The sequence below is a fragment of the Intestinimonas sp. RTP31139st1_F5_RTP31139_211217 genome, from assembly GCF_040226735.1.
Taxonomy (GTDB): Bacteria; Bacillota; Clostridia; order Oscillospirales; family Oscillospiraceae; genus Intestinimonas; species Intestinimonas butyriciproducens.
The window spans coordinates 9,841-93,384 of record NZ_JBCOAQ010000009.1; the positions used below are offsets into that span (position 1 = coordinate 9,841).

Annotated in this window: 83 protein-coding genes and 1 other RNA gene; 37 read left to right on the forward strand and 47 right to left on the reverse strand. The window is 60.7% G+C overall.

The genetic code is table 11. The annotated features are described in order from the left end of the window. The 3 genes from ABUA09_RS08170 to ABUA09_RS08180 form a co-directional block, all read right to left on the reverse strand. Positions 1 to 708: phage portal protein (locus tag ABUA09_RS08170; RefSeq protein WP_349949280.1), on the reverse strand; the 708-nt coding region annotated here is incomplete at its 3' end. 99 nt (positions 709 to 807) lie between these two features. Continuing rightward, entirely contained in the window at positions 808 to 2,064 is a 1,257-nt protein-coding gene (locus tag ABUA09_RS08175) for a PBSX family phage terminase large subunit (protein ID WP_208319917.1), read from the reverse strand. Beyond that, positions 2,057 to 2,293, reverse strand: coding sequence for a hypothetical protein (locus ABUA09_RS08180; protein WP_195614404.1), 237 nt, complete (start codon positions 2,291 to 2,293; stop codon positions 2,057 to 2,059). The genes ABUA09_RS08175 and ABUA09_RS08180 overlap by 8 nt, the downstream gene beginning before the upstream one ends. Before the next feature lie 266 nt (positions 2,294 to 2,559). On the opposite strand from ABUA09_RS08180, the gene ABUA09_RS08185 reads away from it, so the two are divergent. After that, positions 2,560 to 3,180: a hypothetical protein gene (locus tag ABUA09_RS08185; protein ID WP_033118889.1), complete on the forward strand. Its 621-nt coding sequence runs from the start codon at positions 2,560 to 2,562 to the stop codon at positions 3,178 to 3,180. Positions 3,181 to 3,197: 17 nt separating this feature from the next. Here the strand turns inward: ABUA09_RS08185 and ABUA09_RS08190 are convergent, their stop codons facing one another. After that, positions 3,198 to 4,844 carry a hypothetical protein gene (locus ABUA09_RS08190; protein ID WP_349949281.1) on the reverse strand — a complete coding sequence of 549 codons (1,647 nt, stop codon included), beginning with the start codon at positions 4,842 to 4,844 and terminating at the stop codon, positions 3,198 to 3,200. Between the two features lie 76 nt (positions 4,845 to 4,920). Here ABUA09_RS08190 and ABUA09_RS08195 point away from each other — a divergent pair, with 76 nt between their 5' ends. Both ABUA09_RS08195 and ABUA09_RS08200 read left to right on the forward strand, forming a co-directional pair. Continuing rightward, positions 4,921 to 5,091: a hypothetical protein gene (locus ABUA09_RS08195; protein WP_156113809.1), complete on the forward strand. Its 171-nt coding sequence runs from the start codon at positions 4,921 to 4,923 to the stop codon at positions 5,089 to 5,091. A 189-nt stretch (positions 5,092 to 5,280) separates the two neighbouring features. Beyond that, on the forward strand, positions 5,281 to 5,454 hold the full coding sequence (locus ABUA09_RS08200) for a hypothetical protein (protein WP_158453354.1): 174 nt from the start codon (positions 5,281 to 5,283) through the stop codon (positions 5,452 to 5,454). Positions 5,455 to 5,543: 89 nt separating this feature from the next. Here the strand turns inward: ABUA09_RS08200 and ABUA09_RS08205 are convergent, their stop codons facing one another. The 4 genes from ABUA09_RS08205 to ABUA09_RS08220 all read right to left on the reverse strand — a co-directional run bounded on the left by ABUA09_RS08205 (position 5,544) and on the right by ABUA09_RS08220 (position 6,755). Further along, entirely contained in the window at positions 5,544 to 5,951 is a 408-nt protein-coding gene (locus ABUA09_RS08205) for a hypothetical protein (RefSeq protein WP_033118891.1), read from the reverse strand. Next, positions 5,948 to 6,169 carry a hypothetical protein gene (locus ABUA09_RS08210; protein ID WP_156113810.1) on the reverse strand — a complete coding sequence of 74 codons (222 nt, stop codon included), beginning with the start codon at positions 6,167 to 6,169 and terminating at the stop codon, positions 5,948 to 5,950. The genes ABUA09_RS08205 and ABUA09_RS08210 overlap by 4 nt, the downstream gene beginning before the upstream one ends. A gap of 116 nt (positions 6,170 to 6,285) precedes the next feature. Beyond that, positions 6,286 to 6,573 (reverse strand): DUF6291 domain-containing protein, encoded by a 288-nt coding sequence (locus ABUA09_RS08215; protein WP_052082853.1) that lies wholly within the window; start codon positions 6,571 to 6,573, stop codon positions 6,286 to 6,288. Continuing rightward, a complete protein-coding gene (locus ABUA09_RS08220) occupies positions 6,570 to 6,755 on the reverse strand; it encodes a hypothetical protein (protein ID WP_052082854.1) in 186 nt (61 codons plus the stop codon). The genes ABUA09_RS08215 and ABUA09_RS08220 overlap by 4 nt, the downstream gene beginning before the upstream one ends. Positions 6,756 to 6,984: 229 nt before the next feature. Here ABUA09_RS08220 and ABUA09_RS08225 point away from each other — a divergent pair, with 229 nt between their 5' ends. The 5 genes from ABUA09_RS08225 (at position 6,985) to ssrA (ending at position 9,618) form a co-directional block, all read left to right on the forward strand. Continuing rightward, the gene (locus ABUA09_RS08225; protein WP_033118893.1) at positions 6,985 to 7,440 is read left to right on the forward strand and encodes a helix-turn-helix domain-containing protein; all 456 of its coding nucleotides are present in this window, start codon (positions 6,985 to 6,987) and stop codon (positions 7,438 to 7,440) included. Continuing rightward, entirely contained in the window at positions 7,441 to 7,899 is a 459-nt protein-coding gene (locus ABUA09_RS08230) for an ImmA/IrrE family metallo-endopeptidase (protein WP_052082855.1), read from the forward strand. 106 nt (positions 7,900 to 8,005) lie between these two features. Beyond that, positions 8,006 to 8,470, forward strand: coding sequence for an SsrA-binding protein SmpB (gene smpB / locus ABUA09_RS08235; RefSeq protein WP_033118894.1), 465 nt, complete (start codon positions 8,006 to 8,008; stop codon positions 8,468 to 8,470). Positions 8,471 to 8,549: 79 nt separating this feature from the next. Continuing rightward, complete coding sequence (locus tag ABUA09_RS08240; RefSeq protein ID WP_033118895.1) at positions 8,550 to 9,071, forward strand: peptidylprolyl isomerase; 522 nt, start codon at positions 8,550 to 8,552, stop codon at positions 9,069 to 9,071. 191 nt (positions 9,072 to 9,262) lie between these two features. Further along, positions 9,263 to 9,618, forward strand: a transfer-messenger RNA (tmRNA) gene (ssrA, locus tag ABUA09_RS08245). Positions 9,619 to 9,735: 117 nt separating this feature from the next. Here the strand turns inward: ssrA and ABUA09_RS08250 are convergent. The 3 genes from ABUA09_RS08250 to ABUA09_RS08260 all read right to left on the reverse strand — a co-directional run bounded on the left by ABUA09_RS08250 (position 9,736) and on the right by ABUA09_RS08260 (position 10,977). After that, positions 9,736 to 9,900 carry a hypothetical protein gene (locus ABUA09_RS08250; RefSeq protein WP_349949282.1) on the reverse strand — a complete coding sequence of 55 codons (165 nt, stop codon included), beginning with the start codon at positions 9,898 to 9,900 and terminating at the stop codon, positions 9,736 to 9,738. A gap of 127 nt (positions 9,901 to 10,027) precedes the next feature. Beyond that, positions 10,028 to 10,420: a replication initiator protein A gene (locus tag ABUA09_RS08255; protein WP_349949283.1), complete on the reverse strand. Its 393-nt coding sequence runs from the start codon at positions 10,418 to 10,420 to the stop codon at positions 10,028 to 10,030. Between the two features lie 227 nt (positions 10,421 to 10,647). Then, positions 10,648 to 10,977 (reverse strand): plasmid mobilization protein, encoded by a 330-nt coding sequence (locus tag ABUA09_RS08260; protein WP_349949310.1) that lies wholly within the window; start codon positions 10,975 to 10,977, stop codon positions 10,648 to 10,650. Between the two features lie 290 nt (positions 10,978 to 11,267). On the opposite strand from ABUA09_RS08260, the gene ABUA09_RS08265 reads away from it, so the two are divergent. From ABUA09_RS08265 to ABUA09_RS08300, 8 genes are all read left to right on the forward strand, one after another. Beyond that, on the forward strand, positions 11,268 to 11,861 hold the full coding sequence (locus tag ABUA09_RS08265) for a type IV toxin-antitoxin system AbiEi family antitoxin domain-containing protein (protein ID WP_349949284.1): 594 nt from the start codon (positions 11,268 to 11,270) through the stop codon (positions 11,859 to 11,861). Then, positions 11,858 to 12,682, forward strand: a complete 825-nt coding sequence (locus tag ABUA09_RS08270; protein ID WP_349949285.1) for a nucleotidyl transferase AbiEii/AbiGii toxin family protein — start codon at positions 11,858 to 11,860, stop codon at positions 12,680 to 12,682. The genes ABUA09_RS08265 and ABUA09_RS08270 overlap by 4 nt, the downstream gene beginning before the upstream one ends. Positions 12,683 to 12,882: 200 nt before the next feature. After that, a complete protein-coding gene (locus ABUA09_RS08275; RefSeq protein ID WP_349949286.1) occupies positions 12,883 to 14,007 on the forward strand; it encodes a hypothetical protein in 1,125 nt (374 codons plus the stop codon). 15 nt (positions 14,008 to 14,022) lie between these two features. Next, entirely contained in the window at positions 14,023 to 15,696 is a 1,674-nt protein-coding gene (locus tag ABUA09_RS08280; RefSeq protein ID WP_349949287.1) for an ATP-binding protein, read from the forward strand. Continuing rightward, on the forward strand, positions 15,696 to 17,288 hold the full coding sequence (locus ABUA09_RS08285; RefSeq protein ID WP_349949288.1) for an ATP-binding protein: 1,593 nt from the start codon (positions 15,696 to 15,698) through the stop codon (positions 17,286 to 17,288). Before ABUA09_RS08280 ends, ABUA09_RS08285 begins: the two co-directional genes overlap by 1 nt. A gap of 44 nt (positions 17,289 to 17,332) precedes the next feature. Continuing rightward, the gene (locus ABUA09_RS08290; protein WP_349949289.1) at positions 17,333 to 18,964 is read left to right on the forward strand and encodes a radical SAM protein; all 1,632 of its coding nucleotides are present in this window, start codon (positions 17,333 to 17,335) and stop codon (positions 18,962 to 18,964) included. Positions 18,965 to 19,087: 123 nt separating this feature from the next. Next, entirely contained in the window at positions 19,088 to 19,444 is a 357-nt protein-coding gene (locus ABUA09_RS08295) for a helix-turn-helix domain-containing protein (protein WP_349949290.1), read from the forward strand. A 37-nt stretch (positions 19,445 to 19,481) separates the two neighbouring features. Beyond that, a complete protein-coding gene (locus ABUA09_RS08300) occupies positions 19,482 to 20,987 on the forward strand; it encodes a recombinase family protein (protein ID WP_349949291.1) in 1,506 nt (501 codons plus the stop codon). A gap of 491 nt (positions 20,988 to 21,478) precedes the next feature. Here the strand turns inward: ABUA09_RS08300 and ABUA09_RS08305 are convergent, their stop codons facing one another. From ABUA09_RS08305 to ABUA09_RS08320, 4 genes are all read right to left on the reverse strand, one after another. Continuing rightward, complete coding sequence (locus ABUA09_RS08305; RefSeq protein WP_349949292.1) at positions 21,479 to 22,813, reverse strand: transglutaminase-like domain-containing protein; 1,335 nt, start codon at positions 22,811 to 22,813, stop codon at positions 21,479 to 21,481. Between the two features lie 100 nt (positions 22,814 to 22,913). Next, entirely contained in the window at positions 22,914 to 23,333 is a 420-nt protein-coding gene (locus ABUA09_RS08310; protein ID WP_195614400.1) for an RbsD/FucU domain-containing protein, read from the reverse strand. 2 nt (positions 23,334 to 23,335) lie between these two features. Then, positions 23,336 to 23,947 (reverse strand): KpsF/GutQ family sugar-phosphate isomerase, encoded by a 612-nt coding sequence (locus tag ABUA09_RS08315; protein WP_349949293.1) that lies wholly within the window; start codon positions 23,945 to 23,947, stop codon positions 23,336 to 23,338. A 19-nt stretch (positions 23,948 to 23,966) separates the two neighbouring features. Continuing rightward, entirely contained in the window at positions 23,967 to 24,965 is a 999-nt protein-coding gene (locus tag ABUA09_RS08320) for a ribokinase (protein ID WP_349949294.1), read from the reverse strand. A 241-nt stretch (positions 24,966 to 25,206) separates the two neighbouring features. Here ABUA09_RS08320 and ABUA09_RS08325 point away from each other — a divergent pair, with 241 nt between their 5' ends. Continuing rightward, complete coding sequence (locus tag ABUA09_RS08325) at positions 25,207 to 25,932, forward strand: FadR/GntR family transcriptional regulator (RefSeq protein ID WP_349949295.1); 726 nt, start codon at positions 25,207 to 25,209, stop codon at positions 25,930 to 25,932. Between the two features lie 135 nt (positions 25,933 to 26,067). Here ABUA09_RS08325 and dapA read toward each other — a convergent pair whose 3' ends face one another. From dapA to ABUA09_RS08355, 6 genes are all read right to left on the reverse strand, one after another. Beyond that, positions 26,068 to 26,991: a 4-hydroxy-tetrahydrodipicolinate synthase gene (gene dapA / locus ABUA09_RS08330; protein ID WP_081959958.1), complete on the reverse strand. Its 924-nt coding sequence runs from the start codon at positions 26,989 to 26,991 to the stop codon at positions 26,068 to 26,070. 60 nt (positions 26,992 to 27,051) lie between these two features. Then, on the reverse strand, positions 27,052 to 27,927 hold the full coding sequence (locus ABUA09_RS08335; protein WP_033118825.1) for a dihydrodipicolinate synthase family protein: 876 nt from the start codon (positions 27,925 to 27,927) through the stop codon (positions 27,052 to 27,054). 131 nt (positions 27,928 to 28,058) lie between these two features. Next, positions 28,059 to 29,354, reverse strand: coding sequence for a TRAP transporter large permease (locus ABUA09_RS08340; protein ID WP_195607747.1), 1,296 nt, complete (start codon positions 29,352 to 29,354; stop codon positions 28,059 to 28,061). Beyond that, positions 29,347 to 29,853 carry a TRAP transporter small permease gene (locus ABUA09_RS08345; RefSeq protein ID WP_058116963.1) on the reverse strand — a complete coding sequence of 169 codons (507 nt, stop codon included), beginning with the start codon at positions 29,851 to 29,853 and terminating at the stop codon, positions 29,347 to 29,349. Before ABUA09_RS08345 ends, ABUA09_RS08340 begins: the two co-directional genes overlap by 8 nt. 69 nt (positions 29,854 to 29,922) lie before the next feature. Beyond that, positions 29,923 to 31,137 carry a TRAP transporter substrate-binding protein gene (locus tag ABUA09_RS08350; protein ID WP_349949296.1) on the reverse strand — a complete coding sequence of 405 codons (1,215 nt, stop codon included), beginning with the start codon at positions 31,135 to 31,137 and terminating at the stop codon, positions 29,923 to 29,925. Positions 31,138 to 31,333: 196 nt separating this feature from the next. Continuing rightward, complete coding sequence (locus ABUA09_RS08355; protein WP_058116961.1) at positions 31,334 to 32,152, reverse strand: SDR family NAD(P)-dependent oxidoreductase; 819 nt, start codon at positions 32,150 to 32,152, stop codon at positions 31,334 to 31,336. A gap of 174 nt (positions 32,153 to 32,326) precedes the next feature. Between ABUA09_RS08355 and ABUA09_RS08360 the strand changes: the two genes are divergently transcribed. Then, on the forward strand, positions 32,327 to 33,397 hold the full coding sequence (locus ABUA09_RS08360) for an iron-containing alcohol dehydrogenase (protein WP_075705196.1): 1,071 nt from the start codon (positions 32,327 to 32,329) through the stop codon (positions 33,395 to 33,397). Between the two features lie 61 nt (positions 33,398 to 33,458). Here the strand turns inward: ABUA09_RS08360 and ABUA09_RS08365 are convergent, their stop codons facing one another. Genes ABUA09_RS08365 through ABUA09_RS08385 form a run of 5 tightly spaced genes read right to left on the reverse strand, consistent with a single transcriptional unit; the run spans position 33,459 to position 38,681 of the window. Then, on the reverse strand, positions 33,459 to 34,136 hold the full coding sequence (locus ABUA09_RS08365; protein WP_075705195.1) for a YczE/YyaS/YitT family protein: 678 nt from the start codon (positions 34,134 to 34,136) through the stop codon (positions 33,459 to 33,461). Then, complete coding sequence (locus tag ABUA09_RS08370) at positions 34,133 to 35,278, reverse strand: acyl-CoA dehydrogenase family protein (RefSeq protein ID WP_033118830.1); 1,146 nt, start codon at positions 35,276 to 35,278, stop codon at positions 34,133 to 34,135. Before ABUA09_RS08370 ends, ABUA09_RS08365 begins: the two co-directional genes overlap by 4 nt. A gap of 23 nt (positions 35,279 to 35,301) precedes the next feature. Continuing rightward, positions 35,302 to 36,084, reverse strand: coding sequence for an enoyl-CoA hydratase/isomerase family protein (locus ABUA09_RS08375; RefSeq protein WP_349949297.1), 783 nt, complete (start codon positions 36,082 to 36,084; stop codon positions 35,302 to 35,304). A gap of 24 nt (positions 36,085 to 36,108) precedes the next feature. Next, positions 36,109 to 37,437 carry a GntP family permease gene (locus tag ABUA09_RS08380; protein WP_075705193.1) on the reverse strand — a complete coding sequence of 443 codons (1,329 nt, stop codon included), beginning with the start codon at positions 37,435 to 37,437 and terminating at the stop codon, positions 36,109 to 36,111. Positions 37,438 to 37,496: 59 nt separating this feature from the next. Next, positions 37,497 to 38,681, reverse strand: coding sequence for a CaiB/BaiF CoA transferase family protein (locus ABUA09_RS08385; protein ID WP_349949298.1), 1,185 nt, complete (start codon positions 38,679 to 38,681; stop codon positions 37,497 to 37,499). Between the two features lie 418 nt (positions 38,682 to 39,099). On the opposite strand from ABUA09_RS08385, the gene ABUA09_RS08390 reads away from it, so the two are divergent. Further along, the gene (locus tag ABUA09_RS08390) at positions 39,100 to 40,533 is read left to right on the forward strand and encodes a sigma-54 interaction domain-containing protein (RefSeq protein WP_349949299.1); all 1,434 of its coding nucleotides are present in this window, start codon (positions 39,100 to 39,102) and stop codon (positions 40,531 to 40,533) included. 96 nt (positions 40,534 to 40,629) lie between these two features. Here ABUA09_RS08390 and ABUA09_RS08395 read toward each other — a convergent pair whose 3' ends face one another. The 18 genes from ABUA09_RS08395 to ABUA09_RS08480 form a co-directional block, all read right to left on the reverse strand. Next, positions 40,630 to 41,424, reverse strand: a complete 795-nt coding sequence (locus ABUA09_RS08395) for a triose-phosphate isomerase family protein (protein ID WP_347568498.1) — start codon at positions 41,422 to 41,424, stop codon at positions 40,630 to 40,632. 4 nt (positions 41,425 to 41,428) lie between these two features. Further along, positions 41,429 to 41,884, reverse strand: a complete 456-nt coding sequence (locus ABUA09_RS08400; protein ID WP_033118834.1) for an RpiB/LacA/LacB family sugar-phosphate isomerase — start codon at positions 41,882 to 41,884, stop codon at positions 41,429 to 41,431. 30 nt (positions 41,885 to 41,914) lie between these two features. Beyond that, positions 41,915 to 42,907 carry a dihydroxyacetone kinase subunit DhaK gene (locus tag ABUA09_RS08405; RefSeq protein WP_033118835.1) on the reverse strand — a complete coding sequence of 331 codons (993 nt, stop codon included), beginning with the start codon at positions 42,905 to 42,907 and terminating at the stop codon, positions 41,915 to 41,917. A 10-nt stretch (positions 42,908 to 42,917) separates the two neighbouring features. After that, entirely contained in the window at positions 42,918 to 43,556 is a 639-nt protein-coding gene (dhaL, locus tag ABUA09_RS08410; protein ID WP_279204671.1) for a dihydroxyacetone kinase subunit DhaL, read from the reverse strand. 29 nt (positions 43,557 to 43,585) lie between these two features. Continuing rightward, positions 43,586 to 44,641 (reverse strand): uroporphyrinogen decarboxylase family protein, encoded by a 1,056-nt coding sequence (locus tag ABUA09_RS08415; RefSeq protein WP_033118837.1) that lies wholly within the window; start codon positions 44,639 to 44,641, stop codon positions 43,586 to 43,588. Then, positions 44,638 to 46,386: a sigma 54-interacting transcriptional regulator gene (locus ABUA09_RS08420; protein WP_195973704.1), complete on the reverse strand. Its 1,749-nt coding sequence runs from the start codon at positions 46,384 to 46,386 to the stop codon at positions 44,638 to 44,640. Before ABUA09_RS08420 ends, ABUA09_RS08415 begins: the two co-directional genes overlap by 4 nt. Positions 46,387 to 46,425: 39 nt before the next feature. Then, a complete protein-coding gene (locus ABUA09_RS08425; protein WP_279204668.1) occupies positions 46,426 to 48,192 on the reverse strand; it encodes a M3 family oligoendopeptidase in 1,767 nt (588 codons plus the stop codon). 16 nt (positions 48,193 to 48,208) lie between these two features. Further along, positions 48,209 to 49,513: a M20/M25/M40 family metallo-hydrolase gene (locus ABUA09_RS08430; protein WP_349949300.1), complete on the reverse strand. Its 1,305-nt coding sequence runs from the start codon at positions 49,511 to 49,513 to the stop codon at positions 48,209 to 48,211. Between the two features lie 167 nt (positions 49,514 to 49,680). Continuing rightward, positions 49,681 to 50,895, reverse strand: coding sequence for an L-cysteine desulfidase family protein (locus tag ABUA09_RS08435; RefSeq protein ID WP_083631102.1), 1,215 nt, complete (start codon positions 50,893 to 50,895; stop codon positions 49,681 to 49,683). A 49-nt stretch (positions 50,896 to 50,944) separates the two neighbouring features. Continuing rightward, positions 50,945 to 52,189: a peptidase T gene (pepT, locus tag ABUA09_RS08440; protein WP_195614390.1), complete on the reverse strand. Its 1,245-nt coding sequence runs from the start codon at positions 52,187 to 52,189 to the stop codon at positions 50,945 to 50,947. Between the two features lie 13 nt (positions 52,190 to 52,202). Further along, the gene (locus ABUA09_RS08445) at positions 52,203 to 53,198 is read right to left on the reverse strand and encodes an ABC transporter ATP-binding protein (RefSeq protein ID WP_349949301.1); all 996 of its coding nucleotides are present in this window, start codon (positions 53,196 to 53,198) and stop codon (positions 52,203 to 52,205) included. Beyond that, complete coding sequence (locus ABUA09_RS08450; protein ID WP_033118843.1) at positions 53,191 to 54,201, reverse strand: ABC transporter ATP-binding protein; 1,011 nt, start codon at positions 54,199 to 54,201, stop codon at positions 53,191 to 53,193. The genes ABUA09_RS08445 and ABUA09_RS08450 overlap by 8 nt, the downstream gene beginning before the upstream one ends. A gap of 10 nt (positions 54,202 to 54,211) precedes the next feature. After that, positions 54,212 to 55,117, reverse strand: coding sequence for an ABC transporter permease (locus ABUA09_RS08455; protein WP_279204660.1), 906 nt, complete (start codon positions 55,115 to 55,117; stop codon positions 54,212 to 54,214). Positions 55,118 to 55,122: 5 nt separating this feature from the next. Further along, positions 55,123 to 56,088, reverse strand: coding sequence for an ABC transporter permease (locus ABUA09_RS08460; protein ID WP_075705177.1), 966 nt, complete (start codon positions 56,086 to 56,088; stop codon positions 55,123 to 55,125). A gap of 126 nt (positions 56,089 to 56,214) precedes the next feature. Next, a complete protein-coding gene (locus tag ABUA09_RS08465) occupies positions 56,215 to 57,864 on the reverse strand; it encodes an ABC transporter substrate-binding protein (protein ID WP_279204658.1) in 1,650 nt (549 codons plus the stop codon). Positions 57,865 to 57,921: 57 nt separating this feature from the next. Further along, a complete protein-coding gene (locus ABUA09_RS08470; RefSeq protein ID WP_195607739.1) occupies positions 57,922 to 58,929 on the reverse strand; it encodes an aldo/keto reductase in 1,008 nt (335 codons plus the stop codon). A gap of 11 nt (positions 58,930 to 58,940) precedes the next feature. Then, on the reverse strand, positions 58,941 to 59,318 hold the full coding sequence (locus tag ABUA09_RS08475) for a hypothetical protein (protein ID WP_033118848.1): 378 nt from the start codon (positions 59,316 to 59,318) through the stop codon (positions 58,941 to 58,943). A gap of 87 nt (positions 59,319 to 59,405) precedes the next feature. Next, positions 59,406 to 59,777: a hypothetical protein gene (locus ABUA09_RS08480; protein WP_033118849.1), complete on the reverse strand. Its 372-nt coding sequence runs from the start codon at positions 59,775 to 59,777 to the stop codon at positions 59,406 to 59,408. Between the two features lie 1,071 nt (positions 59,778 to 60,848). Between ABUA09_RS08480 and ABUA09_RS08485 the strand changes: the two genes are divergently transcribed. The 10 genes from ABUA09_RS08485 (at position 60,849) to ABUA09_RS08530 (ending at position 71,690) form a co-directional block, all read left to right on the forward strand. Next, complete coding sequence (locus tag ABUA09_RS08485; RefSeq protein WP_052082845.1) at positions 60,849 to 62,261, forward strand: sigma-54 interaction domain-containing protein; 1,413 nt, start codon at positions 60,849 to 60,851, stop codon at positions 62,259 to 62,261. 350 nt (positions 62,262 to 62,611) lie between these two features. Beyond that, positions 62,612 to 63,718, forward strand: a complete 1,107-nt coding sequence (locus ABUA09_RS08490; protein WP_195607737.1) for a M20/M25/M40 family metallo-hydrolase — start codon at positions 62,612 to 62,614, stop codon at positions 63,716 to 63,718. A 36-nt stretch (positions 63,719 to 63,754) separates the two neighbouring features. Further along, the gene (locus ABUA09_RS08495; RefSeq protein ID WP_033118851.1) at positions 63,755 to 64,459 is read left to right on the forward strand and encodes a DUF5058 family protein; all 705 of its coding nucleotides are present in this window, start codon (positions 63,755 to 63,757) and stop codon (positions 64,457 to 64,459) included. 19 nt (positions 64,460 to 64,478) lie between these two features. Next, positions 64,479 to 65,144: a hypothetical protein gene (locus ABUA09_RS08500; RefSeq protein ID WP_075705173.1), complete on the forward strand. Its 666-nt coding sequence runs from the start codon at positions 64,479 to 64,481 to the stop codon at positions 65,142 to 65,144. A 119-nt stretch (positions 65,145 to 65,263) separates the two neighbouring features. Continuing rightward, complete coding sequence (locus ABUA09_RS08505) at positions 65,264 to 66,454, forward strand: CaiB/BaiF CoA transferase family protein (RefSeq protein WP_349949302.1); 1,191 nt, start codon at positions 65,264 to 65,266, stop codon at positions 66,452 to 66,454. 52 nt (positions 66,455 to 66,506) lie between these two features. After that, complete coding sequence (locus ABUA09_RS08510; protein ID WP_033118854.1) at positions 66,507 to 66,983, forward strand: MaoC family dehydratase; 477 nt, start codon at positions 66,507 to 66,509, stop codon at positions 66,981 to 66,983. 38 nt (positions 66,984 to 67,021) lie between these two features. Beyond that, positions 67,022 to 67,495 carry a MaoC/PaaZ C-terminal domain-containing protein gene (locus tag ABUA09_RS08515; protein WP_195607735.1) on the forward strand — a complete coding sequence of 158 codons (474 nt, stop codon included), beginning with the start codon at positions 67,022 to 67,024 and terminating at the stop codon, positions 67,493 to 67,495. A 44-nt stretch (positions 67,496 to 67,539) separates the two neighbouring features. After that, positions 67,540 to 68,685, forward strand: a complete 1,146-nt coding sequence (locus ABUA09_RS08520; RefSeq protein WP_349949303.1) for an acyl-CoA dehydrogenase family protein — start codon at positions 67,540 to 67,542, stop codon at positions 68,683 to 68,685. A gap of 335 nt (positions 68,686 to 69,020) precedes the next feature. Next, entirely contained in the window at positions 69,021 to 69,623 is a 603-nt protein-coding gene (locus tag ABUA09_RS08525) for a recombinase family protein (protein ID WP_349949304.1), read from the forward strand. A gap of 219 nt (positions 69,624 to 69,842) precedes the next feature. After that, positions 69,843 to 71,690, forward strand: coding sequence for an S-layer homology domain-containing protein (locus ABUA09_RS08530; RefSeq protein ID WP_349949305.1), 1,848 nt, complete (start codon positions 69,843 to 69,845; stop codon positions 71,688 to 71,690). 246 nt (positions 71,691 to 71,936) lie between these two features. Here the strand turns inward: ABUA09_RS08530 and ABUA09_RS08535 are convergent, their stop codons facing one another. Then, positions 71,937 to 72,107, reverse strand: coding sequence for a hypothetical protein (locus tag ABUA09_RS08535; RefSeq protein ID WP_156113824.1), 171 nt, complete (start codon positions 72,105 to 72,107; stop codon positions 71,937 to 71,939). Between the two features lie 206 nt (positions 72,108 to 72,313). Here ABUA09_RS08535 and ABUA09_RS08540 point away from each other — a divergent pair, with 206 nt between their 5' ends. Next, positions 72,314 to 73,384 (forward strand): sensor histidine kinase, encoded by a 1,071-nt coding sequence (locus ABUA09_RS08540; RefSeq protein ID WP_058116955.1) that lies wholly within the window; start codon positions 72,314 to 72,316, stop codon positions 73,382 to 73,384. Beyond that, a complete protein-coding gene (locus ABUA09_RS08545) occupies positions 73,381 to 74,112 on the forward strand; it encodes a response regulator (protein WP_058116954.1) in 732 nt (243 codons plus the stop codon). Before ABUA09_RS08540 ends, ABUA09_RS08545 begins: the two co-directional genes overlap by 4 nt. Positions 74,113 to 74,174: 62 nt before the next feature. On the opposite strand, the gene ABUA09_RS08550 is transcribed toward ABUA09_RS08545, so the two are convergent. Together ABUA09_RS08550 and ABUA09_RS08555 are read right to left on the reverse strand one after the other, a co-directional pair. Continuing rightward, positions 74,175 to 74,837: a YoaK family protein gene (locus ABUA09_RS08550; protein ID WP_052082919.1), complete on the reverse strand. Its 663-nt coding sequence runs from the start codon at positions 74,835 to 74,837 to the stop codon at positions 74,175 to 74,177. Positions 74,838 to 74,901: 64 nt separating this feature from the next. After that, positions 74,902 to 75,903, reverse strand: coding sequence for a helix-turn-helix transcriptional regulator (locus tag ABUA09_RS08555; RefSeq protein ID WP_058116952.1), 1,002 nt, complete (start codon positions 75,901 to 75,903; stop codon positions 74,902 to 74,904). Between the two features lie 349 nt (positions 75,904 to 76,252). Between ABUA09_RS08555 and ABUA09_RS08560 the strand changes: the two genes are divergently transcribed. The 6 genes from ABUA09_RS08560 to ABUA09_RS08585 all read left to right on the forward strand — a co-directional run bounded on the left by ABUA09_RS08560 (position 76,253) and on the right by ABUA09_RS08585 (position 83,495). Next, positions 76,253 to 77,341 (forward strand): dipeptide epimerase, encoded by a 1,089-nt coding sequence (locus ABUA09_RS08560; protein ID WP_195614380.1) that lies wholly within the window; start codon positions 76,253 to 76,255, stop codon positions 77,339 to 77,341. 129 nt (positions 77,342 to 77,470) lie between these two features. Beyond that, positions 77,471 to 79,411, forward strand: coding sequence for a peptide ABC transporter substrate-binding protein (locus ABUA09_RS08565; protein ID WP_349949306.1), 1,941 nt, complete (start codon positions 77,471 to 77,473; stop codon positions 79,409 to 79,411). A 138-nt stretch (positions 79,412 to 79,549) separates the two neighbouring features. Continuing rightward, positions 79,550 to 80,503 (forward strand): ABC transporter permease, encoded by a 954-nt coding sequence (locus ABUA09_RS08570; protein ID WP_075705163.1) that lies wholly within the window; start codon positions 79,550 to 79,552, stop codon positions 80,501 to 80,503. Then, positions 80,503 to 81,504, forward strand: coding sequence for an ABC transporter permease (locus tag ABUA09_RS08575; RefSeq protein ID WP_081960003.1), 1,002 nt, complete (start codon positions 80,503 to 80,505; stop codon positions 81,502 to 81,504). The genes ABUA09_RS08570 and ABUA09_RS08575 overlap by 1 nt, the downstream gene beginning before the upstream one ends. 13 nt (positions 81,505 to 81,517) lie before the next feature. Continuing rightward, entirely contained in the window at positions 81,518 to 82,567 is a 1,050-nt protein-coding gene (locus ABUA09_RS08580; RefSeq protein ID WP_058116948.1) for an ABC transporter ATP-binding protein, read from the forward strand. After that, positions 82,557 to 83,495, forward strand: coding sequence for an ATP-binding cassette domain-containing protein (locus ABUA09_RS08585; RefSeq protein WP_058116947.1), 939 nt, complete (start codon positions 82,557 to 82,559; stop codon positions 83,493 to 83,495). The genes ABUA09_RS08580 and ABUA09_RS08585 overlap by 11 nt, the downstream gene beginning before the upstream one ends. Positions 83,496 to 83,544 lie beyond the last annotated feature (49 nt).

The following is an 83,544-nucleotide window of genomic DNA, read 5'->3' on the forward strand; positions in this document are numbered from 1 at the left end:
GGCGCGCAGCCAGCCCCGGGGGACCCGGCTCCAGTTGGAGCCCCGGCCCCCCAGGGTGAAGTGGGGCTCGGGCTCCCCGTCGGGGCGGAACCGCCCGCTGCCGTCGGCGCAGAGGAACCGCCGCAGGCCGTCCCCGGACCAGTATTCGGCCCGCTCCACCCGCCGGGCCTCCTGCCCGGCGTAGACGGTCTGGGGGTAGACCCGGAGGAAGCCGTCCAGCTCGCTCCGCCCGGCGTCCCGCCACAGGGGGACCACCTCGTGGGCGGGCAGGCGGAGAAACTCCAGCCTCCCCGCCGGGCCGATATAGGGCTGGAGCCAGGCCACCCCCGATTTTACCGCATCCCTCCCCAGGGCCTTCACGGTGTGCCGGAACCCGGCGTCAAAGATCTCCTCCAGGGCCTGTCCATAGGCCCGGTCCTCCGTCTCCACCGCCCAGGGCCGGGACAGGAGGTAGCGGGCCTTCTGGTCCACCAGCTTTTTGTAGATGGGGTGCTCCAGCCGGACGTTGGAGCGCCCCGGCCCGTTGCCGGCCTTGCGCTGCACGTCGGAGCGGTTGCGGTAGTAGGCGTCGGCCTCCAGCAGCTCCCGGTACCGGGGCGAGCTTCGAAAGACCCGGATCTCCTCGCTGACGATCTCATGCAGGCGCATGGGGGCCCGGTCCGGGTCGGCCAGGGCCGCGCTCACCAGCTCGGTCTGTGTGTATGTCATCTTGTGCCGCAGGGCCCTGCTTCCGGGTCCCTGCTCCTCCTCTCTCATCGTCGCGGCTGCCGCCGCTCTGTCGCCCCGGCCGTGGAGCCGGGGCCCGTTTCACTTCAGGATATGCAGCGCCGGGCCCGCCATATCGTCCTCGCAGGCGTAGCGCACAGCATCGATGTGGTGGTTGTCCCGGTCGGGGAATCCGGCCCGGAAGCCGCCGTCCCGGTCCCGCTCCAGCTCGTAGCCGGTGAACTCCCGGGCGCTCTCGGGGCAGCGGGCGGGGTCGATGACGATCTCCTCCAGGTCCTGGAGCCATTGTATTCCGAAGGCCACGGACCCCGCTCCCTTGCGGGCCCCCACGGCCCGCAGGCCGTAGTCCCGCAGCTCGGCGATGCTCTTGGGCTCGGCGGAGTCGCAGACGATGCGCCCCTCCCCGCCCTCCTCCCGGAGGAGGAGGGCGGTCCTGCGGTTGGTGAGCCCCGCCCGGTGGAGCTCCCGGAAGAGGTAGAGCCGCCGCCGGACGGGGTCGTAGTGGCAGACGTTGTAGGCCAGGGGGTCGGCGGCGTAGCCCCAGTCCAGCCCCCGGCGGATGTGGTCGAACCGCCCGATCTCCTCCTCGGAGATGGTCCGCAGCGTCACGTTGGAAAACACCTCGCCGCCGGTGCCCGTCACCTCCCCCAGGTATTCCCGGGCGTAGGCCTGGGGATTGACCAGGCGCAGGTGCTCGGCCTCCAGCAGGAAGGGCTCTCCCAGCCAGGCCCTGGGCACCGTGCGGTAGTCGGTCCGGTGCACCAGGGTCCCGGGGTGCTCCCCCCTCACATACTGGTTGCACCAGTTCCGGGCGCTGCGGGGCGGGTTGAAGGTGTAGAAGAAGGCGAAGTCCTCCCCGCCCCGCATCAGGGACTGGTTGACGGCCCGGACCTTCTCCTCCCCCTCGAACTCGTCGGCCTCCTCGTACCAGGCATACTTGATGTAGCCCCGCTCCGGTCGGATGGACTTGAGCTTCATGGGGTCGTCGGCGCCCCGGAAGAGGATGCGCTGTCCGGTGGGGCGGTAGCACAGGGACAGGGGGGAGAGCCGCGCCTCCCAGAGCCGTCCGGCCCCCAGGGCGTGCACCCCCCACAGGAGCTGGGCGTAGACCGACTCCCGCAGGGTCACGCCGTAGCGCCGCAGGGCCACGGCGTGGCTCATCACGCCCTTTTGGGCGTCCCGCATGAGGCAGAGGGGGATCTCCACCCCCACGAAGGAGGACTTGCCGGAGCCCCGCCCGCCGGGGAGCCAGTAGTGGGTGTGTCCCCCCGCCTTCACATCCCGGTGGACGCAGTGGAAGGCCGGGGCCAGGAGGGAGGAGCATCTGATCTCACACATCGTCCACGATCCTGGCCGGTTCTGCGCGGGCTCCGGTGCCGGCCTCCCCGCTCCACCGGCTCAGCAGCTCCAGCGCCTTGAGCCGCTCGGCCACCGTGGGCTGGCAGGGGACCTCCCGCCCGTCCTTGTCCCGGGCGGGGTAGGACTTCCGTCCCAGGGCGATGTCGGCCAGGGCCTCCAGCGCCGCCTGGGTGTAGCCCTCCGGGCTGCTCCGCTCTTCCGTCTCCAATGACATCCCTCCTTTGCTTCAGCTATGTCATCCTACCACGGTTTTTTGGCCCCCCGGTGGTGGGATGGCCTCCGGCTCTCCCACGAAAGGCGTTTTGCCTTTCGTGGGTCCCCGATTTGCCTTGCGGCTTTGCGGGGGCCCCTTTTGGTGCCGTCTCCGCGCTTCGCACTGTCACGCTGCTCTTGCTGATCCATTACAGTTGTGCTATACTTGCAAGGGATTTGTAAATATTCACAAATCCAAACAATGAATAGGAGGATTTTACAGTGAAAAAGCTCTCTTGCCTGCTGACTCTGTCCCTGTGCCTTACCCTCACCGCCGCCTGCGGCTCTGCCTCTTCCGATCAGCCTGCTCCGACGGGCGATCCCGGCCAGTCTCCCGTTGTTGCGGTCTCTGCTCCTCCTGCCGGCGAGGTGACTCCCTATACCGGCGCCACGTTTGGCCTCTCCCGCTCCGCTATGGCCGAGGCCATGTCCAATACGTTTTCCTCCAGCGATCTTCCCAACGCCTTTGAAAATGATCCGGACATATCTGAACTGCCCGATGCCGAAAACGGGGATTTGGTGGCGTACTCTTACAGCATCTGTCCCGGCGCCAGCTGCATTCTGTATGAGGCCAAGGATTCCGGCGAACTTACACAGGTATTCCTCACTGGAGATTCTTCTCAACTGAGTGAGAGCGATGCCAAAGTGTTCGGCAGCTACCTTGCGGTCGTCACCGGCGGCTTTTCCTCCAGTGAGGAAATAGCGTCGTTGGACGAATCCCTTGATATTGCGAATGCCGCCTTTACCGACGGCACCATGAATTTCTTCAACGGGGAGAGCGCGTCTTTCTCCTATATCGTCACCGGCGGGCTTGCCATGCTCACTGTGCTGCCTCCGCTGTAATGGACGGAAGGTCCCGTTCAGCCCCGCAGCAGGGCCGCCCGGGCCACCTTTTCGGCCAGCTTGGCCGCCAGCCGGTCCAGGTCCGCCTCCTCCCGGACGGTGACCGGTCCCGAGAAGGTCACGTTTACCCCGCCGTCCCGGTCCGCGGACCGTGCCTGGGAGGCCGTCAGCACCCGCTCGCCCTGGTGCAGCAGGGCCGGGAAGTTGTCGTAAGGCACATAGTCCAGGCCGTAGGCATAGCGCCCATGGATGCCGCTGTCCGCCTTCACCTTGTATGCCGATGGGATCGCATTGTTTTCCGGCTCCGATGTTGCCGAGCCGATTCCGGTCCCCCCTTCTTCCGGGGCCAGGCCGTAGTCCACCGGGGAGAAGGCGTTCTCCATCCTGGCCGCCAGGATGCCCTGGCTGAACTCCTCTCCCATCGTGTACCCGGCGTTGTAATACTCCTTTTGCAGCACCGAGTCGTCCCGGATGCCCTGTACCAGCGCCAGGTTGGACTCCTGCATGAGCTGGGCCCCTTCGGAGGCGTTGTACTCGTTGGCGGCGATGATCTGGGCCTCCGCCAGCAGCGCCCCCATCTTTGCCCCGATCTTTCTCTGCATCTCCTCGCTGTCGGTCGCGCCGTACTGCTCCTCCAGCGCCTGGTACTGGGCCTGCAGCTCCTCCAGCCGCTCCCGTTGGGCGCTGTCCTGGTAGCTGCTGATTTTTTCCCCATCTCCCATCACGATGCTCAGAGCATCCCGCTCCAGCCGCTCCTTGTCGTTCTCCAGGGAGGCCTGGAAGGAGCCGATGAGCCCGTAGGCGTCCCCCAGCCCCAGCCCGGTTTCCCCCTCTTCCTTCTGCTTGGTCTGCTCCTCCAGCCACTCCTTCTGCGCCTGGATTCCATCCTTGCGGGTGTCGATAAAGCCCTGACCCATCAGCTTCTCCAGCTCGTTCTGGGCCTCCTCCAGGCCGCGCATGGCCGCCTGGTACTCCTCGTCTCCCGCCGCCGCCAGGGTGGTGCCCCGCTGCAGCATGGCCTGCTGCTCCTGCATCACCCGGTCGTATTGGCTCTTTACATAGTCCTGGAAGGCCTGGTCCTGCTTCTCGAAGGACTCCACGATCCCTTCCGCCACGCCGAACAGGGCGCCCACCACCAGCCCCCCGACCGGGCCGCCCAGAACGCTCCCCAGGCCCCCCATCGCGCCGGCGATGCCGCCCGCCGCTGTGGCCGCGCTGGCCGCGATGCCGCCCCCCGCCGCCGTGGCGTTCAGCAGCCCGAACATCAGCCCGGTCCCCGCGTCCGACACGATGTGGGACGCCATGCTCCCCGCCGTGTCGCCCAACAGGCTGGAGAACCCTGCCTCGGCCGCGGCGCTGGTCGTCCTGCCTATCGTACTCCACATTCCTGATTTGACCAGATTGTCCAGTGCCGCCTTTGATATGCCGCCCGCCAGCCTGGAGGTCCCCGCCTCCCCGCCGTCCTCCGGCTTGGTGAATCGCTTCCCGCTCTCCGCCAGGGTCGAGCCCGCCTCCTCCGCGCCGTGCTCCAGCTTGCCGATGCCCTGGGTGACCTCCGGCAGCGCTTCCTCCAGCGGGGTCAGTTTAATCGTGACCTCCCGTAACCCTTTCACCGTCTCTCGTATCCCCTTGTTCAGTTCTTTGATATGGATGCTCTCCGCCATCTGTGTTTCTCCTTTCCTTGACTGTATCTTTAAATTCTGGTAACATTGTGTTATCCTGCTGGGGAGGTGGACCTTCTTGAGTAACAAGGCATTTTTCTATATCATTGCTACCAATTTATTGCTTATGAGTCTTTTGGCGCTGCTCTGCGGTCTGGCCCTTCCCGAGACCTGGATGATCGTTGCGAGTATTCCGGGCATTCCTTGTAGCATTTGGCTCTTCCGTGTGGCCAAACGCACCAAGAACTGACCGCCTCCCGTTGTTCTCCTTGCAGGGTCAGCTTGAACGTGACCTTCCTCAGCCCTTTTATCGTCTCTCGGACCCCTTGTTCAGTTCCCTCGTGTTGATACCCTCCGCCATCTGTATTGTCTCCTCTCCTTGACCGCGTTTTTAAATTCTGTTATCATTGGATTATCAGGTTGAATGGGAGTGATCTTCTTGATAAGCAACAAGGCTTTTTTTTATTACACAGCTTCTTCCTTGTTATTTATGAGTCTAATAGCGCTGGCCTGTGGTCTGGCCCTTCCCGAGACCTGGATGGTCTTCGGCGCTATCGCGGGCATCATCGGCAGCATCTGGCTCTTCCGCGTCGCCAAACGCACCAAGAACTGACCGCCTCCCATTGTTCTCCCCCATACATTTCCTTTGCCGCCCCTCCCGGGGCGGCCTTTTTGTGCCTGTTCCCAGGCACTCCGCGCTTCTTACTCATCCATCAGGCCGTAATAGCTGGCCACCAGGCGGATAAAATCCCCATGCCAGACCTTGGCGGTGTCCACATGACAGGGGATCTGGAGGGCGGCGCCCTGGAGGTTGTGGGTCTTTTTCCACAGCACCAGCTCGATCACCTTCAGCCGCTCCTGCCCGTTGCGGTAGTGCTCGGTGGTCTCCACCGCCCGGCGCACGGCCTCATACTCCCGCTGGCTGGTGCTGGGCAGCTCCCGGATGGCCAGGCCTTCCACCGCCCGCCCGTCTCCGCCGCCCCGGGGCATCCCGGAGTAGTCCGCCGTCAGCCGCCCCTCCCGCAGCGCGCCGTACCGCCGCCGCAGCTCCGGATAGCGCCGGATCATTCCCTTCACATAGCTCCACCAGTCGTACCTCGGTTTACTCATGTCTCCCGCTCCTCTCTCGCCGGGCAGAGTCCTCTGCCCCGGCACTTCTCCCGCGGCAGGGGGCACCGCTCCAGGCAGTAGTCGATCTTCCACTGGGGCTCGCCGCCCCGCTCCGCCCTGGCCGGTCTCTCCGCTTCCCGCCAGGGCCGCCGCCCCGGCTGGGCGTAGCAGTCCGGGTCCACCGGCCGCACGCCCCGAAATCCCATGGGGTCCCGCACGGTCCCCACCTCCTCTCTCCCGGTTTTCCACCGGGTTTTCCACAAATCCGCCCAAACGGCCTCGCGCCTCCTTTCCTCAGAAAGGAGCAGATACAGAGTCAGAGACAGACGCAGGCTCAGTATCCGCTTTTGCCGCTTTCCCAAGAACCCACTGGGTTTCTGGGCCGTCCGCCCAGCAGGCCGTTCTCCCGGTTCTTCCTCGCCCGGGCCTCGTACTTGACCCGGTTCTCGTCCAGCGCCGTCCGGATGAACCGGAACGCCATCCGCACCGCCGGGTCCTCCGGGGGCTCCTCCCCCCGCTTCTCATAGGCGAAGATGGCCTTGAACAGCGCCCCCGCCTGCGCGTCGGTGAGGAGCTTCACCGGCTCCTCCCAGTCGTGATAGAGCACAAAGCTGTTCTTCACCCGCCTCTGCCCCGCTTCTCCCGCCGGCACTGGCGGCACAGGGCCGCGCCGTCCGCCGTGGGGGCGTAGATCTCGCCCAGGCACCGCCGGCACCAGGCCCAGGGGCGTTGGTCCTGGGGGTCGCTCCAGGGCGGCGGAATCTGGCCCGCCCGTTCAAAAGTCCGTTTTATGGGACCCTTCATCTGGTATCCTCCTCTTGTAGCCGGAAACCCGCTCATCGTTTTGCACAAAATTCAACTTCTCCCTTGATTTTGGTTGAAAACCAGTAACATATGTGGTATGCTGGATGCATTGGTGTCCAGTATTTAACTGTAGTTCTCGTTTTTCAACCTCCTGCCCTCATAATAGTTCATTGTTTTCAACTTGTCTACCCATTTTTATGAATTTTGGGAACTTTGTCGGGGTGCACAAATGGAACGGGGTGATTTTGTGTTTTATGATCGGTTTCTGGAGCTCTGCCGCCGGAAGGGCGTGGTCCCCACCCGGGCCGCCGTGGAGGCCGGGATCAGCAAGTCCCTGGTGTCCAAGTGGAAGGCCAACGAGGCCAAGGAGCCTTCGCCGGAGGTGGTGCGGAAGCTCTCGGAGTATTTCGGCGTCAGCCCCTATGAGGTGCTGGAGGACCTGCCCGCCGGGCGGGGCCGCCCCACCCTGACGGAGCGGGAGCGCCGCGACGTGGCCCGGGAGGTGGAGCGCATCATGGGGGACCTGGAGAACAGCGGGGACCTGATGTTCGACGGGGTGCCCATGTCCCCGGAGGCCAGGGACTCTCTCACCGCGGCCATGAAGCTGGGCCTGGAGGCCGCCCGTCTGAGGAACAAGGAGACCTATACCCCCAAAAAGTACCGCGGGCCCAAAGAGGAGGCTTGAATGGACACGAAGGCACTCGCAAATAGAGTGGCGGCGCAGCATGGCACACGGGACCCCTTCCGCATTGCGGAGGAGCTTGGGTTCATTGTGATCCGCGCCCCGCTGGTGGAGATGCGGGGCCTGCGCCAGTATGTGAAGCGGCGCACCATTGTCTATGTCAATGCCTGCCTGGACGAGCCTCAGCAGCGCCTGGTGTGCGCCCACGAGCTGGGGCACCACTTTCTCCACCGGGGCCTCAACCGCCTGTTTATGGACCGCAACACCTGCATGGTGGCCAACAAATATGAAAACGAGGCCCACCGCTTCGCAGTGGACCTCCTGTATGACGATGCCGACCTGCGGGAGTGCGCCGAGTGGTCGGACGAGCAGGTGGCGCGGTGGATGGGGGTCCCCCTCCCTCTGGCCCGGTACCGCCGGAGCACGGTGCCGCCCCTCCCCGGGGACAAAAACCCCTTTTAAAGCCCGGCGGAATGTGTTATAATCATCTCTGCCGGTCAGGCCGCTGCCGCGGCCCACAGTTTTCCCGGCACGGCATACCGTCACCCTCAGGAAAGGAGGCGCGCCCTTGGACCACGCGGCAGTCAAGCAGATCGCGTCCAACCGCAAGGCCTACCACGACTATTTCGTGGAGGAGCAATATGAGGCCGGCATCGAGCTCTGCGGCACGGAGGTCAAGTCCATCCGCATGGGCAATGTGAACCTGAAGGACTCCTTCTGCATCATCAAGGACGGGCAGATGATGGTCCACGGCCTCCATGTGAGCCCCTATGAGAAGGGGAATATCTTCAACCGGGACCCGGTGCGCCCCCGCCGCCTGCTGATGCACAAGCGGGAGATTCTCCGGCTCTACGCCAAGGTGAAGCAGGACGGCTACGCTCTGGTGCCCCTGTCGGTCTATTTCCGCGGGCCCCACATCAAGCTGTCGGTGGGCCTGTGCAAGGGCAAAAAGCTCTACGACAAGCGCTCTGCCGCCGCCGCCCGGGACGCCAAGCGGGAGATGGACCGCACCCTGAAGGAGCGGCGCCGGTAAGATCCACGTATTCTCACTTGACACGGCATGGGGAGTGTGGTATTCTACGATACTCCCCCAACAGAAAGGAGTGTTTCCCATGGCCCAGAACCCCATTGTGACCATTGAGATGGAAAACGGCGGAAAGATGGTGGCCGAACTCTATCCCGAGGTGGCCCCCAACACCGTCAACAATTTTGTCAGCCTGGTGCAGTCCGGCTTTTATAACGGGCTCATCTTCCACCGGGTGATCCCCGGCTTCATGATTCAGGGCGGCTGTCCGGACGGCACCGGCATGGGCGGCCCCGGCTACTCCATCCGCGGAGAGTTCAGCCACAACGGCTTTTCGAACAGCCTCAAGCATGACCGGGGCGTGCTGTCCATGGCCCGGGCCATGAACCCCAACTCCGCCGGGAGCCAGTTCTTCATCATGGTGGACGAAGCCCCTCACCTGGACGGGGAGTACGCGGCCTTCGGCAAGGTGACCGAGGGCATGGATGTGGCCGACGCCATCGTGAACCAGGCCCGGGACCGCATGGACCGCCCCCGGGCGGAGCAGCGGATCAAGGCCGTCACTGTGGAGACCTTCGGTGTGGACTATCCCGCGCCGGAGAAGGTGTAAGGCGGTCCACGCCGTCAATTTTGGTTTTTCCGCCGCCAGGCGGATGAAGCAGAGCGCAGTTTGCTCCCGTTCCCACGTTACCCCGGCGAAGCCGCATTGCTGGGCTTCGCCGGGAAGAGTCGGAGCAGCGGAGCAGAGTGTATATCCGCCGTTAGGCGGATGAAACGGAGCGCAGCTTGCTCCGACGACATGGGGGCGTACCGGTTTCGACGGGGACGCGGAGGCGGGAATAGCGGGCGAAGGCGCCTGACCTTCTAAAAACGGGCACTCTTTATAAATTAAAGAACAACGATAACTGCGAACTCGTCGCGGCCTAACTAGCCCGCGACCGTTCCAACCGGAAGGCCCACGAGCCGGATTGGGGCGTCATTTGAGTGGGGACCGTGCGTGCGCACAGCTTTGAGCGCACCATGCATCATGAAGCTACCGACCCTCTGAGCGTGACGGCTCGCGCCTGGGGAAGGGAATCTTAAAAAACCGTCTGCGCCCGGAGAAGTTCCCGTTCAAACGTTTTCGGACGGGGGTTCAACTCCCCCCGCCTCCACCAATTGGACATTGGACGAACACCTACTTCTTTAACGGCGGTTTCGCTGTGAAGGTATGGCTCAGATGATGTCGTAAGCAGAAAAAGTCCGCTGAGGTCACACGACCCCAGCGGACTTTTTCACTTTTCTGCGTATTCGGAATATTTCTCAAGCCATTCCTTGTAAAACGCCTGTCCCTCCTCACTTTCGTGGAAACGGCGGATTTCCGGAATGATGTATCGTGCAAAGGCATCCAAAACTTCTTTCGGTATATCCACATCATATTTATTTTTCTTTTTGTCCATATGTGCCTTTCTGCCATCTATGCGCCCCTGGGCTCGCCTGGGAGCCGTTTATCCTTTATCATGGGAAAAGATATACCCCACAGCGTTTGCGTCGCTTGTGGGGCACAAATTATCCGATTTTCGACCTTTATCCTGACGGTAATTCGCCGTCTTCCTTCGGTTGTATCAGCTTTGCATTGGAAGGGTAATTGAGCGTAATCATCGCAGGTTTACCAAGACCTTGCTTTCGACGGCAGATTAATCCACTGGATTCCAACTGTTGAAATATCCGCGTGACGCTTTGCCGGCTGCGGTGCAACTTCTTCTGTGCCTGTTCCACGGTGAAGTAAAGACGTATCGTGCCGTCCTCTTCGGTATAGCCATTAACCTTGGAAATACTGGCTCTGTCCAGCATAAGTGCGTACAACACCTTCGCATCGTTGGTAAGCTCTGCAAAGCAATCCTCCATGAGAAAACGAGGAAAAGGTATGTACGATGCCGATAGGCTCTCTACGGTAAATCTGAAAAACACCTGCTTCATGTGACCTCCTATCCAATCAATCCCATCAGGTGTATTGATTGGATTGATGGATGACTTTATTGAGAGTTAATTTATTTCTTATTGATTAGAGGATGAATTCCATACTCGATGACCGTTCGGAAATCCACGGTCCGGAAATCCGGTTATGGTACGGTCTTGAGCGTCAGGCGATCCACGGTCTGAAAAACCGTCGACGGGAAATCCATACACGGATAATCCCGTTGTGGTCATAATTCCGCCCTTTGCGACTGTTTGAGTAGTTCCCAAATTTCACACTGTTTCGCTTTCAACCCGACAATATCATCCTTATAGAAATGCCCGGTCTGATTGATACGGCGGCAGATCTGATTGATGTTTCCGGCAACGCGGCTGACGGCAGCAGCCAGTTTCTTTTGCTCGGTGCAATCCACTTTGATGATATAGCCGTCGATCGCCATCTTACGAAGATAGGCTCCCATGTTTTTGGTGCCAAGCTGCTCCATCTTTCTCTGGATAAGTTGATGTTCCTGCGCGGTAACACGGAACTCAATGCGGACTGGTCTGGTGCGATTTTTCATCATTCAATTCCCCCTATGTGAGTAATTCTGGAAATAAAAAGCGCCCTCGTTTTTTTCAAACCGAGAGCGCGTGATAACGAAGATGATTCAGTTTTTAGAGAATAGCAAGCACATCCGGTGTCTGTACACCCAGAAATTTTTGTTTGTTGGGAGTATCCCAAGCCCTTTACTCTGTGTTGACTATCGTCATAATTTAATTGCAAATATTTTTCGAATGTTCTTTGAGATGCATTGACTATGATCGTAATTATGAGTATAATATTATTGAGTTATTGCGACGAGGTGTTTGAATGGATTATATTGCTGAACTCACTGCCATTGCCAAGGAGCATGGCGGCATTATTGAAACAAAAATCGCAGCGCAGTATGGCATCTCAAAAGCCATGCTCTACAAGCTGTGCAAAGAAGATAAAATCCATCGCATTGTAAAAGGACAGTATATCCTTCCCGATGATATGGAAGATGAACTCCTGTCAATAAGCAAGCGTTCAACACAGATCATATTCTCTCATGAAACAGCTCTTTTCTTACATGGCATCTCGGACAGAACACCCTTTGAACACACAATCACTGCACCGTCCGGATGCATTCCTTCTGCGGCGATCAAAGCAGAGTGCAAGGTGTACTACATCAAGCCGGAGCTGTTTGATCTCGGCAAGACTGAGCTGAAAACACCTGCCGGTAATCTCGTTCCCTGCTACGATCTGGAACGCACTATTTGTGATGTGATCCGTAGCCGTAATAAGCTCGGGATAGAAACCTTTTTGGCAGCACTGAAACTGTACGCTGCCAATTCCAAGAAGGATTTGAATAAGCTCAATTCTTACGCGAAGAAGATGCGTGTGGCGAACGTCCTGCGGCAGTATTTGGAGGTGCTTCTGTGAGCAAAGCAATGAGTCTAAAAGCGAAGATCCGCAACATTGCCAAGAAGAAAAATATCCCGGCTCAGGTGATCTTGCAGAACTATATGTTTGAGCGGCTGCTTGTCCGTCTTTCTGTGTCGGAGTATAAAGAGAAGTTCGTTCTGAAGGGCGGTATGCTGGTGGCAGCCATCGTTGGTCTGGACAACAGGGCAACGATGGACTTGGATACCACATTGAAAAACCTGCCCCTCACACCGGATGCGATTCGCAGTGCATTGGAGCAGGTTTGTGTCATTCCCTTTGACGATGGCGTGGTATTCGAGATTGGACCCATCACTCCCATCCGGGAGGACGACATTTACGGTGGCTATCGGGTCATGCTGAACGCCAGGTTTGATACGCTGCTGACCCCGATGAGTATTGACGTGTCCACCGGTGATGCCATCACGCCTCACGCGGTGCAGTACAACTTTTCCGAGATTTTTGATGATGAGAAGTCCTACGAGCTGTGGGCATACAACATTGAAACTGTCATGGCAGAGAAGGTGGAACCCATCCTGCGGCGTGGTGTGTTCAATACCCGCCCCAGAGATTTCTACGATGCATACATATTGACCACAACACAGAAATTTGATAAAGCCGTGTTTGCTGAGGCGCTGCGTGCAACGGCCAAGCATCGCGGCACTGCGGAGCAGATCGTAGATGTCCCCGGGATCCTGTATAACATTGAGGAAAGCCCGGAACTCCGTGCCATGTGGGATAAATACCGCAAGCAGTTCGCATACGCGCAGGATATTACCTACGAGCAGATTATGAATGCGGTGAGGGCTTTGGTTGGGTAGTTATTTTCAGCGACCCGGACTCGAAATCGTGGGGCGTATTCCACCTCAGGGGTGCGAATGGGCGCACTACACCCTTGGTTTACAACGCTTCCTGAATCGTCTATTCGACAGACTATGACAAACCAGGACACAATTCAACATGACAACTCCTTTTGATTCTTGGAAAGGCATTCCCGACAATAGCTGCATGGAGTTTTATCATGCCTACACTGAATAAAATATTTGACAAGTGCGGTGTTGCACTTTATCAAAACGAAAGCCTTGATCTTGATCATTATTATCCAGAACCATATCAAGACGAAGGCGATGAAATCAAAGTAATCGGAAAACCGTTTGAAACTGACGAGTCCAAGAAAATCAGGAAATATGATCTCTTTGTTGAAGATCGTAACTTTTCTAATTTTTCGTTCTTTATGGACGGGTCTCGACGAACATATAAGATAGGCGATATTGTAATTGACGGCAAAAAGATTTATCCGGTTGTCGTTGCGCAAATCAGAGCTGGTTGCACGGAAAGAGACAGTCAAAAAAAGCTTCATTCATTCCAGAGTATCCAGCGGAAAAATCTTTTGCTGTTGAGCGATAAAGTCAATACAGTGGACTTTATGGAAATCCAGCAGCGTATCACCCGGACAAAGGTTGCACGAGAAATGGCTCTTGAAGTGGTCAATTACCGCTTTGAACCGGAAAAGCACAATATTCCTGTTAATGCTGCAATCGCAAAGGCTAACACCATGATGCATGATATGGAAATAGGCATTCTTTCAAATATGGTCAAATCTGGTGCGTTAGACACAGACCGCATGCTGGTGGTAGACGGACCACTTCAATTTCTCCGTCAGGATACTGGAAAAAACGAGTTTGCTGACCTGTTCTACAATGTGATCGGTGTTTCCAAGAGTTTCAATCCGATGCTCCCCACATCCAGCAAATCCAAACGCGGAGGAACACAAATTGGTGCAGAGCTCTTAAAACTTGAATATGGAGAACGCACCCCTGTGTTCCTGAAAGAAAATGATCGCGGCCGGAGATTTGGAGTGTGGTATTTAAGAATACGTCCCAAAAACAGAGTATCAAATCCTCTCGAAGGAATCATCAAAATTGAGAAGATGGCATTAGAGGATAATTACGACAGCGGAATTCCAACAGATGTTGTTGATACAATTTCGTTGTCATTGCTCAATGAGTGTTCGCCTACTTGCTATGGACGTGATGAACGGTGGGCAAGTCATCTATACCCGGTGTATCTGACAGAAACGCTTATCAAATCTACCTTTGAAAGTGATTTAGTGTTTATCAATAATTTTAAACGTGATTTTCGGTAATAAGGAGATAGAAAAATGAGTACACGAAAACTGATTGGCAAAGTATCTGCCACAGAAAAGAACCCTTCATCCTGTGATGAGTTCCAATTTTGGCTGTCTGACGATACAATTCTGAGTCCGTTCGACATTGTCCTCGTGCATAACAAAACGGACGATTCAATCACATATGGCGTTGTCCAGGACATTTTCCATATTACAGATGGTGCGGGGCATATCAGCAACTACGTTTCCTCCGATTTCGGCAATGTGGATATTGCCCCCATGACAAGACGTCTGTCTCTTTCCTATGCCAAAGTGTCTGTCATTCATAACACCAAAGAAAACTTCATGCCGGTATTCGAAGGATCCGCTGTATATACGGCGGATGAAGATGATATTCAAGTCGCACTTGGACTTGATAATATTGATGAAAAAACTGCTATTCCCGCAGGTCTTATGAAAGCAGGAAACAATGTCTCTGTTCCGATCAAATACAATGGAGATTTCCTGATCGGTCCGGAGGGAGCGCACATGAACATTTCTGGTATTTCTGGTTTAGCGACAAAGACCAGCTATGTCATGTTCCTCTTGAAAGCAATTCAGCATAAATGTAAGGATGATGTTGCCATCATTGTAATGAATGTCAAGGGTGACGATTTACTTCATGTGCATCAGCCAAATGAGAAGATTACGGAGACGCAACGTCAAGACTGGGATGATCTGGGCATACCGTGTACGCCGTTTGAGAATGTAAAATATCTGTACCCTTATAGACAGCAAAAGGACAAGCTGTATGCAAATACCGCATTGCCTACTGAGGATTTAGCGGAACAATTTGCCACAAATCAAGCGGCAAATTTTGTCTACACATTTGAACATGATATCAATAAAGTAGATATGCTATTTGCCAATGTAGATGATCCCAACTATACAATCGAGTCCATTCTGAACTATATTGATTACGGTCCTGAGTTTAAGGGCGATTTGAGTTGGGCTAATTTTAAAGAAGTTTTGAAAGAGTTTTGTAGCAAAGGAAGCACTAAGAAAGATAACTCCAGCATCTTGATTCAATCATGGCAACGATTCCGCCGTCTCATTAACAATTCCATTAACGATGATATTTTTGTTAATGCAAAGTCAAGCAAGAAAGAACAGCATCAGGTATATCTTTCTGACGAAGTGCTGAACATCAACGGCGGAGAAATGATGGTTGTAGATATTGCGGGACTCACGGAGCAGCTTCAATGTCTTGTTTTTGGGGATATTATTCGGTCTGTCTATTCTTTGAAGCACGGAGACTTTGATCAGGAGGATCGTATCAGCGATAAGCCGGTTCCCAAGAAAATCATTATTTTTGTGGATGAGCTGAATAAATACGCCCCCTCTACTTCCAGCAAAAACTCGCCCCTCCTCGCAAACTTGTTGGATATTACAGAACGGGGACGCTCTGAGGGTGTGATCCTGTTTTCCGCAGAGCAGTTTAGAAGCGCGATTCACGATCGTATCAAAGGAAATTGTGGAACAAATATTTATGGACGTACCAATGCCATTGAGGTATCCCGTCCTGATTACAAATTTGTTCCGTCTGTATATGCCAATATGATGACCCGCTTGAAAAAGGGTGATCTGATTGTGCATCACCCTGTATTTAAGACGCTGTTGAAAATCCAATTCCCGTTTCCGTCCTACAATCAAGGAGGTAGCAAATAATGAGCGAGCCTATTGCCGGAAAATTCCTTCTGGAAATATTGACAAAAGGAATGTATTCCAATCCTATGCACGTTTATCGCGAATACATTCAGAATTCTTCTGACTCTATCGACAGGGCGATAGAGTCGGGCATTTTGCAAGCGACCGAAGCTGAGATACATATTTTCATTGATGATAAGGAACGCAATATTGTTATCAGAGATAATGGTCTTGGAATACCTCTTGATATTGCAAAGACAAAACTAATGAATGTTGGTGCATCTGATAAAGATGGCGTGACAGAACGCGGTTTTCGCGGCATCGGACGATTAGGCGGACTTGCATATGCAGAGAAAGTGCAATTTATCACCTCTGCTGTTGGAGACTCCGCAAAAACCATAATGACTTGTGACTGTGTTCGAATGCAGCAACTGCTTCAAAAATCGAACACTGAAACATCAGACATCATGGAAACCTTCAAAGCGATCAGTACTTTTGAAGAAGAACCAGAAGAAGCTGGAAAACATTATTTTGAAGTACGCCTAATCGGTGTCCCAAGGGAATCTGGTTTATTAGACGAAAATGATGCTATCCGCTATCTTGCAGAAACTGCGCCAATTGATTTTGATAGTCAGCAGTTCGTTCAGGCAAGAAAGATCCGGGAACATTTTATAGAAAAGGGTTTCCCGATCACCTGTTATAAAATCCTTCGCGGCGCACGTAGAAAGCCAATCTATAAACTGTATTCTCGTAGTATGTCAACTGGAAAGCAGGAGCGAACAAAAACAAAGGACTATGTTCGCGATGTTGAGTTTGTTTATCAAGAAGCATTAGATGGTAGTCCACTATACATTGGGTGGATAGCAATTACTGATTTTTCCGGAAGCATTAGCGATGAAGCAGTTCAAGGAATTAGATTCAGAAAAGGGAATATTCTTGTTGGGGATAATTCCACTTTTGCAAAATTCTTTCCGTTGTCTGCATTGGAAGCATCTCGTGCAAATAAGTGTTTTGCCGGTGAGATACATGTGCTCCATAATGATTTAGTCCCGAACTCCCAGAGAGACGACTTTGAGCCAAGCGCAGTCTATAATGAAATGAAAAAAGCACTGTCTGAATGGGCGGGGAGAATAAACAAAAAATATCGTCGCGGAACATCGGAGGCGACTTCTGCGCTTCGCAACCTGACGAAATTGAATGAAGAGCAGAGGGAATTGGAAAAAAAAATCGACTCCGGTGCAATTACCTCCGACGAAAAAAGGGAGCAAATCGCTGAACGCCTCGAAAAAATCGCCCGCACTCGTGAAAAGGATGAAAAAACTGTCCGAAAAGCATTAGAGCGCGGTACATTTGATGATGAGCGTAAGGAAGCGGTGGAAAAAGCCCTTTCTCAGGCGGAAACTGCAACAAAAAAAGTAACTGCATTGAACACGAAAATTGTAAATGCGGGATATGCAACAAAAAATGATTTGCCTTCTTCGTACAGCCGTGATGAACGCAAGTTGTACCAGCGCATTATCTCTGTGATTGACACCTACTTCACGGACGATCCCAAGACAGCCGAGGCATTGCGCGAGAAGATAAAATCGGAGCTGAGCGTGAAGAAAAAATGAGAGTATTATTAGTAGAACCAAAGTATAAAAACAAGTATCCGCCAATGGGTTTGATGAAGATAAGCACTTACCACAAAATACTTGGGGATGAAGTACACTTTGTCAAAGGGACAAATCCGAGCATTGACGCGGAAGTATGGGACAGAATTTATGTAACAACGCTGTTTACCTTTGATTTCGCAATATCTGTCGAAACAATCAATCACTATATGCGCCTTGTTGATGATGTTGATTCGCTGTATGTCGGCGGCATTATGGCATCGCTTATGCCCGATAAGATTATTGAAGCTACCGGCATCGAACGCTCACACATTCTGACAGGGTTGTTTACAGATACTTCCGTTGTAGGTGACCATAATAACATCAATGTAGACCAGCTGCCTCTTGATTACGATATTCTGGAAGAAACCGATTATGAATATCCAGCAGGAGATAACTATTTTGCCTATACGACGCGCGGTTGCCCTAACCATTGTTCCTTCTGCGCAGTCCCGATTTTGGAACCGGATTTCCACGTCACCAACAATATCATTGAACAAATCAATACGATTGATCGAAAGTACGGTCCCAAGCAGCATCTTCTTCTATTGGACAATAATGTGCTGAATACCCCCAATCTTGAAGCGTTAGTTGACGATCTATGCGCCGCAGGATTTGGACGAGGTGCAAAATATGTTGATCCGGGTGCCTACAATGTTGTTATGATGCGGTATCATAATGGAGATCGTGCTGATTTTCTCGACAAAAAGATGATGGCATATTTGGAGAAATTCAAAAAGCGCATTAAATCTGCGGAAATGCTTGATACATTCCTTCAAATTGTTATCGAGGCAGAAGATGCAGAGAACTATGCCGAGTATATGCTTGAGCACGAAGCTGAAATGTCGCCGATTATTGAGAAATATCGCAATAAAACGGCGAAGGCACGTTATTTGGATTTCAACCAAGGTGTTGATGGTAGAAAGATCAATGACGATAACATGACTCAGCTCGCTCGTCTTGCGATCAGGCCACTTCGAATTGCCTTTGATGATATTAAGCTGAAAGACAAATATTGTGCTGCCGTTCGTACCGCTCACAAACACGGGATAAAAGAGATTTCTAACTATATCCTTTTCAATTATAAGGATAAGCCGGAAGATCTCTATGAACGCTTGCGTATCAATATTGAGTTGAACAGAGAGCTTGGTATTCAGATTTTTTCGTTCCCTATGAAGTATTCACCCATTGATCGAACTGACAGAGATTTCATCGGTACGAATTGGACAAAAAAATCCATCCGGGCAATATCCGCTATTCTGCAAGTTACAAAAGGCGTCGTAGCCGCTGGGTCAGACTTCTTTTACAAAGCATTTGGCAGTTCTCTCGACGAATACCTTGAATTGCTGGCGATGCCTCGTGAGTTGATTATGTTCCGATACCATTTTGAAGAGAATGGAACAACTGCACAGTGGCAGAAACTATATAGGGCGCTGAGCGAGGAACAGAAGAAAGAACTTATGATATTTGTTTCTCATACGGTTTCTGAACTGAGAATATTGCCCTGTCCTGAACAATTTAAGAAAATACTCCCGTTTTACCTTATCAAGTATAATGGGAAAACGGAGCAACTCTCAGACGATGCTGTTCAGCTTTCCTTTATGGATGACAGTGATGTTGTAATTGAAGAAGAATAAATGTATCAAAACGGTTGATGATCTATTAACCTCAAAAATTCACACAAAAGTTTCAAAATCCGGGTTGACTATATCCCGGATTTTGATTATACTATTATCAACCCAAAAAGGAGGTTGTTTTCAATGAAACAACTGGGTAACAGACTGCGCACTCTGCGTGAAGGTCTCGGCATCTCCCAAGCGAAGTTTGCCGAGATTATCGGCTCCACGCAGTCAAGTATCAACCGCTACGAGAATGGACAAGCCACTCCCACTGTAGAGCTTTTGCGAAAATATGCGGACTATTTCGATGTGTCGATGGACTACATCTTCGCTCGCTGCGATGAGCCGCAAGGCAAGCTGTATCAAGCAAAGCCTCCGGTGGAAAATAACCCGGAACTCGCAAAGTTTGTGGAGATGTGCTTTGATCCGGAATCGCCCATGCACGACAGATTGAAAGCCACTCTGATTGAAATGGTAACGGGGAAAGCCGATGGCTGACACACGAATCAAAAACCGGAAAGGGGGTTGCGGATAGATGAATGTTGTAATCTACGCGCGTTTCTCAAGTCACAGCCAGACCGAACAATCCATTGAAGGTCAGCTCAAGGTCTGCAACGAATATGCTGCTGCCAATAACTATGTTGTCGTTGGCGAATACATAGACCGCGCACAGAGCGGTACAACAGACAATCGTACCGAATTTCAACGTATGATCGCCGACAGCGACCGCCATACTTTTGAAGGTGTTCTCGTTTATCAGCTCGACCGCTTTGCTCGTAATCGCTATGACAGTGCTATTAACAAGGCAAAACTGAAAAAGAACGGTGTGCGCGTTTTATCTGCAAAAGAAAATATCTCGGACGATGCCTCTGGTATTCTCGTTGAAGGTGTTTTGGAGAGCATGGCGGAGTATTATTCCGTGGAGCTTTCTCAGAAAATCCATCGCGGTATGCAGATCAATGCACAGAAGTGTTTGTCCAACGGCAGCAACCCCGGACTGGGATATAAAGTGGATTCCGAACGGAGGTTTTATGTGGATGAGGACGAAGCGAAGATCGTTCGCGAGATCTTCCATCGCTACGCCTCCGGTGAAACAGTTGCCGATATCATCCGCGACCTGAACAGCCGTAAGATCACAACTTCTCTGGGACGTGAGTTCAACAAAAACAGCTTGCATCGCCTATTGAGAAACAGACGTTACATCGGAATGTATATCTACAAAGGCGAGGAAACACCAGGTGGCATGCCGCAGATCGTCGATGACGGCTTGTTTGAGCGGGTGCAGAATATTCTCGACCGAAACAAAGCTGCTCCTGCCCGTTCCAGAGGTAAGCAGGAATACCTCCTTACCACCAAACTGTTCTGTGGTCATTGCAAAGAAATGATGACAGGTTGCACCGGTACTGGCAAACACGGCAACAAATATCACTACTACATCTGCAACGGAGCTAAGAAAAAAGTCTGTGACAAGAAGACTATCCAAAAGGCTCTGATTGAAGAACGTGTCGTGCAGGCTTGCTCCGAATTGCTTACCGAAGAGAAGGTCAAATATATTGCCGATCAGGTTTATGCCGCTTGCAAAAATGACGGTGATTTACTGTCCGTGAAGAGACTGAAAGCTGCTTTGAAAGAAGCAGATTCTGCCATTGAAAACCTCTGGGTTGCGCTGGAAAAGGGACAGTCGGTCGACATGATTACCGAGCGTATCCACAAGCGAGAGGCAGAAAAAAAGGAACTGGAAAAGCAGCTCGCCATTGAGATCAAAAAACAGAGCGGCATGGAATACTCAGTCATTCTTTCCTTTCTCGATTACCTCCGTATGCTGCCGAATGATAATGAGTACAAGCGCAGAGCATTGGTCAACATTTTCATCAATGCCATCTATCTCTACGACGGATATTTCACGATGATCCTGAACGCGGGCAACCGTCCGCTCAGCATTGAAAATATCCCGCTGGACGATATCGAAAAGACCTTTGAAAACGATGATGTAGGGTGTTCGTCTAACTCGCAGTTGGTTGCGGATGCTCCACCAAAATAAGACCTCTGTAGCCACAACGGTTACAGAGGTCTTTTCTTACTCCTGCAATCGATGCGAGGTTTTTACAGGTGCCATTTTGTATTTTAGATTGACACAAAGCGCAATAAAAAATCACAGAAAATGGACACGTTTTTGCACACAGGATTTCCTCCACCCCCCAAATATGGGTCGACCTTGAGCACATCAAGCGTTCCATGCATGGGGAGACGAATCACCCTATCCGGACGTGGAATGTGAGGACGCTGGTGAGATGCGGAGAATGGAAAAAGGCCCCCGCCACCCAATATGGATGGCGGGGGCCTTTTCATTTCTTACCTAGCTGGTCATAGAGCGCGTTACCCTGTGGACCGATGAGCGCCCGCAGGGCGGCTTTTTCGTGCAACCGTGAAATATCGGTTTTAACCGTCCCTTCCAAAAGAGAGCCGGACCAGCCTTCCAAAGATAAACTTCTTGACAAACGAAGGCAGGCAGTCCCGCGGGGGAACCGTCCCTCACAGCAGTTGAAATTCCACCAACTCCACCGTCCGCTCCATCTCATCCCCGGTCAGGCCTCTGCCGTCCAGCGTCATCTCGCCGAGCTGGTTGTCATAGGGATCCCAGCGCACCTCCGGGTCAGGGGGCGTCAGGGGGGCCAGACAGGCCCGGTTGGCCACCATCCGCCAGGGGTCCAGGCTGCCGAAATAGTGCGCCCGCCGCTGGTCCTCCCCCTTCCGCCGAGCAGAAGAGCCGAAGGAACAGTCGCACCACAGCCAGCCGTAGGGCTGGACGTAGAACTGGGCCCAGTCGTGGGGGCCTACATGGTCTGGCCGGACCGACAGGCCGCTCTCCCATCGGGCGGGCACGCCTGCGATGCGGCACAGGGCAATGAAGAGCAGGGCCATCACGCCGCAGTCCCCCCGCAGCTCCCGGGCGCAGTAGTCGGCGATGGGGGGCAGCTGCAGGTAAGCGGGCTGGTAGCGGTAGTCCACATGGCCCGTCACATAGTCATAGATGGCCGCCGCCTTTTCCACCGGCCCCCGGCATCCCGCCGTAAGCCGCGCCGCCAGCGCCCGCAGATAAGGGGTGAAGGCCAGGTGGGGCGTCTCCTCCCCGGTGTCGAAGTCGGGCTGGACCGGGTCGGGCGTGAGGGACGCGGGGGAAACGTAGTCGGCCCGGTAGCAGTAACGGTATGTCACGGAGAAGTCCCCCCGCTCCCGGCTCTTCCACCAGACGGTCCGCTGAGGCGCGTCCCCCGGGGCGCACACCCCGCCGGGGGTCATCTCCAGAAAGTCGAGCCCGCTCTGCTGGGGGCACGCCAGGGGGATGGGAAGCCACGCCTGGACCTCCCTGCCCGCCGGCGCCTGCTTGGAGCGGATGGCGGCCCGCAGGGTGATGACGGCAGTAAGACTCCCCTCCGCCTCCATCCGCGCCAGGATCTGGTTTCGCAGGGTGTTGTCCTCTGCCTCGGGCGCGAGGCCCACCGCCTCCTTGGGATAGATGCGCAGGGAGTCCACAAAGTCCTCGTGGAGGCGCATCTCCCCATTGATGTACCGCCAGTCTGCCCGGCCGGCGTCCACCAGGGCGTCGAACTGCCCGTCGGTGATGTCCTTCCACTCCCGGCGCAGCAACTCCAGCGCCTGGACGCGGGGATAGGGGTAGTCCCGGGGGAGACGCTGGAGCCGCACCCGCTCGCACCGCAGGCGGGCGGCCAGCTCCGGTTCGCAGTCCCCCGCCAGACGGGCTTCGACCCGCCGCAGCGCCCCGGATAGGTCCCCCGCGGCCTTGCGCCGGGCGATGTCGCCGGGCAGGTCCACGCACAGATAGCGGAAATCCTCGTTTTTGGTCATGACGACGCCTCCATTTCTTGCACTGCGCGATGCGCTCGGCTCTATTATATCACAGGACGCCGCGCCGTCACAATCCCGTCCTCCGGCGGGGACGGTCCCGTCAGTGTGTTCCGTCCGCCACCCCTATGGTGAGCAGCAGGTTGGCAAAGGTCCGCCCCTCTCCCGTGGAGACGGCCAGACGCACCCCCGGCTCACAGCAGGCGTCGTAAAACGCATAGCGCCCCAGGCCCTGAAGCTCCATGCCCCCCAGCATCTGCCGGAACACGCCGAAAATCTCCGGCGTGGAGCCGTCCTCCGGGTCCATGACCTCCGCCTTTTCCACGCGGACCACGGTTTGCAGGACCGCCAGCACGTCGGTGACGGTGGGCAGGCCGGGCGTCAGCCCCAGATAGACCTTCTCCGCGCCGCCGGAGCGGGAGGCCAGGGGGTAATTCCCGTCGGCGATGAGGACCTTGTCCCCGTGGCCGCATAAGGAGAGGACCCGCATCAGGTCCGGGTGGATACACGCGCCCGTAAGCATTTTCAGTTCTCTCCTTCCCGCAGTTGGCCCAGCTTTCCGCCGGGGTGACAGCGCACATAATCGGCCGGCGTCTGTCCGCAGTCCGCCTGGAGTGCCACGGACAGGGCCTGCAAGGTGAGCAGCTCCGCCAGGATGGAGTTGCGGGGCGCCCGGTTGAGGGGCCCTCCCTCCTCCCCCACCCCGGCAAAGAGGTGGAGGTCGCTGTTCCGGGCCAGCCAGGAGCCCGGATCTCCGGTGACCCCGATGACCTTGCAGCCGTTGTTCTTCACGGCGATCACTGTGGCCTTCAGCTCGGCGGTCTCCCCCGAGTTGGAGATGCAGATGACCACATCTCCGGCCACCAGTTGGCCGCAGGAACCATGTACGGCCTCTGTACCGTGGAGGAAGTAGGCGGGGGTCCCGGTGGAGGACAGCAGGGAGGCCATATAGCCGGCCACATGGCCCGGCTTTCCGATGCCGGTGACGTGGACCCGTCCGCCCCCCCGACGGCTCTCCCGAATCATCTGGACGGCCGCCTTATAGTCGTCCGCCTCCAGCCCCTCCAGGAAGGCGTTCAGCTCCCTTCCGGCGGCGGTCAAAAAATGCGCCACCGCCTGTCTGCTCTCTGGTTTCATGGCGTTCACTCCTTTTTTCTTATTGCAGGGCGTCCAGCTCGGCGGGGTCAAAGCCGCCGTAGCCCCGCTCCCGGAGCAGGGCCTGGACCTCCGCCGCGGTGGGCAGGCTGGGGATGGCCCCTATACGGGTGACGGTGATGGCCGCCGTATGGCTGGCGAAGGCCAGGGCCTCCCCCTGGGGCAGCCCCGCGCACACGCCGGTGCAGAAGGCCGCCACAAAGGAGTCCCCCGCCGCCGTGGGGTCCGCCACATGGGGCATCCGCACGCAGGGCGTTTCATGGATGCCCTCCGCCCCCGCCGCCACAGAGCCGTTCTCTCCCAGGGTGATGATGAGGTGCTCCACCCCCTTCTTTCGGAAGGCGGCGGCCACCGCCGCCACGTCCTCCCGGCAGACGCCCTGCGCGTCCGTTCGGATTGGGTGCCCGGCGATGAGGGCGGCCTCGTGCTCGTTGGGGGAGAGGTAAGTGGCGCAGGAGAGCAGCTTCGGTGAGATGGGGGCCGCCGGGGCCGGATTTACCATAACGGGCACCCCGGCGTCCCGGGCCCATTCCGCCGCCGTCTCTATGACCTCCATGGGCAACTCGAACTGCATCATCAGCATGTCGTAGCACCCGATCTCCTCCCGCAGCCAGGCGATATCCTCCACCTTCATTGTATAATTGGCCCCCGGGCATACCGTGATGCGGTTCTGTGCCCCGTGCTCCGTCACCTCCAGGAGGATGTGGCCCACACCGGAGGACTCCGCCGGGTCCACGGACACGTGGGACACATCCACGCCCGCCGCCCGTGCCGCGTCGGTCATGATCCGCCCGAAGGCGTCGTCCCCCACCCGGCCCGCCATGGTCACATGGGCCCCCAGGCGGGCGCACTGTACGGCCTGATTCACCCCCTTGCCGCCGGGCGCGGTGGTGACTTTCTTTCCGATGACGGTCTCTCCTGCGTTGGGCGCCCGCTCGGCAGAGGCGATGAGATCCATCATAAAGCTGCCGACCACCAGGATACGCGGTTTTTTCAGCATGACTGATTTCCTCCCTGCGTCTTTCTGTAGTTGTCTTTATCATATAATATCGTCTGATATCCTATCTTGATTCCTCTCGGTCCGCCCCTCACCTGCCGCCGGACTGCGGGCGCGAACCCTTGCGCCAAACCTTTTTCTGCGATTTTCTCCCCCCGCGCCCTTTTCAAATTCGGTTTCTATGGTATAATAAAACCAATTTAGAACGGTATGACGTCATCATATTTCTGAAGGGGGTATTTTCATGGATAAGCCGGAGCCGAGTCCGATCAAGGCCATCACCAGAGTGTCGATTACCGATTCCGTCGTAGACCGCATCCGCGAAATGATCGAGTCCGGAGCCTATGAGGTGGGGGAAAAGCTGCCCACCGAGGCCAAACTGTGTGAAATGCTCTCCGTGAGCCGCACCAGCGTGCGGGAGGCCACCCGCGTGCTTCAGACCCTGGGCTACGTGACTCTGGTGCCGGGCAAGGGGGCCTTCTTGGCCGACCTCAAGCCCTCCGACGGCGGGGAGGAGAACTGGTTCGACGTGGAGAACGTGCAGTTCTATGACTTCATGGAGGTGCGCATGGCCATCGAGACCCTGGCCGTCCGCCTTTCGGTGGAGCGGGCCACGCCCAAGCAGATCCGGGCCCTGGAGAAGATCCACGCCGCCTTTCTGGAGGCCAACGAGAAGCAGGACGGCCTCCAGCTCATCATGCTGGACGAGCAATTCCACACCAAGATCATCGAGTACACCAACAATCCCCTGCTCATCAACATCAACAAGCAGCTTCTGGAGTGCTTCCGGGTCTACCGGAGCAGCTCCTTCATGAACAACGCGGTCTATCAGAACGCGGTGGGGCCCCACTCCCGGATTCTGCTGTGCTTCCAGACCCATAACGTGAGCCAGGCGGTGGAGGAGATGCGCCGACATCTGGAGATCACAACGCTGGATATGAAAACCATCCACAGCGGGCAGGAGTCCTGAGGGGCCCTGCCCGCCCGCCATGTCCGGGGACATAAGGCAAACAGGAGCGCCCGCCCGATCATCCATGGATGCGGTTGGCGCTCCTGTTTTGATTGTCGGGCCGATCCGTCTTGTCCGCCCCAGGGGCCCCCGGGCTTAGTTCAGCTTGCCGATCTCCCGAAGAATGGCGGTGGTGACGGCCATCTCCTCCTCGGTGGCGGGCGCCAGGGGGCTGCGCGCGGGCCCGAGGTGGATGCCGGTGACCAGCTCGATGGCGGGGCGGAGAATGGAGTTGGGCAGGATGCGGCCGTTCTGGCCGGTGGACTTGCAGAAGCGGTAGATGGGCACGAAGAGCTCCTTGGCCCGCTGGTTGTCGCCCTCGGCGAAGGCCTTGAAGATGGCCCGGATCTCGTGGCCGAAGATGTGGGCGCCGCCGCTGACCAGACCCATGGCGCCCTGGACGATGGTGGGCAGGAGCATCACGTCGTCGCCGTTGTAGATGGCAAAGTCGGGATCCACGTCCTGGGTGGCCAGGAAGAAGTCGGTGACTTGGGTGGGGTTGATGCCGGCCTCGTCCTTGACGCCCACGATGTTGGGGAGGGCGGCCAGGCGGCGGACCGTCTCGGCCTCCAGGTTCACGCCCACAAAGATGGGGATGTTGTAGAGCATGATGTCGGCTTTGGTGGCCTCGGCCAGGGCCTTGAAGTGGCGGTACAGGCCCTCCTGGGTGGGCTTGTTGTAGAAGGGGCAGACCACCAGGCAGGTCTCGATGCCCAAATCCACCGCCTTGTTGGTCAGGGCGATGGTCTCCTTGGTGGAGGCGCAACCGGTGCCGGCGATAACGGGCTTGCGCCCGGCGGCGGTCTTGACGGCGGTCTCCATCAGCTTCACCCGCTCGTCAAAGGTGAGCAGGCTGGCCTCGCCGGTGGTGCCGGTGACGATGAGGGAATCGCACAGGTCGTTTTGAATGAGGTACTCGATGAGTTCGGCATACTTGCCGTAGTCCACCTCTTCGTTGGCGTCATAGGGGGTGATGAGGGGCAGCAGGATCTGGCCGTACTTTTCCACAAACTGATTCATGACTTGTTTCCTCCAAATGATTCTATTTTCTGTTGTTTGATAGGACCCCTCCGGGGGCGCTCAGCCGGCAAAGGCGCTGCGGATGGCCGCCTTCTCCTCCTCGGGCAGGTAGGTGATGGGGCTCCGGCAGTAGCCGCAGTCCCGGCCCAGCACCTTGAGGGCGTACTTCAGGCGGATGGGGAACTGATTGCCGCCCAGGCACTGCCACTTCTGATAGAGGGACTGCTGGATGGCCAGGCCCCGCTGGTGGTCGCCGTTCCGGGCGCACTCCCACATCTCCACGCACTCGGCGGGGAATACGGAGAGGATGGCGGAGATGGCCCCCCTGGCCCCCAGGTCGAAGCAGGAGTAGATCATATCGTCGGTGGCCGCGTACACCCTGCCCCGGCCGGCCGTCTCCATGATGTCGGCGTAGAGGGCCTGGATGCCGCCCACGCTCTGCTTGATGCCCATGACGTGCTCGGTCTCATCCAGCAGGCGGTGGAAGAGGGCGGGGGAGATGGTGTTCTGCGGGATCACGTTGTAGATGATGACGGGCAGCCCCACCTCCCTGGAGATGGTGCTGTAAAAACTGAACATGCCTTCGGCGTTGGGCACCAGGACGTTGTAGGCGGTGGGGGTCACCATGATGGCGTCGGCCCCGGCCTCCCTGGCCCGCAGTCCGGTGGCCACCGCGTCCCGGGTGCTCATCCGCATGACGCCGCACACCAGGGTCTGCTCCGGGCCGACGAACTCCCGGCCGATCTCCAGCATCCGGCACAGCTCGTCGTCGTGGAGGGTGGGGCCCTCTCCGGTGCTGCCGCCCACACTCAGGCCGTGGGCGCCCGCCTCCATGCACAGCTCCATCTCCCGGCGCAGACAGCTCTCGTTGATCTCGCCCGCCTCGTCAAAGGGCGTGACGATGGGGGGAATGATCCCCTCGTACTTCTTGACCATGCTGCTCTTCCTCCTTCCCAGGCGGTTCCTCGCCCGGCTTGCTCATCCATTTTGTATGATGTATGATTGTATGATTAGTATATACACCCTTTTTCTCCCGCCGTCAATACTCACCCGGGAATTTTTTTCGGTCAGTCGATAAAGCCCAGCAGCCGGGGCAGGAACAGACTCAGCTCAGGGATGAAGGTGACCAGCAACAGGATGACCACAGCCAAGAGGATGAGGGGCATGGTGGACTTGACCACCTGCTCAAACTTCAGTTTTCCCACGTTGGAGGTGGCGTAGAGCACCACGCCCACAGGCGGCGTGATGAGGCCGATGGTCAGGTTGACGATCATGACCACGGCAAAGTGGACGGGGTGGACGCCCATGGCCACGGCGATGGGGGCCAGGATGGGGGCGAACAGCAGCACGGCGGCGGAGGTCTCCATCCACATGCCCACGATGATGAGGATCACGTTGATGATCAGGAGCATAACGTAGGGGCTGTCGGTAATGCCCAGCATGAAGGCGGAGAGCTGCTGGGGGATCTGCTCCACGCCGATGGCCCAGGCAAACACCGCCGAGATGGAGGTGATGACGAAGAGATTGGCGGTGGTCTTTCCGGCGGACCAGAGGGAGTCCAGGATCATTTTCACGGTGATGTTCTTAAAGACGAAGGCGCCTACGATCAGGGCGTAGAGCACGGCCACGGCGGCCGCCTCGGTGGGGGTGAAGAGGCCGGCGGTGATGCCGATGAGGATGATAAGGGGCATTCCCATGGCGATCCAGCCCCGAATGCGGATGTCCTTTTTCTCCGCGGCGGTGTACTGCTTTTCATGCTTGGGCAGGTTGAGCCGCTTGGCGTTGAGCTTGATGTAGAGCATTTGGGAGCCCGCCAGCAGCAGGCCGGGGAGGAACCCGGCGTACAGTACGGCGCCCACGGACAGGGCCATGGTGCCGGCGTAGAGGATGGCCACGTTGCTGGGCGGGATGAGGGGGCTCTCAATGGAAGAGGCGGCGGTGATGGCGCAGGCAAAGCCCTTCTCATAGCCGTCTTCCTCCATGGCGTCGATCTCCACCTTGCCCAGACCGGCGATGTCGGACAGGGCCGCGCCGGAGATGGAGCCGAAGATGGTGCTGGCCAGCACGTTGACGTAGGCCAGTCCGCCCCGCCACCTGCCCACCCGGGTGATGCGGACGAAGTCGAAGAGTTTGCTGGAGATGCCGGTCCGGACCATGATCTCCGCCGCCAGCATGAACAGGGGCAGGGCCATCAGCGTAAAGGAGTTGATGCCCGAGAACATGCGGATGGGGATGACCAGCAGGTTGGCGGGGTTGGTGATAAAGATGTAGAAGATGGTCGTCAGGCCGATGGAATAGGCGATGGGGAACCCGACGAGGATGGTTACGATCAAAATCAGAGTGGCGATCCCGAATTCAAGCATCCTTTTCCCCCCCTGTCGTAATATGTTGGACGATCTGTCCCACCGTCTGTATGGCGCAGAGCACGCCGCCCAGGACCAGGGCCATCTGGGCGTACACCACGGGGAAGCCCATGGAGGCGCTGTACTGCCGCCCGCCCACGGTGGGGAAGTATTCGCAGCCCCAGTAGATCACGCCGCACCAGAAGGCGAGGACGGCCACCCGGATCACAAGGTTGACCGCAAAGTTGAGGGGCCCGGGCAGCCGGTCGATGACAAAGTCCACGCCCACATTGCTCCACTGGTAGACGCCGGTGCTGGCGCCGATGAACGCGATGTAGATCATGACATAGCGGGAGAGCTCCTCCGTCCAGTTGGGGTTCTTGACGCCGGGGGTCAGCCGGGCCACCACCTGGATGAGTACGATCGCGGTCATCATGATCATCATCGCCACGCAGAAGATCCGCACGAAATGATTGATGAATGTCAAAAATTCTGACCAAAACTTTCTTGGCTGGCTCATGATTTCCTCCTTTTCCTCTGCTTCCCGTCCCGGCAGGGACGGTCCTGCTTCGCTCTTATCCCCAGGAGCTCACTCCTCCATCCCGTTGCCCCTCCTGCGGGTGCAGAGGAAAACCACTGCCATCAGCACCACCATGATCCCCGCGATGGCAGCCAGGTTCAGCGTGCCCCGCTGGCTGGCGGCCGCCGCGATCTGGGTCCCCCCGCCGCTGGCCGTCAGGCCCCCGTCCTCCATGGTCTCGGCGGTCTCAATGGCGGAGAAGAGGCTGTCCACCAGCGTGGGATCGCTCAGGTTCTTTTTCAGATATTCCATGACGGGCTCCTGGGCCACCTTGAAGGTCTCCAGTTCCTCGGCGGTGGGGGAATAGACCTGGACGCCGTTGGCCACCATGGTATCTACGGCCAGGGCCTCGGCATAGCGGCAGATGCCGCGGGCGGCGATGGTGGCCTCCCGTCCGGCCTCGTCCACCTTGGCCTGGGTATCCGCGTCCAGCCCTTGGTACCACGTGTCGCTGATGACCAGGAAGGCCAGGCCCAGCAGATGCCCGTCCAGCGTGCAGTAGGGCTGTACCTCGTCCAGGGAGGCGCCCAGGGTGGTCACGCAGGAGTTCTCCTGTCCGTCCACCACGCCGGTCTGCAGGGCGCTGTAGAGCTCCAGGAAGGCCACCGGCGTGGCGGAGGCACCCAGGGCTTCCACCATCTCCAGATAGACCGGGCTGTCCTGTACCCGGATGTTCAGCCCCTCCATATCGGCGGCCGTCCGGATCTCCCGCTTGCTGTTGGTGAAGTTGCGGTAGCCGCCGTTGTCGTAGGAGGCCACCACCCGGAACCCGGTCTCGGCGGCGATCTTCTCAAAGAGCTGCCGGCCGAAGTCCCCATCCAGCACATCGTAGGCAATGGTGGGGTTGTCAAACAGATAGGGGATGGTGAACACCTGGATGTCGGGGGCGAAGGCGGACAGAGCGCCGTCCGCCGGGGTGCTGCCGGTGATGGTCCCGGTGAGCATCTGCTCCATGGTGGAGGCCGCGTCCCCCAGCACGCCGTTGGGATAGAGCTCCACGGAGTACTCCCCGCCGGTGGACTTCTCAAAGGCGCCCTTAAAAGCCAGCATCGCCGCATAAGAGGGGTGGTAAATGGTCATATCACCGATCACCAGCGTGGGGGAATCGGTGAACGCCAGCTTGAGGACCTTCCCGTCCTCCGCCGCGAGGGCCGTGGTGCTCAGCGCCGACGCCAGCAGCACACACAGCAGCATGGAAATGATTCTTTTGCCTGTCCGTTTCATTGCGCTCCTCCTTCAAGACATCGGTTGATTTTCTCCAAGATTGTGTGATGTCGTATGTTGACTCTAAGAATAAGCTCCTCTCGGCAATTCGTCAAGTATTTTTATCTTTTTTGCCGACGCTTCTACGTTTTCGACAATTTTTGTTGTAAATATTTAGCCTATTTGCCAACGTTCCCTTTTATCTGTTGATATGATGTCAGGCCGTCTCAGACCGGCTCCCTCTCCCCTCCTCCCGGTCTCCCGCCGTCCAGGCGTATCTGGGATTCTGTACACAGAACTTTCCGCCGGTGATTTCGATGCTGACGCCGTTGATATAGGAGGCCCGGTCCGAGGCCAGAAACACGATGGTGTCGGCCAGGTCCTGGGGCACGCCCAGCCGCTCCATGGGAATGTTGTCCCGCTGCCCTGTGGCCGCCGCCCAGTCGTCGATCCGGGTCATAGGCGTCTCGATGACGCCGGGGATATAGGTGAGCACCCGGATGTGATCCCTGGCGTATTCCCCGGCCAGCGAGCGGGTGAGGCTGCATACCCCAGCCTTGGCCGCGCCGTAGGGGCCGGAGCCCGCCGCCGGGAACAGGGACTGGAAGGAGCCCGCATTGAAGATGACGCCGCCTCCGCCCTTCCGCATCTCTCTGGCGGCGTATTTGGACCCCAGGAAGACCCCCGTCAGGTTGGTATCGATGACCTCCCGCCAGAATGCCAGACTCACCTGATCCATGGGGGCATGGCAGGTCATCCCCGCATTGTTCACCCACACGTCCAGCCGCCCGAAGCGTCGAAAGACCCGCGCGGCGAAGTCGGATACCTCCTCCTCCCGGGTCACATCCACCTTTTGGGTGTAGATCTCCCACCCCCGGGCGGTGAAGTCCGCCTCCGCCTCCGCCAGCTTCTCCTCCCGGCGGGCGCCGATGGCCACCGCGCAGCCCTCCCCGGCAAAGGCCTCCGCGATGGCCCGCCCGATCCCGGTGGCGCCGCCCGTCACCACGGCGACCCTCCCCTTCAGACCCAATTCCATACCGACACTTCCTCTCCAAGATTCTGTATGATATCATACTTTGATTTTATGCCTTTCTTTCCGCAAAGTAAACAGATTTCTTTTTTGAAAAGCCCTTGACATTGGGCAGGTCTGCGCGTAAGATAGGTCTAAATTGTATGATGTCATATATAATCACAGAAAGAGGGATCTCAAATGGAAGCTGTCTCCGCGTTGAAGGTCGGCTGCGGAAAATTCTTTCACGGCGAGGGAGTGATCTCCCTTCTGGCGGGAGAGATCATGCGTCTGGGCGGGAAGGCTCTTCTTGTGGGCGGCCCCACCTCGGTGGACCGGGTGATGGATGCCGCGCGGGAAAGCCTGGACGCCGCCGGTGTCTCCTGTGTGGTCCGCCGCCACACCGATTACTGCACCGTCGCCTGGGCCGAGACCTACGCCGCGCTGGCCCGGTCGGAGGGCTGCACGGTCCTGGTGGGCGTGGGGGGCGGCAAGTGCATCGACGAGATGAAGTGCGCCGCCCATTTCGCCGGCCTCCCCATCATCACAGTGCCCACCTCCATCGCCACCTGCGTGGCCACCTCCATGGTCTGCATTATGTATAATGAGAAGGGCCAACGGGCCCCGGCCGTCAACCTGAGCAAGGAGGTGGATGTGTGCATCGCCGACACCGGCCTCATCGCCTCCGCCCCCCGCCGCACGCTGGCCGCCGGGATTCTGGACTCCATGGCCAAGATGCCCGAATGCTTCCATCAAAAGAAGATCGGGAGCTATCGGGACTGCACGCTGGAGGAGTACATCCAGGTCGTCAACAGCCGGGCCATTTTTGAATTTCTCATGGGCGAGGGCCGGGACCTCTACAAAAACGGCGGCGCGGCCCGGCGCTTCCAGGACGCAGTGCTCACCAATCTGCTCCACACCTCCATCGTCAGCGGGTTTGCCGACGGCTCCGGGCAGTTGGCCGTGGCCCATGCCACCTATGACTTCCTGCGCACCCATCATACCGAGGCCAGCTATCATTTTCTCCACGGCGAGATGGTGGCGGTGGGTCTGCTGGTCCAGATGGCTTATAACGGCTCCTCTCAGGAGGAGATCCAGGCCGTCCGGAGCCTGATGGCCGACATGCACATGCCCCTGACCCTGGCGGACCTGGAGTACGACTGCTCCGGCGCTCAGCGGGACTTTTTCCTCCAGACCATTGCCGCAGACGCCAACATCACCACGCCTGCGGACATGTCCCTCCTGCGGGCCGCTCTGGAGGAGGCGCTCTGAGCGCGGCTCCGACCTTTCTCACGGCAGAGCGCGCCGCCCATACGGGCGGCGCGCTCTTTTGTCATGTAGCCGCGGCCAGATGCCGCTCCAGGGCGGGCCCCAGCCGCTCCCCGATGTGCCGGGCAAAGGTGCCGATGAGGACCACTGCGATCAGGGTCCCCTCCCGGATTCCCCGGACCTGCCGGAAGCAGAGGAGGGAGACGGCCACCGTCACCGCCACCATGGCGCCGTCGAAGAGCACCTTCCCCGTGCCGAACCGCAGGCCTGTACGGCGGACGACGGCGTTGACGCACCCCTCGGCGGGCAGCACCACAAAGTCCGCCGAGACGATGAGGAACACCCCCAGGGCCAGCACGGCGCAGCCCAGAACAAAGACCGCCAGCCGGGCCGGGTAGGGCGGAGCCCACCCGGCCAGAAAGCCGAAGAGGACGGCGGTGAGGTCGATGGTCACACTGAACAGGACGCTCATGAGGAACTGTGCCCCCATCATCCACAGGGGGTATTCCCGCCGGAGCAGCAGGCGCTGGAGCAGGAAAAACACCAGGTTTACCAGCGTGGTGCACCAGCCCATGGTGATGGGTGTGATCAGGGAGAGGACGTACGCCACACTGACGATGGGCGAGATGCCCAGATCACAGTTTTTGGTGACTGCCACTCCGGAGGCGTAGCACAGCAGTCCCAGGGCGCAGATCAGGAGTCTCTTCGGAAGGGCGGCCCCGGTGTTGGCCGCCGTGCTCATTTCCCGGCGGCCATGGCCCCGGCGATGACCATGCGCTGGACCTGGTTGGTGCCCTCAAAGATCTGCCACAGTTTGGCATCCCGCATCAGCTTCTCCACCGGATATTCCCGGGAGTAGCCGTAGCCGCCCAGTACCTGCACCGCATTGGTGGTCACCTGCATGGCCGCGTCGCTGATGAAGGCCTTGGTGACGGCGCCCAGCTTGGAGTCGTAGACTCCCTCGTCCACCATCCGGGCGCAGTGCCACAGCAGGGCCCGGGCGGCGGTGGTCTGGATCTCCATATCCGCCAGCAGTCCCTGCACCATCTGGTGGGCGATGATGGGCTTGCCGAAGGTCTTGCGCTGTTTGGCATAGGCCACGCTCTCGTCAATGGCCCGCTGGGCGATGCCCAGGGCGCCGTAGGAATTCACCCCCCGGCTGCGGTCCAGGCAGGTCATGGCGATCTTGAAGCCCCTGCCCTCCTCGCCCACCCGGTTCTTGGCAGGGATGCGGACGTTCTCAAAGAGGAGATCGGTGGTGTTGGAGAGCACCATGCCCATCTTGTCCTCGGCCTTGCCTACGGACACGCCGGGCCGGTCCTTTTCCACGATGAAACAGGTGATGCCCTTGGTGCCCAGGCTGCGGTCCACCGTGGCGAACACGGTGTACACGTCGGCCAGACCGCCGCTGGTGATGAAGCACTTCCGGCCGTTGAGGATGTAGTCGTCCCCATCCCGCACCGCAGTGGTGCGGGTGGCTCCGGCGTCGCTGCCGGCGTCGGGCTCGGTGAGGGCGAAGGCGCCCAGCTTGCCGTTGAGGAGGAAGTCCATGTAGTAGTGCTTTTGCTCCTCGGTCCCGAAGAGCATCACGGGCTCGATGCCGAACTCGCCGGTGGTGGCGCTGCAGATGAACCCCGCGTCCACTTTGGCGAATTCTTCGTTCACCAGCACCATGTCGAAGGCGCCGAAGCCCTGTCCGCCATAAGCCTCAGGCAGGAACATGGTGTTGAAGCCGGCGTCGCAGAACTTCCGGAACACCTCCATGGGGAAGGGCCCGTGGGTGCGGTCGATCTCGGCGGCAATGGGGCCCAGTTCCTTCTGGGCAAAATCCCGGGCAAACTTTTGCAGGTCCTTCTGCATCTCAGTCAAAACATATCCGCTCATGGCAGTATCTCCTTTCGGGTCGGTCACTGGAATTTTGGGGGGCGCTTTTCCAGGAAGGCGAACACGCCCTCCCGGAAGTTGGGGGAGGCGGCGCATTCGGCCTGGAGCTCCTGCTCCAGGGCCATGTAGTCCCCAAAGTCCTTCCAGCCGGTCTCCCACTCCATCCGCTTGACGGCCCTGTAGCAGCTGGAGGGGCCCGCCGCCAGTCGGAGGGCAAACTTCATGACCTTCTCCTCCAGCTCCGCCTCAGGCACCACCCGGTAGGCAATGCCGTACTCCAGGGCCTTTTCAGCACTCACGGGCTCGCCCGTCATGCACATCTGGACGGCCCGGGCGTCGCCCACCGCCTTGGCCAGGGCGTAGAGCCCGCCGGTGTCGGGCAGCAGCCCCACACCCACAAATGCTTCGATGAATTTGGCGTTGTCGGCGGCGAAGCAGAAGTCGCAGCACAGCGCCAGGCTGCACCCCGCTCCGGCGGCGGCGCCCCGCACGGCGGCAATGACCGGCTTTCCGGAGGTCTTGATGGCCACTGGCAGCTGGGAGGAATTGCGCATGTTGGCCGCCATATCCAGGGTCCCGTTCTCCAGCCCTTCCCGGAAAGAGCCCAGCTCTCCCCCGGCGCAGAATGCCTTGCCCGCACCGGCGAGGACCATCACCCGCACCCCGTCGTCAGCCTCCGCGGCGGTGATGGCCTGGTAGAGCTCCTCGATGATCTCATCGTTGATGGCGTTGAGGGTCTTGGGGCTGTTGATGGTGATGACGGCCACGCCGTCCCTCACCTCATAGAGGATCTTTTTGTATTCCATAGAACATTCATCTCCTTGGTGATGTCAGCAGATGCCGAATGTGGAGGACAGAAACGCCAGGATAAAGCACAGGACCAGGGGCCAGACGGTGTTGAGCCAGAACATGTTAAAATAGGCCTCTTTCTGGGTGAGGCGTGCCTGATTGAACTCGTTGATCAGGGTGGCGCAGCTGGGCAGGGAGTCCAGGCTGCCGGAGGCCACCACGGAGATACGGTGGATGACGCCGGGATTGATGCCCAGTTCCAGGAAGTGTTGGCCCAAATTCTCCAGGGCGATGTTCAGGCCGCCGGAGGGGGAGCCGGACATGGCGGCGGCGATGGCCACGGCGATGACGATCTGATACTCGGCGGGGCCCGGGAGATTGAAGAGCTTCTCGATGATCCAGGCATAGCCGGCAGTGGCGGCCACGCAGCTTCCAAAGCCGATGACCATGGCGGTAACGAAGCCGGAATTGATGGCCTGGCTGGTACCGGTCCCCATCAGGGCGATGGCCTCTTTGAGGCGGAACCGCTTCTGGACCAGGCCGAAGTCGACAAGGGCCACCACGATGCCCACAAAGCAGGCGATGGTGACGCCCATATCCAGGACGTTGAGGACGACGAGGAGTACGATGGAGGGGAGCAGCGCAGCCAGCAGATTCATGGGTTCCGGATTTTCAAACTGCACTTCGGAGATCCCTTTTCCCGTGGGGAGAAAGCCCTCGCCGCTGGCCTTGATCTTCCTGACCTGGATGGTGAAATAGACATGGCCGAAAAGGATGGAAAGGACCACGGCGAACAGTCCCAGCACAGGTCCGGACATCGCGTTGGTGCCCAACCAGCCGGCGGCCACGGCGTTGTTGGCGGAGGGGGAGCCGGGGATCATGGTCATGGACAGGGCGGCGGTGCCGAAGGCGCCCACAGTGTACATCTTCCACGGCACGTTCAGTTCCTCATACATCTCCTTGACGATGGCAATGATGGTGAAGAAGGCCACAAAGATCATCACGCCTCCGTAAGTGATGACCACGCCCACCAGCACGCAGCACCACAGAGCGGCGTAGGTCTCATGGCCGGGAAACTTTTTGGCCAGCTTGGCCAGGGCCAGTCCGATGGAACGGGCCGCGCCGCTGGCTGCCATCAGATTGGCAAAGACAGCGCCGGTGAGGAACATGAGGAAATAATTCTTGATGAAATTGGTGGCGCCGGTCATATAGGCGCCGGTCATGCCGTCGTACACATCCATACCGGCGGTCAGCAGGACCACCATGGCCATAATGGGCGCCATCACCGTTGGGGGGAACCCCTGGTAACACAGATAGATAAAGATGATGACGCAAACCAGCAAAATCAATACCGCAGGAATACCCGTCACAAAAATCCCTCTCTCTACATTTTATTGGGACCGGCGCCCGGAGGGGCCGGCCGCGGGTGTCATTTCAGGGCGGCAATCTGCTCCCGGGTGTAACCCAGGCCGGTCAGGACCTCGTCGGTGTCCGCGCCCAGGGCGGGGGCGATGCGCTGAGCAGGGGGCTCCTCATCACCGAACTGGACGGGCACCCGGGGTACCACCAGGTCGTCGCCGTTCTCCAGCGTGACCCGGGTGAGGTAGTCGTTGGCCCAGGCCTGCTCGTCGTCATAGAGCTCGTTGGGCCCCAGCAGCCGGGAACAGACGATGCCGTTTTGGGAGAAGGCGCTCATCAATTCGTCTGCGGTCATCCTGCCCCAGGCCTCTGCGATGAGGGCGCAGACCTTGTGGTAATTGGCTCGGGCGGCATCCCGCTCGTGGAGCATGGGATCGCCGATGTAGGACTCCAGGCCGATGAGCCGGAACACCTTGGGATAGAGATCGCTCCAGGAGGGGCTGGATGCCATCACCCAGTAGCCGTCCTTGCTCTTGTAGGGGGGTACCAGGGGGTCGGTGTGGATCTCCTTGGGGAATTTCAGCCCGTACCGGGGCTGACCGCAGATGAGACCGATGCTGTTGTACCACAGGGCGGCGGAGTAAAGGGAGGTCTGGATGTGCTCGCCCCTGCCGGTGCGTCCCCGCTTGATGAGGGCCGCCAGGATACCGTCCAGCATGATGGCGCCGCAGGCGCCGTCGCCAAAGCCGGGCTGGGGCTTGAAGGGCTTGTCGTCGGCCAGGGTCCACTCCACCAGGGTGCCGCTCTTGGCCCAGAAGGAGGCGATGTCAAAGCCGGGGAAGTCCTTTTCCGGCCCCTTCTGACCGAAGGCGCCGAAGTGGACATAGATGAGGCCCGGGCACTCCTCCCGGAGAGCCTCATAGCTCAGCCCCAGCTTCTCCAGGGCCTTGGTGCGGGTGTTGGTAATGAATACGTCGGCGCTCCGGATGAGTGTCTTCATGGCGGCCTGGCCCTCGGGGGTTTTCAAATTCAGGGCCACACTCTTTTTGTTGATGTTCTCCACCTCGAAGATGGGGTTGTTGTCTGGCCCGGCCGGCATCTCGTAGCCGGGCCCCACATAGCGCCAGGGCTCCCCCTTGGGGGGCTCCACCTTGATGACCTCCGCGCCCCAGTCCGCCATGATCCGGGCCGCCTTGGGCACGGCCACATGGGTGCCCAGCTCCACGACCCGGATTCCCTCCAGATGATTGCTCATAGGAATACCCTCCTCCTAGAAATTGAATCTGTCCGAACCTTCCGGTCCGGTCGCGTCACACCTGCTATCATGCAAGGTTCATGCCAACTCGAAATTTGTGCAGATCGCCGATTTTCTTTTTGTTTTCGGCGCTGTCCTCCCCCTGTTTTCCCAAAATAAAGGAGATTTCCGTGTTCTGATGTGTCCGGGCATCCGCCGCCGTGTCCGAATGTGTTCCAGGCCGGAGGCGCCCGGCCGGCAAGGTCTTTTTTTGCTTTGTCTCACCCTATCCGGCACAAAACAGGACACTTTTGACACATATTGAAACACGTGGACAGGCCGACGTGGTGGAGCGGTTGATTTTTTCCCTCCTGACATGTCATAATGGACTGGAACAGCCGGACTGCGGTTCGGACACAGGACAAAGGGGGCGGGCGGCGTGGAATTTTTCAGGCTGGGCGCAGAGGAAAAGGCACGGTTTTATCAAAAGATCCTGCTGGAGGTGGGGCGTCTGGCCCCCATCATGCTCATCGACGCGGACGGGAACTTTATCTTCGCCTCCGATGCCTTTCTGACCGATATGGGCCTGGAGGCGGAGGACCTGAGGCACAAGAGCGCCTATGACCTGGTGGCGGAGAAATACTACGACCGCTCTCCCAGCCTGAAGGCGCTGGCGGAGGGGAAGGACTGCGGGGAGCTCTCGGAGTCCAAGGACGGCTTTCCCGTCTACACTGAGACCAAGCTGCTCCGCAATGAGCAGGGCGAGGTGGAGTATGCCCTGTGTCACTCCCTCAAGCCCGCCAGCATCGACCACGAGGTGGAGCTTCTCCGCCATCAGGTGGCCTACTACCGGGGAGAGGTGGCCGAGTTGAAGAACCGGCTTCGGTCCGGCCCCCAGACCATCTACCAGAGCGAGGCCATGCGGCGGAGCATCGTGACGGCGGACCGAGTGGCCAAGGCGGACACGGCGGTGATGCTCACGGGGGAATCCGGCGTGGGCAAGGACCTGATGGCCCGGCACATCCATGAGCGCAGCGCCCGTTCCGGAAAGCCCTTTGTGCCGGTGTGCATTCCCATGATGTCCCCTTCCCTGCTGGAGTCGGAGCTCTTCGGCTATGTGGAGGGGGCCTTCACCGGCTCCATGCGGAAGGGAACAACGGGCCTTTTCGAGGCCGCCACCGGCGGTACGGTCTTTTTGGACGAGGTGGGGGACATCCCCCTGGAGCTCCAGGTCAAGCTGCTGCGGGTGCTGGAGAATCAGGAGATCATCCGGGTGGGTGGCACCGAGCCCACCCATCTGGATATCCGCATCATCTCGGCCACCAACCGGGACATCCCGTCCATGGTGGAGCAAGGGCTTTTCCGGGAGGACCTGTATTACCGCCTGGGGGTCATCCAGCTTCGCATCCCGCCGCTGCGGGAGCGGACGGGAGACGTACCGCTGCTGGCGGACTTCTTCCTCCACAAACTCAACCAGAACTATCACTCTCACAAGTGTCTCGCGCCCGGTGCGCTCTCCCTGATGGAGCGTTACGACTGGCCCGGGAATGTGCGTCAGCTCCGCAATGTGGTGGAGCAGTCGGTGGTCCTCAGCGACGGGGATTCTATCCGGGAGCAGGATATCTCCCGCCTGATCCGGGGCGTGCCCGGCCGGCCCCCTGTCTCTCCCTCCGGGGCGGCGGCCGGGTCCTCCACCCATCCGGTCCCCGTTCCGGAGGCCGCCTCCGCGCCGGATGTGGTCAGTGAGGCCAGCCGGATCGAGCGGCAACAGATCGTGGACGCCTTGGTGCGGGCCCACGGGAACAAAAAGAAGGCGGCCGAACTGCTGGGGATCTCCCGCAGCAAGCTCTACCGCCGCCTGAACACTTTTTGACGCCTTCCTCTTATGGCACACGAAGGCCCGCGGCCTCCCCGATACGGGGAGGCCGCGGGCCTTTCACACGCGCTTCTCTCTTCTCTCTTGTTGAGCTCAGCCGTCTGCGGCGGCCAGCACATCCCGGATGATGGCGTTGAATTTCCGGGCGTCCCAGGCGCTGCGCCCGATGAACAGCCCGTCGATGTTCTCCATCCGGATCAGACCCACGGCGTTGTCCGGGTTGACGCTCCCCCCGTAGAGGAGGGGCACCGCCTGACCCGCCTGCTCGCCGTAGAGCTCCGTCAGGGTGCGCCGAATGGTGTCGTGGCGCTCTCCGGCGTACTCTCTGGTGGCGGGCACGCCGTGCTCTCCGATGGCCCAGACGGGCTCATAGGCCACCCAGAGCCGCTCTGCGCCCCCGGCGTCCAGGCCGTAGAGCCCCGCCTTGAGCTGGGTGCGGAGCACCTCGTCGGCCAGTCCACGCGCCTTTTCCTCCGCGGTCTCTCCAATGCACAGCAGGGCGGTGAGCCCGTATTCCGCCGCGCACAGGACCTTGCGGTTCACCATCTCGTCCGTCTCCCCCAGCACATGCCTGCGCTCGGAGTGACCCAGCTCGGCGATGTCGGCCCCCACCTCCAGCAGCATTTTGGGGGAGATCTCGCCGGTGTAGGGGCCCTCCCCGGCCCAGCCCATATTCTGTCCGCCCAGCCGTACCAGCTCCCTTGGCGCGCAGCGCCGGGCGGATTCCAGGGCGGTGAAGGCTGGGATGACGAAGAGCTCCAGCGCCTCCCGGCTCAGGTCGCCGGTCAGGCGGCAGAGTTCCTCCAGGTAGGACACCGTGTCGGCCACGCCCTTGTACATCTTGGTGTTGGTGCCCAGGTAGACCTTCTTCCCTTTCACCTGCGTCACCCGCTCACTTCATGTTCTCGCGCTCGATGTCGAGGATGGCCTGTACCTTGGGGGTGGAGGAGCCGTCCTGAAACTCCAGGGTGATCCACTCCCTGAGGATCTTCTTGGCCAGCTCCGGCCCAATGACCCGGGCGCCGAAGCAGAGGACATTGCCGTTGTTGGAGAGGATGGACCGCTCGGCGGAGAAACAGTCGTGGCCCACCGCGGCCCGGATGCCGGGGAACTTGTTGGCGGTGATGCACATGCCGATGCCGGTGCCGCACACCAGCACCCCCCGCTTGGCGTAGCCGCTGCGGATGATGTTCTCACACACTCGCTTGGCCACAAGGGGGTAGACGGTGGGGTCGGAGGCGTCCATGCACCCCTCGTCCTCCACCGTGACCCCCTGCTCCTTCAGGCAGGCGATCAGGGTGTTCTTTAAATCGACGGCCGCGTTGTCGCAGCCCACTACGATGGTCATGGCGGAATCTCTCCTTTGCTCCCGCGCCCCTCAGCCTTTCTTGTAGTAGGGGGAGCGGCAGGGCATATCGTAATAGTTCTTCAGTTCGTCGTCCAGCTTCAGGATGGTGACGGAGGCTCCCGCCATCTCCAGGGAGGTGACGTAGGTGCCCACGTCCATATCGTGGACCTGAATGCCCTTCTCCTGGAGGAGCCGAGCCAGCTTGCGGTTCATGACGTACAGCTCCAGCAGGGGGGTGGCGCCCAGGCCGTTGACCAGGGTGCACACGGTGTCCCCGGCCTGGATGCCGGAGTCCTCCAGGATCTTCTCCACCAGCTCCTCCACGATCTCGTCCGCGGTCTGGAGCTTCACCCGGCGGACGCCCGGCTCGCCGTGGATGCCCAAGCCGTACTCCATCTCGTCGTCGGCCAGGGTAAAGATGGGCTTATCCTCGCCGGGGATGGTGGCGCCGGAGAGGCCCACGCCGATGCTGTACACGTTGTCCCGGGCCTTGCAGGCCACCCGGTAGGCCTCCTCCAGGTCCAGCCCCGAGGCGGTGGCGGCGCCGGCGATCTTGATGACCAGCACGTTGCCGGCGATGCCCCGGCGGTCCAGGTAGTTCTCCTTGGACGCGGAGGCCACGTCGTCCCACACCCGCACGGTCTTTACCGGGATATCCATATCGCCCAGCATCTCACCTGCGATGTCGAAGTTCATGTTGTCGCCGGAATAGTTGCCGTAGACGAAGAGGATGCCCTTGCCCCGGTCCACGGCCTGGGCGGCCTGAAGGATGCTGCCGGGGTCGGGGGAGGTGAACACGCTGCCGGCCACGGAAGCGTCGGCCAGATTTTCTCCCACAAAATAGCCGAACATGGGCTCATGGCCGCTGCCGCCGCCCACGATCATGGCGGGTTTGTCCTTGAGGTTGCGGACCCGGATGGCGGAGGCACCCTCCACCTGTACATAATCTTTGTTGGCGGCCAGGAAGCCCTCCATGGCCTCGCTGACGCAGTCCTCGGGCAGATTCATGATTTTTTTCGGCATATCCCTCACCTCACAGCTTCTGTACGTATTCGGCCATAGAACGGAAGATGATCCAGGTGGAGGTGGCGCCGGCGTCCTGGTGGCCCAGCGCGCGCTCCATCAGGGATTTGGCCCTTCCATACTTGGCCTGATAATTCTTGGTGGCCTCCATGCCCTCCCGGGCCGCCTCGGCCGCCTGGGAGAGCATCTCGCCCAGGTCGCTGGTCCCGGCGCAGGACTTCATCCGCTCCACGGCGGGCTCCAGGGCGTCCACCATGGTCTTGTCGCCCACCTGCGCCTTGCCCCGCTCCTTGATCTGGGCCAGGCTCCCCTCCAAAAGCTCGATAAGGGCCGCGCCGTCGAGACTGCTGCGCTCGGGCTTTCCCTTGGCCCCGCCCATGAACATGGTGCCGAAGATCACGCCGGAGGCGCCGCCCATGCTCATGAGCATGGTCTTACCCATCTCCTGGAACAGGGCATAGACATTGGAGCCGCTCTCCATGCTCAGCAGCTTTTCCTTGGCCTTCTTCATGCCCCGCTCCATGCCGATGCCGTGATCGCCGTCGCCGATCTGGCTGTCCACCTCCGTCAGGAGGGCCTTGCTGTCGATGATCTGCTCCGTCACGTAGAGGAGCATATCCCTGACCTGGGCGTAATTGAGTTGCTCCATTGCAATTCCATTCCTTTCCTGTAATCGGTTTATTTGCTCTGTCCCAGTTCCTCCGCCACTTCATAGATGAGCGCGTTGAGATAAGAGCCGCCGTGGGCCAGACAGCAGCCGGGCGCGAAGATGAAGCGGTTGGAACCGTTCTCCTTTTCCGCCTCCAGGAAGCGCCGCTTGAGAACGGCCTTCACCGCCTCGCGGTCGTTTTCGGGAGTGATGAAGTCGTGGTCCTGGTCAAAGCCGGCGATGATGATCTTGTCGGTCTTGGCGCGCACGTCGGCGATGGTGGTGACCTCTTCCGCCGGCACGCCCACGGGACAGCACTCCCAGTTGAGGGCCTGGAGCAGGTCGTCGCTGTAAGAGAGGTAGCGGTCCATGCGCAGGTTCCGCGAGCCGTGGATGTGGGCCATGTTGAACCAGGTGTGCCCTTTGCAGTGCTCCAGGATGCGGGCCTCATAGGGCTGGCAGAACTCCTCATACTGGGCGTCGGTGAGGAGGTGGGACATGGAGTACTGATTGGCCAGGAAGATGCCGTCGATCCCCTCGGCAAAGAGGGCGTCGAGGTAGATGAAGTTGGTCTGGGTCATGGCCTCCAGGGCCTTGTGCAGGGCGTCGGGGTCCTCGGCCATCAGATGGAGCATGGGCACGGGGTCCAGGCATCCGGCGCACTCCTGGACGGCGGTGAGGGGATTGAAGATGGTGGCCACGATGGGCAGGCGGTCCTGGTAGTAGTCCTTCAGGTTCCGCAGGATCTTCAGTTCCCGCTGCCACACGGGGTTGTCGATGTCCAGCACGGGCAGGTTCCGGGCATCGGCGGCGGAGCGGATGGGGTAGCGTTTGACGGTGCCGCTCCACATGGTGTTGACCTTGGAGAACGCAATGTCACCGCCGTAAGCCTCGGTGTAGAAGTGGCCGTTGGTCATGATCTTGATGAAATCCCACTTGTTCAGGTCGGTGGAGGCGATGAGCTCCCGGGTGAAATCCGTCACATTGCGGTCCACCAGAGGCATGTGGTACCACCCGCCGATGGGGGTGCGGTCGATGGGGCTCCCATCCAGTAAGGCTTTGATGCGCTGTGTTCCTGTCATCATCCTGCTGACTCCCTTTCTCGTAATGCCGATTCGTTGAGTTTGAATTTTTCGATCCAGCGGTAGAGCGTGGCGCGGCTGACGCCCATCTCCTCCGCGATCTTTTCCTTGGTCATGCCCGCGCCCAGCAGCCTGCGCAGCTGGGACTCGATGCTGTCCTCCACGATGCCCCTGTTCTGGGGCCGGAGGCTCTCCTCCGGGAAGAAGGCGGCCAGCTCCTCCAGACCCAGTTCCTCCCCCTCCGCCCGGATGACGATGCGCTCGGCGGTCTCCCGGATCTCCTGGACACCGCCCTCCCAGCGCCGCCGCTCCAGAAAGCTCCATGCCTCCCCGCCCACCCGGATGGGCGGCTGTCCGTAGATGCCGCAGTAGCGCTCCAGGTACTTCTCAAAGTAGAAGCGGATGTCCTCAGGCACCCCGCTCACCTGCGGGATAGAGATCTTGTTCCGGGAGATCATGTTGTAGAGCTCCATGGAGAAGCGGTCCTTCTTCACCTGCGCGTACAGGTTCCGGCCGCTGGTGGCGATGACCCTCACATGGGCGGGCGCCTCGTCCTCCCAGCTCCCCCGCAGGGATTTCGCCAGCTTGTTTTGCAGGTACATGGGCAGGTGGTCGATGCCATAGAGGTACACCACGCTCTCCTGGCTGAGGAACAGGACGCCCGGGGAGCCCTCCTCCCGGTCCAGCAGCACCGTCTCCAAAATACGCTCGTCCTCGGAGCAGTCCACCTTGACGATCTGGTAATTGTCCTGGATAGAGCGCATGAACAGGAGCCTTGCCAGCGCGTCGGCCTGCCTGCGGTCCGGGCACTCCACCAGGATGGAGAGCTGGTTGCGCATGGCCCGCTGGGTGTTCAGCTTGGCCCGCTCCATGGCGGGGCTCCTGCCGAAGAACTGGTCCACCAGCTCGGGGGAATAGGTGGTCTGGGTCTGGTAGCGGAGGAACGGGAGGGCATCCACCTTGTCGAAGATGTAGAGGAAAAGGGGGCCCTCCTCTCCGACCGCCATGCTCTGGATGCCCCGGAGGTGGAGCACCTCCGGCCCCTTCTTGTAGAAAGAGTTGTCGATGAGGCTGCGCTTCTCCCCCTCCGGAGGGGCCTGGAGCTTCCAGCGGGTAAAGATCTCGTCGATGCGGCTGCCCACCACGGCCTGTCCGTCGGAGAAGAAATCCATAAAATATCGGTTGGCGAAAAAGACCACGCCGGAGGAATCGGTGATGGCCGCAGCCTCATTGACGCTGTCCAGCACCACCCGAAACTTGGTCCGGACAGCCTGGAGCAGGCGGCTGTTGGAGGCGCTGCGCACCATCTCGGAGATCAGAATCGAAATCTGCTGGAGGAAATCGATGACCGGCGTCTGCTTCTGCTGGAAGGACACCACCTGGTTGGGCTCCACCAGCAGGGCGATGGCGCCGATGCACTCCCCGCCGCACATGATGGGGGTGCCGAACACACCGCCCAGCTCGCAGGTGGTGTAGTCCGGGCAGTTCACACAGTCGGTGAAGTACTTTCGGTCATAGATCATCTGCAGCTTCTGGGTGGTAACGATGTTTCCCACCACAGAGTTAATCCTGATGTCGGCGGAGTTGTACCGGTAGTGGAAGGTGTTCACGATCCGGTTGAGGTACTTGTCCACCACGATGACGTCTGCGCCCAGGACCCCCTTCAGGGACTGGGCGAGGGTGCCGATCTCCTCCTTATAGGGCAGCAGCGCGAACTGCTCCCCGTTCTCCCGGGCCATATCGCGCATCAGGCTGCACTCCTCTCTTTCCGGCCCCGCCGGGCTTTTTCAGGCGTCCTCCGTCATGAGGAGGAACTCGTCGATCTGTCCGGCCACCATGGCCAGGCTCTCCGCCCAGAACGCCTTTTGGGTCACGTCGATGCCGGCCACCGCTGCAGCCTCCTCCACGGTGGACACCGTAGTGGAGCGCAGGAAGGCGCGGTACTTCTCGACGAAGGGCGCCCCCTCCTTCTGGTAGCGGGCATAGAGCCCGGTGGCCAGCAGGGCGCCGAAGGCGTAGGGGAAGTTGTAGAAGCTCAATGTGGTGTAATAGTAGTGGACCTTGTTGACCCACATATAGGGATGGAGGCACGCGGGGTCCAGCCCGGGGCCGTAGGCCGTTTTTTGGGTCTCGGCCATGATCCGGCACAGCCGCTCCGGGAAGAGGAAGCCTCCCTTGCGCTCCTCGAACACCTCCCTCTCGAAGAGGAAGCGGGAGTAGATGTCGCAGATGACCTGGGTGTAGTCCTGGAGCCGCTGCTCCAGCAGCGCCAGCTTCTCCTGTCCCCGGGCCCGAGCAATGGCCGCGTTCATGACCAGGGTCTCGTTGAAGTTAGAGGCCGTCTCGGCCACGGGCATGGTATAGGTCCGGTTCAGGGGCCGGTGGTCCTGGATGAGGTGCCCGTGGTAGGCATGTCCCAGCTCGTGGGCAATGGTCACCACTCCGTCCAGATTACCCTCAAAGTTGGTCAGCACCCGGCTCTGCTTCTGATTGGAGAGATTCCGGCAGAAGGCGCCGCCGCTCTTCCCCGGCCGGGGATAGAAGTCGATCCAGTGCTCCCGGAAGGCCCGGTCCACCATCTCGCCCAGATCGGGGGCGAAGGCGCCCAGCAGCTCCACCAGGTAGGCCCGCGCCCCCTCGGTGTCGAAGCGCTGCCCGCTCTCCCCCAGGCCGGCGCACAGCTCGTACCAGGGAAGGCCCTTTTCATAGCCGAGCACCCTGGCCTTCCTGCAGAGATAGGCGTGGAATTTGGGGAGGGCGTCCTCCACCGCGCCCCACAGCGCCTTGAGGGTTTCCGGCTGCATGCGGCACTGGGCCATGGTCATGGTCATCACGTCGCCGTAGCCCCGCAGCTCGGCCATCAGGTTCATGTGCTCCTTGACGCCGTTGAGGGCGAAGGCCATCCCCCCCTCGATGCTCTTGGAGCAGGCGAGCTCCGCCTCGAAGGCGGCCTTGCGCAGGGCCTTGTCCGGGCTGTGGATGAAGCCCCGGAGCTGGGTCAGCGTGTATTCTTTTCCGTTCATGGGCGCGTGTGCGAAGGAGGTAAGGTAGCCCCGCAGGTCGGTCCAGGCGCCGCCCGCGCAGCCCTGCATCCGGCCCAGGAGCTCCTCGGCGGAGGTATCCAGCATGTGCCGGCCCTTTTCCGCCTCCTCGCCGATGAAGAAGCGGTAGTCCGCCAGGATGGGGTGGGCGGCATAGTCCGCCTCGGTGAGGACGAGCCCTCCCATCCAGCGGCGCACCAGAGCGGCCTCCCCCGCCACGCTGCCGAACAGCTTTTTCAGCCGCCCCATGGCGCTCACCGCCTGGCTGTCCCCGGCATCGGCCTCCCGGCGCATGTCGGTGAACTTCTGCAGGTCGGCGCCTACCACCCACATCGCTTCCTCCCGGCCCAGCAGGTCGGCCAGCGCCGCCGCGTCCAGGCCGTCCAGGCTCCGGACCTGCTGCCGGTATGCCTCCATCATCTCGTCCAGGCGGGCAATGTCCGCCTCAAAGGCCGGGTCGTCAAATCCGTTGTACAGGGCGCTCAGATCCCAGCGCCCCTCGTTTGCTTCCATGCCGTTCTCGCCCTCCTTACAGCCCCTGGATCAGGTTCTTGAAGAAGTCCACCCCGTTGGGGATGGTGTCCAGGTCGATGTTCTCGTCGATGGCGTGGCACCGGACCTGCTGATCCGCGCTGATCCGATAGGCGGTAAAGCGCAGACAGTTGGGGCACAGACTCACGAAATGCTTGGTGTCTGTACCGCCGGAGAGCAGGAAGGGCAGCACCTCGGTACCGGGCCATGCGGCCTGGATGGCCCGCTCCACCCGGGCGAAGGCCTCTCCCCTGGGGTCGGTGACGGGGCTGGGCTCGTTGGAGCGGAGGACCTCCAGTTCCACCTGATGCCGGTCCGCCACCGTCTGCAGGGCCGCCACCGCCCCGGCCACCGTCTCGCCGGGGGCCACGCGGATGTTGCAGATCACATAGGCCTCCTGGGGAATGACGTTGGCGGCCTGGGAGCCGCCGGCCATGGTGAAGGCGATGGTGGTGCCCAGCATCTCCTTCTGCCGCTCCCCCAGGCTCTCCTGCCAGCCGGGGCGCTCCTCGGCGATGGCGGTCAGGTAGGCCCGCTCCCCCTCGTCGGCGGAGAGGGCCGCCATGCGGCGGTACATCTCGGCGCTGGCGCTGCTGAGGCGGACGGGGAACAAATCGGTGTTCTCCACCTCGCACATGAAGGCGCCCAGGCGGGGCAGCGGCGTCCCCTTGCCGGGGATGCTGGCGTGGCCGCCGGGCCCCCGGGCCACACACTTGACGTCGATATAGCCCTTTTCCGCCACCGACACCATGGCCGCGTGGCCGTCGAAGCCCGGCACCGGGCAGGGCTGGATGGACGAGCCCTCGTCCACCAACATCTCGGGGACGATCCCCTGCTCCCGCAGGAAGTCCACGATGAGGGTATTGCCGCCGGTCTCCTCCTCATGGCTGGCGGCGATGTACACGTCCCACTCGGGGGTGTACCCCGCCTCCATGAGCTCCTCCACCGCCCGGAAGATGTCGTGGAGGTTGCCCTTCACGTCCAGGGCCCCCCGGCCCCACAACTTCCCATCGGCGATGGTGCCGGAGAAGGGGGGATATTTCCATGCGCCGGGCGCCTCCACCACATCCTGGTGGCTCATGAGCACCAGGGCCCTCCGGGTCTTCCCGGGCCAGCAGAAGAGCAGGCTGCTCTCAAATTCCCACCGGCGGCAGCCCTCGAACACACGGGGGAAGAGCTCCGCCATCACGGCGTGGAGGCGGTCGAAGTTCTCCTTGTCCGCTCCGGGCCGCCGCACCGTGTCTACCTGGATCATGCGCGCGATTTGCCGGGCATAGCGCATGGCCCGGTCCTGGTTTTCCATTTGATTCACGCTCCCAAGCTTTCCATATGGCCGCGCGCCCTTGTGCGCGGCATTTCCCCGGACCTGTGTCGGCCCGGGACTTCCTTTCCTCCATCGGCGGGACCGTTCCTTTCGGCCTCCGCTTCAGGGTCCGTCTGTCTATTGGCAGTCTGCCCGGCGGGCGGGCCCTAGTCGATCATAATGTGCAGGATCTCCCTGTCGGTCTCCCGCATGCCGTCCTTGCCCAGGCGGCCCACCACGCCGATGGTCTCCTCCACGCCCTTTTTGAGGATGCCGTCGCCGCCCCGGAACTGCTGCTGGTTCTTGATCATCTGGTAGCCCAGCAGCGCCGCGTCCAGGCCAATGGCGATCTTGCCGGCGCAGGAGGCCTTGGCCCCGTCGCAGACCACGCCGGAGGAGATGGCCAGGCAGTTGACGATGGTGTGCTCGATCTCATATTCGCCGCCGCCGAGCAGGAAGGCGATGGCTGCCCCGGCCGCCGCGCCGGCGCTGATGGCGCCGCAGTAGGCGGAGAGGGAGCCGATCCCGGCCTTCTGGTGGACGGCCACCAGATTGGAGATGACCAGGGCACGGAGGAGGGTATCCTGGTCCTTGCCCAGCTCCCGGGCGTACTCCACCACGGGCACGGACACGGTGATGCCCTGATTGCCGGAGCCGGAATTGATGACCACCGGCAACTCACAGCCGCCCATCCGGGCGTCGGACCCGGCGGCGGCCTTGGCCTTGCAGCGGGTGGCCACGCCGTCTCCGAACTCCCGCAGGAGTACCTTGCCCACGTTGCCGCCGTAGCTGCTCTTGAGGCCCTCCTCGCAGATGGCCATGTTATAGTTCACCTGGCGCTCCAGCACGTCCCGCACGTCGTCCAGGTCCACGGTCCGGGCAAACTCCACGATGTCCCGGATGGTGAGCAGCCGCTTCTCGGGGGAGACCTCGCCGATGGAGCTGGAGGTGTCCACCGGCTTTTCCAGCAGCACGGCACCGTTTTTTTCGATGAGGACCACGTCGGTGTGGTGGTTGACGATCCGCACCCGGGCCCAGTCGTCCCCGGCGTGGAGGGTGACGATGAGGTCCAGCACCAGGCCGCTGTCCAGAAGGGAGACCTTGCACATCCCCCGGCCCACCATGTCCTGGATGCGGGCCTTCTGCTCCCCGCTCACCACGCTGATGACCTCCAGGGCCTTCCCGGCGTCCCCGGCCACGACCCCGGCGGCCACCGCCGCCTCAATGCCCTTGAGCCCGTTGGTGTTGGGCACCACCACGCTCTTGACGTTTTTGATGAGGTTCCCGCTGGCCTGGACCTCCATGCGCTCCGGCATGGTCCCCAGGGTGTCCCGGGCCAGGGCGGAGGCGTAGGCGATGGCGATGGGCTCGGTGCAGCCCATCGCGGGCACCAGCTCCTCGTGGAGGATCTTCACATAGGCGTTGTAGATTTCAGGCTTCACGACCGTTTTTCCCCCCGAATTTCTGCACCAGCCGGATGAGCATGGCGACGATCTTCTCCATATCCTGGATGGAGCAGTACTCATAAGGGCCGTGGGTGTTGAGGGCCCCGCAGCACAGGTTGGGGCAGGGCAGGCCCATGTAGGAGAGCCTGGCTCCGTCGGTGCCGCCCCGTACAGGGACGGCGAGAGGGGTGATGCCCTCCTCCTCCATGGCCTCCCGGGCCTTGTCGATGAGTTCCATGTGGGGCAGGATCTGCTCCTTCATATTAAAGTAGGAGTCCCGCACCGTGAGGCGTACCGTGTCCGGGCCGTATTGTGCGTTGAGCCGGTCCCGGACCTCCCCCAGAAACGCCTTCCGGGCCTCGAAGCAAGTCCGGTCGTGATCCCGGATGATGTAGCTCAGCCTGGCGTGGGCGATGTCGCCCTCCATCTTCTGGAGGTGATAGAAGCCCTCGTACCCCTCGGTGTGGGCGGGGGTCTCCCCTTCGGGCAGCATGGCCTGGAAGCGGGCCGCGATGAGGGCGGCGTTTTTCATCTTGTTCTTGGCGTAGCCGGGATGGATGACGTTTCCCGTCACCTCCACCTCGGCGGCGGCGGCGTTGAAGTTCTCGTACTCCAGTTCGCCCAGCTCACCGCCGTCCACGGTGTACGCCAGGGCTGCGCCAAAGGCGGCGATGTCGAAGGCGTTGGCCCCGTGCCCCACCTCCTCGTCCGGGGTGAAGCCGATGCACAGCTTGCCGTGGGGCACCTCCGGGTGGGTCTGGAGATACTCCACCAGGGTCATGATCTCGGCCACGCCGGCCTTGTTGTCCGCCCCCAGGAGGGTGGTGCCGTCGGTGACGATCAGGTCCTCCCCCAGGTGCTTGTTCAAACTCTCGTATACGTCGGGGCCCATAGTCATGCCCAGAGCCTCGTTGAGGACGATGGTCCCGCCGTCGTAGTCCTTCACGATCCGGGGCCTGACCCCCGCGCCGCTGGTCTCGGTGGCGGTGTCCATATGGGCGATCAGGCCCAGGGCCACCCCCTCCCCACCCTCCGGGAGGTTGGAAGGGAGGGTCCCCATGACGTAGCAGTGCCCGTCCACACGGGCGTCCTCCACACCCAGGGACCGGAGCTCCTCCGCCAGGAGCCGGGCCAGATCCCACTGGCACTCGGTGCTGGGGATCTGCTCCCGCCCCGCGGCGGACTGGGTGTTGACGGCCACGTACCGGAGAAAACGTTCCTCTACCCGCATTTTGATCCTCTCCTTATGATTCGTAGAGGAAGCAGGCCACCTGATGTCCGGGTTCCTGTTCCTTCAGCGAGGGGCACTCCTGCCGGCACCGGTCGGTGCAGTGGGGGCACCGGGAGGCCAGCGGACAACCCACCTGGTCCCCGATGGGACTGGGGATGTCGCCCTTGAGCTCAATGGTCTTCTTCTCCTCAAAGGGGCTCGAGGGCGGCACGGCGAAGAGGAGCGCCCGGGTGTAGGGGTGGAGCGGATTGTCGTAGATCCCCTCGGCGCCGCACAGCTCCACCACCTGACCCAGGTACATGATGGCGATCCGGTCGCTGATGTGTTTGATGACGCTCAGGTCGTGGGAGATGAATACATAGGTGAGCCCGAACTCCTCCTGGAGCCGCCCGAAGAGGTTGAGCACCTGGGCCTGAATGGACACGTCCAGGGCGGAGACCGGCTCGTCGCACACCAGCAGGTCGGGATTAAGGGAGAGGGCCCGGGTGATGTTGATGCGCTGGCGCTGGCCGCCGGAGAACTCGTGGGGGAAGCGGTGGACGTGCTGGGCGTCCAGGCCCACCACGCTCATGAGCTCCCGCACCCGCTCCTGCCGCTGGGCGCTGTCGGTGACGGTCTTGTGGATGATCATGGGCCCCTCCACGATCTTGCCGCAGGTCTTGCGGGGGTCCAGGGAGGTCAGGGGGTCCTGGAAGATCATGCTGACATCCTGGCCGCGGTACGCCATGAGCTCCTTCTCCGAGAAGGAGAGCACATCCCGGCCTTCGAATTTGATTTCGCCCTCCACGATGCGCCCCACCTTTTCCAACAGGCGGATGACGCACTTGGACATTACACTTTTTCCCGAGCCGGACTCGCCCACCACGCCCAGGGTCTCGCCCCGGTACACCTTCAGATTGACATGGGAGAGGGCGTGGAGGAGCTGGGCGCGCTCCCCTATCTTGCGGGAGCGCACCTTAAAGTTCTTGCACAGGTCACGGACTTCCAGCAGGACTTCCTGTTCAGCCACGGTCGGCTCCCTCCTCTCGTTCCAGCCGCTCCACGCCGTTCTGCCGGTGGCAGGCCACCAGATGGCCCGGCGCGAGCTCCTTGAGCTCCGGCACACACTCGGTGCAGATGGTCTGGGCATAGGGGCAGCGGTTGTAGAAGTTGCAGCACTTGCCGGTGAGGCGCAGATCCGGCGGGGTCCCCGCGATGGTCTTGAGCGCGGTCTTGCGCTCGGTGGACAGGGACGGCATGGAGTCCAGAAGTCCCCAGGTATAGGGGTGCATGGGGCTGCCGTACAGGTCCTTCACCGACGCCATCTCCACGATCTTGCCGGCGTACATGACCATCACCTTGTCGCACATATCCCACACCACGCCCAGGTTGTGGGTGATGAGCATGAGTGCCATGCCGTTCTCCTTCTGGAGGTTCTTCAGCAGCCGGAGCACCTGGGCCTGGACGGTCACGTCCAGGGCAGTGGTGGGCTCGTCGGCCACGATGACCTTGGCGTTGCAGCACAGGGCCATGGCGATGATGACGCGCTGGCACATGCCGCCGGAGAGCTCGAAGGGATAGGCCTCAAAGCGGGCCTCCGGATTGGGGATCCCCACCGAGCGCAGTGCCTCGATGGCCACCTTTCTGGCCTCCGCCTTGTCCAGGCCCCGGTGGATGCGCAGGTTCTCCATCATCTGGTCCCCAACCCGGAACACCGGGTCCAGGGAGGTCATGGGGTCCTGGAAGATCATGCTGACATCCTGGCCGCGGTACGCCATGAGCTCCTTCTCCGAGAAGGAGAGCACGTCTCGGCCTTCGAATTTGATTTCGCCCTCCACGATGCGCCCCACCTTTTCCAACAGGCGGATGACGCACTTGGACATTACACTTTTTCCCGAGCCGGACTCGCCCACCACGCCCAGGGTCTCGCCCTTGTGGAGCTGGAAGCTCACGCCGTCTACGGCCTTGGCCACGCCGCTGGCCAGGAAAAAGTAAGTCTTGAGGTTATTGACCTCTAAAATCAGCTCGTCCATTTGCCTCTCCTTACTTTTTCATTTTCGGGTCCATCACATCGCGAATGCCGTCGCCCACCAGATTGAAGCCGATGACCGCAATGAAGATGAGCAGGCCGGAAATGGTCGCGATGTGGGGCGCCGTCGTCAGGCACCCGCGCCCGCCCCGGAGGATGTTGCCCCAGGAGGGGGTGGGGATGAGGATGCCCAGGCCCAGAAAGCTCAGGCTGGCCTCGGAGATGATGGCGCTGCCCACGCACAGGGTGGCGTAGACCACCACCTCAGAGACCGTGTTGGGCAGGATGTGGGAGAACATGATCCGCAGGGAGGACGCCCCCAGGATGCGCTCGGCGTTGCAGAACTCCTCGTTTTTGGTCACCATGACCTTGCTTCGGACCACCCGGGCGAACCGGGGCACATTGCCGATGCCGATGGCCAGAATGACGTTGAATACGCCGGAGCCCAGAATGGTCACCAGCAGGATGGACAGCAGGATGAAGGGGAAGGCGAACATGCCGTCCATGATGCGCATGATGACCGCGTCCACCACGCCGCCGGTGTAGCCGGAGATGAGCCCCAGCAGGATGCCGATGACGCCGCCCAGCACAGTGGCGCCGATGGCCACCACGATGCTCATCCGGGCGCCGTAGAGGAGCCGGCTGAGGAGGTCGCGCCCCAGGTCGTCGGTGCCCAGGATATGACCCTCGGAGAAGGGCGGCAGGTAGGTCTGCAGGACGTTGATCTGATTGGGGTCGTGGGGGGAGAGCACCGGGGCCAGCACGCCCATGAGGATCATCAGACTGATGATGATCAGACCCACCACGGCCGACTTGTTGCGGCAGAATTTGTGCCAGGCATTGTTGGCCGTCCGCTCCTTGCGGATCATGGCGGCCTGGGCCTCCTTGGAAATGGAGCCGTTGAGGACTTTCTCTTCCATAACTGTTACATCCCCCCGTTCTCTGCGTCGATGGCCACCTTCGGGTTGATGACCATGTAGAGGATATCGGTGATCAGATTGATGATGACGAAGGCCAGGGCCACCACCAGGACCGTGGCCTGGATGAGGGAGTAGTCGCGGTTGTCGATGGCGGAGGAAATCATGGTGCCCATGCCGGGCCAGGAGAAGATGTTCTCGGTCAGCACCGCGCCGGCGAAGCACCCCGCAAATTGCATGCCAACCACGGTGAGGATGGGGGGCAGGGCGTTCTTGAGGGCGTGCTTCCAGACGATGGACTTCTCACTGACGCCGCGGGCCCGCAGGGCGCGGACGGAATCGCTGCCCAGGGAGTCGATCATGCTCGAGCGGGTGATCCGCATGAAGGTTCCCATGGGGATCACCGCCAGGCACGCGCAGGGCAGGGCGATGTGGCGGAGAAATTCCACAAAGCCGCCCTGGGCGATGGTGACCATACCGAAGCTGGGCAGCCACCCCAGGTTCACCGAGAAGAGGAGGACCATCATGATCGCCACCCAGAATACCGGCGCGGACACGCCGAAGAGGGAGATGACGGTCAGGGCGTAATCCAGGATACTCGACTGTCTTCGCGCGGAGATGACCCCGAAGAACACACCCACCAGAATGGCGATGCACAGACTGGTCACCGAGAGCATCAGGGTGTTGGGCAGCCGGGCCTTGATCATATTCATGGCGCTGGTGTTGAAATAATAGGAGTCTCCGAAGTCGCCGTGGAGGATATCCACGAGATAGTGTCCGAACTGGACCGGGATGGGGTCGTTGAGCCCCAGCTCCTCCCGCAGCGCGTCGACCTTGGTGGCGTCGTACTGTTCACCCAGCATGGCCGCGACCGGATCGCCCGGGATCAGCCGCGTCGCCGCAAAGGTGAAAGTAATGACGACCAACAGCGTCGGGATGAGCTGCAGCAGGCGTTTCAGGATCACTTTTTGCATGGTAGTCCTACCTTTCGTCCTAAATTACGGCCTCCCGGCTGGAATTTTTGATAAAGGAAGCAGCATGAATCCCGGTGAATCCATGCTGCTTCCGGCTCTGTTATTTCACAAACCGGGTTTCTTTCTTTATTCAGTGACCCAAATGTTGATGCCGGTGCCCTCAAGCCCGCACACGCGCATGACGGACTTGTTCTCCTGCACATAGCCGTGGACGCGCTCGTTCAGGCCCCAGGAGAGGTAGGAGGTGGCGTAGAACACACCGATGTTGGTGTCCAGCGCCTCCTTGATGAGCTCGTGATAGAGCTCGGTGCGCTTGGCACGGTCTGTCTCGGCGCCGGCCGCATTGACGATCTTGTCGGTCTCGGGGTCGCTGTAGCAGAAAGCGTTGAAGTTGGTGTGCAGCTTGGCGGTGCTCAGGAAGTTGCCCACGAAGGTGCCGGGGTCGGCGGAGCCGCCCTGGCCGCCGATGAAGAGCTGCACGGTGTTGTTGAGGTAGCGGTCGGTGATCTCGGTGGAGGACAGGCTCTGGATCTCCACGTTGATGCCGATCTGACTCAGCATGGCCTGGATGATGGTGGCGGCGCGGACATAGGAATCGGCAGTGCCCACGGTCAGCACCAGATTCAGGCCGCTGCCGTAGCCGGCCTCCTCCAGCAGGGCCTTGGCTCCCTCGGGGTCATAGGCGGGGACCAGGGACTCCAAGGAGGCGTCATAGCCCCAGGAAGTGATGGGCACGGGCAGATAGGAGGCGGCGCCGTCGCCGTTGGCGTATACGCCGTCGGCGATCTGCTTGCGGTCGATGGCCATGGAGATGGCGTCACGGACCTTCTTGTCGGAGAGAACGGGATCGCTCAGGTTGAAGCCCAGATAGGACAGGCGGCTCTCGGGCGCCTGGGACAGAACCAGACCAGCCGTGTCCTTGACCTGCTGGATGTAGTTGCCGCTGACGGTCAGCACGATGTCCACCTCTCCGGTGGTCAGGGCGTTCATGGCCTGGGCCTCGTCGGTGATGATGTAGTAGGTGATGGCGTCCAGATAGGGCTCCACCCCCCAGTAGTCGGGGTTCTTCACCAGCTTGGTGTACTGGTCGGGCACATGCTCGGAAATGATGAAGGGACCGGTGCTGATGGGATGGGAACCGAAGTCCTCATTGCTCCCCCAGCCCTCCACTTCCTCTCTGGCCACGATAATGCCGGAGGTGCTGGTCAGCTCATGGAGGAAGGTGGCGTTGGCGTTTTCCAGGTAGCAGACCACCTTGCCGTCCTGGACCTCGGCGTGGTCGAAGAAGGGCAGGTAGCCCCACCAGGACTCCTCATGGGCACGGTTCAGGGACCAGGCCACGTCCTCGGGGGTCAGCTCACGACCGTCCTGGTATTGGCCCTTCTGGAAATGGACGCCCTCACGGATGGTAAAGGTGTAGACCTTGCCGTCCTCGCTGATGGTCCAGTCAGTGGCCAGGCTGGGCAAATAGTCCACCGCATCGGCAGTCTCCTGGACCAGCGTGTCGCCATACTGGAGGCAGACCTGGTCGCAGGTGGTGCTGTTGGCCAGCACGGGGTCCAGGGCGCCGGCGTTGATGGTGCGGTTGAGGGCCACCTTCAGCTCGCCGCCGTAGACGGGCTCACCGGCGTCGGCGGGGGCGGAGGTATCGGCCGGCGCGGAGGTGTCCGCGGGGGCCGGGGTGGGGGTGGCGGTACCGGAGCTGCCTCCGGAGCAGCCGGCCAGGCTGCTTACCACAAGGGCGCCGCTGAGGATCAGTGCAAGTAGCTTTTTCATTTCACTTGGCCTCCTTTTGTTTGGATCTGTGCAGGTATCAAACCGGGACTTCCCGGATCAGCCGCCGTATTTGGCCTCCAGCTCCTCGGCCCGGCGGCGGATCTCCGCCACCGTGTCGTCCCGGAGGGTGACGTTGACAGTGGCCGCGCCGGCCTCCAGATGCTTGATCTTCCGGGCGCCGTAGATCACATTAACATAGGGTCTGTTGTGACGGATGAAGGCGATGGCCAAGTCGGTCTGGGTGCAGTGGTACTCCTCGCAGATGTCCTTCAAGCCGTCCACGAAGTCGATGGCGTGGGGCAGCTTGTCGGGGGCCCACCAGGCCTGATCCTCCCGGGCGTCTCCGGGGGGCACCACGCGATCCTTGGTCACCGTGCCGGTGAGCAGGCCGCGCTCAATGGGGGCGTAGGCGTGGAAGGTCATACCATACTTCTCGCAGATGGGGAGGATATTCTCTTCCACCCCGCGGGCCAAAATGGTGTACTTGCGCTGGATGATGTCAATTTCACAGCCACAGGCCATGTAGGCTTCGATGTGCTCGGGATCCACGTTGGAGGAGCCGATGCAGCGGATCTTGCCCGCCTTCTTCAGATCCATCAGGGCGCGGACCGTATCCTCCACCGGATACTTCTCCAACCACGCCGGGTCGCGGACAGGGTTGTGGGTGTAGTAGATGTCGATGTAGTCGGTGCCCAGGCGCTTCAGGCTGTTTTCGCAGTCCTTGATAATGTCCTTGTAGCCGTGGGCCACATACACCTTGTGGCCGTCCACCTCGTGCCAGAAGCGGCCCTCGCCGGTATCCCAGTCAAAGGTGGCCTTGGTGGAGATCACATACTTGTCCCGCTGGCCGGCGATGGCCTTGCCCACCACTTCCTCGCTGTGGCCCAGGCCGTAAATGGGGGCGGTGTCGATGGTGTTGATCCCCAAGTCATAGGCCCGGTGGATGGTGTCGATAGAGACCTTGTCGTCAGATCCGCTCCACCAGGTACCGCCGCCGATGGGCATGGCGCCGAAGGTAATGGCAGAGGCGTTAATATCGGTATGACCGATCTTCATGTACTCCATATGCCGTTACCTCAGCCTTTTTTCTCAGCGGCAGCCGCGGCCTTGGCATCCGCGCGCAGCACGCCGTCCACACCGCAGGCCTCGTCGTCGTGGTACTTAAAGATCACGATGACCTTCAGGGGGCCCTTGTAGCCCACCACGCGCACCATGGTGTCGTTGAGCACCTTGATAAGCTGGCGGCGGCGGTCGATCTCCATATAGGGCGGTACGAACACAAAGAAGGTCATCTGATCCTTGGCGCCCTCGGAGACATTTTCAGCGGGCACGGGAGTGTAGTAGAGGGAGTAGGTCTTGAAAATGGTTCCAATGGTCTCGCCCAGGGCGTCGATGAGCTCCTTCTTCTTTTCGGGCTCCAGCTCCAGAGAGGTAGCAGCAAAAATAGTGGCCATAACCGATCTTCCTTTCTCATACTGCGCCGCGCGGAGCGGCGGTTTTTCATTTTTTGATCTATGCGGTGGATTGGGGCATTTTGCCCGTTACTGCTGGGCCTGGCGGGCCTTGAAGTCGGCAAAGAGCTCTCCGTCCTTGCCCACGCCCTCGTCGTCGTGGTACTGGAAGAGCACGATGACCTTCATCTCTCCCTTGTAGCCCACCTCCCGGACCATGGTGTTGTTGAGCAGCTCAATGGTCTGTCTCTTTTTCTCCAGCGGAATGTAGGGTGGGACGCAGACAAAGAAGGTGATCTGATCCACGGCGCCCCCGCGGGCGTCCTCCTGGGGGATCTTGCTGAGGTAGAAGCTCAGGGCGTGGGTGTAGAGCGTGCCCAGGTCTTTGATTAGAGCGGCGCTCAGGGCTTTTTCCTGTTCTTCGGTGAGCTCCAGCGAGGTGACGCCGAAAATGGTAGCCATGCTTACAACTTCCTTTCCTTCTCATAATTGGTCAAGCAAGTACAGGTTCAGAGTCTGGTCCGCCCCTGCGTTGTTTCTATCATTATACGATGGTCCGGTATGAATAAACAATTGACAATCCCCACGGAGATGGCCCCGCATTTTTCTGCTTTTTCACGGGGAGAAATTCGGATGCGGCCGTTCCGTCTCAAAAAACGTCTTATTTTGAGACAATTGAGACGATTTCCTCCCCCGCCGCCCGCTCTCTCTTTGTCTCGTCCAGTCTCAGGATACCTTTGGGACCGCCCGGTTTCCTCCCCGCAAAGCTGACTGTCCCCGTCCCGGCCCGTCTCTCCCCGCCGCGTCCTCCGGAGGTATGGTTTCTTCCGCTTTTTCTCCTATTTTTCCTACCATTTTGCTATTTTAAGGCATAAAAAGTCAGGAAGCCAATGGCGCAGACCCGCCATTGGCTTCCTGATAGGCTCTATCATACGCCGCTTCTCCAGGGATGTCAATAGCAGTTTATCTCAGAATTTTACCTTTCTTTCGCTTTCTTTTGTCTCTTTTCCCAATCCCCCATGAGACACCCTCCTTTTTGAATATATATCCATATTTTTGCCGATTCCGCTGGCCGCCCTTTCCCCCATCCGTCCACTCCGGCGCAGTAAAAAACCCGGAGGCCGTCGGACGGCTCCCGGGCAGGAAATATGGCGTTCGGCGCATGGGCTCACCGCGGGCGCAAGGAGGACATGGCTGCGCGCCCGGCCATACTGACTGCCCGGATGCTCTCCATTCGTCCACAGCGGAAGTTCTGCCGCAGTAACACCTGAAAGATCGTGCTCACAAGAAAACGCCTCCCCTCTTATCCCTTTAATTCCTATCGGTGTAATATGTTATTGGATAACACCACCTTTTCCCCGCTCTGTCAACGGGCCTCCTCAGATTTTTTCCTGCACAGGGACCCGCACTGTGCTATAATAGCCGAAAAGCGGCTGTGCTCCGGGCGCTGTCGGCGTATTTTAGCGGGAGAGTCTCCGTTTGTTCCGCGGATCAGAACAGCTATTTGCCACACTGTCGAAAGGGGGAACGGGCATGAATCGCAAGGACTGGTTTACGGCGTGCTCTGCTGTGGAGAAGGAGGCCCTGTACCGGGCCGAACTGGAGAACTACAGCGAAAAGCTGGTGGTGAACGGCGAGGGGCGCATCGTCTTTATCAACGAGAAATACGCCGCCGAATTCGGAAAGACCCCCGCGGACATAGAGGGGATGACCATGGCGGAGCTGTTCAGCCGGATCAAGGCCCCCGTCATCCTGGACATCCGTGACTTCGACATCCCCTTTATCCCCCACGTGGATGCCGTGCCCGGCAAATCAGACGGCTATATCCCCATCTTTATCCGCTCCCCCTTGATGGATGAAAAGGGGGCCCACGTAGGGGACATGATCTACGACGGCCAGACCTGGCTTCGGCGTTACCGGGGGCTCTACGACAAGCTCAACGAGCTGGTGGACGAATACCAGTATCTCCACGCGGCCAAGCGGTCCAACACCAACGCCCGCTTTGTGGGGAGCAGCACCGCGGTGGTCCAGCTCAAGCGGGAGATCCTCCTGGCGGCCAAGACCAACGCCACCCTCCTCATCGAGGGAGAAACGGGGACCGGCAAGGAGGTGGTGGCCAACGAGGTCTTTTCCGCCAGCGCCCGGAGCGGGAAGCGGTTCGTCACCCTCAACTGCGCCGCCATCCCGCAGGAGCTCATCGAATCCGAGCTTTTCGGCTATGAGGAGGGGGCCTTCACCGGCGCCCGCCGGGGCGGCAAGCTGGGCCTTTTCGAGTTGGCCAACGAGGGCGTAATCCTGTTGGATGAGATCAACTCCCTGAGTCTGTCCGCCCAGGCCAAGCTCCTCCGCGTCCTTCAGGAGCGGCGGGTGGACCGGGTGGGCGGAGACAAATCCATCCCCATCAACGTGCGGGTCATCGCCATCTCCAACTGTCCCTTGGAGCAGATGGTGGCCGAGGGCGCCTTCCGGGAGGATCTCTACTATCGGCTCAACGTCCTTCACATCGCGGTGCCCCCTCTCCGGGAGCGCACCGAGGACATCCCCGACCTCATCCGCCTCTTCGTTCAGCGCTGCAACCTGGAGATGGAGAAGAACGTGGACCAGATCGATCCCAAGGTCTACGAATACATGCAGGCCCAGCCCTGGCCGGGCAATGTCCGCCAGCTCCAGAACTGGGTGGAGCGAGCCATGGCCTCCACCTGGAAAAACGTGCTGATGCTCTCCAACTTCTATTGGGTGGACACCCGACAGCCCGCCGTCCACCTGGATTCCAGCCCGCTCAAGACCGGACGCCAGCTCCCGCTCCCCCAGATGATGGACGAGCTGGAGCGGGATATCATCGCCAGTGTGCTCAAGCAGTCCGGCGGCAATAAAAAACGGGCGGCGGAGGTGCTGGGCATCTCCCGGCAGATGCTTCACCGCAAGATCAAGCAGTATCAGATCTGAACCCCCGTCGAACCGAAACGGCAGGTGTAAACTTTTTGAATGTTTTATCAAAAAGTTTACACCTGCCGTTTTTTCATCACATGCTCCGGCGTTTTCAGCCTCTTCAACGGGTATTTTCAGGCGGCTTTTCTCTTTTTTTGATCCGGTGTGTAAATTTTAGTTTACACACCGGTCACATCCGCCAATCCGTGTTCAGGTACAGAAAGCCCTGTATTTGCAATGGTTTCCGCGGAGGGGCCGAAAATTGGCACGCCGGTTGCAATACCACAGGGTGTCCAAGGGAGGACATTCTGCGAGGGAGCGCATGTGCCGCAGCGTTGGGATACCATAACAAACAAGGAGGAAGCAGCATGGCAGTACCGATTGTAGAAGAATTCATCGAGCTGGCGGAGATCGACACGGTCTCCCGTCAGGAGCGCGCCATGGTGGACGCGCTGAAGGGAAAGCTGGAGGCCCTGGGCTGTACCGTCCGGGAGGACGACACCGCGTCCAAGGTGGACGGCACCGCCGGAAATCTGATCGCGGTGCTGGAGGGACAGACGGAGGGCTCAGTCCTGCTGGCGGCCCACGTGGACCGGGTCCAGAACGGCTTCGGCATCAAGCCGCAGGTCCGGGATGGAAAGATCGTCTCCGACGGCACCACGGTCCTGGCCGCCGACGACCTCTCCGGCGTGGCCGCCATTCTGGACGGCCTGCGCCGGGTCCAGGCATCCGGCGCCAGGCACCCTCGGGTGGAGGTGCTCTTCTCGGTATGTGAAGAGATCGGCGTGCAGGGCACCCTGCATCTGGACCCCGCCCAGTTCCAGTCCAAATTTGGCTTTGTACTGGACTCCCCCGGCCGCATCGGCAAGGTCCTGGACTCCGCCATGGGGAAGGCGGAGCTCTTCCTGGAGGTGACGGGCAAGTCCGCCCACGCCGCCTATCCCGAGCTGGGCGTCAGCGCCACCCGGGCGGCGGTGCTGCTCCTGTCCCGGCTGGGCGACGGACGCATCGACGATGAAACCGTGCTCAACTGGTCCTATCTGGTGGCCCCCGGTCCCTGCAACGCCATCCCCGACAAGGCCAGCGCCAAGGCCTTCGCCATGAGCCGCGACAACGACAAGCTCGCCGCCTATCTCAATGCCTTTGTGGATGCCGCGGCTCAGGTGGCGGAGGAGACGGGCGCCAAGATGGACGCCAGCTATGTGGTCAACTACCCCTCCTTCTATGTGCCCTCCGACCGGCCGCCCATCCGGATCATGGAGCGGGTTTTCTCCAAGCTGGGCATCCCCATCAGCGTACAGCACGGCGCGGGCGGCCTGGACGCCAACCGCCTCAACGGCTACGGCATCGAATGTGTGGGGCTGGCCACCGGCTACTCCGGCAACCACACGGTCAACGAGGTGCTGGAGCTGGAGGACCTCATTCGCTCCGGCGAGATGGTGGAGCAGATCATCCTGGAGAGCGCCGCGGTCTGAGTCCGCGGAGAATATTGTGATAAAGAGGGAGAATATATGGACATTTCTGTGATTCAAAACAATCTTGGTATGTGGATCTGTGCGGCGTTCATGATCGCCATCATCCTAATCCAGGCCGTGCTGTATCTGAAGCTCTCCCGGAAGGAGGCCACCACCCTGGGTCTTCCCGCCGAGCAGCAGAAAGAGGCCATGCGTTCCGCAGCCGTCACCGCCGTCGGCCCCGCCCTGGCCCTGTCCATCATGCTCATCACCCTGATGACCACGCTGGGCGGCCCCACGGCCTGGATGCGCATGAACGACGTGGGCTCCGGGCGCTCTGAGCTGGCCATCGCCAGCATGGTCTCCGATATGGTCACCGCCGCCGAAGGCACCCCTGAGTGGGACCTGCAAAACTTCTCTTACGCCGTCTGGGCCCAGGGCATCGACGTGGCCGGCTGGCTGGTGGGCGCCATGGTCACCATCGCCCTGGGCGGCAAGTTGACCAGGACGCTCAATGAAAAATTCGATGCCAAGTGGGTCAAGCTGCTCATGGCCGGGTGCCTGGTGAGTCTGTTCACCTACCTGTTGCTCAACACCGTCTATCAGAAGACCAGTCCCTACATCGCCGCCGCCGTCTTCGGCGCCATCACCATGTTCGTCATGAACAAGGTCTTCCGCAAGAACAAGCGCCTCCAGGAACTGTCCCTGGGCATTGCCATCATCGTGGGCGCGGCGCTGGCCCAGATCTTCTTCGCTGTTTAAGGAAAGGGGAGTTTCCATCATGTTTGATAAAAAGTGCCTGCGGCTGGGTCTGTGCACCATGGCCTGCGCGGCTGTCGTCAGCTTTCTGCCCGGACTATACCTCTTTTTCCAGTACGGCATCATTCCCACCGCCTCTGAGATGGGCTCCATCGTCAGCATGCTCATCGCCTCCTTCCTGGTGGGCTGGATCGTGCAGCCCCTCACCTTCTATCCCGCCATGGGTGTGGGGGCCTCCTGCCTGAGCTGGACCACCGGCAACGTGGCCGACCTGCGTATGCCCGCCATCTCCGCCGGTCAGAAGGCCGCCGGCATTGAGGCCGGCACTCCGGAGGGCAATGTTATCTCCACTATGTCCGCCGCCGTGAGCAACTTCGTCACCGTGGCCGTCCTCACCCTGGTCACCTTCGTAGGCAGCGGCCTCATCTCGGCCCTGCCCGCCGCCGTCACCGCCGCCTTCTCCTATATCACCCCCGCCATCTTCGGCGCCATCATTATGGATTACGCCATGAAGAATGTGAAGTACAACCTCCCCCTCATCATCGCCGGCGTGGTGTTCTTCCTCCTCTTCAAGGCGTTGGGTCTCTCCAGCGTGTGGATCACCCTCTTCGTGGTCATCACCGGCATGTTCGTCTCCCGCATTATGTTCACCTATTGGAAAAAGAAGGACTCCGCCAAGGCCTCCTGACCCCGGAGCCGCCCGCGAAGTGCTTCAGCCACAGCAGCGGGCAGTGATGACGGCAGCGCGGCCCCCATCACTGCCCGCCTGTTTTGCACGCATATCATCAAAAAAGGAGAATTTTACCTATGCAGGTCCTGGAAGGCATCAAGGTCGTCGATCTGAGCACCGCCTACTCCGCCCCCATCGCCACCATGCAGTTGGCAGACTTCGGCGCGGAGGTCATCAAAATCGAAAATACGGCCGGGGGCGACGGCTCCCGGAGCTGGAACCCCTCCGTCAACGGACAGGGTATCCATTTCCTGTACATGAACCGGAACAAAAAGAGCGTGGCCCTCAACCTGAAGAGCCCGGAGGGCAAGCGGATCCTCTTCGAGCTGGTCAAGGACGCCGACATCGTGGTGGAAAATTTCCGCCCCGGCGTGACCCGGAGGCTGGGCATCGACTACGAGGCCATGCGCGCCGTCAAGCCCGACATCATCATGGCCTCCCTCTCCGGCTACGGGCAGACCGGCCCCTACGCCACCCGCGGCGCTTATTCCAACCTGGCCGAGGCCCTCAGCGGCCTCATGTACGTCACCGGCTGGCCCGCGCCGGAGGGCAAACCCACCGCCTCCGGCGTGGCCTTCGGCGACAGTGTGGCCGGCATGTTCCTCACCCAGGGCATCCTGTACGCCCTCTACCACCGGGAGCGCACCGGCCAGGGCCAGTACATCGACGTATCCATGGTGGACTCCCTGGTGGCCCTGCTCCAGCACTGCTTCGTCCAGTGCTCCCTGATGGGCCAGGAGCCGGAGCGGATCGGCAACCGGGACCTGTCCGACTACCCCTACGATCTCTTCGAGGCCAAGGACGGCTACTGCCAGTTGGGCAACTCCACCCCCCGGGACTGGAGCCGCTTTGCTCAGGCCATCGGCCGCCCCGACCTGGGCGAGGACCCGGCGTACAAGACCTCCGCCCAGCGCTGGGCGCACATCGGAGAGCTCCACGACATCATTCAGGACTGGGCCTCCCAGCGCACCCGGAAGGAGATCGAGGCGATCTTTACCGAATACGGCCAGCTCTACGCCCCTGTTCTGAAGATCAGCGAGGTCATGCAGGACGAGCAGATCCTATTCCGGGAGATGGTGGTGGATATGGAGTACGAGGGCATGGGCAAGTACAAGGACAAGGGCATCCCCGTGAAGCTGAGCCGGACCCCCGGCCGGATCCGTTCCATGCCCCCCCACCTGGGCGAGCACACCGACGCCATTCTCTCCGGCCTGGGCTATACCGCCGCCGAGCGGGAGCGGCTCAGAAGCGAGGGCGTGATCCGCTGACCCCTTCTCCCCCTCCCGGGGGAAACATGGATGATTGGAGTGAACCAAGACTATGGGCGTTCTTCATTACGATTTCAAGGGCATGCTCTATGACGAATGGGAGCTCGACCGGGTGTACACCACCGGCGCACGCACCATCTGCGAGGCCGACGTGGCCCGCTACTGCTCCCTCTCCGGGGACTACAGCCCCCTCTACACCAACGCACTCTACGCGGAAAACACCGTGTACGGCCGCCCCATCGCACCGGGCGGACTCACGTTCATCATCGCAAACGGCCTGGACTGCCAGACTCTGTGGGTGGATGGGAGCTATATCGGCCTTCTGGACCAGCAGATGCGCTTCCTCCGGCCCGTCTATGTGGGCGACACCATCTGCCTCACCATGACCCCCACCGCCAAGCGGCTGTCCAAAAAGCCGGGCCGCGGCATCATCACCTACCGCATCTGCGTGTTCAATCAGCGGGACGAGATGGTCATGGACGGGACCTGGGTCATCCTGATGGCCACGGACCGGGACCACATGGAATAAGCGCCTGTCTTTACAGGCTTTAAGGAGGAGCAAGCCCTATGGGAATCAGAGATTACGAGTTCCGCGGCAGGACTTACGACCAGTGGGAGCTGGGCGAGGAATTCATCACCGGCGCGCGCACCATCACGGAGGCCGACATCGTAAATTTCGCCGGTCTCTCCGGCGACTGGAGCGCCACCCACACCAACGACGTCTACGGCAAGAGCACCATCTACGGCTCCCGCATCGCCTACGGCAACGTCACCTTCATCGTCAGCACCGGCCTTCTGGCGCAGACCCTGATGTTTGAGGGCACCACCGTGGCCCTGCTGGACATGCAGATCAGCTATCAGGAGCCGGTCCGCTTTGAGGACACCATCTACTGCAAATTCATCCCGGTGGAGAAGCGCCCCACCAAAACGCCCGGTAGGGGGCTGATCACGTTCCACGTGTTCGTCTACAACCAGAACGACGAGCAGGTGGCCGAGGAACGCCTGGTGCTCCTCATTTCCAGCGAAAAGGGGCACATATAACCGCGGCCCCGCCCATCACTTAGGATTTCGGAGGTAGACAGCATATGAGCGCATCCCCCTTTTTCAACGAGGATCACGAGAGCATCCGCGAGATGGCCCGTGACTTTGCCGACCGGACTCTCTCCCCCCTCGCCGCCGAGGTGGACAGGACCGACGCCTTTCCCCTGGACGTGGTGAAGCAGATGGCCGAGTTGGGCTTTCTGGGCCTGAAAATCCCCGAGGCATACGGCGGCCTGGGCCTGGATATGCGCAGCTACGTCTGCGCCATGGAGGAACTGGCCCGGAAGTCGGTCACCGCCACCCTCTTTCTCTCCTCGGCCAACTCCCTGGCCACCGCCCCCATCGTCCTCTCCGGCACCGAGGCCCAGAAGCAGGCGTACCTGCCCGGGGTGGCCGCCGGGGAGCGATTCATCGCCTTCGGCCTCACCGAGCCCAACGCCGGCAGCGACGCGGCCAGCCTGACCACCCGGGCCGAGCGGGACGGGGACAGCTATCTCCTCAACGGCCGCAAATGCTTCATCACCTTCGCCCCCATGGCCAGTCAGGCCATTCTCTACGCCAAGACCAGCCCCGACAAGGGGGCCAAGGGCATCACCGCCTTCGTGGTAGATATGTCCCTGCCCGGCGTCTCCTGCGGCAAGCACGAGGAGAAGATGGGGCAGCGGGGCGTCCCGGTGAGCGACATCGTGCTGGAGGACGTGCGTGTGGGCGCCGACTGTGTCATCGGCGAGGTGGACATGGGCTTTCTCAACGCCATGAAGACCCTGTCCGTAGGCCGCGTCGGCGTGGCCGCCATGTCCCTGGGCATCGCCCAGGAGGCCGTTGACCTGGCGGTATCTCACACCAAGAACCGGGTCCAGTTCGGCCGCCCCCTGTGCAAAAACCAGGCCGTCGCCTTTATGCTGGCCGATATGGAGACCCGGCTCAACGCCGCCCGCGGCCTGGTGTATCACGCCGCCTGGCTCATGGACAACGGGCAGCCGGCGGACAAGGCCGCCTCCATGGCCAAGTACTTTGCCGCCGAGGCCGCCGTCTCTATTGTCAACCAGTCCCTTCAGCTCCACGGCGGCTACGGCTACTCCCGCGAGTATGAGATCGAGCGGCTCTACCGGGATGTCCGCATCACCTCCATCTATGAGGGTTCCTCGCAGGTCCAGCAGATGGTCATCTCCGGCACCATGCTCAAATAGCGCGGCCACAGAGGAAAGCGCCTCCCATACCGATGAAAGATCGGTATGGGAGGCGCCTTTTTCTGTTTTGTGGTGGAACGCGGGTTCTCCCGGTTTCCCTGCCGGACCCAGCCCCTGTGTCCGTGGAATTGTCCCTCCCCACCCTCCCTGTGAGAACGACAGGCTCCGGCCCAAAGCCGCGGTCGGGCCGTCAGGGGCACGGTCTGCCCGCGTATAAGACCCCCGCCCTGCGGCGCAACCTACGCCGGGGCGGCGTGAAATGCGGCGGCCCCGCCGCTGCTGTAAACTGGGAAAGGCGGGAGACTTGCCTATGAATTGGAACAGGAGGGCTTACGTTGGCAGAATACGGATATATTCGGGTCAGCTCCAGGGACCAGAACGAGGAGCGGCAGCTCATCGCAATGCGGGAGCTGAAAATTCCCGGCACGCACATTTTTACGGACAAGCAGAGCGGAAAGGACTTCGACCGCCCTCAATACCGCCGCCTGGTGCGTCGGCTGAAGAAGGACGATATCCTCTATATCAAGAGCATCGACCGGTTGGGCCGCAACTACAAGGAGATCCTGGAGCAGTGGCGCGTCCTCACCAAGGAGCGGGAGGTGGACACCGTGGTGCTGGACATGCCGCTTCTGGACACCCGGTGGGGCAAGGACCTCATGGGCGCCTTTTTAAGCGACATCGTCCTACAGGTGCTCTCTTTTGTGGCGGAAAACGAGCGGGCCAATATCCGACAGCGACAGGCGGAGGGTATCGCCGCGGCAAAGGCCCGGGGGGTCAGGTTCGGGCGGCCGCCGCGGCCTCTGCCCGAAAACTTCCGTGAGGTACACCGGCAGTGGCGGAACAAAAAAATAACACTCCGTCAGGCAGCCGAGGCCTGCGGAATGCCGGAGGGTACCTTTTATGCCAAAGCGGCGAAGTTTGAAGACACGACACAGTGAAGCGGCTGTCAATTTGAAAAAGCGTACTTTTACAAACCAGCATTTAGGCAAGTACCTATGGGCATAATACTCTAAAATCTTTCTTTTTTCAAGGTTTCTACATAAAAAAGTGTCCCAGAATTTCCGCACGAAAAAGTACACTTTCAAAAAAGAACGGAGGTGCTCGTTCGCGGTTGTTCAAGCGGGTCCCAGCAAAATAGTAAAAAGGAGGAAAACTACGTGAAAAGACGACTTTTGTCAGTATTTTTGTCTATGTGTATGGTACTGACACTGCTGTCGGCTGCAGTGCTGGCAGCAGGAGACGGCGGAGCCGGGTACACCTTTGAGGTGAACGCCCCCGCCGAGCTGACGGTAAATCAGGAATATACCGGAGCAAGTGTGACTCTGAAGGGCAGCGACGGCGCAGAATCCTGCCAGGCCGCTCTGATCAAGGTCCAGATCACCCAGTCCCCCGAAGGCTCCAGCCCCCGGATCATGGCCACGGATACCCAGGGGCAGGCGTGGAACCTGGCTGAGGTCGGCCAGTGGGGGCCCCCTGAGGGCTTCCCGGTCGCCGCCGGCTATGATGTGACCACCGGCCTGACGCTCACCTTTGACAAGGAGGGCGAGTATACCGCCGCCTTCCAACTGGTGGATCTGAGCAACGGCAACGCCGTCCTGGCGGAGGCGAGCTGCACCGTCAATGTGACTGCGGAGGAGCCCGTCGCCAAGCTCTCCTCCGTCTCCGTGGTGGACGGCACGGACGGCTTCACCCCTGTCACCGTCCCCGCCGTCGGGCAGAAGCTCACCGCCAACATCACCGCCATCGACAAAGACGGCTCCACTGTGGTCATCGGCTCCTACCCTGTAAACCCCGATGCCTCCTACAAGTGGCACTACGAGGACAGCCCCGATACCGTTCTGGGCACCGAACCCGTCTACACCGTCACCAGCGACAACACCGGCAAGGTCCTCTGCGTGGACGCCGATGTGTCCGGCTACGCCGGAGGGCCCCTCACCTGGAAGGCCGAAGGCGCTGTAGTCCGTCTGTATGTCATCACGCTGGACGCCAACGGCGGCACCGTCCCTTCCTCCGTCTTGTATACCGACGCGGAAGGCGTCCTGGACAGCCTGCCCACGCCCACCAGAAGCGGCAGCTATGACTTTGACGGCTGGTATACCGCTTCCAGCGGCGGCGGCAGGATCACGGCCCCACACACCTTTACGGAGGACACCACGCTGTATGCCCACTGGAGCTACAGCGGCGGCGGCTCCGGTGGAGGCGGCGGCGGGAACTCTTCCTCTTCCAGCTATGCCATTACTGTGGAGAAGGCTACCGGCGGTGCCGTCAAGGTCAGTTCCACCCGGGCCGACAAGGGCGACACTGTGACCATCACCGTGACCTCCGACAGCGGCTACGTTCTGGACACGCTGACCGTCACCGACAAGAACGGCGACAAGGTCGCTCTGACCGACCGGAACGATGGGACCTATACCTTCACCATGCCCGGCAGCAAGGTGACGGTACAGGCCGCCTTTGTCAAATCGGAGGCGCAGACCACCCTTTCCTTCACCGATGTACCCGCCGACGCGTATTACTACGACGCGGTCCGGTGGGCGGTAGAGAACGGGGTAACGACCGGTACCTCTGCCACCACCTTTGCCCCCGACGGAGTCTGCACCCGTGCCCAGGTGGTGACCTTCCTGTGGCGGGCCAACGGCTCTCCCGCACCCACCGCCGCGGTCAGTCCCTTCGCGGACGTGAGCGTCGGGAGCTATTACTATGACGCCGTGCTGTGGGCGGTGGAACAGGGCATCACCAGCGGTACCTCCACCACCGCCTTCTCTCCCGAGGCCAGCTGCACCCGCGCCCAGGTGGCCACGTTCCTGTGGCGCACGGAGAGCTCTCCCGCCGTGTCCGGCGGCGCCTCCTTCGCGGATGTGGCCGACAACACATATTATACCAACGCGGTGATCTGGGCGGCCAACAGCGGTGTGACCTCCGGGACGAGTGCGACGACGTTCTCCCCCGACGCGGTGTGCACCCGTGCTCAGATCGTGACCTTCCTCTACCGCGCGCTGGCATAACCCACCGCGCAGACCGGATAGGTCGAACGAGACGGCCCGCATGGGGCCCTTCCCCATGCGGGCCGTCCCGTATCCTCCCGTTCCGGCACTTTCCCACACAAGGCTCCGGCGCGCCGAAGCCGTTCTTCTGTTTGAAACGAAAACGTACCGGCGCGGCATCTGCCGCGCCGGTACGTTTTTTCCTTCTTCTATCCTTGCTCCGTCCCATCCGCCGGGGGGAGCGCTTTTAATCCCGCCGCGGGCCGGTCAGGCCGCCATGGCCTCCTGCTCGCCCTGGACCTCCTTCAGACGTTCCCGCTTCATGATCGGATACCACTCCGTAAACGCGAGGAACAGGGACACGCCGAGGCAGATCGGCGACATCACGATACAGTTCACAAACTCTTTCTTGGCCTCCAGATACGCTTTGCTGTGCATGAAATGCTCCTCTCCGCCGCGGTCGATTTTGACGGGTCGCTCCGTCGGTCTGCGGCTCTTTTCTGAAATTATAGCACCTCCGTCCGCTAATTTTCCGGAAAGCTTTTCTCTCTGCCCGGCCGCCCCGTATTTCTCTTTTGGGCAGACTATGCTATACTGGAAGCAGCGGAGCTCTCCCCACTCTTTCCTTCGGGCGGTGATACCATGTGAAGTCTTTGATCCGTTCTTCCGTGTGCAGGAACACGGCCATTCTGCTCTCCATCCTGTCGCTGTGTATCGTGGTCTGCTATGCCCTTTCCCATCTGCACGACGACAACAACCCCTTTGCGGTCCCCATCTTCATCCTGGGCGTCGCCGCCATCTCCCGCTTCTCGGACGGGTACGTCTGCGGCATCGCCGCCTCGGTGATCGGCGTGGTATGTGTCAACTATATGTTCACCTATCCCTTCTGGGTCTTTGATATGACCCTGTCCGGCTATCCCCTCACCTTCACCGTTATGCTGCTGGTCTCGGTCATCATCAGCACCCTTACCACACAGGTCAAGCACCAGCAACGGCTGATGTACGAGGTCAAGAGCGAGAGTATGCGCGCCAATCTGCTCCGGGCCGTCTCCCACGACATCCGTACCCCCCTCTCCTCCATTCTGGGCGCCACCTCCACGCTGTTGGAGTCCCAGGACCTGGACGAGACCGCCCGCCGGGACCTGCTCCTGGAGGTCCACAAGGATGCCCAGTGGCTGGTGCGCGTGACGGAGAACATCCTCTCCGTCACCAAGTTCAGTGCGGACGGGGTCAAGCTCAAGTTGACGGAAGAGGTGGTGGAGGAGATCGTGGGCAGCGCCATCACCAAATTCCGCAAGACCGGAGGCAGTATCTCCATCCAGGTCCATAAGCCCCAGGACATCCTTCTGGTCCCCATGGAGGCCACCCTGATCGAACAGGTGCTGCTGAACCTGCTGGAAAACGTGGTGTTCCACGGGAAATGCGCCACCCGAATCGATATCGACATCGTCGAGGAGCCCTCCCGGGTCTGCTTCCACGTATCGGACAACGGCGCGGGGATCTCCGAGGGCGTCCTGCCCCATCTGTTTGACGGGAGCTATGCGGCGCAGGACGGCACGGCCAGGGACGACAGCCGGAACATGGGCATCGGGCTGTCGGTCTGCCAGTCCATCGTGGCCGCCCACGGCGGCGGGATGTCGGCGCGGAACAACCCCTCCGGCGGCGCGACCCTATCCTTTTGGCTCCCAAAAAGAGGAGGCACAGAACCATCATGAATGTCAGAGACAAGGTCCTCATCGTGGAGGACGACGAGGGCATCCGGAAATTTCTCTCCACCACCCTCATTGCCAACGGCTACAGCGTGATCCTGGCCGATGACGGCACAAGCGCCCTGGAGCTGGTGCCCTCCCACTGTCCGGTGTGCATCCTGCTGGATCTGGGACTTCCGGACATAGACGGCAATGAGATCATCCGGTCCATCCGGTCATGGACCTCCATCCCCATCCTCGTCATTTCAGCCCGGACCACGGAGGACGACAAGGCCGGTGCCCTGGATCTGGGCGCCGACGACTACCTCACCAAGCCCTTCAGCACCGTGGAACTGCTGGCCCGTATCCGCACCGCACTCCGCCACGCCAGGACCCCCGCCGGGAACGACGAGCTCTCCCTCACCGGCAGCTACCATGTGGGGGAGCTGACCGTGGACATGCGCAAGCACCGTGTGTTCCTGGCGGGCCGGGACGTGGGCCTCACCCCCAACGAATTTCGGATCGTGTCCCTGCTGGCGGCCCACGCGGGTCAGGTCCTCACCTATAAATACATCCTGCGGGAGCTGTGGGGACCGGCAGCCAGCTCGGACAACAAGATCCTGCGGGTCCATATGGCGAATATCCGCCGCAAGCTGGAGCCCAATCCCGACGAGCCCATCTATCTCTTCACAGAGGTGGGCGTGGGCTATCGGATGGCGGACAGCGAGGACTTCCCGCCCGACTCCCACATATAAATATAGAAACACCGGGCGCACCGCTCTTTGCGGTGCGCCCGGTGTTTTTTCTTCCCTTGCGGTCATGCCGCGGCCCGTTCAGCCCCGTGCCGCCGGCGGGCCAGCGCGCCCGCCGCCGCCAGCAGCGGCAGGCAGAGCCATGCGCTCCGGACCCCCAGTCTCAGGTGCGCCGGATAGGACAGCGCCACCCCCAGGTGGAACGAGCACAGCGTCAACCCGAAAAATTTTGCCTGCTCCAGTTCCTCCCGCCGCTTGGTGATGCAATACCTTGTCACCCCTTGGATGGTCTGCCTGTAATTGTTGGTGGAGAAGATGGTGGAGCTGACATATTTCCCGCACCCCTTGAAGGCACACCACTGCAGCGCCATGACAAAGAAAATGGGGTAGAGGCCCAGCACAGGATCCATCTCCGCGGGCAGGACACCCAGCAGCATAGATACAGCCGCAGTGCAGGCAATGCTGAAGCGCTGCAGGTCCCAGCCCAGGTACTCCGGCACCAGGATCGACAGGGCGATGGCGCAGGCGTAGAGGGCGGCCGCGCCGAGGCGGATCAGCACCTCCCGCAGGTCCCCGCCCAACAGCTTCAGCGTCATGCTCAGCAGGTTGGCCGTCTGGGCCGAGCCCAGGATATCACAGCGGTTGAGGATGGCGTAGCCGCCGAAAAAGCCCCCGATCACTGCCATTAAATTGTGCAGATACCGCTCCCGTCGCTGCTCTGCGCCCATGTCATATCCCCCCATGGCCTATGATTTTATCACACTACCTCATAAAACAAAATACCTTTTCCCCCTAATCTTTTTGTTTTTCCCCATAATTTGCCCCTACGGCGTCCAGTTGAGCCCGGAAGGCCACCGCCGCCCAGTCCGGAGCCAGGAGCTCCACCCGATCCCCCAGGCCGAAGAGCCAGCCGAAGAACTGGGGGGACACCACCGCGTCCACCGTGACGGTAAAGTGGTTCCTGCCGTCGGGCACCAGGATGCTCTCCTGTCCAAACCGGTCCAGCACCACCCCCACCAGGCCGTTCTCGCACCGCAGGCGCACCCGCCCTTCCCGGCCGCTGAACATGCCGAAATGCTTGGCGGCATAGGCCGCCACGTCCAGCGCCCCGGGGCCTCCACCCTCCTTGCCGGTCCGGTCCGTGATCTCCAGCCCGGCCATCTTGTCCACCCGGTAGTGGCGCACCCCGCCCTTCTCCTCGTCATAGCCCACCAGGTAGTAGTTCTCGTCGTCCCAGATGAGGCCATGGGGAAACACGGCGTACCAGGCCCCCTCCCGGCGGAATACCTTCTCTTTGCGGACATTGTACTCAAAATAGCGGAAACGCACCCCTCTGCCCTCCGCTAGGGCGGCGTGAAGGGTGTCGATGGAATAGTATACGCTCTCGTTCATGGTCTTGACCCGCCGGTCCACATAGACCTGCCGCTGAAGCTGCCTGGCCTGCCACACGCTGGTGAGCCCCTCCAGCTTGCCGATGAGCTGGTCGCTCTTGCGCCGGGTGATGAATTTGCACGACTGCACCGCGTCCACCAGCAGCTTGAGCTCCGGGAGCTGAAAGGGCCGCTCTCCGATGAACCACCCGGGGGCCCGCCCCTTCCGGCTCTGTACGTCCAGCCCAAACCCCCGCAGGGCCTCTAGGTCGTCATAGACGCTTTTGCGCTCCGCCGTCACGCCTTCGGCCTCCAGAGCCGTAATGAGCTCCGGCACCGTCATGGTGTGGTCCTCGTCCGTCCGCTCCAGCAGCACCCGGGCCAGGATCAGGGTTTTGCGCTTCTGCCCCGCGCCCTTCGCCATGTGCCTCTCCTCCCTCTGCCCGCCGTCCGGCGCGCTTTTTTCCAGTATATCACATTGCCGCCAGCGGGAGAAAGCCCCCTTTTCATCGCCGGCGCCGGAGGGACTGGCCGTGAAATGTCCCCTTCGACGGCGTCCGCTCTTTCGATTTGCAGTTTTTTTATCTTCAAGTTGCAAACAGAAGTGCCGTTTTTCTCTTTCCCGCCACCGGACGCCCGCCCTCCGCCATGTTTTTTCTTTACAATAGAGTAGATACATGGTACAATTTATCTAGTTGAAGTTTCCCTTTTTCTTGAAGCGGACGAAACGTGAAACTTGATTTCTTTAAAATTTCATTTCAGGGGGCATTCTCATGGTCATTCAGGATATTCAGACAGGCCGCATCTCCCTTCCCCTCCGCCACCCCTTCAAGACCGCTCTACGCACGGTAGACGCCGTGGAGGACGTGGTGGTCCGGGTGATCGCCGACACCGGCGAGACGGGGTACGGCGAGGCGCCTCCCACCGCCGTTATCACCGGGGACACGCTAGGCTCCATCGAGTGCGCGGTCCGGGACTTCATCCGCCCCGCCCTTCTGGGGATGGAGATCGAAAATTTGGACGGCATTATGAAAAAACTTCACGGCTGCATCCTCAAAAACACCTCGGCCAAGGCGGCGGTGGATATGGCGGTATACGATCTCTACGGAAAGCGTCTGGGCGCGCCGGTCTATCAGCTTCTGGGCGGCGCCCGGAAGCGGGTGGAGACCGACCTCACCATCTCGGTCAACCCCATCGAGGAGATGGTGGCCGACGCGCTGGAGGCCGTGGGCCGGGGCTACCGCATCCTGAAGATCAAGGTGGGCAAGGAGGGCAGGGGCGACGTGGAGCGCATCGCCGCCATCCGCAGCGCCGTGGGCCCCGAGATTCTCCTCCGTGTGGACGCCAACCAGGGCTGGGACGCCCGGCAGTCGGTATCCATCATCTCCGCCATGGAGGACAAGGGACTGGACATCGAGCTGGTGGAGCAGCCGGTGAGGGCCCACGACATCGGGGGTATGAAGTACATCACCCGGCGGGTGCAGACCCCCATCCTGGCCGACGAGTCGGTCTTTTCCCCCGCCGACGCGGTGGAGATCATCCGCCAGCGCGCTGCGGACTTCATCAACATCAAGCTCATGAAGACCGGCGGCATCCACGAGGCGCTGAAGATCTGCGACGTGGCGGAGATCTACGGTGTGGAGTGCATGATCGGCTGTATGCTGGAGTCCCGCCTCTCCGTGGCGGCCGCCGCCCATCTGGCCGCCGGCCGGAGCGTCATCACCCGGGCCGACCTGGACGGCCCCTCCCTCTGCTCCGTGGACCCCTATGAGGGGGGCCCTGTCTTTGACGAGGCGGCCATCTCCATGACCGGCGACCCCGGGATCGGCGTGGGGAACCTCCCCTGCGCCGAGTGGCGCTGAGCCTTAACGGCCCTTTCCCGGAAAGCGGCATGCCGCTTTCCGCTCCCGGCGGCGCCGCCGGGGGCCTCTCTCCCGCGTGCAATGGGGCACGAAACCCCTGAAATATCGAAATGGAAAGAAGGAACACGCATGAAGAGAAGAAATCGCATCCTTGCCCTCTCGCTGACCCTGGCCATGGGCCTGGGCCTGCTCTCCGGCTGCGGCGGCGGCAGCGGCAACGCCACGCCCGCCCCCACCGGCGGCGGCGCGGCCTCCGAGAGCGCCGTCTACCGCAAGCTCTACGGCTCCGAGGTCTCCACCATGAACTACCTCACCACCAACACCATCCTGGAGCAGACGGTGGGCGCCAACGTCATCGACTGTCTGGTGGAGTACGACCAGTACGGCGCGCTCCAGCCCTCCCTGGCCGAGAGCTGGACCACCAATGACGACGCCACCGTCTATACCTTCAAGATCCGCCAGGGCGTGAAGTGGGTGGATTCCTCCGGCGCCGAGCAGGGGGAGCTCACCGCCAACGACTTCGTTACCGCCGCCGCCTACGTGCTGGACGCCGCTCACCAGAGCGGCACCGCCGCCTCCTATTTCGGCGTGGTGAAGAACGCGGAGGCCTATTTCAATTATACCTCCTACCTCATCACCAGCGAGAACGGCGCTAAGACCACCGACGCCGAGGGCAACGCCATCGAACCGGTGGACCCCATCACCTTTGAAGAGGTGGGCGTGAAGGCCCTGGACAACTATACTCTGGAGTACACGCTGGAACAGCCGGTGCCCTATTTCCTCTCGGGCCTGACCTACGTGTGCTTCATGCCCGTGTACGGCCCCTTCCTGGAGGAGAAGGGCGACAGCTTCGGCGCAGCCACCGGGCCGGACACCCTGCTCTACTGCGGGGCCTATATCCTCTCCGACTTCGCCCCCCAGCAGACCCACGTCTACACCAAAAACGCGTCCTACTGGGACAAGGACAAGGTGTACATCGACCAGATCGTGGAGACCTATAACTCCCAGTACAACACCGTGGGCCCCCAGATGGTCAAGACCGGTGAGATCGATCAGGCCGACATCGGCTCCGACATCCTGGACTCCTGGCTCCTGGACCCCAACACCGCCGACCTGGTGAGCAAGTACCGCGCCAAGGTGGACTACTCCTATTTCTACTGCTTCAACTTCAATCCCACCTTTGACGCCGAGTACGAGCCGGAGAACTGGCGTCTCGCCGTCAACAACGAAAACTTCCGCCAGTCCCTGATGGCGGGCCTGGACCGGGTGCGGGAGCTCTCCGTCCTGGACCCCAACGACCCCCAGAGCCTGGCCATCAACTCCGTCACCCCGCCGGGCTTCACCAATGCCGACGGCAAGGAGTACACCCAGTTCGGCGATCTGGCCGCCATCATGGCCCGGGACAGCTTTGACGAGACCAAGGCCCTGGAGTACCGTGACGCCGCCCGGGCCGAGTTGGAGGCCGCCGGCTGCACCTTCCCCGTGAAGGTCCTGGTGCGCTATAACCCCGCCACCGTGGACTGGGACAAGGAGTGCGCCGTGGTGGAGCAGCAGATGGAGGGCCTGCTGGGCAGCGACTACATCGACATCATCACCGTGGCCGGCCCCGAGTCCAACTTCCTCACCGAGGTCCGCCGCTCCGGCGACTACGCCTTCATGAAGTGCGGTTGGGGCGCCGACTACGCCGACCCCCAGACCTGGACCGACCCCTTCTACGGCGACTATAAATACGCCTTCCTGACCGAGGCTATGGAGGCCGGGGACCCCGTGGCCGACACTGTGGCCGAATACCGTGCCCTGGTGGAGGCCGCCATCGCCGAGACCTCCGACATGGCCCGTCGTTATGAGCTCTTCGCCGCCGCCGAGGCCTACCTCATCGACCACGCCCTGGCCATCCCCTTCTCCACCAGCCAGACCTCCTATCAGGTGGTGCGCCTGAACGTGTTCGAGACTCAGTACGCCCCCTTCGGCGTGTCGGGCCTGCGCTATAAGGGCCAGCACCTCCAGAGCGACTATGTGAGCATGGAGCAGTTCGAGGCCAATCTGGCCGCCTGGGAGGCCGCCCGCTGAGCCTTCCCCGCAGCTCCACCGCACCCTTCGGCGGCAACCTCCCGGCTGTCGGGGGGGGCGGCCGGCCGTTTCCAAGGGGCCCGGCGGACCGGACCTTTTGGAAACGGCCGGGAAGAAACAACAGGAAGGATCTTGCGTATGCTGAAGTATCTGGCCAAACGGATCGGTCGGTCCCTCATCACCCTGTTTTTCATCATCTCCCTGGTATTCTGCCTCATGCGGCAGATGCCGGTGGAGGGCTATTTCACCAACTATGATAAGCTCACCGCCGCCCAGGTCCAGGCCGGTATCGCCCAATTGGGCCTGGACAAGCCCCTGCCCGTCCAGCTCGCCCGGTTCTACCGGGACGCCCTGCGGGGCGACTTGGGGGTGTCCCACATCTACCGCACCAATGTGCCGGTGACCACCATTCTGGCTGAAAAGATCCCCGTCTCCCTGAAGCTGGGGATCGCCGCCATGCTGCTGGCCATGGCTGTGGGCATCCCCATGGGTATCCTCATGGCCCGGTCCAACCGTACCAGGCATAAGCTGGGCGACAAGCTGGGCACCGGCTTCATCGTCTTTATCCAGGCGGTGCCTGCGGCGGTGTACTACCTCTTTCTCCAGCTTCTGGGCAGCGACCTCTTCCACCTGCCCATGCTGGTCACCGGGTCTGCCACCTGGATGGCCTGGATCCTGCCCGTGGTCTCCCTTTCTCTCCCCAACATCGCCTACTACGGCATGTGGCTGCGGCGGTATATGGTGGATGAGACCACCAAGGACTATGTGCGCCTGGCCACCGCCAAGGGCGTGAAGAGCAGCACCATCATGCGCCGCCATATCTTCCGAAATGCCTTTGTTCCCATGGTGCAGTACATCCCCACCTCCTTCCTCAACACGGTGGTGGGCTCCATCTACATCGAGTCCCTCTACTCCATCCCAGGCATGGGCGGGCTGCTGGTGGACGTCATCAAGCGCCAGGACAACACCATGGTCCAGGGCATCGTCCTCCTCTACGCCACCGTGGGCATCATCGGCCTCATTCTGGGGGATCTTCTCATGACGGTGGCCGACCCCCGCATCAAGCTGAGCAAAAAGGAGGGCGCGCGCTGATGTCCAGCTATCGTTCCCACAAGGAAAAGACGCTCCTGGAGCAGGTGGAGCGGGCCCTCACCCCGGAGGAGGAGAGCGCCCTCTTCACTCCCGCCGGGTACGACTTCCGGGAGGCCGAGAAGGGCGGCTACTCCAACTACTCCTATTGGCAGAGCACCTTCCGGGCCTTCTTCAAAAACCGGGTGGCGGTCTTTCTCCTCCTGGTCATGGCCGCCCTGCTCCTCTTCACCGTGGTGCAGCCCTACCTGCCCGGCCAGCGGGACCCCAACCTCATCTATGACAACCCCCTCAACGGCCTGCCCCTGCGCAATCAGCAGCCCAACGGCGAGTTCTGGTTCGGCACCAACTCCATCGGCCAGGACCTGTGGGCCCGCATCTGGGCGGGCACCCGCACCAGCCTGTTCATCGGCTTTGTGGTGGCCGGGGTGGAGGCTCTCCTGGGCATTCTGGCGGGGATGCTGTGGGGCTATGTCCGCAGGGTGGAGTTTCTCTTCACCGAGCTCTACAACATCCTGGATAACCTCCCCCAGACCCTGGTGTTGGTCCTCTTTTCCCTCATTCTCAAGCCCAGTATCCAGACCATGGTGCTGGCCATGTGCATGACGGGCTGGATCCAGATGGCCCGCTTTGTCCGCAACCAGATCGTCATCCTCCGGGACAGGGACTACAATCTGGCCTCCCGTTGCCTGGGCACCTCCACCTGGCGCATCCTCTTCAAAAATCTGCTGCCCTATCTGGTCAGCGTCATCATGCTGCGGGTGGCTCTGGCCATCCCCGCCGCCATCGGCAACGAGGTCTTTATCACCTACATCGGCCTGGGCCTCCCCCTGGAAATCCCCTCCCTGGGCAACCTCCTCAACGAGGGCCGGCTCCTCATGACCGCGCCGCCCCTGCGGTATCAGCTCATCTTCCCCACCGTGGTGCTGGCCGTCATCACCATCTCCTTTTATATCATCGGCAACGCCTTCGCCGACGCCGCCGACCCCAAAAATCACGTGTAAGGAGGCCCGGACCTTGACAGAAACAGACATCATCCTGTCCGTCCAGGACCTGGACGTGAAGTTTGACCTCCGGGGCCGCACCCTCCACGCCATCCGCGGCGTGTCCCTGGACGTGTACCGGGGGGAATCCCTGGCCATCGTGGGGGAGTCCGGCTCGGGCAAGAGCGTGTTCACCAAGTCCTTCATGGGCCTGCTGGACCAGAACGGCTATATCGCCGGGGGGCACATCCTCTACGGCGGACAGGACCTGGCCGGATACGCCTCGGAAAAGCAGTGGCTCACCATCCGGGGCCGGGAGATCGCCATGGTCCTCCAGGACCCCATGACCTCCCTCAACCCCCTCAAGACCATCGGCAGACAGATTGAGGAGGCGGTGGTCCTCCACCAGGGCCTGAAGGGGGACGCCGCCCGGCGGGCGGTGCTGGCGACTCTCTCCGACGTGGGCATCGACGACCCGGAGCGCCGGTACGGCCAGTACCCTCACGAGTTCTCCGGCGGCATGCGCCAGCGGGTGGTCATCGCCATCGCTGTGGCCTGCCGCCCCAAGATCCTCATCTGTGACGAGCCCACCACCGCCCTGGACGTGACCATCCAGGCCCAGATCCTGGACCTGGTGAAGGCCCTCCAGAAGAAATACGACCTCACCACCATCTACATCACCCATGACCTGGGCGTGGTGGCCAACGTGGCCGACCGCATCGCCGTCATGTACGCCGGGGACATCGTGGAGCTGGGCCGCTGCGAAGAGGTGTTTTACGACCCCCGCCACCCCTACACCTGGGCCCTTCTGTCCTCCCTGCCCCAGCTGGGCGTGAAGGGGGAGCCCCTTTACTCCATCGCCGGTACGCCGCCCAACCTCTTCCACGAGGTAAAGGGGGACGCCTTTGCGCCCCGGAACCCCCAGGCCCTGAAGATCGACTTTGTGGCGCGCCCCCCCTATTTCGAGGTGAGCCCCACCCACAAGGCCCGGACATGGCTCCTGGACCCCAGGGCTCCCAAGGTGGAGCCGCCGGAACACATCCGCCAGCTGCGGGAACAGGGGGTGAAATTCCGTGCCCAGTGAGAACAGGGAAGTCCTTCTGGACGTCAAAAATCTGTGCGTGGACTTCGGCTCCAGGCGTCATCCCTTCCACGCCGTCAGCGACGTGTCCTTTCAGATCTTCCGGGGGGAGACCTTCGGTCTGGTGGGGGAGTCCGGCTCGGGCAAGACCACCATCGGCCGCTCCATCATCCGCATCCATCCCACGGCCTCCGGCGAGGTGTGGTTCCAGGGGAAGCGGATCAGCGGCAAGATCAGCCGGGAGCTGGACCGGGAGGTCACCCGGAAGATCCAGATGATCTTCCAGGACCCCATGGCCTCCCTCAACGAGCGGGCCAAGGTGGACTACATCGTCTCCGAGGGGCTTTATGCCCAGGGGGCCCGCCTGCCGGAGGAGGAGCGGAAGGCCAGGGTGGCCAAGGCCCTTTCGGACGTGGGCCTGCTCCCCGAGTTCGCCAGCCGCTTCCCCCACGAGTTTTCCGGCGGCCAGCGCCAGCGCATCGGCATCGCGCGGGCCCTCATTCTGGACCCCGACTTCATCGTGGCCGACGAACCCATCTCCGCTCTGGACGTGTCCATCCGTGCCCAGGTGCTCAACCTGATGTCCCAGCTCCAGAGGGAGCGGGGCCTCACCTATCTCTTCATCGCCCACGACCTGTCTGTGATGCGCTTCATCTGCGACCGCATCGCCGTCATCTACAAGGGCCGGCTCCAGGAGCTGGCCGGGGCGGAGCAGCTCTTCGCCCACCCCTTCCACCCCTATACCCGGGCCCTCCTCTCCGCCATCCCCCAGCCCAACCCCGTCTCGGAAAAGCAAAAAAAGCTGGTGGTCTACGACCCCTCCTGCCATGGCTACGACGATTCCAACCCTCCCCTGTGGGAGGAGCTGGAGCCCGGCCACTTTGTCCGGGGCAGCCGGCGGGAACTGGACGGCTACCGGGCTCAGCTCTGACCCCGGATCCCCGGCGGCGCCCCCGCGCGGCTCACGCCTCGCGGGGGGC

Excerpts from the sequence above, each read along its gene's own strand:
- ABUA09_RS08345 (WP_058116963.1), bottom strand. The coding sequence starts at position 29,853 with ATGAGCCAGCCAAGAAAGTTTTGGTCAGAATTTTTGACATTCATCAAT.
- ABUA09_RS08250 (WP_349949282.1), bottom strand. The coding sequence starts at position 9,900 with ATGGACAAAAAGAAAAATAAATATGATGTGGATATACCGAAAGAAGTT.
- ABUA09_RS08480 (WP_033118849.1), bottom strand. The coding sequence starts at position 59,777 with ATGGCTACCATTTTCGGCGTCACCTCGCTGGAGCTCACCGAAGAACAG.
- ABUA09_RS08490 (WP_195607737.1), top strand. The coding sequence starts at position 62,612 with ATGGCAGTACCGATTGTAGAAGAATTCATCGAGCTGGCGGAGATCGAC.
- ABUA09_RS08470 (WP_195607739.1), bottom strand. The coding sequence starts at position 58,929 with ATGGAGTACATGAAGATCGGTCATACCGATATTAACGCCTCTGCCATT.
- ABUA09_RS08310 (WP_195614400.1), bottom strand. The coding sequence starts at position 23,333 with ATGCTTACGGGCGCGTGTATCCACCCGGACCTGATGCGGGTCCTCTCC.
- ABUA09_RS08285 (WP_349949288.1), top strand. The coding sequence starts at position 15,696 with ATGAGCGAGCCTATTGCCGGAAAATTCCTTCTGGAAATATTGACAAAA.
- ABUA09_RS08535 (WP_156113824.1), bottom strand. The coding sequence starts at position 72,107 with ATGCACAGCAAAGCGTATCTGGAGGCCAAGAAAGAGTTTGTGAACTGT.
- ABUA09_RS08420 (WP_195973704.1), bottom strand. The coding sequence starts at position 46,386 with ATGCGCGATATGGCCCGGGAGAACGGGGAGCAGTTCGCGCTGCTGCCC.
- ABUA09_RS08190 (WP_349949281.1), bottom strand. The coding sequence starts at position 4,844 with ATGGCGGAGAGCATCCATATCAAAGAACTGAACAAGGGGATACGAGAG.
- ABUA09_RS08340 (WP_195607747.1), bottom strand. The coding sequence starts at position 29,354 with ATGCTTGAATTCGGGATCGCCACTCTGATTTTGATCGTAACCATCCTC.
- ABUA09_RS08350 (WP_349949296.1), bottom strand. The coding sequence starts at position 31,137 with ATGAAACGGACAGGCAAAAGAATCATTTCCATGCTGCTGTGTGTGCTG.
- ABUA09_RS08400 (WP_033118834.1), bottom strand. The coding sequence starts at position 41,884 with ATGACCATCGTAGTGGGCTGCGACAACGCGGCCGTCGATTTAAAGAAC.
- pepT (WP_195614390.1), bottom strand. The coding sequence starts at position 52,189 with ATGCGGGTAGAGGAACGTTTTCTCCGGTACGTGGCCGTCAACACCCAG.
- dhaL (WP_279204671.1), bottom strand. The coding sequence starts at position 43,556 with ATGGAGCAACTCAATTACGCCCAGGTCAGGGATATGCTCCTCTACGTG.
- ABUA09_RS08550 (WP_052082919.1), bottom strand. The coding sequence starts at position 74,837 with ATGGGCGCAGAGCAGCGACGGGAGCGGTATCTGCACAATTTAATGGCA.
- ABUA09_RS08450 (WP_033118843.1), bottom strand. The coding sequence starts at position 54,201 with ATGGACGAGCTGATTTTAGAGGTCAATAACCTCAAGACTTACTTTTTC.
- ABUA09_RS08375 (WP_349949297.1), bottom strand. The coding sequence starts at position 36,084 with ATGGAATACAAAAAGATCCTCTATGAGGTGAGGGACGGCGTGGCCGTC.
- ABUA09_RS08430 (WP_349949300.1), bottom strand. The coding sequence starts at position 49,513 with ATGGAAAACCAGGACCGGGCCATGCGCTATGCCCGGCAAATCGCGCGC.
- ABUA09_RS08475 (WP_033118848.1), bottom strand. The coding sequence starts at position 59,318 with ATGGCCACTATTTTTGCTGCTACCTCTCTGGAGCTGGAGCCCGAAAAG.
- ABUA09_RS08325 (WP_349949295.1), top strand. The coding sequence starts at position 25,207 with ATGGATAAGCCGGAGCCGAGTCCGATCAAGGCCATCACCAGAGTGTCG.
- ABUA09_RS08225 (WP_033118893.1), top strand. The coding sequence starts at position 6,985 with ATGGAACGGGGTGATTTTGTGTTTTATGATCGGTTTCTGGAGCTCTGC.
- ABUA09_RS08455 (WP_279204660.1), bottom strand. The coding sequence starts at position 55,117 with ATGGAAGAGAAAGTCCTCAACGGCTCCATTTCCAAGGAGGCCCAGGCC.
- ABUA09_RS08575 (WP_081960003.1), top strand. The coding sequence starts at position 80,503 with ATGTCCAGCTATCGTTCCCACAAGGAAAAGACGCTCCTGGAGCAGGTG.
- ABUA09_RS08570 (WP_075705163.1), top strand. The coding sequence starts at position 79,550 with ATGCTGAAGTATCTGGCCAAACGGATCGGTCGGTCCCTCATCACCCTG.
- ABUA09_RS08315 (WP_349949293.1), bottom strand. The coding sequence starts at position 23,947 with ATGAAACCAGAGAGCAGACAGGCGGTGGCGCATTTTTTGACCGCCGCC.
- ABUA09_RS08230 (WP_052082855.1), top strand. The coding sequence starts at position 7,441 with ATGGACACGAAGGCACTCGCAAATAGAGTGGCGGCGCAGCATGGCACA.
- ABUA09_RS08415 (WP_033118837.1), bottom strand. The coding sequence starts at position 44,641 with ATGATGACAGGAACACAGCGCATCAAAGCCTTACTGGATGGGAGCCCC.
- ABUA09_RS08505 (WP_349949302.1), top strand. The coding sequence starts at position 65,264 with ATGCAGGTCCTGGAAGGCATCAAGGTCGTCGATCTGAGCACCGCCTAC.
- ABUA09_RS08240 (WP_033118895.1), top strand. The coding sequence starts at position 8,550 with ATGGCCCAGAACCCCATTGTGACCATTGAGATGGAAAACGGCGGAAAG.
- ABUA09_RS08385 (WP_349949298.1), bottom strand. The coding sequence starts at position 38,681 with ATGAGCAATCATCTGGAGGGAATCCGGGTCGTGGAGCTGGGCACCCAT.
- ABUA09_RS08545 (WP_058116954.1), top strand. The coding sequence starts at position 73,381 with ATGAATGTCAGAGACAAGGTCCTCATCGTGGAGGACGACGAGGGCATC.
- ABUA09_RS08425 (WP_279204668.1), bottom strand. The coding sequence starts at position 48,192 with ATGGAAGCAAACGAGGGGCGCTGGGATCTGAGCGCCCTGTACAACGGA.
- ABUA09_RS08465 (WP_279204658.1), bottom strand. The coding sequence starts at position 57,864 with ATGAAAAAGCTACTTGCACTGATCCTCAGCGGCGCCCTTGTGGTAAGC.
- ABUA09_RS08320 (WP_349949294.1), bottom strand. The coding sequence starts at position 24,965 with ATGCTGAAAAAACCGCGTATCCTGGTGGTCGGCAGCTTTATGATGGAT.
- ABUA09_RS08365 (WP_075705195.1), bottom strand. The coding sequence starts at position 34,136 with ATGAGCACGGCGGCCAACACCGGGGCCGCCCTTCCGAAGAGACTCCTG.
- ABUA09_RS08435 (WP_083631102.1), bottom strand. The coding sequence starts at position 50,895 with ATGGGCTGCACCGAGCCCATCGCCATCGCCTACGCCTCCGCCCTGGCC.
- ABUA09_RS08355 (WP_058116961.1), bottom strand. The coding sequence starts at position 32,152 with ATGGAATTGGGTCTGAAGGGGAGGGTCGCCGTGGTGACGGGCGGCGCC.
- ABUA09_RS08485 (WP_052082845.1), top strand. The coding sequence starts at position 60,849 with ATGAATCGCAAGGACTGGTTTACGGCGTGCTCTGCTGTGGAGAAGGAG.
- ABUA09_RS08275 (WP_349949286.1), top strand. The coding sequence starts at position 12,883 with ATGCCTACACTGAATAAAATATTTGACAAGTGCGGTGTTGCACTTTAT.
- ABUA09_RS08255 (WP_349949283.1), bottom strand. The coding sequence starts at position 10,420 with ATGAAGCAGGTGTTTTTCAGATTTACCGTAGAGAGCCTATCGGCATCG.
- ABUA09_RS08370 (WP_033118830.1), bottom strand. The coding sequence starts at position 35,278 with ATGAGCGGATATGTTTTGACTGAGATGCAGAAGGACCTGCAAAAGTTT.
- ABUA09_RS08460 (WP_075705177.1), bottom strand. The coding sequence starts at position 56,088 with ATGCAAAAAGTGATCCTGAAACGCCTGCTGCAGCTCATCCCGACGCTG.
- ABUA09_RS08280 (WP_349949287.1), top strand. The coding sequence starts at position 14,023 with ATGAGTACACGAAAACTGATTGGCAAAGTATCTGCCACAGAAAAGAAC.
- ABUA09_RS08495 (WP_033118851.1), top strand. The coding sequence starts at position 63,755 with ATGGACATTTCTGTGATTCAAAACAATCTTGGTATGTGGATCTGTGCG.
- ABUA09_RS08405 (WP_033118835.1), bottom strand. The coding sequence starts at position 42,907 with ATGCCGAAAAAAATCATGAATCTGCCCGAGGACTGCGTCAGCGAGGCC.
- ABUA09_RS08305 (WP_349949292.1), bottom strand. The coding sequence starts at position 22,813 with ATGACCAAAAACGAGGATTTCCGCTATCTGTGCGTGGACCTGCCCGGC.
- ABUA09_RS08175 (WP_208319917.1), bottom strand. The coding sequence starts at position 2,064 with ATGTGTGAGATCAGATGCTCCTCCCTCCTGGCCCCGGCCTTCCACTGC.
- ABUA09_RS08510 (WP_033118854.1), top strand. The coding sequence starts at position 66,507 with ATGGGCGTTCTTCATTACGATTTCAAGGGCATGCTCTATGACGAATGG.
- ABUA09_RS08220 (WP_052082854.1), bottom strand. The coding sequence starts at position 6,755 with ATGAAGGGTCCCATAAAACGGACTTTTGAACGGGCGGGCCAGATTCCG.
- ABUA09_RS08555 (WP_058116952.1), bottom strand. The coding sequence starts at position 75,903 with ATGGCGAAGGGCGCGGGGCAGAAGCGCAAAACCCTGATCCTGGCCCGG.
- ABUA09_RS08360 (WP_075705196.1), top strand. The coding sequence starts at position 32,327 with ATGGAAGCTGTCTCCGCGTTGAAGGTCGGCTGCGGAAAATTCTTTCAC.
- ABUA09_RS08295 (WP_349949290.1), top strand. The coding sequence starts at position 19,088 with ATGAAACAACTGGGTAACAGACTGCGCACTCTGCGTGAAGGTCTCGGC.
- ABUA09_RS08205 (WP_033118891.1), bottom strand. The coding sequence starts at position 5,951 with ATGAGTAAACCGAGGTACGACTGGTGGAGCTATGTGAAGGGAATGATC.
- ABUA09_RS08560 (WP_195614380.1), top strand. The coding sequence starts at position 76,253 with ATGGTCATTCAGGATATTCAGACAGGCCGCATCTCCCTTCCCCTCCGC.
- ABUA09_RS08515 (WP_195607735.1), top strand. The coding sequence starts at position 67,022 with ATGGGAATCAGAGATTACGAGTTCCGCGGCAGGACTTACGACCAGTGG.
- ABUA09_RS08565 (WP_349949306.1), top strand. The coding sequence starts at position 77,471 with ATGAAGAGAAGAAATCGCATCCTTGCCCTCTCGCTGACCCTGGCCATG.
- ABUA09_RS08260 (WP_349949310.1), bottom strand. The coding sequence starts at position 10,977 with ATGAAAAATCGCACCAGACCAGTCCGCATTGAGTTCCGTGTTACCGCG.
- ABUA09_RS08300 (WP_349949291.1), top strand. The coding sequence starts at position 19,482 with ATGAATGTTGTAATCTACGCGCGTTTCTCAAGTCACAGCCAGACCGAA.
- ABUA09_RS08335 (WP_033118825.1), bottom strand. The coding sequence starts at position 27,927 with ATGGTCAAGAAGTACGAGGGGATCATTCCCCCCATCGTCACGCCCTTT.
- dapA (WP_081959958.1), bottom strand. The coding sequence starts at position 26,991 with ATGAATCAGTTTGTGGAAAAGTACGGCCAGATCCTGCTGCCCCTCATC.
- ABUA09_RS08265 (WP_349949284.1), top strand. The coding sequence starts at position 11,268 with ATGGATTATATTGCTGAACTCACTGCCATTGCCAAGGAGCATGGCGGC.
- ABUA09_RS08500 (WP_075705173.1), top strand. The coding sequence starts at position 64,479 with ATGTTTGATAAAAAGTGCCTGCGGCTGGGTCTGTGCACCATGGCCTGC.
- ABUA09_RS08520 (WP_349949303.1), top strand. The coding sequence starts at position 67,540 with ATGAGCGCATCCCCCTTTTTCAACGAGGATCACGAGAGCATCCGCGAG.
- ABUA09_RS08290 (WP_349949289.1), top strand. The coding sequence starts at position 17,333 with ATGGGTTTGATGAAGATAAGCACTTACCACAAAATACTTGGGGATGAA.